The 87006-nt window shown below is 64.4% G+C and carries 87 protein-coding genes, 1 tRNA gene, 1 other RNA gene and 1 riboswitch (1 of these 90 cut by a window edge); of the genes, 38 read left to right on the top strand and 51 right to left on the bottom strand.

Going from position 1 to position 87006, the window contains the following annotated elements; translation table 11 throughout:
* The 11 genes from F753_RS28145 to F753_RS28095 form a co-directional block, all read left to right on the top strand.
* A partial coding sequence (locus F753_RS28145) for a malonate decarboxylase subunit alpha (RefSeq protein WP_023444072.1) occupies positions 1 to 1030 on the top strand: 1030 nt, incomplete at its 5' end.
* Positions 1030 to 1902, top strand: a complete 873-nt coding sequence (locus tag F753_RS28140; protein ID WP_023444071.1) for a triphosphoribosyl-dephospho-CoA synthase — start codon at positions 1030 to 1032, stop codon at positions 1900 to 1902. The genes F753_RS28145 and F753_RS28140, both read left to right, overlap by 1 nt.
* Positions 1903 to 1904: 2 nt before the next feature.
* A complete protein-coding gene (locus F753_RS28135) occupies positions 1905 to 2204 on the top strand; it encodes a malonate decarboxylase subunit delta (protein WP_003281886.1) in 300 nt (99 codons plus the stop codon).
* Positions 2197 to 3063, top strand: coding sequence for a biotin-independent malonate decarboxylase subunit beta (locus F753_RS28130; protein ID WP_023444070.1), 867 nt, complete (start codon positions 2197 to 2199; stop codon positions 3061 to 3063). Before F753_RS28135 ends, F753_RS28130 begins: the two co-directional genes overlap by 8 nt.
* The gene (gene mdcE / locus F753_RS28125) at positions 3060 to 3845 is read left to right on the top strand and encodes a biotin-independent malonate decarboxylase subunit gamma (RefSeq protein WP_023444069.1); all 786 of its coding nucleotides are present in this window, start codon (positions 3060 to 3062) and stop codon (positions 3843 to 3845) included. Before F753_RS28130 ends, mdcE begins: the two co-directional genes overlap by 4 nt.
* Before the next feature lie 71 nt (positions 3846 to 3916).
* Complete coding sequence (locus tag F753_RS28120; RefSeq protein WP_023444068.1) at positions 3917 to 4534, top strand: malonate decarboxylase holo-ACP synthase; 618 nt, start codon at positions 3917 to 3919, stop codon at positions 4532 to 4534.
* On the top strand, positions 4531 to 5457 hold the full coding sequence (gene mdcH / locus F753_RS28115; protein WP_023444067.1) for a malonate decarboxylase subunit epsilon: 927 nt from the start codon (positions 4531 to 4533) through the stop codon (positions 5455 to 5457). The genes F753_RS28120 and mdcH overlap by 4 nt, the downstream gene beginning before the upstream one ends.
* Positions 5458 to 5577: 120 nt before the next feature.
* A complete protein-coding gene (gene madL, locus F753_RS28110; RefSeq protein ID WP_023444066.1) occupies positions 5578 to 5991 on the top strand; it encodes a malonate transporter subunit MadL in 414 nt (137 codons plus the stop codon).
* 5 nt (positions 5992 to 5996) lie between these two features.
* Positions 5997 to 6761, top strand: coding sequence for a malonate transporter subunit MadM (gene madM / locus F753_RS28105; RefSeq protein ID WP_031297191.1), 765 nt, complete (start codon positions 5997 to 5999; stop codon positions 6759 to 6761).
* Between the two features lie 79 nt (positions 6762 to 6840).
* Positions 6841 to 8763 (top strand): HAMP domain-containing methyl-accepting chemotaxis protein, encoded by a 1923-nt coding sequence (locus tag F753_RS28100; protein WP_023444064.1) that lies wholly within the window; start codon positions 6841 to 6843, stop codon positions 8761 to 8763.
* Positions 8764 to 8922: 159 nt separating this feature from the next.
* Positions 8923 to 9010, top strand: a riboswitch (glycine riboswitch).
* A 159-nt stretch (positions 9011 to 9169) separates the two neighbouring features.
* Positions 9170 to 10429 carry a D-amino acid dehydrogenase gene (locus tag F753_RS28095; protein ID WP_023444063.1) on the top strand — a complete coding sequence of 420 codons (1260 nt, stop codon included), beginning with the start codon at positions 9170 to 9172 and terminating at the stop codon, positions 10427 to 10429.
* Between the two features lie 312 nt (positions 10430 to 10741).
* On the opposite strand, the gene F753_RS28090 is transcribed toward F753_RS28095, so the two are convergent.
* From F753_RS28090 to F753_RS28080, 3 genes are read right to left on the bottom strand one after another with little or no spacing between them, the layout of a single operon-like run.
* Positions 10742 to 11659 carry a LysR family transcriptional regulator gene (locus F753_RS28090; protein ID WP_003281899.1) on the bottom strand — a complete coding sequence of 306 codons (918 nt, stop codon included), beginning with the start codon at positions 11657 to 11659 and terminating at the stop codon, positions 10742 to 10744.
* 58 nt (positions 11660 to 11717) lie between these two features.
* Positions 11718 to 12359 (bottom strand): DUF1109 domain-containing protein, encoded by a 642-nt coding sequence (locus F753_RS28085; protein ID WP_023444062.1) that lies wholly within the window; start codon positions 12357 to 12359, stop codon positions 11718 to 11720.
* Positions 12356 to 12925 carry a sigma-70 family RNA polymerase sigma factor gene (locus F753_RS28080; protein ID WP_023444061.1) on the bottom strand — a complete coding sequence of 190 codons (570 nt, stop codon included), beginning with the start codon at positions 12923 to 12925 and terminating at the stop codon, positions 12356 to 12358. The genes F753_RS28085 and F753_RS28080 overlap by 4 nt, the downstream gene beginning before the upstream one ends.
* A gap of 191 nt (positions 12926 to 13116) precedes the next feature.
* On the opposite strand from F753_RS28080, the gene F753_RS28075 reads away from it, so the two are divergent.
* The 5 genes from F753_RS28075 (at position 13117) to F753_RS28055 (ending at position 16812) form a co-directional block, all read left to right on the top strand.
* On the top strand, positions 13117 to 13389 hold the full coding sequence (locus F753_RS28075) for a BufA1 family periplasmic bufferin-type metallophore (RefSeq protein WP_023444060.1): 273 nt from the start codon (positions 13117 to 13119) through the stop codon (positions 13387 to 13389).
* A gap of 122 nt (positions 13390 to 13511) precedes the next feature.
* Positions 13512 to 14597 (top strand): IS5-like element ISPst12 family transposase, encoded by a 1086-nt coding sequence (locus F753_RS28070; protein ID WP_011913346.1) that lies wholly within the window; start codon positions 13512 to 13514, stop codon positions 14595 to 14597.
* Between the two features lie 104 nt (positions 14598 to 14701).
* A complete protein-coding gene (bufB, locus tag F753_RS28065) occupies positions 14702 to 15568 on the top strand; it encodes an MNIO family bufferin maturase (protein WP_483414611.1) in 867 nt (288 codons plus the stop codon).
* Positions 15565 to 16341: an HvfC/BufC N-terminal domain-containing protein gene (locus F753_RS28060; RefSeq protein WP_023444058.1), complete on the top strand. Its 777-nt coding sequence runs from the start codon at positions 15565 to 15567 to the stop codon at positions 16339 to 16341. The genes bufB and F753_RS28060 overlap by 4 nt, the downstream gene beginning before the upstream one ends.
* A 9-nt stretch (positions 16342 to 16350) precedes the next feature.
* Positions 16351 to 16812, top strand: a complete 462-nt coding sequence (locus F753_RS28055; protein ID WP_023444057.1) for a DoxX family protein — start codon at positions 16351 to 16353, stop codon at positions 16810 to 16812.
* 20 nt (positions 16813 to 16832) lie between these two features.
* On the opposite strand, the gene F753_RS28050 is transcribed toward F753_RS28055, so the two are convergent.
* From F753_RS28050 to F753_RS27870, 37 genes are all read right to left on the bottom strand, one after another.
* Positions 16833 to 17039, bottom strand: a complete 207-nt coding sequence (locus tag F753_RS28050) for a hypothetical protein (protein ID WP_023444056.1) — start codon at positions 17037 to 17039, stop codon at positions 16833 to 16835.
* Between the two features lie 591 nt (positions 17040 to 17630).
* Positions 17631 to 18878: a LysM peptidoglycan-binding domain-containing protein gene (locus F753_RS28045; protein WP_023444055.1), complete on the bottom strand. Its 1248-nt coding sequence runs from the start codon at positions 18876 to 18878 to the stop codon at positions 17631 to 17633.
* Between the two features lie 5 nt (positions 18879 to 18883).
* Positions 18884 to 19738, bottom strand: a complete 855-nt coding sequence (locus F753_RS28040; RefSeq protein ID WP_023444054.1) for a DUF4123 domain-containing protein — start codon at positions 19736 to 19738, stop codon at positions 18884 to 18886.
* Complete coding sequence (locus F753_RS28035; protein ID WP_023444053.1) at positions 19711 to 21867, bottom strand: type VI secretion system Vgr family protein; 2157 nt, start codon at positions 21865 to 21867, stop codon at positions 19711 to 19713. The genes F753_RS28040 and F753_RS28035 overlap by 28 nt, the downstream gene beginning before the upstream one ends.
* A gap of 15 nt (positions 21868 to 21882) precedes the next feature.
* Positions 21883 to 23391: a sigma-54 interaction domain-containing protein gene (locus F753_RS28030; RefSeq protein WP_023444052.1), complete on the bottom strand. Its 1509-nt coding sequence runs from the start codon at positions 23389 to 23391 to the stop codon at positions 21883 to 21885.
* 10 nt (positions 23392 to 23401) lie between these two features.
* Complete coding sequence (gene tssH / locus F753_RS28025; RefSeq protein ID WP_023444051.1) at positions 23402 to 25993, bottom strand: type VI secretion system ATPase TssH; 2592 nt, start codon at positions 25991 to 25993, stop codon at positions 23402 to 23404.
* 11 nt (positions 25994 to 26004) lie between these two features.
* Entirely contained in the window at positions 26005 to 27012 is a 1008-nt protein-coding gene (tssG, locus tag F753_RS28020) for a type VI secretion system baseplate subunit TssG (RefSeq protein WP_023444050.1), read from the bottom strand.
* Positions 26976 to 28766 (bottom strand): type VI secretion system baseplate subunit TssF, encoded by a 1791-nt coding sequence (gene tssF, locus F753_RS28015; RefSeq protein ID WP_023444049.1) that lies wholly within the window; start codon positions 28764 to 28766, stop codon positions 26976 to 26978. The genes tssG and tssF overlap by 37 nt, the downstream gene beginning before the upstream one ends.
* Positions 28767 to 28818: 52 nt before the next feature.
* Positions 28819 to 29181, bottom strand: a complete 363-nt coding sequence (locus tag F753_RS28010; RefSeq protein ID WP_023444048.1) for a hypothetical protein — start codon at positions 29179 to 29181, stop codon at positions 28819 to 28821.
* Complete coding sequence (locus tag F753_RS28005) at positions 29168 to 29806, bottom strand: DUF2931 family protein (protein ID WP_023444047.1); 639 nt, start codon at positions 29804 to 29806, stop codon at positions 29168 to 29170. The genes F753_RS28010 and F753_RS28005 overlap by 14 nt, the downstream gene beginning before the upstream one ends.
* Positions 29803 to 31722: a PAAR domain-containing protein gene (locus F753_RS28000; protein WP_023444046.1), complete on the bottom strand. Its 1920-nt coding sequence runs from the start codon at positions 31720 to 31722 to the stop codon at positions 29803 to 29805. The genes F753_RS28005 and F753_RS28000 overlap by 4 nt, the downstream gene beginning before the upstream one ends.
* Positions 31723 to 31733: 11 nt before the next feature.
* Positions 31734 to 32141: a type VI secretion system baseplate subunit TssE gene (gene tssE, locus F753_RS27995; protein WP_003303358.1), complete on the bottom strand. Its 408-nt coding sequence runs from the start codon at positions 32139 to 32141 to the stop codon at positions 31734 to 31736.
* A 4-nt stretch (positions 32142 to 32145) separates the two neighbouring features.
* On the bottom strand, positions 32146 to 33624 hold the full coding sequence (gene tssC, locus F753_RS27990) for a type VI secretion system contractile sheath large subunit (RefSeq protein ID WP_023444045.1): 1479 nt from the start codon (positions 33622 to 33624) through the stop codon (positions 32146 to 32148).
* A gap of 26 nt (positions 33625 to 33650) precedes the next feature.
* Complete coding sequence (gene tssB / locus F753_RS27985) at positions 33651 to 34157, bottom strand: type VI secretion system contractile sheath small subunit (protein WP_008567243.1); 507 nt, start codon at positions 34155 to 34157, stop codon at positions 33651 to 33653.
* A gap of 16 nt (positions 34158 to 34173) precedes the next feature.
* Entirely contained in the window at positions 34174 to 35736 is a 1563-nt protein-coding gene (gene tssA / locus F753_RS27980) for a type VI secretion system protein TssA (RefSeq protein WP_023444044.1), read from the bottom strand.
* Positions 35737 to 36094: 358 nt separating this feature from the next.
* Entirely contained in the window at positions 36095 to 36997 is a 903-nt protein-coding gene (locus F753_RS27975) for a D-hexose-6-phosphate mutarotase (RefSeq protein ID WP_023444043.1), read from the bottom strand.
* Positions 36998 to 37178: 181 nt separating this feature from the next.
* On the bottom strand, positions 37179 to 37868 hold the full coding sequence (locus F753_RS27970) for an ABC transporter permease (RefSeq protein WP_023444042.1): 690 nt from the start codon (positions 37866 to 37868) through the stop codon (positions 37179 to 37181).
* The gene (locus F753_RS27965; RefSeq protein ID WP_023444041.1) at positions 37865 to 38578 is read right to left on the bottom strand and encodes an ABC transporter permease; all 714 of its coding nucleotides are present in this window, start codon (positions 38576 to 38578) and stop codon (positions 37865 to 37867) included. The genes F753_RS27970 and F753_RS27965 overlap by 4 nt, the downstream gene beginning before the upstream one ends.
* 63 nt (positions 38579 to 38641) lie before the next feature.
* Positions 38642 to 39397 (bottom strand): ABC transporter substrate-binding protein, encoded by a 756-nt coding sequence (locus tag F753_RS27960; protein WP_023444040.1) that lies wholly within the window; start codon positions 39395 to 39397, stop codon positions 38642 to 38644.
* Positions 39398 to 39411: 14 nt separating this feature from the next.
* On the bottom strand, positions 39412 to 40185 hold the full coding sequence (locus F753_RS27955; RefSeq protein WP_003281313.1) for an ABC transporter ATP-binding protein: 774 nt from the start codon (positions 40183 to 40185) through the stop codon (positions 39412 to 39414).
* A 289-nt stretch (positions 40186 to 40474) separates the two neighbouring features.
* On the bottom strand, positions 40475 to 42532 hold the full coding sequence (locus F753_RS27950; protein WP_023444039.1) for a BCCT family transporter: 2058 nt from the start codon (positions 42530 to 42532) through the stop codon (positions 40475 to 40477).
* A 156-nt stretch (positions 42533 to 42688) separates the two neighbouring features.
* Complete coding sequence (locus F753_RS27945; protein ID WP_023444038.1) at positions 42689 to 43456, bottom strand: substrate-binding periplasmic protein; 768 nt, start codon at positions 43454 to 43456, stop codon at positions 42689 to 42691.
* Between the two features lie 88 nt (positions 43457 to 43544).
* Positions 43545 to 43847, bottom strand: a complete 303-nt coding sequence (locus F753_RS27940; protein ID WP_023444037.1) for a DUF3325 domain-containing protein — start codon at positions 43845 to 43847, stop codon at positions 43545 to 43547.
* Positions 43840 to 45357: a PepSY-associated TM helix domain-containing protein gene (locus F753_RS27935; RefSeq protein ID WP_023444036.1), complete on the bottom strand. Its 1518-nt coding sequence runs from the start codon at positions 45355 to 45357 to the stop codon at positions 43840 to 43842. Before F753_RS27935 ends, F753_RS27940 begins: the two co-directional genes overlap by 8 nt.
* A 2-nt stretch (positions 45358 to 45359) precedes the next feature.
* Complete coding sequence (locus F753_RS27930) at positions 45360 to 45671, bottom strand: hypothetical protein (RefSeq protein ID WP_023444035.1); 312 nt, start codon at positions 45669 to 45671, stop codon at positions 45360 to 45362.
* Positions 45672 to 45713: 42 nt separating this feature from the next.
* Positions 45714 to 47822, bottom strand: coding sequence for a TonB-dependent receptor (locus F753_RS27925; RefSeq protein WP_245218617.1), 2109 nt, complete (start codon positions 47820 to 47822; stop codon positions 45714 to 45716).
* Positions 47823 to 47985: 163 nt separating this feature from the next.
* On the bottom strand, positions 47986 to 48465 hold the full coding sequence (locus tag F753_RS27920) for a thermonuclease family protein (protein WP_023444033.1): 480 nt from the start codon (positions 48463 to 48465) through the stop codon (positions 47986 to 47988).
* Between the two features lie 161 nt (positions 48466 to 48626).
* On the bottom strand, positions 48627 to 49433 hold the full coding sequence (locus F753_RS27915) for a substrate-binding periplasmic protein (protein WP_031297178.1): 807 nt from the start codon (positions 49431 to 49433) through the stop codon (positions 48627 to 48629).
* Between the two features lie 350 nt (positions 49434 to 49783).
* Positions 49784 to 49859 (bottom strand) — tRNA-Phe (locus tag F753_RS27910).
* 92 nt (positions 49860 to 49951) lie between these two features.
* The gene (locus tag F753_RS27905; protein ID WP_003280779.1) at positions 49952 to 50224 is read right to left on the bottom strand and encodes an oxidative damage protection protein; all 273 of its coding nucleotides are present in this window, start codon (positions 50222 to 50224) and stop codon (positions 49952 to 49954) included.
* On the bottom strand, positions 50221 to 51288 hold the full coding sequence (gene mutY / locus F753_RS27900; protein WP_023444031.1) for an A/G-specific adenine glycosylase: 1068 nt from the start codon (positions 51286 to 51288) through the stop codon (positions 50221 to 50223). The genes F753_RS27905 and mutY overlap by 4 nt, the downstream gene beginning before the upstream one ends.
* Positions 51285 to 53507, bottom strand: coding sequence for an AsmA family protein (locus tag F753_RS27895; protein WP_023444030.1), 2223 nt, complete (start codon positions 53505 to 53507; stop codon positions 51285 to 51287). Before F753_RS27895 ends, mutY begins: the two co-directional genes overlap by 4 nt.
* A 184-nt stretch (positions 53508 to 53691) precedes the next feature.
* Positions 53692 to 54090 carry an aspartate 1-decarboxylase autocleavage activator PanM gene (gene panM / locus F753_RS27890; protein ID WP_031297175.1) on the bottom strand — a complete coding sequence of 133 codons (399 nt, stop codon included), beginning with the start codon at positions 54088 to 54090 and terminating at the stop codon, positions 53692 to 53694.
* A gap of 86 nt (positions 54091 to 54176) precedes the next feature.
* Positions 54177 to 54959: an ABC transporter ATP-binding protein gene (locus F753_RS27885; RefSeq protein WP_023444028.1), complete on the bottom strand. Its 783-nt coding sequence runs from the start codon at positions 54957 to 54959 to the stop codon at positions 54177 to 54179.
* An 11-nt stretch (positions 54960 to 54970) separates the two neighbouring features.
* The gene (gene ntrB, locus F753_RS27880) at positions 54971 to 55840 is read right to left on the bottom strand and encodes a nitrate ABC transporter permease (protein ID WP_023444027.1); all 870 of its coding nucleotides are present in this window, start codon (positions 55838 to 55840) and stop codon (positions 54971 to 54973) included.
* Between the two features lie 26 nt (positions 55841 to 55866).
* Positions 55867 to 57198, bottom strand: coding sequence for a CmpA/NrtA family ABC transporter substrate-binding protein (locus tag F753_RS27875; protein ID WP_023444026.1), 1332 nt, complete (start codon positions 57196 to 57198; stop codon positions 55867 to 55869).
* 357 nt (positions 57199 to 57555) lie between these two features.
* Positions 57556 to 58869 (bottom strand): nitrate regulatory protein, encoded by a 1314-nt coding sequence (locus F753_RS27870; protein ID WP_031297173.1) that lies wholly within the window; start codon positions 58867 to 58869, stop codon positions 57556 to 57558.
* 129 nt (positions 58870 to 58998) lie between these two features.
* Here F753_RS27870 and hisB point away from each other — a divergent pair, with 129 nt between their 5' ends.
* The 7 genes from hisB to F753_RS27835 all read left to right on the top strand — a co-directional run bounded on the left by hisB (position 58999) and on the right by F753_RS27835 (position 63956).
* Positions 58999 to 59592 carry an imidazoleglycerol-phosphate dehydratase HisB gene (gene hisB, locus F753_RS27865; RefSeq protein ID WP_003282885.1) on the top strand — a complete coding sequence of 198 codons (594 nt, stop codon included), beginning with the start codon at positions 58999 to 59001 and terminating at the stop codon, positions 59590 to 59592.
* Positions 59592 to 60230 (top strand): imidazole glycerol phosphate synthase subunit HisH, encoded by a 639-nt coding sequence (gene hisH / locus F753_RS27860; RefSeq protein ID WP_003282884.1) that lies wholly within the window; start codon positions 59592 to 59594, stop codon positions 60228 to 60230. Before hisB ends, hisH begins: the two co-directional genes overlap by 1 nt.
* Entirely contained in the window at positions 60231 to 60491 is a 261-nt protein-coding gene (locus tag F753_RS27855; RefSeq protein ID WP_023444024.1) for a DUF2164 domain-containing protein, read from the top strand.
* Positions 60492 to 60527: 36 nt separating this feature from the next.
* A complete protein-coding gene (gene hisA / locus F753_RS27850) occupies positions 60528 to 61271 on the top strand; it encodes a 1-(5-phosphoribosyl)-5-[(5-phosphoribosylamino)methylideneamino]imidazole-4-carboxamide isomerase (protein WP_023444023.1) in 744 nt (247 codons plus the stop codon).
* A gap of 98 nt (positions 61272 to 61369) precedes the next feature.
* Complete coding sequence (hisF, locus tag F753_RS27845; RefSeq protein ID WP_014818634.1) at positions 61370 to 62140, top strand: imidazole glycerol phosphate synthase subunit HisF; 771 nt, start codon at positions 61370 to 61372, stop codon at positions 62138 to 62140.
* Positions 62141 to 62227: 87 nt separating this feature from the next.
* The gene (locus F753_RS27840) at positions 62228 to 62974 is read left to right on the top strand and encodes a substrate-binding periplasmic protein (RefSeq protein WP_023444022.1); all 747 of its coding nucleotides are present in this window, start codon (positions 62228 to 62230) and stop codon (positions 62972 to 62974) included.
* 235 nt (positions 62975 to 63209) lie between these two features.
* Positions 63210 to 63956 (top strand): substrate-binding periplasmic protein, encoded by a 747-nt coding sequence (locus tag F753_RS27835; protein ID WP_023444021.1) that lies wholly within the window; start codon positions 63210 to 63212, stop codon positions 63954 to 63956.
* A gap of 3 nt (positions 63957 to 63959) precedes the next feature.
* Here the strand turns inward: F753_RS27835 and F753_RS27830 are convergent, their stop codons facing one another.
* The 4 genes from F753_RS27830 to gpmI all read right to left on the bottom strand — a co-directional run bounded on the left by F753_RS27830 (position 63960) and on the right by gpmI (position 69074).
* Positions 63960 to 64751 (bottom strand): divergent polysaccharide deacetylase family protein, encoded by a 792-nt coding sequence (locus F753_RS27830; RefSeq protein WP_023444020.1) that lies wholly within the window; start codon positions 64749 to 64751, stop codon positions 63960 to 63962.
* A 2-nt stretch (positions 64752 to 64753) separates the two neighbouring features.
* Positions 64754 to 66079, bottom strand: a complete 1326-nt coding sequence (locus F753_RS27825) for a S41 family peptidase (RefSeq protein WP_014818638.1) — start codon at positions 66077 to 66079, stop codon at positions 64754 to 64756.
* A 71-nt stretch (positions 66080 to 66150) separates the two neighbouring features.
* On the bottom strand, positions 66151 to 67410 hold the full coding sequence (locus F753_RS27820; RefSeq protein WP_023444019.1) for a murein hydrolase activator EnvC family protein: 1260 nt from the start codon (positions 67408 to 67410) through the stop codon (positions 66151 to 66153).
* A 116-nt stretch (positions 67411 to 67526) separates the two neighbouring features.
* Complete coding sequence (gpmI, locus tag F753_RS27815; protein ID WP_023444018.1) at positions 67527 to 69074, bottom strand: 2,3-bisphosphoglycerate-independent phosphoglycerate mutase; 1548 nt, start codon at positions 69072 to 69074, stop codon at positions 67527 to 67529.
* Between the two features lie 140 nt (positions 69075 to 69214).
* Between gpmI and F753_RS27810 the strand changes: the two genes are divergently transcribed.
* The 3 genes from F753_RS27810 (at position 69215) to secB (ending at position 70444) form a co-directional block, all read left to right on the top strand.
* Positions 69215 to 69628, top strand: a complete 414-nt coding sequence (locus F753_RS27810) for a rhodanese-like domain-containing protein (RefSeq protein WP_014818641.1) — start codon at positions 69215 to 69217, stop codon at positions 69626 to 69628.
* A 2-nt stretch (positions 69629 to 69630) separates the two neighbouring features.
* Complete coding sequence (gene grxC / locus F753_RS27805; RefSeq protein ID WP_023444017.1) at positions 69631 to 69885, top strand: glutaredoxin 3; 255 nt, start codon at positions 69631 to 69633, stop codon at positions 69883 to 69885.
* Between the two features lie 64 nt (positions 69886 to 69949).
* Positions 69950 to 70444 carry a protein-export chaperone SecB gene (gene secB / locus F753_RS27800; RefSeq protein WP_014818643.1) on the top strand — a complete coding sequence of 165 codons (495 nt, stop codon included), beginning with the start codon at positions 69950 to 69952 and terminating at the stop codon, positions 70442 to 70444.
* 54 nt (positions 70445 to 70498) lie between these two features.
* Here the strand turns inward: secB and F753_RS27795 are convergent, their stop codons facing one another.
* Entirely contained in the window at positions 70499 to 71479 is a 981-nt protein-coding gene (locus F753_RS27795; protein WP_023444016.1) for an NADPH:quinone oxidoreductase family protein, read from the bottom strand.
* A 231-nt stretch (positions 71480 to 71710) separates the two neighbouring features.
* On the opposite strand from F753_RS27795, the gene F753_RS27790 reads away from it, so the two are divergent.
* Entirely contained in the window at positions 71711 to 72097 is a 387-nt protein-coding gene (locus tag F753_RS27790; RefSeq protein WP_031297169.1) for a flagellar basal body-associated protein FliL, read from the top strand.
* Between the two features lies 1 nt (position 72098).
* Here F753_RS27790 and F753_RS27785 read toward each other — a convergent pair whose 3' ends face one another.
* On the bottom strand, positions 72099 to 72548 hold the full coding sequence (locus F753_RS27785; RefSeq protein WP_031297167.1) for an EVE domain-containing protein: 450 nt from the start codon (positions 72546 to 72548) through the stop codon (positions 72099 to 72101).
* Between the two features lie 195 nt (positions 72549 to 72743).
* On the opposite strand from F753_RS27785, the gene F753_RS49680 reads away from it, so the two are divergent.
* Entirely contained in the window at positions 72744 to 72896 is a 153-nt protein-coding gene (locus tag F753_RS49680; protein ID WP_014818647.1) for a hypothetical protein, read from the top strand.
* Between the two features lie 28 nt (positions 72897 to 72924).
* On the opposite strand, the gene F753_RS27780 is transcribed toward F753_RS49680, so the two are convergent.
* From F753_RS27780 to F753_RS27770, 4 genes are all read right to left on the bottom strand, one after another.
* Positions 72925 to 73527, bottom strand: coding sequence for a 5-formyltetrahydrofolate cyclo-ligase (locus tag F753_RS27780; RefSeq protein ID WP_023444013.1), 603 nt, complete (start codon positions 73525 to 73527; stop codon positions 72925 to 72927).
* Positions 73528 to 73533: 6 nt separating this feature from the next.
* Positions 73534 to 73712, bottom strand: a non-coding RNA gene (gene ssrS, locus F753_RS48905) — 6S RNA.
* Between the two features lie 33 nt (positions 73713 to 73745).
* Positions 73746 to 74060 carry a cell division protein ZapA gene (locus tag F753_RS27775; protein WP_003303305.1) on the bottom strand — a complete coding sequence of 105 codons (315 nt, stop codon included), beginning with the start codon at positions 74058 to 74060 and terminating at the stop codon, positions 73746 to 73748.
* The gene (locus F753_RS27770; RefSeq protein WP_003303302.1) at positions 74057 to 74266 is read right to left on the bottom strand and encodes a TIGR02449 family protein; all 210 of its coding nucleotides are present in this window, start codon (positions 74264 to 74266) and stop codon (positions 74057 to 74059) included. The genes F753_RS27775 and F753_RS27770 overlap by 4 nt, the downstream gene beginning before the upstream one ends.
* A gap of 130 nt (positions 74267 to 74396) precedes the next feature.
* Between F753_RS27770 and F753_RS27765 the strand changes: the two genes are divergently transcribed.
* The 10 genes from F753_RS27765 (at position 74397) to gcvP (ending at position 86732) form a co-directional block, all read left to right on the top strand.
* Positions 74397 to 74951 (top strand): YecA/YgfB family protein, encoded by a 555-nt coding sequence (locus F753_RS27765; protein ID WP_031297165.1) that lies wholly within the window; start codon positions 74397 to 74399, stop codon positions 74949 to 74951.
* 16 nt (positions 74952 to 74967) lie between these two features.
* Positions 74968 to 76302, top strand: a complete 1335-nt coding sequence (pepP, locus tag F753_RS27760; RefSeq protein WP_023444011.1) for a Xaa-Pro aminopeptidase — start codon at positions 74968 to 74970, stop codon at positions 76300 to 76302.
* A gap of 1 nt (position 76303) precedes the next feature.
* Positions 76304 to 77482: a 2-octaprenyl-6-methoxyphenyl hydroxylase gene (gene ubiH / locus F753_RS27755; protein WP_023444010.1), complete on the top strand. Its 1179-nt coding sequence runs from the start codon at positions 76304 to 76306 to the stop codon at positions 77480 to 77482.
* Positions 77483 to 77505: 23 nt separating this feature from the next.
* Positions 77506 to 77994, top strand: coding sequence for a DUF4442 domain-containing protein (locus tag F753_RS27750; RefSeq protein WP_014818652.1), 489 nt, complete (start codon positions 77506 to 77508; stop codon positions 77992 to 77994).
* Positions 77994 to 79214, top strand: coding sequence for a 2-octaprenyl-3-methyl-6-methoxy-1,4-benzoquinol hydroxylase (locus F753_RS27745; RefSeq protein WP_023444009.1), 1221 nt, complete (start codon positions 77994 to 77996; stop codon positions 79212 to 79214). Before F753_RS27750 ends, F753_RS27745 begins: the two co-directional genes overlap by 1 nt.
* Positions 79215 to 79323: 109 nt before the next feature.
* The gene (locus F753_RS27740; RefSeq protein WP_014818654.1) at positions 79324 to 80325 is read left to right on the top strand and encodes an extracellular solute-binding protein; all 1002 of its coding nucleotides are present in this window, start codon (positions 79324 to 79326) and stop codon (positions 80323 to 80325) included.
* Between the two features lie 118 nt (positions 80326 to 80443).
* Positions 80444 to 82060, top strand: coding sequence for an ABC transporter permease (locus F753_RS27735; protein WP_014818655.1), 1617 nt, complete (start codon positions 80444 to 80446; stop codon positions 82058 to 82060).
* Between the two features lie 212 nt (positions 82061 to 82272).
* The gene (gcvT, locus tag F753_RS27730; protein WP_023444008.1) at positions 82273 to 83355 is read left to right on the top strand and encodes a glycine cleavage system aminomethyltransferase GcvT; all 1083 of its coding nucleotides are present in this window, start codon (positions 82273 to 82275) and stop codon (positions 83353 to 83355) included.
* A 52-nt stretch (positions 83356 to 83407) separates the two neighbouring features.
* A complete protein-coding gene (gcvH, locus tag F753_RS27725) occupies positions 83408 to 83797 on the top strand; it encodes a glycine cleavage system protein GcvH (RefSeq protein WP_003303288.1) in 390 nt (129 codons plus the stop codon).
* Positions 83798 to 83855: 58 nt separating this feature from the next.
* Positions 83856 to 86732, top strand: coding sequence for an aminomethyl-transferring glycine dehydrogenase (gene gcvP / locus F753_RS27720; protein WP_023444007.1), 2877 nt, complete (start codon positions 83856 to 83858; stop codon positions 86730 to 86732).
* Between the two features lie 183 nt (positions 86733 to 86915).
* On the opposite strand, the gene yihA is transcribed toward gcvP, so the two are convergent.
* Positions 86916 to 87006: the 3' portion of a ribosome biogenesis GTP-binding protein YihA/YsxC gene (yihA, locus tag F753_RS27715; protein ID WP_014818659.1), read on the bottom strand. 563 nt of this gene lie beyond the right edge of the window; only the last 91 of its 654 coding nucleotides appear in the window; the start codon falls outside the window, past its right edge — the gene reads right to left on this strand; it ends in the stop codon at positions 86916 to 86918.

The raw sequence follows: 87006 nt of genomic DNA, 5'->3' as shown, positions 1-87006 counted from the left end.
GAAAAAGCCGTTCTACATCGAGCCGCTGTTCACCCGCGACCCGCGCCACATCAAGCCGGTGCACGTGCTGATGGCGATGATGGCGATCCGCGGCATCTACGAAAAACACAACGTGCAGTCGCTCAACCACGGCATCGGTTTCAACACCGCCGCCATCGAGCTGATCCTGCCGACCTACGGCGAATCCCTCGGCCTGAAAGGCAAGATCTGCCGCAACTGGACGCTCAACCCGCACCCGACGCTGATCCCGGCGATCGAGACTGGCTGGGTCGAGAGCGTGCATTGCTTCGGCACCGAGCTGGGCATGGAGAACTACATCGCCCAGCGCCCGGACGTGTTCTTCACCGGCCGCGACGGCTCGATGCGCTCGAACCGCATGATGTGCCAGCTGGCCGGGCAGTACGCCGTGGACCTGTTCATCGGCGCCACCCTGCAGGTCGATGGTGATGGCCATTCCTCCACCGTCACCCGCGGGCGTCTGGCCGGTTTCGGCGGTGCGCCGAACATGGGCCACGACCCACGCGGCCGCCGCCATCCGACCCCGGCCTGGCTGGACATGGCCATGCCCGGCGGCGAGGCCCCGGTGACCATGCTCGAGCGCGGCAAGAAGCTCGTGGTGCAGATGGTCGAGACCTTCCAGGAAGGCGGCAAACCCACCTTCGTCGAGCAGCTCGATGCGGTGGAGGTGGCGAAGAAGAGCGGCATGCCGCTGGCGCCGATCATGATCTACGGCGACGACGTCACCCATCTGCTCACCGAGGAAGGCATCGCCTACCTGTACAAGGCCCGCTCGCTGGAGGAACGCCAGGCGATGATCGCCGCGGTGGCCGGCGTCACCAGCATCGGCCTGCGGCACAACCCGAAGGACACCGAGCGCATGCGCCGCGAAGGGTTGATCGCCCTGCCGGAAGACCTCGGCATCCGCCGCAACGACGCCACCCGCGAACTGCTCGCCGCCAAGAGCATCGCCGAGCTGGTGGAGTGGTCCGGCGGCCTCTACAACCCGCCTGCCAAGTTCAGGAGCTGGTGATGAGCGCACTCATTGCACGACAGGCGCCGTCCGCGGCCGAGCGCTTGGCCGATCTGGCGGTGCAGGCGCTGGTCAACGAGGCCGACCTGTCGCCCAAGCCGGGGCTGGTCGACCGACGCGGCAGTGGCGCGCACAGCGATCTGCACCTGGGGCTGATGCACGCCTCGGCGCAGTCGCTGTGGCCGGCGTTCGCCGCCATGGCCGATGCCGCGCGGAGCGAAGGTCGGGTCAGCCAGGCGCTGCGGGAAACCCTCGGCCAGCTGGGCCGCGACGGCGAAGCGGAGATGCTGCGCGTTACCGCAGGGGTCAACACTCATCGCGGCGCGATCTGGGCGCTGGGGCTGCTCAGCGCGGCGGCCATGCTGGAAAGCGGCGCTTCGGCTGGCGGGATCACCGCCAGCGCGGCCGCCTTGGCGCGGCTGGACGACCCGGCCGCGCCGCACAACCCGGACAGCCACGGCGCGCGGGTCTGCCGTCGCTACGGCGTGCTTGGCGCCCGCGAACAGGCGCAGCACGGCTTTCCCGCGGTCATCGAGCACGGCTTGCCGCAGCTGCAGGCCAGTCGCCGCGCCGGCGCCGGCGAGCAGAACGCCAGGCTCGATGCACTGCTGGCGATCATGAGCAGCCTGACCGACACCTGCGTGCTGCATCGCGCCGGTCTTGAAGGGCTGACCCGCATGCAGGCCGGTGCCCGCGCCGTGCTCGAAGCCGGTGGTGCCGCCAGCCTCGCCGGTCGTCGCCAGCTGCGCCTGCTCGATCGCGACATGCTCGCCCTCAACGCCTCGCCGGGAGGCGCCGCCGACCTCCTGGCCGCCACCCTTTTCCTCGACCGCCTGGCGCCGCATGCGTCGGCGCCGACTGGGAGCAACTGAACATGGAAACCCTGTCTTTCGAATTCGCCGCCGGGCAACCCGCCCGCGGCAAGGCCCTGGTCGGCGTGGTCGGCTCGGGCGATCTGGAAGTGCTGCTGGAACCCGGCCAGGCCGGCAAGCTGGCGATCCAGGTAGTCACCTCGGTCAATGGTGCCGAGCAGCGCTGGAAGAGCCTGTTCGAGCGGATGTTCCGCGAGCAGACGCCACCGGCATTGAACATCGATATTCATGATTTTGGGGCCACGCCCGGCGTAGTGCGTCTGCGCCTGGAGCAGGGACTGGAGGAGGTCGGCCATGACTGATGTGTCCGCTAACACCGTGGCCCGTTTACTCGCGTCGCGCAGCTTCGTCGAACTCGGTGCCCGCCAGCGTGCCCGCGCGCTGCTGGACGAAGGCAGCTTCCGCGAACTGCTCGATCCGTTCGATCGCGTCACCTCGCCCTGGCTGCCGAAGCAGGGCATCGTCACCCAGGCCGACGACGGCGTGGTGGTCGCCAAGGGCACCATTGACGGCCAGCCAGCGGTGATCGCCGCCATCGAAGGCGCCTTCCAGGGCGGCAGCATGGGCGAGGTCGGCGGCGCGAAGATCGCAGGCTTGCTGGAACTGGCTGCCGAAGACAACCGCAACGGCATCCCGACCCGCGCCGTGCTCCTGCTGGAAACCGGCGGCGTACGTCTGCAGGAAGCCAACCTGGGCCTGGCCGCCATCGCCGAGATCCAGGCGGCCATCGTCGAGCTGCGCGACTACCAGCCGGTGATCGGCGTGGTCGCCGGTTCCGTCGGCTGCTTCGGTGGCATGTCCATCGCCGCCGGGCTGTGCAGCTACCTGGTCGTCACCCGTGAGGCCCGCGTCGGCCTCAATGGCCCGCAGGTGATTGAGCAGGAAGCGGGCCTCGACGAGTACGACTCGCGCGACCGCCCGTTCATCTGGAGCCTGACCGGCGGCGAGCAGCGCTATGCCTCGGGTCTGGTAGACGCCTATGTCGCCGACGACACCGACGCCATCCGCGCGCAACTGCACGAACTGTTCGCCCTCGGCAAGCCGCTGCAGCCGCGCAGCCGCCGCCACGCCTGGTACCTCCAGCGCCTGGCCGACGTCGACACCCGCACGCAGCTCGATGCCGCCGCCGTGCGTGCCCTCTACGAAGGAGATGCCCAATGAGCCGTGGACTGAACTGGTTGCAAGCCCTGGCCGGGGGTCAGGCACTGGCGGGCTATCCGGCCTCGGTGAAGGTGGTCGACGGCACGCTCGGTGAGCGCGCCGCCCGTTATATCGCCGTGGTGCCGGACGCCGAGAATCCCTTCCCGCGCGCGCGCAATGGCGAGGTCGGTCTGCTCGAGGGCTGGGCCCTGGGCCAGGCGCTGGACGAGGTGATTGCGGCCGATCGCGACAGGGCGGACAAGCGTGTGGTGGTCGCCGTGGTCGACGTGCCGAGCCAGGCCTATGGCCGCCGCGAGGAGGCGCTGGGCATTCACCAGGCGCTGGCCGGTGCGGTGGACGGCTATGCCCGCGCACGGCTGGCCGGGCACCCGGTGATCGCGCTGCTGGTGGGCAAGGCCATGTCCGGCGCCTTTCTCGCTCATGGCTATCAGGCCCAGCGGATCATCGCCCTGCGCGATCCGGGCGTGATGGTGCATGCCATGGGCAAGGCCGCCGCGGCGCGCATCACCCTGCGCAGCGTCGAGGAACTGGAAGCCCTGGCCGAATCGGTGCCGCCGATGGCCTACGACATCGACAACTACGCGACCCTCGGCCTGCTCTGGGAAACCCTCTCGGTGGACAGCATCGAGCAGCCCTCGGCGGATGATCTGACGCGTGTACGCGACTGCCTGAACAAGGCGGTGGTGGACATCGGCGGCAGCAGCGACCTGCGCGGCCGTCTGGGCGCGCCGAACCGCGAGGCGTCGTCGCGGGTGCGCGAGCTGCTGCGCGCGCAGTGGTAGCGAACACCTGAGCGGCGGTATCCGCCGAACCCATCAGCGACTCGACAACAACAATCACGAGGAGGCTGTAGATGCACGACACACCTCGCCCCCACGACCTGCTCTGGGGCATGACTCCAGCACAGCTGCCGGCCGATGCGCCGGCCTGGGCGGTGGCCGTGCTCGCCGCCGGCCAGCCGGTGGTTGTGCGGCGTGCGCGTGTGGCCGCCGGCCTGGTTGCGGTCGGGTTGCGCGGGGCGACGCGTGATCAACGCCTGGCCGCGCTGATGCCGGTCGAGGCGATCGCTCATCGGTTGGCACCGGAAGATCTGCTCGCTCGTCAGGCCAGTGAGGATCTGCCGGTGTTCCGCGTGCTGGCCGAGCTACGCCCGTTGCTCGATGCGCTGGGGTATGTATGGGGCGTCACCGGCTCGGCGGGCTTTCAGCTCGCCACCGGACTGCCGACGGCGCATCCAGACAGCGATCTCGATCTGCTGCTCAGAACCGAGCATCCGCTGCCACGCAGCGAGGCGCGCCCGTTGCTGCAGCTGCTGGAACGCCGCGCCTACCGCGTCGACCTGCAGCTGGAGACCCCGCTGGGCGGTGTGGCGCTCAGGGAATGGGCCGGTGACGGCGCGCGGGTGCTGGTCAAGACCGCGGATGGCCCCCGGCTGGTCGGCGATCCCTGGCAAGCGGGGCGTGCGGCATGAGCAGCCTGTTCGCCTTTCCCGGTCAGGGCGCGCAGAAACCCAGCATGCTCCAGCGCCTGCCGCAGGAGCCCGAAGTGCACGAATGCCTGACGCAGGCCAGTGCGGTGCTGGGTGAGGATGCGCTGCTGCTTGATTCGGCCGACGCGTTGCAATCGACCCGTGCCGTGCAGCTTTGCCTGCTGATCGCCGGTGTCGCCGGAGCGCGGCTGCTGATGCGTGATGGCCAGCGGCCGGACTATGTCGCCGGGCTGTCCATCGGTGCCTACGCCGCGGCGGTGGTCGCCGGGGCGCTGGACTATCGCGATGCGGTGCGACTGGTTGCGCTGCGTGGCGAGCTGATGCAGCGGGCCTACCCACACGGCTACGGCATGACCGCCATCCTCGGCCTGTCGCTGGGCACGGTCGAGGGCCTGCTGACGGAGGTCGCGGAGCCCGCCTACCTGGCCAATATCAACGCCGACAACCAGCTCGTCATCGCCGGCAGCGACGCCGCCATGGCCGCAGTCGCCGCCCGCGCCAAGGCTCTCGGCGCCTCCTGTGCGCGGCGCCTGGCGATGAGCGTGCCCTCGCACTGCGCGTTGCTCGATCAGCCGGCGCGTGAGCTCGCCGAAGCCTTCGCCAGCGTCAGCCTGCGCGCTCCGCAAATTCGCTATCTGAGCAGCTCGTCCGCACGTCCGATATTCGATTGCGAGTGCCTGCGCGACGACCTGGCCTTCAACATGTGCCGCGTCGTCGACTGGCACGGCACCCTGCGCACCGCCTACGAGCGCGGTGTGCGGCTGCACGTCGAACTGCCGCCGGGCTCGGTACTGACCGGGCTGGCACGACGGGTTTTCGAACAAGGTACGCTGGTCGCCTTCGATGGCGCCCGGCTCGATACGCTGGATGCCTTGCTGCGTCGGGAGGGCAGCCAGAGCCGATAGACCGCGTGCACATTCAGCGCGAGCAAGCCTTACTCGCGGCTGATCGATGGATAACAACAACGACCTCGACAACACGCGCCAAGCCCTCTGCAGGCCGGCGCAACCAAAAGGACAAGAACAATGATCATCTTTGGTGTGGCCTTCCTGGCCTTGTGTACCCTCACCGGCATCTTCGTCGGCGAGCTGCTCGGCAAGCTGATCGGCGTACCGGCCAACGTCGGTGGCGTCGGCATCGCCATGGTGCTGCTCATCCTCGTCGGCAGTTACCTGAAGAACCGCGGCCTGTTCAAGCCGGAAACCGAACAGGGCGTGAAGTTCTGGAGCGCCGTCTACATCCCGATCGTGGTCGCCATGGCCGCGCAGCAGAACGTCTACGGCGCGCTGTCCGGCGGCCCGATGGCGATTCTCGCCGGCATCGCCGCGGTGGTATTGGCCTTCGCCCTGGTCCCGGTGCTGGACCGCATCGGCCGAAAAAAGTCTGAGGCCGAGCCGGTTGCCACCGCCAAGCCCACCACCAGCAGCGCACGGGGGTAATGGCCATGTACGAATCGCTCATGAAAGTGGTCACCGGCTACGGCATGATCAGCGGCTTCGCCCTCATCGGCGCAACCATGTGGCTGTCCTACTGGCTGTCGGACAAGCTCACCAAGGGCCGTCTGCACGGCTCGGCGGTGGCCATCCTCATCGGCCTCTTGCTCTCCTACATCGGCGGCGTGGTGACTGGCGGGCAGAAGGGCCTGGTGGATATCGCGCTGTTCTCCGGCATCGGCCTGCTCGGCGGCGCCATGCTGCGTGACTTCGCCATCGTCGCCACCGGTTTCGGCGTCAGCGTCGAAGAGCTCAAGCGGGCCGGGATGGTGGGCGTGCTGGCGCTGTTCGTCGGCGTGTTCTCCTCGTTCATTGCCGGTGTCGCGGTGGCCATCGCCTTCGGCTACACCGATGCGGTCAGCCTCACCACCATCGGCACCGGTGCGGTGACCTACATCGTCGGCCCGGTTACCGGCGCGGCGATCGGCGCCAGCTCCGAGGTCATGGCGCTGTCGATCGCCGCCGGCCTGGTCAAGGCGATCCTGGTGATGGTGGCCACGCCCTTCGTCGCCCCGCTGATCGGCCTGAACAACCCGCGCTCGGCGGTGATCTTCGGCGGCCTGATCGGCACCTCCAGCGGCGTGGCCGGCGGCCTGGCGGCCACCGATGCCCGCCTGGTGCCTTACGGCTGCCTGACTGCGGCTTTCTACACCGCGCTGGGCTGCCTGCTCGGGCCATCGCTGCTGTTCTTCGTCATGCGCGGATTGTTGGGCTGAGCTGCCCCCCGCTGTAGTTCCCCGCCATACGCAGCGCGCCCGTCAGGGCGCGTTTGCGTTCATCAAGGAATGCCGAAAGATGAACTCTCTCAAGGTCAGCCACAAACTGGCCCTTGGCTTCGCCGCCGTTCTGGCACTGACCATCGCCGTCGCACTGATCGGTATCTATGGCATGGATGCATTGATCTCTCGCAGCGACAAGGCGCAGAGCGCAGCCAGGCTGCTCGACGAGGCCAATCGCATCCGTTACGCCCAGATCAGCTTTGAGACCCGCGGCGATCCCCGTCATGTGGAAGCGGTCGAGCAGTCGGTGGCCCGGGTCGTCGAGCTGGTGCAGCAGCAGAAGGCTGAATTCAGCGATCCGCAGGACCTGCAGCGCCTGGACGCCATCGCCAGTGAGGCCCAGCACTACCGCCAGCGCTTTCTCGAACTGGCCGGGCTCTGGGAGCGCAAGGTGAAGACGCGCAGTAGTTGGGTCGAGGCCGGCAACACGTCCGATGCACTGATCGCCGAGCTGGAGGCGCGCTGGTCCGGCACGCCGGACGCACCGGTCATGCATGAGGATCCGCGTAGCGCAGCCATCGGCCTGCAGGCCGGTGAAGTTTCCAAGCACAACCGCATGGTGCGCTTCATGGTGCGCGGCTACCTGATGACCGAGACCGAGCAGTCGCTGCAGCAATTGCAGCAACAGTTCAGCACGCTGCAGGCGGCGGTGGACAGGCTGGATGCCCAGCTGGCCGGTACCCCCGGCGTCGATCTGCAGCCTCTGCGTGACTCGGTGGCGACCTATATCCGCCAGTTCGGCCAGCTGCCGCCGATCGTCGCCGCCCAGGCGCAGGCGCGCGAAGAAATGCAGAGCATCTTCGACAGCATCTACCGCAACACCAGCGAAATCGTGCAGACCCAGACCGACAAGCGCAGCGCCGAAGCCGGGCAGAAAAAGGCGCTGCTGCTGGCAATCACACTGCTGGCGGTGGCGCTGGGATCGCTGATCAGCTGGCTCATCGTGCGTCAGCTGACGCAACCGCTGGCACAGGCCGTGGCGATCGCCGCGCGCATCGGTGCCGGCGACATGACCGAGCAGCCGCGACAGCAGCGCAGCGACGAGTTCGGTCAGCTGCTCGATGCGCTGGACCGCACCCGTGACAATCTGCGTGACCTGATCGGCCGCATGAGCGGCATCACCGGCCAGCTGGCCAGCGCGGCGGAGGAGCTTTCGGCGGTGACCGAACAGACTAGCGCGGGCATCCAGAGCCAGCGCCTGGAAACCGATCAGGTCGCTACCGCCATGCACGAGATGGCCGCGACCGTGCAGGAGGTGGCGCGCAATGCCGACGAGGCGTCCAGCGCCGCGCAGCATGCCGATCGCCAGGCGGCGCAGGGTGATGTGGTGGTGCAGCGGGCCCTGACGCAGATAGACCGCCTGTCCTCCCAGGTCGGGCTGTCGGCCGAGGCAATGGCGCAGCTGAACCAGGAAACGGCGGGCATCAGCACCGTGCTCACGGTGATCAACGGCATTGCCGAACAGACCAACCTGCTCGCCCTCAATGCCGCCATCGAGGCGGCCCGCGCTGGTGACGCCGGTCGCGGTTTCGCCGTGGTGGCCGACGAGGTGCGCGGCCTGGCGTTGCGCACGCAGCAGTCGACGGCGCAGATCGAGGAGCTGATCGGCAATCTGCAGAAGGGCGCGCTGCATGCCTCGTCGCTGATGGACAGCAGCCGTGGCCTGGCCGATGAGACGGTCAGGCTGGCGCGTGATGTCGGCGACGAGCTGCAGGCCATTACCCGCACGATCTCGACCATCCAGGCGATGAACCTGCAGATCGCCACGGCATCGGAGGAGCAGAGCTCGGTGGCCGAAGACATCAACCGCAGCGTGCTCAGCGTGCGCGATGTGGCCGAGCAGTCGGCCGCCGCAGCGCAGCAGACCGCGGCCTCGACGGTGCAGCTGGCGCGGCTGGGCAGCGAGCTGCAGGAGCTGACCGCGCGCTTCCAGGTCTGAAGCGATCCGCACAGCCGGTGCGGGGTGCGATCTGCTGCGCCCTTCGCCCGGCCTCTCGTCTCCTCGGCCCAACGTCGGGGGTTACAGCGGTAGGTTTTTCTGGCAGGGTGTCTCTGCGATTGCGTGACGATTTGCCACAGCTGGCGGTCGACGCGAATCGATGTGATTGCGGGAGAGACTGCCGCATGGCAGCGCCGAAGGAGCAACCGCCCCGGAAACTCTCAGGCAAAAGGACCGCTATCACTGCTGACACTCTGAAGAGCCGCCCGGTTTTCGTCGCCGGGCGCACCGAAGGAGCAAGCGAGCCGTCACGCGCTCGTGAATCTCTCAGGTCCAGAACAGAGGGGGCGCCCGCCGCGCGTTGGGCGCACGGGCTATGACCCCCTGACGTTCTGGAGCGACAACAATGAAAACAATCGCAGTCATCGGTGGCGGTATCACTGGCGTCACCACCGCCTATGCCCTGGCCAAGCGCGGCTTCTCCGTCACCCTGCTGGAAAAGCACCGTTACGCGGCGATGGAAACCTCGTTCGCCAACGGCGGCCAGCTGTCGGCCTCCAATGCCGAGGTCTGGAACCACTGGTCGACCATCGTCAAGGGTCTCAAGTGGATGCTCAAGAGCGACGCGCCGCTGTTGGTCAATCCCAAGCCCAGCTGGCACAAGCTCTCCTGGTTCGCCGAGTTCATCGGCTCGATTCCCAATTACCGGCAGAACACCATCGAAACCGCACGCCTGGCCATCGCCGCGCGCGAGCACCTGTTCGCCTGGGCAGAAGCCGAAGGCATCGACTTCGACCTGAAAAAGAAGGGCATCCTGCACATCTACCGCGACAAGGCCGGTTTCGAGCATGCCGGGCTGGTCTCACGCCTGCTCGCTGAAGGCGGCCTGCCGCGGCGCAGCGTGACGCCGGAGGAAATGCGCGCCATCGAGCCGACCCTGGCCGGCACCTACTACGGTGGCTACTTCACCGAGTGCGATTCCACCGGCGACATCCACAAGTTCACCCATGGCCTGGCCACGGCGATCGAGCGGCTCGGGGTGCGTTGTTTGTATGGCGAGGACGTGCAGGCGGTGGCCACTGACGGCAAGCGCGCGACCGTGACGCTGGGCGGCGTTGCCGGTGGCGAGCGCCTGGAGTTCGACGGCCTGGTGATCTGCGCCGGCACCGCCAGCCGCGATCTCGCCGCGCAGCTCGGCGACCGGGTGAACATCTATCCGGTCAAGGGCTACTCGATCACCGTCAACCTGGCCGACGAAGTCAGCCGCGCCTCGGCTCCCATCGTCAGCCTGCTCGATGACGAAACCAAGCTGGTCAGCAGTCGCCTCGGTGATGATCGCTTCCGCGTCGCCGGCACCGCCGAGTTCAACGGCTACAACCGCGACATCCGTGCCGATCGCATCCGCCCGCTGGTGGACTGGGTCAACCAGTGCTTCCCCGGCGTCAACACCCGCAGCGTAGTGCCCTGGGCCGGCCTGCGGCCGATGATGCCGAACATGATGCCCAAGGTCGGCCGTGGCAGTTCGCCCTGCGTGTTCTACAACACCGGCCACGGGCACCTTGGCTGGACGTTGAGCGCGATCACCGCGGACATGGTCGGTGACGTGGTGGCGCAAAGCCTGGGCCGGCCGGCTCCGGTCGCATCCGGGCAGACAGCCGTCGCCTAATGCGGCGGTCGCAGGGTGGAAGACGGCGAAGCCTCTTCCACCGTTGCGCGCCGGCTCTGCACCCACGGTGTGGCTGGCTTCACGTCGGGTGTAGGCTTGTGCGTTCCGGCCTTGCGTTGATTGGCCATGTGGGGCTCGGGCGTCATCGTAATCCTGCGGCGTTGCGAAAGACTGCGTGGATAAGCTTCGCGTTATCCACCCTACGTCGCCCAACACAGCGGTCGTAGAGTGGAAGACGGCGAAGCCTCTTCCACCGCTGCGGCGCCTATCTAATCATCTTCCCGTCCCGCTCGGCCGCATGCGGACGCCGCTTCAGCTCGGATGTTTCAAGCTGTACATCCGGCATTCGGCGAGCAGCGCCAGCAGGTTGGGGTCGCGCTCCTTGGCCTTGAGGAACACCACGCCGATGTGCTGCTGCAGGTGATAACGCGCCTGTAGTGGGATCAGCCGCACCCGCGATTCGTAGACCATCCCCACGCGCCCTGGCAGCAATGCGTAACCGACCCCGGAATTGACCATGCTGAGCAGGGTGAATATGTCGTTCACCTGCATCGCCACCTTCGGCTCGAAGCCCGCCAGCTGGAACACCCGGTTGCCGTCCTGGTGGGTGGCGAAGCCCTGCGACAGGGTGATGAAAGTGGCGTCGCGCAGGTCGCTGAGGTCCACCTCGCTCTGATTGGCGAAGGGCGAGTCGGCCGGCGCGGCGAGGAAGATGTCGTCGGAAAACAGCTGCACCTGCGCGCAGTCCGAGTCTGCCACGCTTTCGTTGAGCGACACCAGGATGGCGTCGAGCTCCATGTTCTTCAGCTTGTAGAGCAGGTCGACGTTGGAGCCGAGGATCAGGTCGATGTTGAGTTCGCTGCGGCGCAGTTTCAGACCCATGATCAGCTGCGGCACGGTCTTCACCGTCAGCGAATACAGCGCGCCGAGCTTGAAGCGCTCGGCCGAGAAGCCGGCGGCTTCGCGGGTCTGGCGCACCGTCTCGAGCACGTCCTTGACCAGCTGCTGGGCGCGCTCTTCCAGCACGTAGGCGCTTTCCAGCGGGATCAGGTTGCGCCCCTCGTGCTTGAACAGCGGGCAGCGCAGCGCGCTTTCTAGGGAGTGGATGGCGCGGTGCACGCTGACGTTGCTGGTGTTCAGCTCCACCGCGGCCTTGCCCAGATTGCCGCTGCGCATGAAGGCCAGAAACACTTCCAGCTTCTTCAGGGTCAGTTCTTCGTCGATCTGCATGGCTTCGGCTCCGCGGGCGGGTCGACGATTATGCCGGACGAGGGCGCACTGCGGCGCCTCACCAGCGCAGCAGGCGCGGCCCGAGGAGTGTACCAAGCACGCCGGGCAGCAAGATGCCGAGCAGGTACCAGAGCGCCCAGAACGGCACCGCCATCTCCGGGCAGTGCAGGCTGTAGGCGAGGGCCGCGATGCTGCCGGCGAGCAGGCCGGCAGCGCCGCCGGCCAGGCGCGGGCGCGTCGGTGCCAGCCCGCGCAACGCCCAGAACGCGGCGATGAAGGCGGGGATCGACAGCAGCGCGATATTCGCCAGGCACTCGCGCCAGGTGTTGCCGAGCAGCAGCGGCACGCGCGTGTCGGCCGGGGCGGCAATCAGAATCGTCAGTGCGGCGACCCAGACGATCACCACCGGTGCCGCCAGCAGCGCCCAGCTACGACCCACCCGCGTGCCGGGGCGGGCCATGCGCGTGGTCAGCAACAGCGCACCGAAGAGCAGGGTCGCCGGCAGTGCCAGCTTGGCCCAGAACAGCGGCGTGGTGGCGATCACCGCCAGGTCTGCGCGGATGCCATAACCCGTCACGATCAGCAACAGCGCGCCGGCCAGGCCGCACAGCAGCGCCGTGGCGAAGCGCTTGGCGACGACGTGCCGGTCCACCGGTGCAACCTCGCTGGCGAGTAGGGCGATCAGGTCATCGGTTTTCATGAGCCACCTCGAATCTTCGCCGCCAGGGCCTTGAGCCCGCGATGGATGCCGACCTTGATCGCCGAGCTGGAAAGCCCGGTCAGACGCGCAGTTTCTTCCACCGAGCGGCCCTCCAGTTTGACGTGAACGATGGGTAGTCGCTGGCGTGGCGGCAGCTGCTGGAGCAGCTTGCCCAGGTCGCGGCGGGCCTCGGCCTGCGCGTTGTCCTGTACGGCGAGCAGCTCGTCGGCCTCGTCCAGCCAGTCCGTCTGCGCGGCCTGACGGCCACGGGTGCGGTAGTGGTCGGCCAGCTTGTAGCGACAGATCGCCTGCACCCAGACCGTCAGCGGCTGCTCCGCACGATAGGTCTGCCGCGCATTGTGTACGGCCAGCAGAACCTCCTGCAGCACATCTTCCAGCTCGTCCGGCTGCGGCAGGCGGCGACGCAGAAAACCGCGCAGATGGCCGCCGAGCTGGTCGAGGAATGCCCGGTAGGCCTTCGCATTGCCATCGAGCCCGCGCAGCAGCAGCGCGCGCAGCTCGTTCTCGCGGGCCTGGAGTGTCTCCTGAGAGGTAATTCGTTCCATCGGCTGCTCTGGTTACAGGTGGAATCGCGAAATGTCCGCCGCCCGTCGACCAGGGTCACGGTAGGGACGTCGCGAGGAAATCTCAAAATAATTTTTTGCTGACTGTAACCACCACGACTGACGCAGCGAATTACCTGAAGAGCCATCTGCAGATTCGCCGATGGCCACTCAACGATTGCGGAGAATCCAACATGAAGGCTCTCAACCTTGCGGCTGCCGCCATTGCCCTGGCTTCGATCGCCGCTGGCGCTCAGGCAGGCGAGAACGACAAAGGCGACATGGAAAAATGCTACGGCGTCGCGCTGGCCGGACAGAACGATTGCAAGGCCGGTGCCGGCACCAGTTGCGCCGGCAGTTCCAAGCGCGATTACCAAGGCAACGCATGGAAACTGGTGCCCGTCGGTACCTGCACCTCGATCGAGACGCCCAAGGGAATGGGCTCGCTGACGCCGGTCGAGCGCTGAGCCTAGCGTGCCGGCCATGCAGATTCTCGGAGCAGGACTAGCAGGCCGTTGAAAAAAGCCAGAGCCCGCGTGGCTCTGGCAAAATGGCGGCCATCCTCTTCTGCCGAAGCCAGCCCAAGCCGATGCGTGGACTCGACCTCAAACAAAACGAGCTGTTCAGTTATACGACGCTGGAGCAGCGCATCCCGAACGATCACCCGCTGCGTCCCCTGCGAGGCCTGGTCGATACCGTTCTGGCTTCGATGGATCGGGACTTCGACGGGCTGTACTCCACCCTGGGACGGGCCTCGATTGCGCCGGAGCGGCTGCTGCGCGCCTCGTTGCTGCAGGTGATTTACACCATTCGCTCCGAGCGGCAGTTGGTCGAGCAGATTGATTTCAACCTGCTGTTTCGCTGGTTCGTCGGCTTGTCGATGGACGAGCGCATGTGGGATCACTCGACCTTCAGCCAGAACCGTGACCGCTTGTTCAACCAGGATGTAGCGCGGCTGTTCTTCCAGCGCATCAAGTCGCTGGCCGCATGGTCCGAGTACGCCAGCAACGAGCATTTCAGCGTCGATGGCACGCTGATCGACGCCTGGGCCTCGCACAAGTCCTTTATCAAGAAGGATGGCGGCGACCCACCGGAGGATGGCACGCGCAACCCCGATGCCGACTTCAAGGGCGAGAAGCGCAGCAACGCGACCCACCAATCGACCAGCGATCCCGAGGCCCGGCTGGCGCGCAAGAGCAATGGCGATGCCAGTCGTCTGGCGCACATGGCCCACACGATGATGGAGCACCGCAACGGTCTGATCGTGGATGTGGAATGCACCGAGTTCAATGGACGTGCCGAGGTAGAGGCGGCGCTGGAGATGCTGGAGCGCACGGCCAAGCCGGGCAGCACGGTAGGTGCAGACAAGAATTACGACCAGAAGCGTTTCGTGCAGAGGGCGCGCGAGCTGAAAGTGACACCGCATGTGGCGCAGAAGCGCAAGGGCAGCGCCATCGATGGGCGCACCACGCGGCATCCGGGGTATGCCGCCAGCCAGAAGATCCGCAAGCGGATCGAAGAAGGTTTTGGCTGGCTGAAGACGGTTGGCGGCCTGCGCAAGACCAAGCTGATCGGTCGCGCCAAGCTGAGTGCTCAGTTATTGCTGGGTTTCTCGGTCTACAACCTGATCCGACTGGGTAGCCTGTCGGGTTGGTGGCGAGGATCGCATGTATAGGGCGAGTTACGCCCAAAAAACGCCGAAAGGCGTGAACGTGGTGCTGAAACCTGTCAAAAAGGCCTGAAGTCAGGCCTTGTGTGGACTCCGTTAGGCCAAAGCGCTTGAAAAAGCGCCAAACCGGACGGGTTGGGGCAGTTGAAGCCGAGTTTTTCAACGGCCTGCTAGGGCTAAAACCCGAGCATTACACGGACGCCTGCGCCTGCGTGGCGGACGGGCTGTGGTTCGAGGTCCATCCGGAAAACTACATGGTCGGCGGCGGCCCACGGCTCGACTGGCTGGAGGCAGTGGGCGCGCAGCACCCGCTGTCGCTGCACGGTGTGTCGCTGTCGCTGGCTGCCGACTGTGCGCCGGATGAGACGCACCTGCAGCGGCTCAAGGCGCTGGCCGAACGTGTGCGGCCGGCGTTGATCTCCGAACACCTGGCCTGGTCGAGCTGGCGCGGCAATTACCATCCTGATCTGTTGCCATTTCCGCGGACGATGGCGGCGCTGCGGCGAATCGCGGAGAACATCGAGCGCACCCAGGAGATGCTTGGGCAGCGCATCGCCATCGAGAATCCCAGCCATTACCTGCGCTTCGAGCAACATGAATGGGACGAGATCGATTTTCTCGCCGAGCTCAGCCAGCGCACCGGCTGCGGCTTGCTGCTGGACGTCAACAACGTGCAGGTCAGCGCGCACAACCTGGGTTTCGATGCCGACGCGTACCTGCGGTGTTTTCCCGCCGCGCCGATCATGGAGGTCCACCTTGCCGGGCACAGCCAGGATGACGCATCCTCGCTGCTGATCGACTCCCACGATGCACCGGTGGACGCGGCGGTCTGGGCGCTCTATCGGCAACTGATCGAGCGTATCGGCCCGCGCCCGACGTTGATCGAACGCGACGACAAGCTGCCCCCCTTCGAGACGCTGCTGGCCGAGCGCACCCGTGCCCAGCAGGTGCTCGATGAAGTGAGGGCCTGGCAATGAGCGGCTCGCTGGCGGCATTTCAGGACGCCTTCGTCGCCGCGCTGACCGACGCGCCCGATAGTGCGGCGGGCGAGGTCGCTGCGCTGGTCGCGCAGCCCGGTTTCGCGGTGTACCGCAATACGCTGGCGAAGGGTTGTGTCGATGCGCTGCGCGCCAATTTCCCTGCCATCGAACGACTGGTGGGGGAGGAGTGGTTTGCTGCCGCCGCGGCGCTGTACGCGCGCGAGAAGCCGCCGCGCCGTGGCCCTTTGCTTGAGTACGGTGAGGATTTTCCGGCCTTCCTGCAGGATTTCGAACCGGCGCGCGAGCTGCCCTATCTGTCTGGCGTCGCGCAGTTGGAGCGGCTCTGGCTCGAGGCATTCAGCGCCGTGGAGCAACCCGTTCTCGCCCTCGCTGCCCTGGCGACGCACACCCCGCAGCAGCTGGCCCGGCAGACGCTCGTTCCGCGCGCTGCGCTGCGTTGGCGGTGGTTCGCCGAGCTGCCGGTTTTCAGCATCTGGAGTTGCACCCGTGAAGGACGCCAGCTGCCGGCAGAGCTGGTCTGGCAAGGCGAAGGGGCACTGCTGAGCCGAAGCGCCGGCCGCATCGGCTGGCAGCCACTCGAACGCGGCGGCTGTGCATTTCTCGACGCCTGTGCCGCTGGCCGCTCGCTGGAGCAGGCCTCGGAACAGGCGCTGGCGGCTCAACCGCAACTCGACTTCAACGACCTGCTAGGCCGGCTGCTGGCGGCAGGCGCGTTCGCCGCGCTGGTGCCGACGACGCCGTCCACATGAGGAACCGTCATGAACGCCATGCACAACCTGCCGCTGCGTCTGCGTCAGCAATGGAACGCGGTCGCGCAGCGGTTGCAGCAACTGCTCGGCGATTCGCTGCTGAATCTGCTGGCACGCTTGGCCATCGCGGCGATCTTCCTGCTCTCCGGGCGCACCAAGGTGAGCGGCGTGCTGGACATCACCCCGGGCACGTTCGAGCTGTTTCGCAGCGAATACGCCTTGCCGTTGCTACCGCCGTCCATCGCGGCGCATCTGGCGACCTATGCCGAGCATCTGTTCCCGCTGCTGCTGGTGCTCGGCCTGTTCACGCGGCTGTCGGCGCTGGCGCTACTGCTGATGACGCTGGTGATCCAGCTGTTCGTCTACCCCGACGCCTGGTCGACTCACCTGAGCTGGGCGGCGCTGCTACTACTGCTGATCGGCCGTGGCGCCGGCCGACTCTCGCTCGATCACCTGTGGAGAATTCGCTAGCACCGACCTTAATCGCCACCTCAGGCAGGCACGACGTCCTCATCCTCGGGAATCTCATCGGTGACGAACACAGTGGCGTGATCGCTCTGCGCGTCTTCGATGCGCAGACCAAAGTAAAGGGCATCATTGGCGTCCCAGAACGCCTCGACCTGCTCAAGCGAGGCATGCTCCAGCAGGACCTGGCCGGTGTGTTCGAGGATGATGGAGTAGCGGCGATAGGCGGACATGAAAAGTGACTCTGATCATCGGAAGGGCTGCACCCGCAGCTGTGATGTCATTTTGTCACTTCAGCAGGCTTAATCCCTGCCCGTTCATCGGCCGCCAGTGTTTGGCTGCCGAACGGTTGTCTCGTCTCGTCGGCTGGTTCTCAACCGCGTGGATATTGGCTTACTGAAAAAGACGTATGCTAGATCTGGATGCATATGTAGATCCGTTAAAGCGCTGGCTACGGGAAGTTTCTTATAAAGACCTAGCTATGAGAGTGGGCCGATTTTGAAGTATTTTCCAGCTGCTGCCAGGCCTAAGCTGACCCATATGCAGGCAAGGCTAAAGCTGGAAAAATACAACCAAAGCGAGATAGCCTTATTAACTTTTGGGCGATTTATCCCAAATGAATATAGAAAGCTGTATTTGTGGAGCCGATAAAAGCTCTCAAATGGGCTATTGGATTCCCAGTTAGGATCATGTTTTTTTGAAAAATAACGATCTAACCTATGTATCGCAAAAAAAGATACGTACAGGTTGTTAACGGTGCCGAGTGCCAATATGGAAAATAATGCATATAGCATTATTGCTTTGAGGGAGATTGCAGTGGGCATTTATTGCACCCCTTCGTAAATTACTTCGCCTAGCATTTCGCCGAGTTCGCCTCCTTCACTCCCACCATAATAGGCGCCAAGACCGGCACCAGCTAACCCCACTACGAGTAAAACTGGTGCTCCTACAGTTACGCCGAGAGCTAATGCAATGCCACCAACAATGGCTGTGGCTGCTTGTGCAGTTAGAAAGCCGCCTATCCCTCCGACACTTGCGCTACCAACGAACCCGCCGATTTGTTTAAAGCTGACTTGCTTGCAGCTGCCGCTATCCTCTAACGAACAGGCGTCGTGGATTCTGTTCAACCGAACGCCGCCGTCGATGGCGATGCCCAAATAGCCTAAGCGGCTAGCACCCTTCGCCCAATTTGAAACCGTATTGATCCGGTGCCCAAGCTGCGGCACCTCGCCTCTTTCAGTAATCGCAGAAGCGTTATGCAGGATCGATTTTGTAGATAGGCCGAGCGTGGTCTTGATGCTGTCGTAATTACGGATATTGACAGTTGAGAGGGTCAGACGGCCAAGGGAATGATTCAGCTGGCCGAACAGCTGCTGACGCTTCGCATAGAACTCCGGCGAAAATCGGTTGGGGTTTCCGGTGCGGCTCAGCTCGTCGACATACGCGACGTTGATCTTTTCCAGCGTGCTCTTTACGTCTCCTAGCTGTCGTCCGGCTGCGGCACTCAGTACACCCAGCGCGGTGCTCTGGTGGGATGCAACGGTTTCCAGCGAGACGTAGTCCAGAACTTCCAGGTGTCGCTTGACCGTCATGGCTTCGGCGGGTGTCAGCTGTTGGATGCCTTCACTTGCAAGCCGCGCCTGTTCCCTGAGGGCTTCCAGGCGTTGTCGGTCGGCGTCGGTGCGCGGCATGTTGGAGATGATCACGATCTCGCCAGGCAGTACCGTCTCGTTGAGATGCTCGTTGTTACGCTGGAACAACGAGCGGTGGAGGAAGTGCATTTCACGTCCGTAGATCGCCTCATAGATCGCTTGGCGGCTCTGCACCTCTTCGTTCCAGTAGAAGGCGACGTCGAATGCAGCCCCGCTACATTGGCTGTCCTGCATGATCTGTCCCGCGGTGCAGCCGGGGCGTGCCGGGCTGCTCGTTGCAGGCATGCGTAACATCTGGCCAGCCTGGATCTGGTTGGGGTCTTCAATCTGCGGGTTCAGGCGTAGCAGGCTGCTGACGGTGGTGCTGTGATCGCTGGCGATCCGGGTCAGGGTGTCGCCCCTCTGTATCGTGTATTCCATTCGCTTTATCCATGCAGTCCAAGCAGGCAGGCTTCGATACGAGCCAGCCGGTGCTCGGCAGGTTCTTCCTTGTTGGTCAGCCCCGTTCGAACCTCGGGGCTGTCGATGGCATCGGGAAACTGCAGCGCCAACTCAACGTAGGCGAACAGGTGCTGTTCGGCCTCGATACCGAATGCCTCGGCTTCGTGCACGCGCTGCTTGACGACCGCTTCCAGGTCCGGGGCGGACTTTTCATGAAAGTCATCCGCAGAAAAGTGGTTGATCAGGCGCTGGATGAAGCGCTGTCGTTCCTGTTGTTGCCAATGAACGAGGTGCTCGGGATGGATCGAAAACCAGCCCTCGTCGTCAGCAGTTCTGCCGGGAGAAATCTGGTTTGTGGTGAAACCTCGCCATTCGCTCTGCTCGGTGGTCAGCAAGATGCCGCTGACAGGGCCGAGCCAAGCGCTCAGCTCCTCTTGCGTGAGGCTGTCGAAGAAGCGTTCGCTCAAGGCCGGGTCGTAGAATCGGCAGAACGCCAGTTCACCGGAGGGCAGTCTGACGCTCAGCAGGCTGCGCAAATGGCTCGCCAGATCATCGATGCTCGCCGCGCTTTCCAACAACAGCCCTGCCGCTTGCCAGCGCTCCCGGTTCTGCCACATCAGATGCTGCCCCGCGAGGCTGTACAGCACGGGGCTGCATTCCAGCATGGACTCATGGCGCGTGCCTCGGTACAGCAGCTCCAAGTGGGGTTCGTCGTCGTGCTGGTAGATGATCTGCAGAGCCGGTAATGCGGCACTATCGAGCAGCAGGTAGAGGTCGTCTCGCTCGATGTCCGGTTCTTCTACAGCCTGCATCAGGCCGTGCTCGCGTTCTTGCCGCATGGGCAAACCTCCAAGTGGCATAAGCCATCGGCTTGCATTCCGCACTGCTTGACCAACAGCAGTTTGGCGGCCGCGGCCTGTTTGAGTTGCCGCGACATGTTGATCAGCGCAGGCAAGGTGAGGCTGCCGGCAATGGCGCTGGTTGCCAGCCATGGCATTACCGGCGCCAGAATCTTCAGCCCAGAGCCCTTTCCGGCGGCACCACCCGAATTCATCCGGATCGTCGCCCCGCTCAGCGTCACGCCGCTGGGGTCGAGTTTGAGGAAGCTGCCTCCGCCGGAGGCGGTGAGTTCCATGCCGGCGTCGATGACGACCTTGCTGCCGGCGTAGTAGTGGATTTCATTGCCCGCCTCGATGAATTGCCCAGTGCCGATCTTCAGGTGTTGGCTGTTACCCACGGTGAGGTGATCGTTGGCGCGGATTTCTGTCTTGCGGTCGGCTTGGGTGGTGCGGTGTTCTTCGGCGCGGAATTCGCTGTAGCTGTTGGCCTCCACGGTGTCGTGGCGCTCGTGGCCAACGCGGATCTTCTGGTCGTGCTCGATGTTTTCGTCCCAGTCGCGCTGGGCGTGGATGTAGATCTGTTCGGCGCCCTTACGGTCTTCGATGCGGAGCTCGTTGTAGCCGCCACCGCCGGGGGAGCTCAGGGTCTTGAACACCGTGCGGGTCTTGTTGGCCGGCAGGTCGTAGGGGACCTGGTGTTCCTTGTGATACAGGCAACCGGTCACCAGCGGTTGATCGGGGTCGCCTTCGAGGAAGGTCACCAGCACTTCCATGCCAACGCGCGGGATGGCGATGCCGCCGTAGCGGTCGCCGGCCCAGCTGGAGGAGACGCGCAGCCAGCAGCTGGTCTTGTCGTCGGCCTGGCCTTCACGATCCCAGTGGAACTGGACGCGTACTTGGCCGTACTCGTCGCAGTGGATTTCTTCGCCGGCCGGGCCGGTGACCACGGCGGTCTGGCTGCCGAGGACCTTCGGTTTCGGATGGCGAAGGGCCGGGCGGAAGGGGATGTCCCAGGGGGTGGCGGTGAAGTGGTTGCGGTAGCCCTGATGGAAGTCGAGGCTGGCAAGAGCCCCCCCACGCCGGCCCTCTCCCCAGAGGGGAGAGGGGGCCAGTCCGTGGTGAGCTGGGACATTGGTAATTGATTCCTCCAACACCTGTGGCTGCTTACCTTCATGCAGCACCTCGGTCAGCAGCCAGAGCTGGTTCCAGTCGCTGCGCGGGTGTTCGCCAAGCGGGAGGAAGTGCCCGCTCACCAGCCGCGGCTGGTCGCTTTCGCCTTCGGCCAGTTCGTAGTCGTGGCGGTGGCGTTCCAGGGCGCGTTGCGACAGGTGCTTGCCGCGGGCGCGCTCGGTGAAGCGGCCGGGGTAATCGTAGTCTTCAAGGTCGGGCTGGAAGTCGCTGTGGAACGCGGCTTCCATAGTCAGACGTGGCTTCTCGAAATCGTAATCGCGGCGCGTGACCCGGCTGGTGCGGGTTTCCAGGCGCAGGCCGAAGCGCTTGATCACCGGCTGGTCGGCGACCAGGCCGCTGTCCTGCTGATAGGCGGTGGCAGCGAGCCTGGGGAAGACGGTCTGGTCATCGCCGATGACCAGGGCATGACCGGCCGCGCTGTGCTGGAAGTGATAGTGAATGCCCTCTTCCTCGCACAGGCGCTGGATGAAGTGCAGGTCGGTTTCGTCGTACTGCACGCAATATTCGCGCGGCGGGTAAATCACCGGGCCGAGCTGGAAGCGGTAGGCATCGGCCTGGATGCCATGCTCCTCGAGCACCTGGGCGACGATCTGCGGCACGCTCAGGTGCTGGAAGATGCGCTGGTTGGTGCGATGGGCAAGGTAGGCCAGCTGCGGCACGAGCGTGAGCCGATAGCGGGTCAGGCGCTTGCCGGATTCACCTTGGGCGGCTTGATGCACCAGCCCGTGGATGCCGCTGCCGTCCGGGGCGAAGGCGAGGAAGGCCGGGCGATGCAGCAGGCTTTCCAGATCCAGATCGGGGTGCTCGCTGACCAGTTCCAGGTCGAAGCGGTAGGGCTGGCTGATGGCCTCGCGGCCCTGGAATTCGAGCACCTTGAAGTCGTGCTCGATGCCTTCGAGGGTCAGTGTGAAGTGGGCCTGGTGGGCTGGGTTGAACATGGCGTCTTTCCTTCCTTAGAGATCGGCCGGGCTGATATTCAGCCGCTCCATGCGATACAACAGCGTGCGCCGCGGCAGGCCGAGTTCGCGGGCGGCCTGGCTCTGGTTACCGCCGTTCTTGCGCAGGCAATCCATGAGCAGGCTGCGTTCGACCCGCTCCATGCGTTCGCGCAGGTTTAGGCTGCTGTCCAGGCTCGCTTCCACATGCAGATTGAAGTGTTCCGGCAGCAGCTCACCGCCCTCGCAAAGCAGCACGGCGCGCTCCACCAGACCTTTCAATTCCCGCACGTTTCCGGGGAAGGCATAGCCTGCCAGACGTTCGAGCGCAGCGTCGGACCAGCGACACAGATCGCGCTGCAGGAAGGCGCAGGCCTTGTCGGCGAAGTGCCGTGCCAGGCGCAGGATGTCCTCGTCGCGCTCGCGCAGAGGCGGCAGCTCGATGGGGAAGTGCGAGAGGCGGTAGAAAAGATCCTCGCGAAACAGGCCGTTCTCCACCTGGCTGCGCAGGTCACGGTGGGTGGCGGCAACGACGCGCACGTCGACCTTGTGGGTCTCGGTGGAGCCCAGCGGGCGCACTTCGCCTTCCTGCAGGACGCGCAACAGCTTGGCTTGCAGCAGCAGCGGCATGTCACCGATCTCGTCGAGGAATAGCGTGCCGCCGTTCGCCGCATCGAGCAGGCCGCTGCGGTCGCGGTCGGCGCCGGTGAAGGCGCCCTTGCGGTAGCCGAACAGCTCACTTTCCAAGAGCTGCTCTGGCAGCGAAGCGCAGTTCTGCACGATGAAGGGCTTGCTACGGCGGAAACCGCAGTCATGGATGGCGCGCGCCACCAGTTCCTTGCCGGTGCCGGTTTCTCCCGTGAGCAGCACGTTGACCGGGCTGTGCAGCACCTTGCCGATCAGCTGGTAGACCGCGCGCATGCGCGGGCTGTCGCCGATCAGGCCGTAACCGCTGGCGCAGGGGCTGACTGGCGCGGCAGGTGGCGTGGTGCTGCCGGGCGCGCGCAGGCGTTGGAGCAGATGCAGCTGGGCGAGGCCGAAGGCGCCAAGCTGGGCCAGCGAACCGCTGAAGCCTTGCAGCTCGCGCGACTCGGTACTGGCCGTGAGCAGCAGGCCGGCGACGCGCTGTTGCTCGTCCTGCAGCGGCAGGCAGAGCAGGCTAAGCCACGGTTTCGGGCTATCCGGCAGGAAACCCGAAGCATGCAGGCTGCTGTCCAGTTCGCTGAGACAGAGGGTTTGGTTCTGGCACAGGCAGTATTGCAGCAGCTGCTCGCCGTCGTAATCACTCGGCAGGCTGGTGGCTGCGCGTGGCTGCAGCAGGCCGTTATGCCACTCGGCCGAGAGCGTCAGGCGGGTATGGGTGGCGTCCAGCAGATAGAGCTGGCTGAGCTGGCAATCGCTCAGCTGCGCCGCGGTTTCCACCAGCCCTCCGAGCAGGCTGTCGGCGTTGGCTGCACGCGCCAGCCCGGCGAAGCGACCGAGCAGGGCCTCGGCATAGCGCAGCGGCTGTGGCACCTGATTGAACATCGCGGACATCTCAGGCGAACTCACAAACCAGGGCACCCTCGCCATCCAGCGTGGCATGCACCCGCTGCAGCGGCTCGCCACTGGCCATGGCATCGAGCAGGCGGTCCACCACCAATGGTTGCAGGTGCTGCTCGATCAGATGGTCGATCAGGCGCGCACCGCTGTCGCTGTCGCCGCAGCGCTCGGAGAGGTGCGTGACCAGCGCCGGGCAATGGCTGAACTGCAGCTGGCGACGCTGCAGCCGCTCACCGAAGCGTGCCAGCTTGAGCGCAACCAGCTCGTCGAGCACCTCCCCGGCGATCGGGTAATAGGGCACCACGCGCATGCGCCCGAGCAGGGCCGGCTTGAAGTGCTGCGACAGCTGCGGGCGGATGGCCAGTTCCAGATCCTCGGCCGCCGGCCGCTGGCCGGCGCTGCAGAAATTGGCGATGCGCTCGCTGGCAAGGTTGCTGGTCATCAGGATCAGGGTGTTGCGGAAGTTGATCTCGCGGCCCTCGCCGTCATTCGCCACGCCCTTGTCGAAGATCTGGTAGAAGACGTTCATCACATCCGGGTCGGCCTTCTCCACCTCGTCGAGCAGGATCACCGAGTAGGGTTTCTGCCGTACCGCTTCGGTGAGCATGCCGCCTTCGCCGTAGCCGACATAACCCGGAGGCGCGCCGATCAGGCGGGAAACGCTGTGTTTCTCCTGGAACTCGGACATGTTGATCACGGTGAGGAAGCGCTCGCCGCCGTACAGCAGGTCGGCCAGGGCCAGTGCGGTTTCGGTCTTGCCGACGCCGCTGGGGCCGACCAGCAGGAACACGCCCACCGGAGCGTCGGGTTTGTTCAGCCCGGCTGCTGCCGCGCGCATGGCACGATCCAGCGCTTCGACGGCCTGCTCCTGCCCGCGCACTCGGGCGCGCAGATCGGCGGCGAAATTGGCAACCTGTGCGTTATGTTCACGGGCCAGCTGCGCCAGCGGCACGCCGGTCCAGTGGCTGATCACCTCGGCCACCAGGCGCGGGCAGACCTCATGGCTGACCAGTCGTTGCTTGGCCTGGGCTGCGGCAAGTTCGGCCTGTACGGCGCGCAGTTCGGTCTCCAGCTCCTCGAGCGATGGGACCTCGCCGTGCTCGATCGCAGCGCCGCGGGCTTCGGCCGTGCGCTTGCGCAGGTCGAGCAGGCGCTCGGCGAGCTGGCGCTGCCTGGTCCAGCGGGATTCGAGCTGCTCTATTTCGTCCCCCACCGTGAACAGACGTTGCTCCAGCCGCTGGAGGACAGCCGCGTCGACCGGCAGGCCGGCGGCAAGATCGCGGCGCATGGCTTCACGCTGGCGCTCGCCTTCGGCGACCTCACCACGCAGGCGTTCCAGCGCCTCGGGCGCAGCGGCGAGGCTGATGCGCACCCGCGCGCAGGCGGTATCCAGCACGTCGACGGCCTTGTCCGGCAGCTGCCGGCCGGCCAGGTAGCGTGCCGACAGCTCGGCGGCGGCCGTGACCGCATCATCGCGCAGGTAGATGCCATGACTCTTTTCGTAGACCGGCGCCAGCCCGCGCAGGATGGTGACGGCTTCCGGAACGCTCGGCTCGTGCAGCTGCACCGGCTGGAAGCGCCGGGCCAGTGCCGGGTCCTTCTCGAAGTATTTCTTGTACTCGCTCCAGGTCGTTGCAGCGATGGTGCGCAGCTCGCCGCGTGCCAGTGCCGGCTTGAGCAGGTTGGCCGCATCGCCGCTGCCGGCCTGGCCGCCGGCGCCAATCAGCGTGTGCGCCTCGTCGATAAACAGGATGATCGGCTTGGCTGAGCCCTTCACTTCGTCGATCACGCCCTGCAGACGGCGTTCGAATTCGCCCTTCACGCTGGCACCGGCTTGCAGCAGGCCGAGGTCCAGGCAGAGCAGCTCGACGCCCTTCAGCGCCGCAGGCACTTCCCCGTTGACGATGCGCAGCGCCAGGCCTTCGACGATGGCGGTCTTGCCGACCCCAGCTTCGCCGACCACGATCGGATTGTTCTTTCGCCGCCGGGCGAGGATGTCGATCATCTGGCGGAACGCCGAGTCGCGGCAGAGCACCGGATCGAGCTTGCCGTCACGGGCCTGTTGGGTGAAGTTGTGGGTAAAGCGCGCCAGGTTCGACTCGCCACCGGCAGCAGGTTTGCCAGTGCTGCCTTGAGGCTGCTGGCTTAGGGCGAAGTCGCGCAGGCGCTCGGCATCCAGCCGGGCCAGCAATGGCTGGTAGTGGCTGCCGGCATAGCGCAGCGGATTGCGCAGCAGCGCGAGGATCAGCGCGGCCTGGTCGATCTGGCTCTGGCCGAGTTCCAGGCTGGCCACCAGCAGGGCATCCTGCAGCCATTGCACCAGTTCGGTGGAAAACACCGGGTTGCGCGACTCGCTGTGCTCACCTCGCGGTTGCAGCGCCTGCGCCAGTGCGCCGGCATCCACTTCGGCATCCAGCAAGGCTCGCTTGAGCAATCCATCGGGACGCTCAAGCAGGCCGAGCAGCAGATCCTCGACGAGAATCTTGCTGCCGCCACGTACCACGCAGCGTTCGGCGGCGCCTTCCAAGTCGCGTTTGGTTTCGGCGTCTAGTGCTAGTACCAGCTGTTGCAAGTCGACATTGATCATTTTCATCTTCCTTAATGAGTTTTGCTGCCCAGAGTGACCAGGCCGTCGGCGCGTTCACGCCCGAGCCAGCTGGTCCAGCCGAGGCGGCAGTTGTTGGCGGCGCCGATGCGTAGTTCACGGATCTCGTCTGGGCGAAGCTCCAGGCGCAGGTCGTAGTCCAGCGGATCGCGCAGGGTGAAGCGCACCAGCGCACAGAGCGGCTGGTAGCCGCTGCCGATGGGCAGGAATTCGTGGAAGCGATTCCAGTCCAGCTGGCGGATATGGATGCGGAACTTGCCGCCGCGGTCGCGGACCCGCTCGCCGAGTACCAGGCTTTCACCCAGCTGGCTGTTGGCCAGCCCGAGGCGGTTGCGTTGCTCGTCCAGGATTTCCACCTGGCGCTCCAGGCATTGCTCGATGTTCAGCTCGGCGTGCTTGAAGTAGTAGCGCAGCACCGATTCGATCAATGCCGCCGAGTGCGCGCGCAGGCTGAGCAGGCCGAGATAGGGCAGCAGGCGCTTCCAGTTCAGCTCTGGCGCGTTGCGGATGGCCTCGCCGCTGAGTCCGACCAGAGCGAACAGCTGCTCCGAGAAGGGGTCATGGGCGCCGCTGGTGAAGCGGGCCCGGTAGCGGTATTTCTGCCAGATTGGCAACAGCAGGCGCTGCAGGCGATTGTTGAACAGGTCGAGAAAGTCGCGGGTCGGGTTGCCGTCCTCGCTGTCGCCAAGCGCCTGTTCACCGTAGAAGGCCGGTAGCGGCGAGCCGGCGCCGAACAGACTGACCAGGTTGATGCGCAGGCGCGCGCGCCACTCGTCGTGCTCCTGGAAGAACTGCACCTGCTCGATATCGCTGCCGGGAAAGCCCAGGCTCGGGTTGGCCTGGAACTCCAGGCGCTCGTAGAGCGACTCTTCGTCCAGGCCAGGGTTGAGCTGGCGCAGGCGATCGAGCACCAGCAGCGCGCCCTGGAACAGGCTGTACTCGCGAATGCCGCGGTTGAGCGGTTTCAGAGCAGCGGTTGCTGACCCATGCGCGGCGTCCATTGGTACACCTCTCCCTGTGTGCTCTGCACGCGCAGCTCGTGATACGAGTTGAGGCTGGCGTAGAGGGCGAAGAATTCGTTGAGCACCGAGGCGAAGAGGAACAGGTCGCCCTCACCGATGAAGCCGTCCTGGTTCATGGTCAGTTCGGTACGTACGCCGCGCACCGGCAGCCCGCGATGCAGGCGATCGACGTGCTGGTGGGCAATGTGAGTCAAGCCGCCGAGGCGCCGCCGGCTGACGCTCTCGGCGTGCTTGTCGTAGTAGCGCGGCAGGTCGTAGGTCTCGAGGATTACCTTGAGCGCCTCGACGTTGGCCAGCGACAGGTAGTTCAGAGACATGTTGCTGATCAGCTTCCACAGATAGTCACGCTGCAGCGGCGGCGCGTAGCTCGGGGTGACCGCCGAGATATTGCGGAAGCTGAGGAATTCCGGCGTGTCTTCGCAGGGCTTGCAGATGTCGCCGAGTTTCAGTTGGCGCGGCAGGTTCTGGTTGGTACAGGTCAGCTCGATGGACAGCGTCTCGTGCTGGTCGAGGTTGCGCAGGCCGAAGCTGAGCCAGGTTTCCTGCCCTTCTCCGAGCAGCGAAGGTTGCTGGCGCACGCTGTAGTGCGGGCGCGCCACCGGCACATCGAAGCTGGCGTCATGTTCGAAGGATTCGAACGGCACGTATTCTTCGTAGCCCATGCCGCCGGGTTTCCAGCCGGTCACCCGATCCACCGAGAACACGCCGCACTGCTGCGAATCGTACTCGGCGGGTAACAGCAGGTACTGGTCCTGCTTGCCGTCCAGGCGGATCGGGATGGCATCGTGCGGGAACAGGTTGACCACCGGTGTGCAGTACAGGCGCACGTTGTCCAGCGTCGGACGTATGCGCTGCACGCCGGCCTTGTGAATGTCGAAGCGCAGCTCCAGGCCGCGGGCCTGCTTGAGCAAATCCTCGGGGATGCGCTGGATGACCTCCAGACCCTTGAGGTCGACGAAGAGAAATTTGTCCGGGAAGGCGAAATATTCCTGCAGGTAGCGATAGCCGCGGAATGTATTGAGCGGGTAGGGGATCAGCGCCTCATCCTCGGCGAATCCCACCGGTTCGACCTGCTTGGCGTTGAGCTGCAAGGGCGTCAGCGGTCGGCCATCCGGACCGGTCAGCGGATGACCCTGCGCGTCCAGCGGCACCAGCTCGATGCCGCCCAGATGCCGCAACAGGCTCAGGTAGAGCAGTTGGCTGATATAGGGCTCGCCTGCCAGGTGCAGGCGCAGATGGTTGAGACCGATCTCGCCGAGATGGCCATCGGCGCTCATCTGCAAGCGCAGGCTGAGCAGCGCCCCAGTGCCCTTGACCGAATACTCCAGCGCCTGCAACGCCAGCGGCAGCACCTCGGTGGCGTAGGCGGTACGAAAGCAGCAGCTCACGCCCTGCACCGGATTGGATTCCACCGGCGTACTGCGCGGCACCGTCAGCGCCGGGCCGGGTCGCTTCAGCGGATCGAACTGCAGCATGCTGAAGGCCGGCAGCGGGCGCATGTAGTTCGGCCACAACAGATGCATCAGCGAGTGGGTCAGCTCCGGCAGCTCGTCATCGAGCTTCTGCCGCAGCCGCCCGGTGAGAAAGGCGAACCCTTCGAGCAGCCGCTCGACATCCGGATCGCGCCCGGCCTGCCCGAGGAATGGCGCCAGTGCCGGACTGCGCTCAGCGAAGCGCTTGCCCAGCTGGCGCAGGGCAGTGAGTTCGCTCTGGTAGTAGTGGTTGAAAGACATGTCTTACGATTCATCCTTGTCGTTTCGTGTCCGGCGCTCGCGCGGATTGCGTCTAGCGTCGGCGGTAGCATCCCGTGGAGGTATCCATTTCCACGAGCAGGCAGTTGCCGCTTGGCACGAGTCTCATCCCGTCAAAAAACGCTCTCAGACCGCGTTCGCGCAACTCGATCTGCCCGTCCACCATTGTCCAGCGCCCTTGACCCTGGATGTCGAGGCTGCCGTAGTAGAGCACTGCCTCGAACGTGCCCTGTTCATGGAGCAGCAGCTGTGAGCCCATTTCCATCACACCGACCAGTTCGTAGCGCCCGGCCAGTTCTCGCGGCGGCGGGGAAGTGTTGGTGCAGGCGGCCAATGTCAGCGCGAGGGCGGCGAGCGCCAGACGGACGCTGGGGAAGGAGGATTTACCACGAGCCATAGGGCACCCCGTGTTGCTCGATATAGGCCTTGGCTTTGTCCGAGAGAGGGTAGGCGTAGCGTCCCTCGTTCTGTCCAAGGCTCGGCCCTAGCTTGCTAACTGCAGCCTCGAAGCGGCCAATCTCAATGGATTGCAGGCAGGGTCCGCCTAACCAGGCCTTGGCGATGCCGCCGGGAGCGAGGCCGATGGTGATGAATCGGCGATACATTCCTTCGACGACACGCTTCTCGCCACGGCAGTAAGGCGCCTGTGGCTTGAGCATCTCCTCCCGTACCCACTCGGGAACGTTGATGCGCACGTTATAGGTCTGCGGCTCGACTAGCGATTGCCAGCGCACGAAGATAATTTCTGGCAGGTCAATGCCGCGCAGGCCTTTTCCTGCTCCTCCTGCCGGGTGTGAAGGCCAGCCCGCGGTCGTGCTGGCATAGGATGGCACTCCGCCGTTAACTCTTTCGTATGCGAGACCGCGGCGGTCGATCACGTCCACGCTTTCTACCCATACTTCCATATGGTCCGGCGCGAAAGTGCCGGCGTACCACGCGTCAAAAGGCAGCTTAGGTTGGGCTTGGCTGGTGGCGCAGCCGCTGAGCAATGCGAGTGCGCAGGCGAGGAGGAGCTTCTTCATTCGGGGTAGCCTTGCTGTGGCTGGTTGTTGTAGACCAAACGGACATTGGGCGCGGGTTTACTGATAAGCAGGCCGCGAGTGGGTTTCCAATGTGCAGATAGGTGGATATACCGCGATCGGAGCAAGCGCTCTTCATCTTCGTTTAGGTCAAACCGGCTGCCGTTGGCAAAAGCCATCATTTTCTTGGCGATGTCTTGGAGTTCGAAAGGAAGCGCAAAAACCGGAGTGTCGGGGATAGATTTGACGGGAACCCCATGTTCGGCCGCCAATTCCCGCATTACACGCAAATACACCAGCGCAAGTTCACCGCGTATCGGACGCTCAATGGTTACCAGGCCTAACATCCAATCCTCTGGCGGATGGTTAACGCCGCGGGGGTGGAGTTTGCGGATGCGGCGAACATCTTTTTTTAGTTGATCCTCTGGCAGCCCGAAAGCCTTCCACTTTTCATACTGGCGCTCGGTTTCGCGCCAGGCGTGAGTAAGTTCAGTTGGTGTACCCGCTGGCACCGTGGAGCTGACAGGACGACTCAGGATGAGCTTTTCTTGGGCAATCGGAAGATAGCCACCACCGATATCCGAGTGCGCGCCAGGTAGGGCTATCTCCTGGTGATGCGGAGCCACGCTATTGAGCGCGAAGTTCCAGCGCATCTCATCACGGGCGGTGAGCTGGACCACCTTGTGTGCGCAACCCGGTGGCAGGTACAGATTGACGCCAGGATTGAGGTGGTTTGCAGGGCTGTTGTCCCACTTCATCGGGTCGACTACTGCCGCTACCGTATCGAACAGGCCGATGAAATTGATGCGGGCCTGGCCGCTCCATTCGAATTCTTCTGGCAGACCGAACTGGCCTGGCCGCAGGAGCTCAGCCAGCACCCCACCGTTGGCTTTGAGCAATTCATTGGCGAAATGGCGGGCTGCTGCTGCGCCGCGGCTGAATCCGAAGATATCGAATTCCAGCGCGTCGACCTGCACTCCGGGATTGCTTTCCGTAAACAGGCCCAGCTGTAGGCTGATCGTGTCCGGACTCTGCATCACGCGAGCCACCACGCCGGTATCGCCCATCCCGGTAACTTGTCCGTATACCGAGTCATCCTCCCCGCTGCTGGTTCCGATACCCTCCAGATAAACCTTGATGCTGGCGCTACGCTCGTCCTTGGTCAGGCTCCGCGTCGCATCGTCCTGGTAAAGATCGAACAGCCGCGCCACGTTGCTCGGCGCGTTGCCGTAGCTATTGTCCGGTGTCTGGGTAAAGAAGCCGTTGCCTTCGCTGCCGCCGAAGCCATGAGCCCGGCAGTAGTCGACAACTTCGCCGAGGGTGCGCTCGTCCAGCAGTTTCAGGTCATCGCGGCGACACTTTTCGGTCACTGCAGCATTGGCCAAGTTATTGCCGGTGCCATCGAAGAACACGCCGATACGCAGAGTAATGGCCTGGCGCGCCTGTTGCTGCGGCTGCTCGACCAGTTCCTCTTCCTCGTCTTCTTCTTCCAGGCCCAACGGTGCGAGGTCCCCCGGCTCTTCCTGCCAGGCGCGGGCCAGTGGTGTGGCCGGGAGAAGGGATTTGACCGCGCTGGTTGCCGCAGCAATTGCAGCGGTCGCAATGCCAAGCACTTCGGGCGCAAGGAAGGGCGCCGGGCTGTGACCGCTGCCGATGATCACCGTCCCCGAACCGGCGGTGACGACATTGCCGTGGTTACCCACACTACCCACCACTGCCGCCGGCTTGCCATCGATCAGCACGTTGGGGATCACCGCGCTGGCCATCGCTCCGCCACAGGCGGAAGCGTCGCCCATGCGTGCGGCCGGCAGGCCGTCGAACAGCACGTCTGGTGAGCCGGCGGCGATGGGGTTGGTGCCGTGGCCCGTCTTCGGGCAGGCGGTAGGGTCGCCGAGGCGGGCTGCGGGTTTGCCGGACATCCGTTGTCTCCTTACTGGACCTTGACCTGTCCGCTGCCATCCAGGCTGGCGGAAAAGCTGACCTGGCGCTTGAGGCCATCCACTTCCAGCAGGCCTTCGATGGTGAAGGCGAGGGTCAGTGGATCGTGGGTGCGCGGCAGCGACAGCACGCGCACTTGGGTCAGCCTGGGTTCGTACGCTTCGATGAAACGTTCGATGGCGATACGCGCCTGCTGCAGCGAGTCGTGCAGCGACAGGCGCATATCGTTGAGATCGGGCAACCCGTAGTCGGGCAGCGTCTGCACGCTGCCCGCTCGGGTGCTGAGCATCTTCGCCAGATGGGCAGCCACCGAGGCCATCGCCGCGACTTCGCGGCTCCAGCCGGAACGCCGCGCGGCGTCACCGCCGAGGCGTTCGAAGAGGCTGCCGTATCCGTTCAAGTGCTTATTCCTTGTCCAGCTTGCCGACCAGCGACAGGGTGAAATCCGCGCCCATGTATTTGAAGTGCGGGCGCACGCTGAGGCTGACGCGGTACCAGCCCGGTTCGCCCTCGACGTCGCTGACGTTGACCTGGGCGGCGCGCAGCGGACGACGGCTGCGTACTTCGGAGCTCGGATTCTCCTGGTCGGCGACGAACTGGCGGATCCACTTGTTGAGTTCCAGTTCGAGGTCGGTGCGCTCCTTCCATGCACCGATCTGCTCGCGCTGCAGCACCTTCAGGTAGTGCGCCAGGCGGTTGACGATGAACAGGTAGGGTAGCTGGGTGCCGAGCTTGTAGTTCAGCTCGGCGGTCTTGCCTTCCTCGCTATTACCGAAGAACTTGGGCTTCTGCGCCGAGTTGGCGGAGAAGAACGCGGCGTTGTCGCTGCCCTTGCGCATGGTCAGGGCGATAAAGCCTTCCTCGGCCAGCTCGTACTCGCGACGGTCGGAAACCAGCACTTCGGTTGGGATCTTGGTCTCGATCTCGCCCATGCTTTCGAAATGGTGCAGCGGCAGGTCTTCCACTGCTCCGCCGCTCTGCGGGCCGATGATGTTCGGGCACCAGCGGAACTTGGCGAAGCTGTCGGTCAGGCGGCTGGCGAAGGCGTAGGCGGTGTTGCCCCACAGGTAGTGTTCGTGGCTGCCGGCGACGTTTTCCTTGTAGACGAAGCTCTTCACCGGGTTGTCTTCCGGATCGTAGGGGTTGCGCAGCAGGAAGCGCGGGACGGTCAGGCCGACGTAGCGGGCATCTTCCTGTTCGCGGAAGCTCTGCCACTTGGTGAACTGCGGGCCCTCGAAGTGATCCTTCAGGTCCTTCAGGTCCGGCAGGCCGGTGAAGCTTTCCAGACCGAAGAACTTCGGGCCGGCAGCGGCAATGAATGGCGCGTGGGACATGCTCGCGACGCTGGCAACGTACTGCATGGTCTTCACGTCGGGCGCGCTGGGGTCGAAGAAGTAGTTGGCGATCAGCGCACCGACCGGCTGGCCGCCGAACTGGCCGTATTCGGCGGTGTAGATGTGCTTGTACAGGCCGGACTGAACGATCTCCGGGCTGTCTTCGAAGTCGTCGAGCAGGTCCTGCTTGGAGGCGTTGAGCAGCTCGAGCTTGATGTTCTCGCGGAAGTTGGTGCGATCGACCAGCAGCTTCAGGCCGCGCCAGGAGGATTCCAGGGCCTGGAACTGCGGGTGGTGAAGGATTTCGTCCATCTGCTGGCTGAGCTTGGCGTCGATCTCCGCGATCATGCGGTCGACCATGGCCTTCTTCACCGGCTCGTTTTCGTTCTGCGGCTTGAGCAGTTCTTCGATGAAGGCCGAGACGCCGCGCTTGGCGATGTCGTAGGCCTCGTCGTCCGGGGTCAGGCGGGTTTCGGCGATGATGCGGTCGAGGATGCCGCCTTCGGCGAGGTGGTTGCCGTGCTCGACGGCGGCTGCGCTAGTGGTCATGTAGATGTGCTTCCTTGTCGGTGATATCAGGCGTCCAGCTTCTCTTTGGCCGCCAGGCCCAGTTCGCCGAGTACGCGGTCACGCGAATCGTCGTCGGCGAGTACGCTTTCGATGGCCTTGCGGAAGGCAGGGGCGTTGCCCAGTGGGCCCTTCAGGGCGACCAGGGCGTCGCGCAGCTCCATCAGCTTCTTCAGCTCCGGAACCTGCTCGACCAGATTGGCCGGGTTGAAGTCCTTCATCGAATTGATGCGCAGCTGTACGGCCAGCTCGTCATCGGTCTGCTCGTCCTGCAGACGGTTCGGCACGCCGAAGGTCAGGTTCAGCTCCTGCTTGGCCAGGACCTCGTCGAAGCTGTTCTTGTCGATGGCGATGGGCTTGCGGTCTTCGATCTTGCGATCGTCGGCGCGCTGGGTGAAATCGCCCAGCACCATCAGCTTGAGGGGCAGCTCAACCTCTTCCTGAGCGTTGCCGGTGGCCGGCTTGAACGTGACGTTGATGCGTTCCTTGGGTGCAACCGAGCCTTCTTTGGCCATGGTGTTCTCCTTTGCGTTAATCCAGCACCACTTCGAGATCGAGGTGGCACAGCCTGCGGTAAATCTCATCCTTGCTTTCACGCACAGCGTGGTTCTGCGGCAGCAGCTCGCAACAGCTGTGCAGCAGGCGCAGTACCTCGAGGGCGAGATCGGGTTCCCAGCTGCCCAGGCCACTGGCCTCGAGCTGCTGGTCGAGTGCTTCGAGCTGAGTTTTGGCCAGCTCGTATTTCTTCGCCTGGTAGCACAGGCGGGCGAGGCTCAGCTGCCAGAAGAAACGTTCGCGGCCACCGCGGGCGCGCGCCAGGCCCTGTTTGAGCTGCTGCACGGCGGGTTTGAGGCCCTCCTTGCGCAGCAGCGGCACGACTTCCTGCAGCGCGAGCTCCCAGCTCGGTTGCAGGGTGCCGGCTACGGGCGGCTCGTCCTGCCTGGCGGCTGTGGACGGCTGCACATGGGGCATGACCTGGCCACTGATCCAGGCGCGAGTTTCGGCATCGGCAAACGGGGTGCCGTCGTGAAAGCACAGTTCTTCCAGACGCGGCAGGCGCTGCAGGAACAGCGCGAGCTGGATCTCCACCTCGCGCATGGCCTGCTCGGCGTCCAGCTCCTGCAGGCATTCCCAGGCCAGGCGCTGGCCATCCAGCCAGAACGGGGCACGCGCGGTGCTGTTTTCCAGATCCACCAGCAGGTCGGCGTACTGCCCCTGAGCGAAGCGTTCGCGATAGCTGGCCAGTTTGTCGGCAGGGACGCCACGCAGCGCGGTGACCTGCTCGCTGTTGTGCTCCGGCAGGCTGTCGATGCTCAGCCAGAGCAGGGTACGCGCGAGGCGCAGTGGGCGCAGGTCGCTGGTGCGCTGCTTGAGCCACCAGGCGGTCAGCGGGCGCGCCTGTTCCTGCAGGTTGCGCAGAGCCTTGAGCGCTTCCTTGTCGTTCTCGATCGGCGAACCGGGGGCGAAGACCTGGCTGGCGACCTGCTTCACCTGGGCGATGGCCGCGCCCACCGTACCTGGCTGCGGCTGCCCCTGGCTGGCGCGCTTGACCATGCCGTCGAGCTGACGGCACAGCGGCAGCAGCAACGGCGCGTCTTCGCCCAGATGCCCGGACAGGCACTGCTCCAGCGCATGTAACTGCTCGGCGAGGCTGCGAAACAGTGGCAGTTGCTCGCCGACCGGGACGTCTTCGGAAAAGGTCTGCTCCAGACGTGGCAGCAACCAGTTGATCGCTGCGGCCCGGGTGCGTGGCTTGCGTGGGTGCAGCTCGGCCCAGTGATTGCTGCACAGGTAGTGCAGGACGCTGAGACCTGCCTGAAGTCCGGCGAAGGACTCGCGCTGGAACAGGCTCCAGGTCAGCCAGGCGGCGGCGCGCAGATCCTTGGAGAGCGAGGCGAGCAGCATCTCGCTGCCTTCGCGGACCTTCTGCCAGTCGATGCCGGCGGTTTGGTGCAGTGCGCCAGCCTTGGCCAGTTCGGTCTCGAGCAATTCGAACTCGCTGCTGTAGCGAATATCGTCGCCAGCGAAATTGCTGTCATTGACCGGCTTTCTGGCAAGTTCCAGATAATGCTTGCTGAGTGCGCTGGCGTGCATTGGGTCTTCCGTGACGCTCAAGTTCGATCCGTGAACTTTGAAACATGCTGCCAATATCAAAAGCGGAATGTTTCCGAGAAAGGGGTGCGCAACTTCTTGCGCACCGTCCCTGCGCAACAAATTGCACAGGGCCTTATGGGGTGGGCATCCTAGACGTGGGGTATGTGTCGTTCAAGGCGAGAAGTGTGATCTCCGTTGCAGCTGGGAATATTAACCAGCTGGCGACGGAACTATTTCAAAACGGGCGATTAAGTTGCCTTTGTATAACAACTTACTTCGTAGGAAATATGCCGGTTGCTTGTAAGAGAATACTTACGTGCAACCTTCTACCCGGTCACAGAATTGGGAGTGATTAATGTTATAGGCCGCTGGAAGTTGCCGATATGGACACAGCCAGGGTGTGGCGCTGACCCGGCTGGAGCACCACCGCGTCGTCCAGCACATTGGCCGTCTCGATGCACAGCATCCGCTGCCAGGCATCGTCGGCGAAGCTCGTCAGACGCTGCGCCTTGTCGATCCACGGATTCCATAACACGGCGGACATCGACCCGCTGGTGGTCAGTCGGATGCGCCGCTGCCACGCCGGATCGACAAGATTCAGGGTGGCCGGCAGCTGCTGGTAGACACGATCGGTTTCGCCGTTGAAATGCAGGTCGTCCTGTTGCTGGCATTCTTTCCAGTCCAGCAGTGTGTCGATGTATGGGCAGCCGGAGAGGCCCTCCACACGCACCTGATGGATGTCGCTGACGGCGAAGTAGCTGTGCAGCGCCTGGCTGAAGGCAACGCTTTCGTCGCCGTCGTTGCGGCTGCTGAGGCTGAGCTGGAGATCATCGGCGAGTCGAATCCGCAACGTCAGTTCGACCGGATGCGGCCAGCCCGGCAACGCGCCGAGCGCCTGCGGACAGTCGAACTCGAGAATCGCCGCATCGCCATCGCTGCGTTGTTCGCGCAACTGCCAGGGCAGCGCGCGTACCAAACCATGGAAAGGTGCGGGTTGTTCGCCGTGGTAGCTCGCCTGCACGGCTTGCGGATTGCGCGCCAGGTCGCCGAACCACGGCCAGCAGATCGGCACGCCGCCGCGTACCGACTGACCCTGCTGGAAGGCGGCCTCTTCGCTGAGCCAGATGATCGGTGGTGCGTCGCCCTGGCGATAGCTGAGGATCTGCGCGCCCTGTTCGGCGATCAGCAGTTCGTCCTCGCCGCGGCGGACTCGCCAGACGGCGAGCTGGTCCATTTCGATGCGTTGGATATCGACAGGCATGGGCAATCTCGTGATGGGCTCGGGTTTGCGTCTGACAACGGTCGCAAGGCGGGATTTCATCCGCCTCCGGGCGTGGGGTAGATGTTGCTTACATCCAACGCGGCTCCGTTCGGAGGAGCGCCATTCAGTGGATCGCCATGGTGGACCGCCGACGCGCGATCCACCCTACAGGTCGCGCGGTTCAGCGACCCTGGCAGGCGTCGACCCGTAGCCAGCGTTCCAGCAGCTTGAAGCCCTGCATCAGGATGAAGGCGATCAGCAGGTAGATCAGGCCGGCGGTGAGGAACATTTCCTCGTGCAGGTAGGTGCGGGCGGCGATCTTGCGCGCCATGCCGGTCAGTTCCAGCAGAGTGATGGTGCTGGCCAGGGCGCTGGCCTTGAGCATCAGGATCACTTCGTTGCTGTAAGCCGGCAGGCCGATACGCGTGGCGCGCGGCAGGATGATGTGCAGCAGTGCCTGGGCGCGTGACATGCCGAGCGCCCGTGCGGCTTCGACTTCACCCGGCGGCACGTTCTGGATCGCACCACGGATGATCTCGGCGATATAGGCGGCTGTGTGCAGCGTCATGGTGATGATCGCGCACCAGTACGGGTCACGCAGAAACGGCCAGAGCGCGCTTTGGCGCACCACCTCGAACTGCGCCATGCCGTAGTAAACCAGGAACAGTTGCACCAGCAGCGGGGTGCCGCGGAAGAAGAAGATGTAACCATAGGGCAGCGCGCGCACTGCCAAGTGCCGCGATGAGCGGGCAATGCCCAGGGGCACGGCGAGGATCAGCCCGGCGACGACCGAAACGCCGACCAGTTGCAGCGTCAGCCAGGCGCCTTCGATGAAGCTCGGCAGCCACTTGATGAAGATTTCCCAGGTCATGCTGCGCTCCGCACGAAGCCGCGGCCGGCACGTTTTTCAAGAAAGTGCATGCCGATCATGGCGACGATGGTCAGGCACAGGTAGATGAAGGCCGCGACCAGGAAGAAGGTGAAGGGCTCCTTGCTGGCGGTCACGGCGATCTGCGAGCGGCGCATGATCTCTTCCAGGCCGATGACGGATACCAATGCCGTGTCCTTCATCAGGATCATGAACAGATTGCCCAGACCCGGCAGCGCCAGGCGCCACATCTGCGGCAGGATCAGCCGCGTGAAGATCCGCCGTTTGCCCAGGCCCAGGGCCAGGCCAGCCTCACGGTGTCCCTTGGGAATGGCCAGCAGCGCCCCGCGGAAGACTTCGGTGGCGTAGGCGCCGAAGCACAGACCAAGGGCGATGGTGCCGGCGGCGAACGGGCTGAGGGCCAGGTTCTCGATGCCGAACAGCTCGCCGATACCGCGAATCAGGCTGATGGTGCCGAAATAGATCAGCAGTACCCAGAGCAGTTCGGGTACGCCGCGCACGATGGTTGAGTAGGTGCCGCCGAGCCAGCGCAGCGCGCTGTAGGGCGAGGTCTTGGCGAGAGCGCCGAGCAGACCGAGCACGCCGAGCAGCCCGCCCCCCAGCCCCAGCGCCAGGGAAGCGAGGGCCAGTTGGATGGTCATCCAGGTGCCGGCGATAAGCGCCGGACCGAATCCGTGAAGGTCAGGAATCATAGAAGCTCAAACACCGAAGCCCGGTCGGCCAGTTTCAGGCGACCGGGCTTCGGCTCGGTTGGATCAGTAAATGCTGAACGGGAAGTACTTGTCGTTGATCTGCTTGTAGGTGCCGTCAGCGATGATCTCGGCCAGCGCCTTGTTCAGCTTCTCACGCAGCTCGTCGTTGCCCTTGCGCACGGCGATGGCGATCTTGTCATCATCGAATACCGGTTCGCCCTTGAACTCGAAGCCCTTGCCAGCATCGCTCTTGAGCCATTCCCACTGCACGAAGGTGTCGGCCAGGATGCCGTCGACGCGGCCGGAGGCCAGGTCCAGATAGGCGTTTTCTTGAGTGTCGTAGAGCTTGATGTCGACCACGCCGTCCAGGTTGTCTTCCAGCCAGGTACCGGCGATGGTCGCGCGCTGGGCGCCGATGACCTTGCCGTCCAGGTAGTCCTTGTCGGTCTTGAAGTCGGTGGACTTGGGCGCCACGAACTGCAGCTTGTTGGTGTAGTAGTGGTCGGTGAAATCGACGGCGTTCTTGCGCTCTTCGGTCACCGACATCGAGGCGGCGAGGAAGTCGAACTTGCCGGCGTTCAGCGCCGGGATGATGCCGTCCCAGTCCGAGGTGACCACTTCGCACTCGGTCTGCATCTTGGCGCAGAGGGCATGGGCGATGTCGAGGTCGAAACCGACCACCTTGCCGCTGGCATCGATCAGGTTGAAGGGCGGGTAGGCGCCTTCGGTACCAATCCGTAGTTTTTCCGCGGCGAATGCCTGGGTGCCGATGATCAACGATGCAGCAGCGGTCAGCAGGATCTTCTTATAGCTCTTCATGCGGTGTTGCTCCATTAGCGATGGCTGGACATGAATTGTTTACAGCGCGCCGATTGAGGATTGTCAAATACCTGCTCGGGCGTTCCTTGCTCCTCGACCAGGCCCTGGTGGAGGAATACCACTTCGCTGGATACCTGCTTGGCGAAATTCATCTCATGGGTGACGAGCAGCATGGTGCGGCCTTCTTCGGCGAGCGACCGGATCACTGCAAGCACTTCTTGTACCATTTCCGGATCGAGCGCCGAGGTGGGCTCGTCGAAGAGGATCACTTTTGGCTGCATCGCCAGCGTCCGCGCAATGGCCGCGCGCTGCTGTTGACCGCCGGACAGCTGATTGGGATAGACGTGGCGCTTGTCGGCGATGCCGACCTTGGCCAACAGCGCCTCTGCCACCTCGGTGGCTTCGGCCTTGCTCTGGCCGAGCACGCGGCGCGGTGCCTCGATGATGTTGTCGAGGATGGTCATGTGCGGCCAGAGGTTGAAGTTCTGGAACACGAAACCCAGTTCGCTGCGAATCCGATTGAGCTGCTTGCCGTCGGCGGCGACCAGGTCGCCCTGCTTGTCGCGCTTGAGCTTGAGCTGCTCGCCGGCCACCAGAATCTCGCCCTCGTGGGGGTTTTCCAGCAGGTTGATGCAGCGCAGAAAGGTGGATTTTCCGGAGCCTGAAGAGCCGAGGATGGAAATCACATCGCCATCGCGGGCGGTCAGCGAAATGCCTTTGAGAACTTCCAGATCGCCGTAGCGCTTGTGCAGATTGCGGATTTCCAGTGCAGGGATGGCCTCGGCCATGAGGGGTCCTCTTACAGACCGGCGAAGGCCGCCATGGTCTAGATATCTGATGGTGCGCTCCGCGCGAACTGCTCGCCGTCCTGGCGAGGCGCAAACCTAGCATGCGATGCGGCATGCGCCAAGCGCGATGCGGCGTTGAGCGGTGTGACCAATCGGTCACGTTTCGCTGTCCGCCGATGCGCCCCTATCTATATAGATGAAATCGGCGCTGTACGCGCAGGCACACTCCGGTGCCTTGCGTAAACGGCAGGCTCGGTCCGCTTCCGTGCGGCCCGAAGCGGCCAGGTTCTCAGCTCGCTTCCGGCTTGGGCGTGTTTTGGTCGTCGGAGAGCATTTCGTCGTGCTCGGCCATCTTCCACGGCAAGCTGCCCGGCGAGATGTGCAAGAAGTGCAGGTACTTTTCGAACTGATCGAGTATGTCGCTGATGATGTCCGCCTGGTCGTATCCGTAGACGTCGTAATGCTGGCCGCCGCGGCGCAGGAACACCTCGGCACGGTAGTACTGCTCGTCGGCCTCCGGCCCTTCGGTCAGCGCGAACGCCGGCATGGCGTAACCGACCGCACGGATCTCGTAGATGAAGTCCACCTGGTCGTCCTTGATGACCTCCAGGTAGAGCCGCGAGTGGGCTTCATCGGTGTGCACTTCAGCAGCCCATTCCTGACCACTGAGTTCGCGCTGCACGCGGCGCATCGCCTTGAGCACCGTGGTGTTCATGAAGTCGTCGACCTGTTCCCTGCTGGGAAAGCTGACCATCCCCGCCAGGCGCTTCTTCCACAGGCCGGGACCGGCGTTGCTCGCCAGCCGGCTGCCCTGCATGTGGCTTTGCAGGCTGGTTTCGTGGTGGCCTTCGATCACCAGAGCGCGCCACATGCCCAGCGCGGCGATCATCATGATGATTGCGAAGGGCAGCGCGCTGGCGATGGTCATCGTCTGCAGCGCGCTGAGGCCGCCGGCGAGGAGCAGGGCGGACGCAACTACGCCCTCGATGCTGGCCCAGAACACACGCTGCCAGACCGGCGTGTGCAGCGCGCCGCCGGCGGCCAGCGAGTCGATGACCAGCGAGCCGGAGTCCGACGAGGTAACGAAGAAGGTGATGATCAGAACCACCGCCAGGAACGAGGCGATGGACGTCATCGGTAGCAGTTCGAACAGTTTGAACAGCGCGATGGCGTTGTCCGCCTGCACATCCGAGATCAGCGAGGTGTAGCCTTCGACCATGATCATGTGCAGCGCGGTGTCGCCGAATACCGAAAACCAGAGGAAGGTGAAGATGGTCGGTACGAACATCACGCCGAAGACGAACTGGCGAATGGTCCTGCCGCGGCTGATCTTGGCGATAAACAGGCCGACGAAGGGCGACCAGGCGATGGTCCAGCCGAAGATGAACAGCGTCCAGTTGCCGATCCAGTCGCTGCGGCTGTAGGCCTGCAGGTTGAAGGTGCGCTCGATGATGTTGTTCAGATAGCTGCCGGTGTTCTGCAGAAACGTTTCGAGGATGAAAATGGTAGGCCCGACCAGAAACACGAAGAGCATCAGGCCGATCGCCAGGATCATGTTCAACAGCGACAGGTTTTTCACGCCCTTGTCGAGGCCGGCGACCACCGAGCAGATCGCCAGGCCGGTGATGATCGCGATGGCGATGATCTGCACGTTGATGCTGATCGGTATCGACGGCCAGAGGTAGTTGATGCCCGCGTTGATCTGGGTGACGGACAGGCCCAGCGTGGTGGCGATGCCGAACAGCGTGCCGAGAATCGCGAAGACATCCACCACATGGCCGATCGGCCCGTAGATGCGTTCGCCGATGATCGGGTACAGCGCCGAGCGCATCGACAGCGGCAGGCCGTGGCGGAACGAGAAGTACGCCAGCACCAGACCGGTCAGTCCGTAGATGGCCCAGATATGAAAGCCCCAGTGGAAGAAGGCGATCTGCATGGCCTGCTTGGCCGCGTCGACGGTTTCCCCCGCACCGGCGGGCGGCGAGGCGTAGTGCAGTACGGGTTCGGCCACGCCGAAGAACAGCAGGGCAATGCCGTAGCCGGCGGAAAAGAGCATGGCGAACCAGGCCGGGAAGCTGTACTGCGGCTCGGCGTGGTCCGGGCCCAGCTTGATGCTGCCCCAGGGCGTCATCGCGATGCCGACGATGAACACCAGGAAAAAGGCTACCGAGAGCATGTAGAACCAGCCGAAGTTGGTCGTGATGAACGCCAGCGTCGAGCTGAACACCTCACCGGCCAGCTCCGGATTGCTGATGGTCCCGATCACCAGCAGCAGCGTGACGATCACGGCTGGAATGAACACGGGGAACAGGATGATGGCCTTGGGCATTTTCTTGGCGGCGTCCATGGGCGGTCAGCCTCCCTTTGCGAATGGGTGATGAGCGGGTTGTACGCGGCGAAACCTCCGGAGAGCCCGAACGCTGCCTCTGGGGTAGACGGCCCGAAGCGCCGAATGATTCAGCGAAAAGATGGGTTGGGTGTCGATTGACCGATAGCGCCGGTGCTAGAACGCGGGCTCCAGGCCATGGCGCCGTAGAATGGCCGCAACGCTGCCGTCGGCGATCAGCGCTTCGAGCGCGTCGTTGAAACGTTCGAATTCGGCTTCGCCGACCGCGGCGCGGGAAAGGCCGATCGCGTAGGAAACAGGTTGCAGCTCACCCGCCTCGTGAATGTCGGAATGCCCCTCCTGATCGATCAGGTGCCAGGCGACGTCCTGATTGACCACGGCGACGCCCTGTTCGCCGAACCTGCCGGCCTCCAGCATGCGCAGCAGCCGCCGGTTATCCGCCTCCAGGATCAGCGTCACGTCGCCGACCTCGGCCAGATGCTGGCCGAGCACGAAGGAGGTTCCGGAGGGCCCGTACACGGCGACGCTGCGTCCGGCCAGGTCCTCGGGGCGATGGAAGACGAAGCGGCTCGCCGAACGCGCATAGACCCCATAGCGGGAGGTGACCAGCATGCGAGTGAGGTGAAACGCGCGCTCGCGATCCGGTGAGCGGATCACGGTGAAGATCCCCTGCGCTTCACCGTCCTCGGCCAGCGCCAGTGCGCGTCGCCAGGGCAGCAGCTGCACCGGACAGTCGATCCGAAGTCGCGCGCAGACGGCTGCAACGATCTCGACGAAAGGCCCGGCTGCACGGTCCTCGGTGCCGGTGGCCGTCGTGGCATAGCTGAACGGCGGGAAGTCCTCGGTTACGAAGCGCAGCTCATCGGCCTGGCAATTGCCCATGAGTGCCAGGCCGACGACTATCGCAATCCATCGAGTGGGCATGCTGCAAGCTCCAGGCGATCGGCAGAGCGGCAATACGCTCCACGTCCTTGCAGGCTAGCGTGTCGCCGTCCGCGGCGCGACCCCCGAATCAGGGTAGCCAGCGCAGCAAGCCCGGTCGCCAGGTGAGGGTAAGGGTGACCGCTATAGCGGCGGCCGCCATCAGCAAGAACCAGAGCAGTACAGCAAAGCCTGGCCCCTCCACCGTCATCAGGGCCGTGGGCGCGCCAGCGCAGGAAATCGTGGCGACGCTGCGGCGTAGCCATCGCTCGCGTGCGGGCGCAGGTGCAGCTGATCGCCAGACCTTCTGGCGATGAGATTGCTGCAGCAGCGCGAGCTGGGCGAACGCCAGATAGCACAGGATAAAGACGCCCAACTGCGTGACTTCAGGCATTGGTAATGCGCCGGTTCAGGCGTCGTGCTGCAGCCAGCGCCAGAAGCGCCAGCAACATGAGCAACAGGTCCATGCCGGCAACCGCATAGCGCCCTTGCTGGAGGCTGTGCAGCAGATGATCGCCGGTGGTCAGCCAGTTCAGCAGCACCGCTGCCGGTGCGGCGACGCCGATGGCCAGCAATTGTCCGTGCCAGGCACCCGCGCCACGGATCAGCGCATGGGCCAGAGTCGACGCCCAGACCAGAAAGAACGCCCAGCCCTCAAGGGCGGCGCGGTCTATCTCGAAGCGGCCGACGTCGGCCGGCAACGCGCGATTGGCGATGAAGAAGCCAAGCGTGGCGAGGATCAGACCGCTGCAGCTGCAAACACAGATCGCATCCAGCAGGTGCGCGCCGGTATGCCCCTGCCGCTGGTGTCGGGCGCGGCGGGCGCCGGTCCAGAACAGCAGGCCGGTGGCGATCATTATCCAGCCGGACAACCCGCCCAGAAAATACAGCCAGCGCAGCGTCCAGTGTTCGAACTGAACGAAATGCAGGCCGCTGAAGAATCGCTGGATGGCGGCTACCGGCCCGGTCCGGTGATCGAGCAGGAGGGCTCCACTGCTGCCGTCGAAGGTCATGCGATCGACGTTCATGGTCACCTCGCGGGCAAAGCTACGGCGAACCTCCACGTATGCCTGGGCGTCTCCGGGGTGCCATACCCGCAGCATGTAGGGCTCATCACCCCAGGCTCCGCGTGCACGGTCGCGCATGGCGTCCAGTGAGGCCAGCGTCGCGGGCTCGGTGGATGCCTGCCGTGTGTAGTTGCCGAATGCCTCGGTGCTGAAGGCAGCCGGATTGCCCGGGTAGATTCGTTCGATGACCGTCGGAAAGTAGATGGCAAAGAAGATGATCAGACCGGATAGGCTGATCAGAAAATGAAACGGAAATGCGACGACGCCGGTCAGGTTGTGCAGATCCAGCGTGGCGCGTTGCGTGCTCTTGTGTGGCCTGAAGGTGAAGAACTCGCGAATAATCTTGCGATGGATCACCACGCCGGACACCAGCAACAGCAGCATGCCCATGCCGGCGATGCCCAGCAGCCAGTAGCCGACATTGCGCCAGCGCAGATGCAGGCTGTAGTGGAACGGAAAGAGGAACCCGGTGGCTGCCCAGCTGCCATGGTCCGGTAGCAGCTCGCCGCTGGCAGGATCGATGAAGCGGCGCGTCGATACGCCCTCGGCATTCGGGAACTCCAACTGGATGACCGGTGTGCGCTCGCTGGGCAGAGTGATGCTCCAGCGCGCCGCCGTGCCGGCCAGCCGCTGGGCATGCGGCACGACCAGGCGATCCAGGGAAAGATCGACAGGTGGTGAGCCGAGCCGCGTCGAAGGCAGCATCCAGCGGTCGATCTCGCGATCGAAGACCACCAGGCTGCCGGACCAGAAAACCGCCAGCAGCAGGCCGCCGAGCAGCACGCCGGTCCAGGTGTGCAGCCAGCTCAGCGAAGCACGAAATCCGTTCCCGGGCATCGTCAACCTGCACCAGCGATAAGCGGCCGCGCTGCCAGCGGGCCGAACTGCAGCGCCAGGTCGCTGGCGATGCCTAGCAGCAATAGCAGGCAGAGACGCCACAGCCGTGGTTCGACGAACGCCCAGAGCAGCAGGCCGAGGTAGATGACGAAACCCAGCATGCAGGCGATCAGCACCGCCTCGTGACCGGCCAGCCCGATTAGCTGCACCAACAACCGGGCGCTGGCCGAAGCCAGCGCTACGGTACAGGCGAAGCCGCCGCCGATGCCCGCAAGAACCCGCAGCGCGAGACTGGCGTAGTGGCGCCAGTCCATTTGGTGCTGTTGCCGCCCCTGTTTGGCCGCTGAGTGCATGTCTTAGAAGCTGACCTGATAGCCAAGGGTGAACGTCCGTCCACGACCATTGAAGACGCGCCCATTGCGGGTTGCGGGTGCGCCGGTGTTGGCGGCCTGCGAGTAGTAGGTCAGATAGTCCTCGTTGAACAGGTTCTCGATCCCCAGGCGGGCTTCGCCGACCGGCAGGCGATAACCGAGCGAGGCATCGACCAGGGTGTAGCCGTCGAAATCCAGGCCCGGCTGGTCAAAGCCCCGGCTGGCATAGTGGTTGGCCTGCAGCAGGCTGTGCAGCTTGTCGTTCCAGTTGGCCTGCCAGCTGATGCCGTAACGATCCGGCGAGATGTTCGCGCCATCGAGGTCGGTATCGACCTTGCCGTCGTCGTCTGTGTCGGACTGGCCGTTGACCTGGGCATACATCAGCTTCAGGCGGTGCGCCTTGTTGATCTGCCAGCCGCCGGTGAACTCGATGCCATCGATTTCGGTGCGCTCGCGGCGAACCTGATAGACCCCGCCCACGCTGTCCAGACGCGATCCGAGTTCGGCATCCGACTCGTAGTAACTGATCTCTGCGTCGAACGGGCCATGATTCAGGCGAAGGCCGATCTCGCGGTTTTCAGTAACCACCGGTTGCAGGTCGAGGAAGTTGTCGACGCTGGTGCCCGGCGTGCCGATGCCCCGCAGCACGCGACCGACATCCGGCATGCCGAATCCTTCCGAGTAGTTGGCGAACAGTTGCGCCCAGTCATTCATCTGCCAGACCAAGCCCGCGTTGTAGAGCGTTTCCTCGAACGTCGGGTTGCCGCCTTCCACATCGACGCTACCCACCGGCTTGGTCGAGGCAATGGTGCGGAAGCTGTCGACGTCGAGATCGGCGAACTCATGCCGCACACCGGCATGCAAGGTCAGCTGGTCGAGCGCGCGGATCTCGGCCTGGAGGAACGGCGCATAGTTGCGGAACACCGTTTCTGGCACCCATTCCCGATCAGTGAGGATCAGCTGCTGGCTGGTGGTGTCCTGCAGCACATCGAGTCCGCCGGTGAGCATCAGACGGTTGTCGAGCATGCCATCGCGGCTGATCGTCAGCTTGCCGCCGATCTTGTCCGACTCGTTCTGCGACTGATCGAACAGCGTTCCCGCCGGCGCGATGCTGGGGTCCTGGAAGGTGGCATTGGTGCCGCCACCGAAGCGGCCGCGGAATCGCTGGGTATAGAGCTGCAGGCCCAGCTCGTTGCCGTAGAGATCGGCATGCTTGTAGGACAGGCTGGTCGCGAGTACTTCGTTCTGCGGTGCCTTGCCCTGCGGGTCGCCCTTGCGCGAGGTCGCGGGTATCTCCGCGTCGGCGTCACCCGGCACGTTGACGTACTCGTGTTCGCCTTCGACTTCGTAGCGATTGACCATCAAACCGATGTTCTGATTGTCGTCCAGCCAGTAACCGAGCTTGAGCAGCAGATCGGTGCCGGTCGAATCCATCACGTCGCCCTGGGTGTCGTCGACGCCGATCAGATCGCCGTTGGCATCGTAGAACATGCCCTGGGTCTGCCAACTGGCGGCGGCGAGGTAATCGAGGTCACCCTGGGTGCCTTCCACCCGGTAATCGAGCTTGTAGCCCAGTCCCTCGGACTCGTAGTCGCCCGGCGCGGTGAAGCTGACGCCCGCGTGCTGACGCAGCTCGCCGCTTTCAGGACGGCGGGTGACATAGTTGATGATGCCGCCGGTAGCGCCCAGGCCGTGCTCGGCACTGGCGCCATGGATGACTTCGATGCGCTCGACCATCGACAGGTCGATCACATAACCGTCGCGCTGGCTGTCCCGAAGCGGCGTGGACTGTGGCACGCCGTCGATGAGGATCAGTGCCGAGCGGCCGCGAAAGGTCTCGCCGGCGCTGCTCATCTTCTGCCGGCTTGGCGAGTACGAGGGGATCAGGTTGCTCAGGATCGCGCCATGGTCCGAGGTGATCGCCAGTTGCTGCTCGATTTGCTCGCGGCTGATCACCGTGATTTTCTGTGGCGTCTTGCCCGCTTCGCTTCTGGCCCGTGTCGCACTGATCGTGACTGCTTCGAGCTCCGTCGCTTCATCTGCCGCATTGGCCGGCAGGGACGAGAGGGAAAGGGATGCAAGAGAGATAGACAAGCACAGGCTGGTTCTGCGAAACACGTGAAAGCTCCCGGTGTTGGATTTGTTCAGGGAGCGCGAATGTAAACTAAATGTAAATTACTTTCATTAAGCTTTGGCTGTTTTCCGCCGGCTATGGCCGTTCCGCCCGTTACCCACAGGGCTGAGCCTGCGGGCCGGGCTAGCGGCTCTGGCGCATCTGCTCGCGCCATTCCCATGGCGGTTGCTGTTCGGTCTTGTGCAATGACCACAGGCCGCGCCGGAACTCCCGGGCGACCGCCTCCAGATTGAGCAGCGAGCGGTCGTCAAGGTGACCGCGATACGCCCAGGCTGCGCCAGACCTGACCATCTCCGAATTGACGTCGATGTTGCCAACGCCGACTCGCGCGAGGGTCCGCCCCAGGTCATCGCGGCCCTTGACTACGAGCGTCACGTTCTTGCCGAAGATGTGGTCGGAGAGCGCTTGCCGGGCCTGGCTGCCGTAGGGTTGCTTGAGCTCCGGGGTGTCGATTTCCGCCAGCCGGACCCTGAACCGTTCACCCACGTTGGTCCGGCAGCTGAAGGTGTTGCCATCGGCGATGCCGATCACCCGGCAGTCGAACGATTCGGCGGAGGCAGGCATGGCAGTTATGAGCAGGGCGGCAAGCAGGTAGCGCAGCATGAGGGCATCCATGCGGTTCGGAGCGGGCGAGGGTAACAGGCTGGTCGCTGCCCTGATCGGCGCCAGGTCTCAGATGAACCGTCAGCGTTGGCGAAATGGCGGTCGATCACGCATGGCGAGAAATACGCCGAACCGTCGCCTTGCCATGGCGCGCGTAACGCTCAGAAGGCGGCTTCGAGTTGGTGCCGGCGCAGGATCTTCGGCACTGTGCCATCGGCTATTGCCGCGTCCAGCGCCTGCTCGAACGCTTCGAACTGTGCCGCGCTCACCGTCTTGCGCGAAAGACCGATGCCATAGCTGATCGGGCCCATTTCGCCAGCCTCGCGCACATCGGCAAGTCGCTCTTCCTCGATCAGGTGCCAGGCAACATCCTGATTGAGCACCGCCAGGCCGTCCACACCGAAGCGCCCGGACTGCAGCATGCGCAGCAGTCGGCGATTGTCGGTAGTCAGGTGCAGGCGTACGTCGGGCACCGACTTGAGGCGCTCGGACAGCACGTAAGAGGTGCCGGATGGGCCATAGACGCCAACCAGCCGGCCCGCCACATCACCTGGTTGGTTGAAGACGAAGCTGCTCTCGGCCTGGGCGAAAACACTGTAGCGAGAAGTGACCAGCATCCGGCTGATGTGGAACATCTGCTCGCGCTGCGGTGAAGGTGTCAGTGTGAATATTCCGTCCACCTGTCCCTGTTCGGCCAGGCGGAATGCGCGCTGCCAGGGATACAGTGTGATCGTGCATTGGTGCTGCAAGCGTGCGCAGATCGCATGTACCACCTCTACAAACGGGCCGGCCGCACCAACGCCTGCGGTTTCGCTGGCCGGGGCGTCAGCCGGATAGGTGAACGGCGGGAAGTCTTCGGTCACGAAACGCCACTGCGCCGCGCCTGCCGGGGCGGCGTTCGACAACAGCCATATCAGCAGAATCGAGAGAATCCTGTGCACCGTTCGGCTCCTTGCGCTTTGCGGCATTCCTTGGCAGTTCACGCGGCCGGGCAACATCCGGCTCTGGCCCGCCCAGTTAGCAGCAGCCTAGCGCAGAATGAAGTCGGAGCGATGAAGTGATAAGGCCTGGCCGTGCATGCGTGGCTTGCGGTTGTCCCGCGTGGCGTGGCGTGGCTGCCGCTCGGTATCCGAGCTTCAGCCGGTGAGCGGCTTGCGGAAGATCACAGGATGCCAGCGATGCTGGGAGGATGCTTCCGTGTGAATGCCGTCAAGCCATTCCGGAAGGCGGGGCTGGAGCGCAGCGCGCCGCTGGCACAAATCGCAGGCAATAAAAAACCCCAAGGAGGTTAATTTCGCTTGGGGTTTTTCGGTATTAGTGGTGCCCAGGGACGGAATCGAACCGCCGACACGGGGATTTTCAATCCCCTGCTCTACCGACTGAGCTACCTGGGCAACGGGGCGCTATTAGACGGATTTGGCTTTTACCTGTCAAGCGTGGTCCGGAAAAATATTTAATCCGGACGGGCGCTTAGCGCAGTCGACGGTCATTCGCTCGGCGGCACGTAGCCTTCGGCCTTGGCGTAATCTTCGCCGGAGAAGAACTTGTCCATCTCGCCCTGAAGGAACTTGCGGTCTTCGGCGTTCATCATGTTCAGCCGGCGTTCGTTGATCAGCATGGTCTGGTGCTTCTGCCAGTCGTCCCAGGCCTGTTTGGAAATGTTGTTGTAGATGTCCTCGCCTTTCTGGCCTGGAAACGGCGGGCGCTCGAGGCCGGGGAGTTCTTCGTTGTACTTGCGGCAGTTCACGGTGCGGGTCATGGGTTTTCTCCTGCATTCAATTCAGCGGCGGCGCGCTTGAGCAGTGTCTTTACTGGCGCGGCAAGGCCGAGGCGCGGCGGGGTGGCGAGGTTATACCAGAGCCAGTCGGCCTCGGCCACGGCGTCGGGCGCGGACTTGACCCTGATCAGCCAGGGTTCGATTGCCAGCTGGAAATGGCTGAAGGTGTGGGTCAGGCCGGGCAGTTCGCGGCGCTCCTCGAGCTGCAGCGCATGCCGCGCGGCCAATGGGTCGAGAGCGGCGAGGTCGTCCAGTTCCGGTAGGCTCCAGAGCCCGCCCCACAGGCCCGTCGACGGGCGCCGATAGAGCAGGATGGCGCCGTCGCGATTGGCCAGCAGCGGCATCAGTGTGCGTTTCTGCGGCAGCGCCTTACGTGGCTTGGGCACCGGGAAGTCGGTTTCTCGCCCGAGCAGATGGGCGCGGCAGCCGTCCTTGAGTGGACAGAGCAGGCAGCTCGGGCGGCTGCGGGTGCACAGCGTGGCGCCGAGATCCATCATCGCCTGGGTGTAATGGTTGACGCGCTGCTGCGGGGTGAAACGCTCAGCCACCTCCCACAGCTGGCGTGCCACCTTCGGCTCGCCGGGATAGCCGTCCTGCGCAACGTAGCGGGCCAGCACGCGCTTGACGTTGCCGTCGAGGATCGGCGCGCGCAGGCCCAGGCTGATGCTGGCGATGGCGCCGGCCGTGGAGCGGCCAATGCCCGGTAATTCGGCGAGCTGGTCGACATCCGCCGGAAACACGCCGCCGTATTCGGCCACGATGAGTTTGGCGGTCTTGTGCAGATTGCGTGCGCGACTGTAGTAGCCGAGCCCGGTCCACAGGTGCAGCACCTCATCTTCCTCGGCGGCGGCGAGCGCCTCGACGCTGGGCAGCGCCTCCATGAAGCGGTCGAAGTAACCGAGCACGGTGCTGACCTGGGTCTGCTGCAGCATGATCTCCGACACCCACACCCGGTACGGCGTGATGTTCTGCTGCCAGGGCAGATCCTTGCGGCCGTGGCGGTCGAACCAGTCGAGGACCGCCGCGCCGAACTGCTCGGGGCTCATCGGTTGAACAGGCCTTTGAGCGCGTCCTTGAGCTCGGGGCTGACCTTGTCGCCGAGCTTCTCTTCGATTTTCTCGTTGAGCTTCTCGCCGGCCAGTCGCGCCGCGACTTTGCCCAGGGCGTCGTTGTCGAAGCGGCAGGCCTTGGCGCCCAGCTCCAGCGGGCCGCGGCAGCGCAGCGGCCATTCGATGCCGACGTAGCGCTCGTTGACCTGGCAGGCCGGGTCCGGCATGGCGCCCTTGTCGCCTTCGATGACGATGCCGACGCGGTAGTCCATGCCCAGCACGCGCAGATCGACATCGCCGTTACCGTTGACGGTCAGGCCCGGAATGCTGGCCTTGAGGTCGGGGTTGCTGGCCACGCCGTTGCGCAGCGTCAGGTTGCCTTTGAGTTCGCGGAACGGCGTGTCCTTGCTGCGTGGGTCGCTGGCGAGCGGCTTGCGATTGAGCGTGGCGATGGCGCGGCACAGCTGCTGCTCGAGGTTGGCATCGACCAGCACGCCGTTGTCGATGATGAAGCCGACCTTGCCGTTGAGGTTGTCGATCCAGGCCTTCTCGCTGTTGCCCTGTGTGCGCAGGTCGGCATCCAGGTTGAGCAGCCCCTTGACCACCACGTCCTCACCTTGGCTTTCCAGCAAGCGCTCGACCGGCACGCCATTGAAACGGTTCTGCACGGTCAGTAATGGCAATGCCGGGCGCACGTCGAGGCTGGCCGAGCCGTCCAGGCGGCCGCCATACAGTCCGCCGCGCACTTCCTGCAGGGTCAGCAGGCCGTTGCGGGTACGAGCCTTGAGGTTGAAGCCGTCCAGCGGGATCTTCATTGCGGTCAGGCTGCCGATGGCCAGGTTGATCTCGGTGTCGAGCTTGCGCAGCTGATCCACCGGCAACACTGAGGCCTCGCTCCAGGCCTGTTGGGTCGGCGCGTTGGGCAATGGTGTGGTGCCGCTGCCGATCGCGCTGGCCTGGGTGCTCTTGACCTCGCTCTTGCGCGCTGCCTCGGCCGCCTGCTCCTTGCTCGGCGGCGGTAGGTAGCGGTCCAGATCGAAGCGGTCGCCCTTGAGGTCGACGCGTAGCGCCTGGCGGGCGAAGTCGCTGACGGCGAGGCGGCCGGTGAAGGTGCTGTCGTCGAGCTTCAGAGTCAGCTCTTCCAGCGCCAGGCTGTTCGGCGTACCGCTCAGACGACTGACCAGTTCGGCCTTGCTCAGTGCGGCAGCGTCAGCCATGGCCGGCAGCTGCTGGCCGGTGCCCTGAAGGAATTCACGCAGGTTGAATTGCGCGACGGTCATCGCGCCGCTGATCTTTGGTTCCTTGTCCAGATCGCGTGCCTTCAGCTCGCCCAGCCCGCGCAGCTGGTTGGCGGTGAACTTGAGGCTGTTCCATTCGGCGATCTGCGCGGCGAGATCGACCAGCAGCTGGCCCTGGGCGCTGAAGGTCAGTGTCTGCCCTTGCAGCGGCTCGCCGGAAGCCTCGCCGGACAGGCGCATGTCTTCGAACTGGTAGCGCTTGAGCTGGTTGTCGAAACGCAGCGCGCCCTGCAGTTCGGTGCGCGCGCGCATCACCGGCTTGTTGCTGCCGAAGAAGGCGTTGAGCTTGAGCGGGATCGGACTGCCTTCGCGGATCGCGCCGGTCGTGAGCTCGATGCTTTCGGCGCTGTACTGTTGGCCGGTCTTGGCGTCGTGGTAGGTGACCCGTGCGTCGCTGACGGTCAGGCTGTCGATGTCCAGGGTCAATGGCTTGCTGCGCGAAGCGGGAGCTTCATCCGGTTCGGCCGGTGGTTCGCTAGCCTCGGCGGTTGGCGCTGGTTGTTCTGCCTGCTTGGCCGGCTGGCCGACGCCTTCCCAGTTGCCGCGGCCCTGTTCGTCACGGCTCAAGGTCAGGTTGAGGCCGTTGACGGTGATGTCGCTCATTTGCACTTCGCGGCTCAGCAGCGGCATCACCCGCACCGACAGGCCGAGCATGCGCAGGTCGGCGAAAGGCTGCTCGGGCGTCTGCGCACTGGCCAGGGTGGTTTCGTGCAGCTCCAGACCGAGCCAGGGGAACAGGCTCCAGCCGATGTCACCTTTGATGTCCAGTTCGAGGCCGGCCTTGCTGCGTGCCAGGTCGCGGATCTCGTCCTTGTAGTCGTTGGGATCGAATAGGTGGGTCAGGGCGAAGCCCGCCGCCACGACGATCAGCAACAGCCCGAGAAAGACCAGACCCAGGATTTTGCCGAGCGATTTCATGGACGAGTCCTTGTAGATGAACGATCTGAAAAGTGCCGAGTATAGCCCCGTGCCTGCACTTGTCGGGAACGCGGTCGGCGTTGGAGTGCCGTTGCGGGTGCGGGTTCCGCAGCTGGCCGCGGCGGGCGGCAAGCGCGCCCCGTCGGCGGATCAGGCAGGGCGCAGCGGATATCGCGTGGGCGACTTAGAGCGAATCCAGCGGCAGATGCGTTCGCGCAGCCAGGGCGCTGGCTTCCAGATGACCGGCGGGTGCGGCCAGGCGCAACGGCTTGCCGGCTTCACTGGCCAGCCGTTGGGTTTCTTCGAGCAGCCGGCGGCCGACGCCGCGCTTGCGGGTGACCTTACGTACGCAAAGGTGCGACAGGCGCCAGGCTTCGTCGCCGCGCCGCAGCAGGGCGGCGCCGAGCAGACGGTCATTGAACCGGCCTGCGATCAGGCTGCCATCGGCCAGCGCCGCCTCAATCAGCGCTTCGGCGCTGTCATAGGGCGTCAGCAGCCATTCGGGGGCGTCGGCGTAGATTTTCGCCAGATCGGTTAAATCCTGCGGGCTGGGCTGGGTGACGGATTCGACGTAGACGGGCATGGCGACCTTGCGACGGCTGAGCAGAAGTGCTGGCAAGGATACGCCGAACCGCCGCCAGCGCACGAGACGGCGGCGGTGGCATGCGCTCAGTGCAGGCGATGGCGCTCGTGGAGAAAGCTCAGCACCGCACGGCGGTAGTGGTTGTACTCGGGGTCGTCGGCGAGGGCGATGCGGTCGCGTGGGCGCGGCAGTTTCACCTCGAGGATTTCGCCGATGGTCGCCGAGGGGCCGTTGGTCATCATCACGATGCGGTCGGAAAGCAGCACGGCTTCGTCGACATCGTGAGTGATCATCATCATGGTGTTGCCCAGGTCCTTCTGGATCTTCATCACCTCGTCCTGCAGGTGCGCGCGGGTCAGTGCATCGAGGGCGCCGAACGGCTCGTCGAGCAGCAGCACCTTGGGCTTCATCGCCAGCGCGCGGGCGATGCCGACGCGCTGTTTCATGCCGCCGGAGATTTCCTGCGGATACTTGTTCAGCGCATGGCCCATGTTCACCAGCGCCAGGTTGTGCTCGATCCAGTCGCGCCGTTCGCGCTTGTTCATGCTGCGCTTGAACAGCTTGTTCACTGCCACTTCGACGTTCTCGTAGACGGTCAGCCAGGGCAGCAGCGAGTGGTTCTGGAACACCATGCTGCGTTCCGGGCCGGGGCCGCGAACTTCCTTGCCGTCGAGGATCACGCCGCCGAGGCTGGGGTCGAGCAGCCCGGCGACGATGTTCAGCACCGTCGACTTGCCGCAGCCGGAGTGGCCGATGATGGAGATGAACTCGCCCTTGGCGATGTTCAGGTTGATGTCCTTGAGCACCTGCGAGGCAAGGTTGCCGCGCACGAAACTCTTGTCCAGGTGTTCGATGGAGAGATAGCTCATGGCGTTGCTCCTCAGTTGGCCGGAATGCCGCGGGTGATGCGCTGGCCGACGAAGGCCACCAGGCGATCGAGCACGAAGCCGACCACGCCGATGTAGACGAGCGCGAGGATGATGTCGCTGATGCGCGAGGCGTTCCACGCATCCCAGATGAAGAAGCCGATGCCGACGCCGCCGATGAGCATCTCCGCGGCGATGATCGCCAGCCACGACAGGCCGACGCCGATACGCAGGCCGGTGAAGATGTAAGGCGCGGCGGCCGGCAGCATGATGGTCTTGAAGTACTCGAAACCGTTGAGCTGCAGCACTTGGGCGACGTTGCGGTAGTCCTGTGGGATGTTGCGGATGCCTACCGCGGTATTGATGATGATCGGCCAGATCGCGGTGATGAAGATGACGAACAGCGCCGAGGGGTGGCTGTCCTGGAAACCCGCCAGCGACAGCGGCAGCCAGGCCAGTGGCGGCACGGTGCGTAGCACCTGGAAGATCGGATCGAGACCGCGCATGGCCCAGTCCGACTGGCCAATCAGCACGCCGAGGCCGACGCCGGCGACCACCGCCAGCATATAGCCCACCGCAACCCGCTGCAGGCTCGCCAGTAGTTGCCAGGCCAGGCCCACGTCATTACCGCCGTTGTCGTAGAACGGATCAATGATCAGCTCCCAGGTTTCCGCGACCACCTGCGAGGGCGGCGGCAGCGCGGCGTCTGCGCCGGAGCAGAGCATCTCCCAGATCAAGCCGAGTACCAGCAAAATCACCAGGGGTGGCACCAGCTGCTGCACCGCATAGCGGCCGCTGCGCCGAGCCAGTGCGGCGAGCCGGGAAGGGCGGACGATCGATACCGGCTCGGCGGTGGCGGGCTGCAGTTTGACGTTGGCATTCATGGGCTTTTCCTCGCGGGTTGCGGTTATCAGGCCATGGCCTTGATGGTCAGGCTGTCCAGGTAGGCTTGCGGGTTCTCGGGGTCGAATACCTTGCCGTCGAAGAACTTCTCCACGCCGCGGGAGGTGGAGGTCGGGATCAGTTCGGCGGGCAGGTTCAGCTCGCCGGCGGCGGCGCGCCAGATGTCTTCGCGGTTGACCTTGGCGATCAGCGTCTGGCTGTCGAAGTCGGCCGGCAGGTAGCCCCAGCGCTTGTTCTCGGTCAGGAACCAGAGGTCGTGGCTCTGGAACGGGTAGGAGGCGTGGTCGTCCCAGTAGCGCATCTGCTCGGGATGGTTCTCGATCACCTTGCCGGTGCCGTAGGCGAAGTTGCCCTTCATGCGGTCGACGATGTCCTTGTAGGGCGCGCCGATCCACTTGCGCTGCGAGCAGATCTTCGCCACTTCTTCCTTGTTCTCCGGTTTCTCGCAGAACTGCTGGGCTTCCATGATCGCCATGGTCAGCGCCTTGGCCGCGTTGGGGTTGGCGGCCACGTAGTCGCTGCGCAGGGCGAAGGCCTTCTCCGGGTGGTTGTGCCACAGCTCGCCGGTGGTGTTGGCGGTGTAGCCGATCTTCTGGTTGATCAGCTGGGCGTTCCACGGCTCGCAGACGCAGAAGGTGTCCATGCTGCCGACCTTCATGTTGGCGACCATCTGCGCCGGCGGCACGACGATGGTGTTGATGTCGGCATTCGGGTCGATGCCACCTGCCGCCAGCCAGTAGCGCATCCACAGGTCATGGGTGCCGCCGGGGAAGGTCATCGCTGCGCTGACTTTCTTGCCGCTGGCCTTCTTCGCTTCCAGTGCGGCCTTGAACGGGGTGCTGTCGAGGCCGATCTTCAGGTCGCGATATTCCTCGCCGACCGAAATGCACTGACCGGACAGGTTCAGCCGCGCGAGGATCGACATGGCCACCGGCTGGTTGTTCGGCGTGACGATGCCGGCGCTGATCAGGTAGGGCATCGGCGTGAGGATGTGCGCGCCGTCGATACCGTTCTTCGCCGAGCCGAGCACCAGGTTGTCGCGGGTGGTGCCCCAGGAGGACTGCTTGAGTACCTCGACCTCGGTCATCCCGTATTTGGCGAAGAAGCCCTTCTCGGCGGCGACGAACAGCGGCGCGGCGTCGGTCAGGGCGATAAAGCCGAGCTTGGCCTTGCTGGTCTCCACATCACCACCTGCAGCCCAGGCGGCCGAACGCATGCCCAGGGACATGCCGCCGAACAGGGCGACGCCGCTGGCGGCAATGATCGAGTGCTTGAGAAAGCTGCGGCGCGAGGCCAGCGTTACGCTGCTGGGCTGGTCGTTGTTCGGCTTTTCGGTCATGGTCGGGTTTTCCTTTGGGCGAAAAAAAACGGCGCCACACCGCCCGGCTGGAGCCGGAGAGCGTGGACACCGTTGTCCTGATGAGGAGTTGTGAAAGCCGAAGGATCCGGCCTTGCCTGAGCTTTGCGAAAGCTGTGCCAGAACTGCTCAGGCGGCGCGGAACGGGTGCTGCCGCGGCATCGAATCGCCGGGAGGTTTCCATCGAATCAAGCACTTGCGGAGGGGCGCAAACAGAGCGCGACCAGTTCCGTGATTGGCTTGATCAAGATGAATTGCGCTTGGCGATCCTGCGGGACTGGCGGCGCATGCACATCCGCGGGGCAGGCATGCTGTGCAGATGGTGCGGCGTGCCTGTTTTCAGTGCCTGGAACGCTGGCCCAGGGTGCGCGCCGGGGCGCGCTCGGCCGCCGGCTGTGCCAGTGACAGCAGGCGCTGGGCGATCTCCTCCAGACGCAGGCCCTGATTCATTGCCGCCTGTCGCAGCCAGCTATAGGCCTCGCCTTCGGAGAAGCCCTGCTGGCGCATGAGCTGCTGCTTGGCCCGCTCCACCTGTTTGCGCTCGTCCAGCGCCTGACGCGCCTCGCGCAATTCTTCATTGAGGCCCTGCAGGCGTACGCTCTGGGTTAGCAAGAGTTCCAGGGTCGAGCGCGCCACCATCGCGGTCATGCCGTCCGGCGGCGGCGCGTCCAGATCGCTGGCCTGCACACTGAACAGCTTGGCCTGCTCGGCGGCGGCGTGCATGTCGGCGATGCCGTCGAGCAGCTTGCGATGGCTCTGCAGGTCCTTGCGGATACGCTCGATGCTGTACCGGCACTGTTGCAACAGATCCTGCTCCAGGCGCGTCTCGACCTGCTTCATCGCGTCGATGCGGTGCGTGTGCAGCTCGAACCAGAGCTCGCACAGCTGCGGTTCGACCGCCGCGCCGGGGCTGGTGCGGCGGGCGATGTCACGCAGGCGGCAGGCGTTGATGTTTGTCTCGCTGGCGCACAGTGCTTGCCATAGCGCCTGCGCTGCCGGGCTGGCGAAGCGGCTGAAGGTGGCGAAGCAGCGCTCCTGGCCTTCGAGCAGGTGCTCCAGGTGCTCCAGCATGTCCGCGCGGAAATAGCCGCTGGCGAAGCCGACCACGCCGAGCGCGCGCTCCTGGCCGGCCAGTTCCTTGCCCTGCATGAAGTTGAACAGTGCCACCAGGCAGCGCGTAATGTGCGGATCGGAGGCTGTGTCGGCGGCCTCGAACACCACGGCCAGCAGCCCGCCGATCAGCCGCACCAGCGTCGCCGTGGCGTCCTGCATGCTGATGGCGTGCTCGCGGATGCGCCGGCGCAGCGCCGGCAGCTCGTCCAGGCTGTGCAGGGCATAGGCGATGCGGGTGAACAGGCGGGTCTTCTCGGCGCTGCTTACGGCGTCCAGATCGATGCGATCCAGATCCAGGCGCACCTCGCGCTCCAGCGCCTCGGCTTCCAGGCTGAGCACGTCCAGCTGCTGGCGCTGATGGGCGGCGTTGCCGCTGAGGTAGATGTTCGAGTAGCCGCGCTCTTTCTGCAGAGTGTGCACCAGCTGGCTAATACGGGTGACCAGTTCGCAGGTGCGCGCCAGGTCTTCCAGGCCGAGCAGTTCGCTGCGCCGGGACGCCAGCATGAAGCGCAGGGTCGCAGGCATTTTCCGTCCGTGCATGGGCGGCACCTCCGCGGGTTGACGCGCAGGTTCCTGCAAGATGCAGTCCAGCACGCCCGGCGCGTATCCGTTCTGCGGCGTTTGCGCCTATAATGTGCCCCTTTTCGCCCACGATCAGCGGAGCTGTTGATGTCCGAACGTACGGCTTACGTAGAGCGCAACACCCTGGAAACCCAGGTCAAGGTCACCATCAATCTGGATGGCACCGGCAAGGCGCGCTTCGCCATCGGCGTGCCCTTCCTGGAGCACATGCTCGACCAGATCGCCCGTCACGGGCTGATCGACCTGGATATCGAGTGCAACGGCGACCTGCACATCGATGACCACCACACCGTCGAGGACGTCGGCATCACCCTCGGCCAGGCCTTCACCAAGGCCATCGGCGACAAGAAGGGCATGACCCGCTACGGGCATTCCTACGTGCCGCTGGACGAGGCGCTGTCGCGCGTGGTGATCGACTTCTCCGGGCGCCCGGGGCTGACCATGAACGTGCCCTACACCCGCGCAGTGGTCGGCAAGTTCGACGTCGACCTGTTCCAGGAATTCTTCCAGGGCTTCGTCAATCACGCCCTGGTGACCCTGCACATCGACAACCTGCGCGGCATCAACACCCACCACCAGATCGAAACCGTGTTCAAGGCCTTCGGCCGCGCGCTGCGCATGGCCGTCGAGCTCGATCCGCGCATGGCCGGGCAGATGCCGTCCACCAAAGGGTGCCTGTAATGCAGACCGTTGCCGTCATCGACTACGGCATGGGCAACCTGCACTCGGTGGCCAAGGCGCTGGAACACGTCGGCGCTGGCCGCGTGCTGATCACCAGCGATGCGCAGGTCATCCGTGAGGCCGACCGCGTGGTGTTTCCCGGCGTCGGCGCGATTCGCGACTGCATGGCCGAGATCCGCCGGCTGGGCTTCGACGAACTGGTTCGTGAAGTCAGCCAAGATCGCCCCTTTCTCGGCATCTGCGTCGGCATGCAGGCGCTGATGGAGCGCAGCGAAGAAAACGACGGCGTCGATTGCATCGGTCTGTTCCCCGGCCAGGTGCGCTTCTTCGGCAAGGACCTGCACGAGGACGGCGAGCACCTGAAGGTGCCGCACATGGGCTGGAACGAGGTCAAGCAGGTGGTCGACCACCCGCTCTGGCACGCGATTCCGGACAATGGGCGCTTCTATTTCGTGCACAGCTACTACATCGAGGCCGGCAATCCGCGCCAGGTGGTCGGTCGCGGCCATTACGGCAACGACTTCGCCGCCGCGCTGGCCGATGGCTCGCGCTTTGCCGTGCAGTTTCACCCGGAGAAGAGCCACACCCACGGCCTGCAGCTGCTGCAGAACTTCGCCGCCTGGGATGGTCGCTGGTAAATGAGCCGGGCCAAGCTCAAGCCGCCGGTCCTGACGCTGGATCCTGCTCAGGAGCAGGCAGCGCAGCAGGTCATCAAGCGCTTTCTGGAAGAGCGGTTCGAACTCGAGCTGGGCTCGTTCGAGGCGCAGGAAGTGCTCGATCTGTTCGCCCGGGAAATCGCGCCGCTGTATTACAACAAGGCGATCTTCGACGTGCAGAGCCACCTGAAGGAACGGTTCGAGAGCATCGAAAGCGACTTGTGGGCGCTCGAGAAGAGCTGACCCTTAACCGACACTTGATTTGAACAGGTTCAAGCCATGCTGATTATCCCCGCTATCGATCTGAAGGACGGCGCCTGCGTGCGTCTGCGCCAGGGCCTGATGGACGATGCCACGGTGTTTTCCGATGACCCGGTGGCGATGGCTGCCAGGTGGGTTGAAGGCGGTTGCCGTCGCCTGCACCTGGTCGACCTCAACGGTGCCTTCGAAGGCCAGCCGGTCAACGGCGAGGTGGTCACCGCCATCGCCAAGCGCTACCCGGACCTGCCGATCCAGATCGGTGGCGGCATCCGCACTCTGGAAACTATCGAGCACTACGTGCGCGCCGGCGTCAGCTACGTGATCATCGGTACCAAGGCGGTCAAAGAGCCGGGGTTCGTCACCGAGGCCTGCCGCGCCTTCCCGGGCAAGGTCATCGTTGGCCTGGATGCGAAGGACGGCTTCGTCGCCACCGATGGCTGGGCCGAAGTCTCCAGCGTGCAGGCCGTCGACCTGGCGCGCCGTTTCGAGGCCGATGGCGTCTCGGCGATCGTCTACACCGACATCGCCAAGGACGGCATGATGCAGGGCTGCAACGTCGAGGCCACCGTTGCCCTGGCCAATGCCAGCCGCATCCCGGTGATCGCTTCCGGCGGCATTCACAACATCGGTGATATCCAGAAGCTGCTCGATACCAACACGCCGGGCATTGTCGGCGCCATCACCGGCCGGGCGATCTACGAAGGCACGCTGGATGTCGCCGAGGCGCAGGCGCTCTGCGACCTGAAGTACAAGGACGAGTGATTCGCTGAACTGCGGTGGATCGGTGAAGCGCGATCCACCCTACACGCTACCTGCAGCTTGAAGCCTGCGGCTTGAATAAGCCGCTTTCGGAGAAAGCCATGGCCCTGGCCAAACGCATCATTCCCTGCCTCGACGTGGACAACGGCCGCGTGGTCAAGGGCGTCCAGTTCGAGAACATCCGCGACGCCGGCGACCCGGTGGAAATCGCCCGCCGCTACGACGAGCAGGGCGCCGACGAGATCACCTTTCTCGACATCACCGCCAGCGTCGACAACCGCGACACCACCCTGCACACCGTCGAGCGCATGGCCAGCCAGGTGTTCATCCCGCTGACCGTCGGCGGTGGCGTGCGCAGCGTGCAGGACATCCGCAACCTGCTCAACGCCGGCGCCGACAAGGTCTCGATCAACACCGCCGCGGTGTTCAACCCGGACTTCGTCGGCGAGGCCGCGGACCGCTTCGGCTCGCAATGCATCGTCGTCGCCATCGATGCGAAGAAGGTGTCCGCGCCGGGCGAGCCGGGTCGCTGGGAAATTTTCACCCATGGCGGGCGCAAGCCCACCGGCCTGGATGCGGTGGCCTGGGCGAAGAAGATGGAAGACCTCGGCGCTGGCGAAATCCTGCTGACCAGCATGGATCAGGACGGCGTGAAGAGCGGCTACGACCTGGGCGTCACCCGGGCCATCAGCGAAGCGCTGTGCATCCCGGTGATCGCCTCCGGTGGCGTCGGCAATCTGCAGCACCTGGCCGATGGCATCCTCGAAGGCAAGGCCGATGCGGTGCTGGCCGCCAGCATCTTCCACTTCGGCGAATACACCATTCCGGAAGCCAAGGCCTATCTGGCTGCCCGCGGCATCGTGATGCGCTGATCGCGTTGCCGGCAGAGCGAAAGGCTTCGCTCTCGAAACATGGACACGTCCGCGGCTGTTGCGGATAAGTACTCAGGGGGTACACACATGCGCAAGACAATCTCTACCATCGCCGCAGCTTTGCTGCTGGGCGCTACGCTGGCGCACGCTCAGGCGCCAGACAAGATCAATCTGCTGACCGAGAATTTCCCGCCCTACAACATGGCGGACGATGGCAAGAACTTCGCGCGTGACGAGCACATCACCGGGATCGCCGCGGACATCGTGCGCGAGATGTTCAAGCGTGCCGGCATCGACTACACCTTGACGCTGCGCTTCCCCTGGGAGCGTATCTACGGCATGGCGCTGGAGCAGCCGAACTACGGGGTTTTCGTCACGGCGCGCCTGCCCGAGCGCGAAGAGCTGTTCAAGTGGGTTGGTCCCATCGGCCCGGACGACTGGGTGTTGCTGGCTCGTGGCGACAGTCCGATCAACCTGACCAGCCTGGATCAGGCGCGCCAGTACAACATCGGCGCCTACAAGGGTGATGCCATTGCCGAGCACCTGGACGGACAGGGGCTGCAGCCGCAGCTCGCCCTGCGCGATCAGGAGAACGTGAAGAAGCTGATCGACGGCAAGATCGACCTGTGGGCCACTGGTGATCCCGCTGGCCGCTACCTCGCCCGCCAGGACGGTGTGACGGGCCTCAAGCGTGTGCTGCGTTTCGACAGTGCCGAACTGTACCTGGCGCTGAACAAGCAGATCGCCGACGAGACGGTGCAGAAGCTGCAAAAAGCGCTCGACCAGATGCGTAGCGAAGGTGTGATCGACGAGATCAACGCGCGCTACCTCTGAGCCTTCCCAGGTCGGCGCATGTTCTGCGCCGACTTTCTCGAGTGATGGCGGTGCGCCAGTAGCGTGCACCGATCCCCCTGCTCGCGCCGTCCTGGCGCATGCACGCTTCCCTGATTCAGCGGGCGCTCAGCCGCTGGCGCCGTGGCGCTTCGCTGGTTCGCATCTTGCTTTGGACAACCTCCGGCTCTGGCTCGCGGAGGGGTGGGCCAGGGAATCGAGAAAAAGGGAGCGATCCATGTTCAAGCGAATCATTGCCGTCGTCTTGCTGCTGCTCTGCGCTCATGCGCACGCCGCGCTGCCTGACGACTACCGAGTCGTGCTGCTGACCGAGAATTTTCCACCATTCAACATGGCCGAGGACGGCAGGAACTACGCCGCCGACGCGCGCATCCACGGCATCAACGCCGACATCGTGCGCGAGATGTTCCGCCGCGCGAATATCCGCTACGAGCTGACCCTGCGCTTTCCCTGGGATCGCATCTACAAGCAGGTGCTCGAACAGCCGGATCAGGGGCTGTTCTCCACCACCTTCACGGCCGAGCGCGAGCAGCAATTCAAATGGGTCGGCCCGTTGGCGAGCATCAGCTGGGTGCTGCTGGCGCCCGCCGACAGTCCTCTGCGCTTGACCGGACTGGAGCAGGCACGCGACCTGCGCATCGGTGCCTACAAGAACGATGCGGTCAGCCAGCATCTGGAGGGCAAGGGCCTGGCGCCGATCAACTCGCTGCGTGATCAGGAGAACATCGGCAAGCTGCTCAAGGGTCAGATCGACGTCTGGGCCACCGCCGATCCGGTCGGACCCTACCTGGCCAAGCAGGAAGGTGTGACCGGCCTGAAACCGGTGCTGCGTTTCAATGAAGCGCGGCTGTTCCTCGCGCTCAACCGGGCGACACCGGACGAGGTGGTTGAGCGTCTGCAGCGGGCGCTGGATGCGATGCGTGCCGACGGCACGGTGGATGCGATGCTGCGCCGCTATCTCTGAAGCTCAGCGGTAGACGCCGCCACGACCATGGGCGGCCATCGCGCGGTTGCTGCGGGTGGCGATCATCTGCCCGACATCGACCCATTCGATGCCCTGCGCGGAGAGTCGCGGCAGTTCGCGTTCGAGCACGGCCAGCGTGCTCTCGTGGGGATGACCGATGATGACGACCGAGCCTTGCTTGCGCGCCAGCGCGACTGCCGCGTGAAAGCGTTCGGCTACCGCGGACGGTGAAGGATCGTCATCGAGAAAGATGTCCCGAGACAGGCTGGCCAGTGCCGTGCGTTGGGCGCTGGCGGCGGCCACGGTGCGCGGGCTGGTGCGGCTGTCGAGAAAGAACAGGTGGCGGCGCTGCAGTTCGCCCATCAGCCAGGTCATGGCCTGTATCTGATCGGTCATGGCGCTGCCCATGTGGTTGTTCAGCCCGCTGGCATGCGGTACCGCCGCAAGCGCTGCGTCGAGACGGCGCGCCAGTTCGTCATGAGGTAGTTGGGGATGCCAGGCGAAACGGCCTTGGGCAGGCGCCATCGGCATGTGCAGCATGACCGTTTTGCCGGCGCGATGGGCCTGCTCGGCAAGGTCGGCTGCATGGCGGGTATCGGGAAGGATCGCCAGCGCGACCGGCCCCGGCAGTTGCAGCACGCGGCGGTCGCGTGCCGGGTTCTGCCCGAGGTCGTCGATTATCAGGGTCAACCGCGGTCGCGGGACATGGTCCGGCGTGGCTGCGGGCTCGCTGGCATACAGCGCCTGGCTGGCGAGCAACACCAGCAGCGCCAGCCCTGCTACCCAGCCTGACATCTTCACTGGCCGCGGGTGAGGTTCAATCCCTTGAGCAGATTCAGGGCCTGACCGAGCTGGTAGTCATCGTCCTGCGGCCGCGGCGAGTCGCTGGCGATCTGGGTGGCGGTGGGACGGTCAGGACCGCCGTTGCCGTTGCCCAGGTGGCCAGCAAGATCGGCCTCGCGGAAGCCGTCGGCGGCCTGCTCGCGGGTCAGCTTGGCACGCTCGACCTTGATGTCCGGCTCAATGCCCTGGGCCTGGATCGAGCGGCCGTTGGGGGTGTAGTACAGCGCGGTAGTCAGCTTCAGTGCACGATCGTTGTTCAGCGGCAGCACGGTCTGTACCGAGCCCTTGCCGAAGCTGTCGGTGCCCATCACCACACCGCGCTTGTGATCCTGCAGCGCGCCAGCGACGATCTCCGAGGCCGAAGCGCTGCCGCCGTTGATCAGCACCACCAGCGGTACGCCTTCGCTGGCATCGGCCGGGTCGGCGTTGAAGCGCAGCTCGGAATTGGCGATGCGACCCTCGGTGTAGACGATCAGGCCCTTGGTCAGGAAGTGGTCGGAAATCTCGACAGCCGCCTGCAGCACGCCACCGGGGTTGTTGCGCAGGTCGAGGACCAGGCCGTTGAGCTTCTTGCCGTCGTTGTCCTTCTTCAGCTTCGCCAGCGCCTTGCCCACTTCCTCGCCGGAGTTGACTTGGAACTGAGTGACGCGCAGGTAGCCGTAGCCCGGCTCCAGGATCTGACTGCGGACGCTGCGCACCTTGATGACCGCGCGGGTCAGCTTCACGTCGAACGGCTGGCCGCCTTCGCGCACCAGCGTCAGGCTGATGCTGCTGCCCGGCTTGCCGCGCATCTTGCCGATGGCGTCCATCATCGACAGCCCCTTGGTCGGCTGGCCGTCGATCTTGACGATCAGGTCGCCGGCTTCGATGCCGGCCTTGGACGCCGGGGTATCGTCGATCGGCGAAACGACCTTGATGAAGCCGTCTTCCATGCCGACTTCGATGCCGAGACCACCGAATTCGCCGCTGGTGCTTTCCTGCAGCTCGGCGAACGCTTCGGGCTCGAGATAGGCGGAATGAGGATCGAGATTGCTGAGCATGCCTTTGATGGCATTTTCCAGCAGGGTCTTGTCATCGACTGGTTCGACATAGGCAGCCTTGATGCGATCCAGTACCTCGGCAAAGGTGCGCAGTTCCTCCAGCGGCAGCGGGGCTTTGGCACTGGCACTTGGCGCCGCGGCCTCCTCCATGGGCTGCTGGGCCCATGCGCCGCCCTGCATCCCCAGCAATACGGCCAGGGCGAGCGTGGATGGGCGGGCGAAACGGCGCAGGTGCAACATGTCGAACTCCAATTATGAGAGGGCGCGCTTGGTGGTGCGGGCGGCTCGGCAGGACCGAACGCCGCTGATCGCTAACCTTGCGCGCGGCACCATTGGGCAGGATCGCTGGGGCGCCCCTGCTGGCGAATGGCGAAATACAGTGCGGCAGTTTCCTGGCCGCCGCTGGTGCCTACCGTGGCAATTGCGTCGCCGGCCTTGACGATATCGCCGGCGTCGCGCAGCAGGCTCTGGTTGTGGCCATACAGGCTCAGATAACCATTGCCATGGTCGAGGATTACCAGCAGTCCAGCGCCGCGCAGCCAGTCGGCGAACACTACGCGTCCGCCATGGACGGCGCGGACCTGAGTACCGACGCTGGCGCCGATCAGTACGCCGTCCCACTTGGTTCGAGCGTCGCCGCCGCGCGGAGTGCCATAGCGGGCGACGAGACGTCCATCCACCGGCCATGGCAGCTTGCCCTTGGCCTTGGCGAACGGGCCGCCGAAGTTGCCGCCGGCACTGGAAACCAATGGGCCGCTCGGCGCAGTGCTGGCGCCGGGCCGGGATTGTTGTTGCTCCTGACGCTGGCGCTCGGCAAGCAGTTCGCGTTGCCGGGCTTCCTCGGCTTCGCGAGCCTGGCGCGCCAGAGTTTCCTCGATGGTCTTGAGTACCCGTTCGAACTGGGCCTGCTCCTGACGGCGGGCCTGCAGCTTCTGTTCGCGGCTGGACAGGTCGCTGTTGAGCTTGGCCAGCGTTTGCTGGCGCTCCTTGCGCACCTCGGCGAGCTGCTCGCGCCGCTCCAGCAGGCCGTCCTTCTTTTCCGCCAGAAGGTTCTGCTGCGCTTCGATGTCAGTCTCGACTCCGGCCAGTTGGCGCAGGGTCTCGTTGAAGCTGTCGAGCTGTTCGAGGCGCGCCTTGTTCAGGTAGTCGTAATAGGTGATGGTGCGGCTGAATTTTTCCGGGTTCTGCTGGTTGAGCAGCAGCTTGAGGTATTCCTGCCTCCCATTCTGATAGGCGGCGCGGGCCTGCAGCCCGATCAGGCGCTGCTGCTCCAGGCGTGCGCCTTCGAGGGTGGTTTTCTCCTCGTTCAGGCGTTCCAGCTCGGCCTCGCTGCGGTCGATCTCCTGCTGCAGGGTGTCGACCTGCTTTTCCAGCTGACCCATCTCGCTTTCGGTGGTCTTCAGCTGCTTCTGAACGCCGGATTTCTCCTGCTCGATCTGCTTGAGCAGTTTCTGCAGTTCGGCAATGTCCTGGCGAGCGGCTTCGATCTGCTGCCGCGCTGCGGCACGTTCGTCCGCCACGGCGGGGCCGAGCAGGCAGAGGAAGGCGAGGGCGAGAAAGGTACGAGGCATTGGAGGGCGTCAACCGAGCGTTATGACCGACGTAGTATGCCTAAAAAGCAAGCTGGAAGCTTGAAGCCTGTAGCGGGAAACGGCGGCTGGCGCCAGCCGCTTCCCGCCCGGCTCGATCAGCTCAGCTCGACGATCGAGCGACCGGTCATCTCCGGCGGTACCGGCATGCCGAGCAGGGTCAGCATGGTTGGCGCGACATCGGCCAGCACGCCGCCTTCGCGGATCGAGACGTTGCGCTTGCCTATATAGATGAAAGGCACTGGCTCACAGGTATGCGCGGTGTGCGCCTGGCCGGTCATGACGTCTTCCATCTGTTCGACGTTGCCGTGGTCGGCGGTCAGCAGCGCTTCGCCACCGACCTTGTCCAGCGCCTCGACGATCCGCCCGACGCAGCTGTCCAGGCATTCCACCGCCTTGACCGCGGCATCGAACACGCCGGTATGACCGACCATGTCGCCGTTGGCGTAGTTGACCACGATAACGTCGTAGCGCTGGTTTTCGATGGCATCGACGATACGATCGGTGACCTCGGGCGCGCTCATCTCGGGTTTCAGGTCGTAGGTGGCGACCTGAGGCGAGGGGATCAGAATGCGCTCTTCGCCGGGGAAGGGCTCTTCGCGGCCGCCGGAGAAGAAGAAAGTGACGTGGGCGTATTTCTCGGTTTCGGCGATGCGCAGCTGGGTCTTGCCGTTGTTGGCCAGGTACTCGCCGAGCACGTTGGTCAGCGCTTCCGGGGCGAAGGCTGCCGGCGCGGGAATGCTCGCGGCGTACTGGGTGAGCATGACGAACTCGGCCAGTTGCGGCACCCGGGCGCGTTCGAATTCATTGAAGCCGGGTTCGACGAAGCAGCGGGTCAGCTCGCGGGCGCGGTCGGCACGGAAGTTCATGAACACCACGGCGTCGCCATCCTCGACGCGCACCGGTTCGCCGATGGTGGTCGCCTTGACGAATTCGTCGCTTTCGCCACGCTCGTAGGCGGCGATCAGGCCATCCACGGCGTAGTCGGAGCGGTACTCCGCCTTGCCGTCGACGATCAGCTCGTAGGCCTGCTGTACGCGGTCCCAGCGGTTGTCGCGGTCCATGGCGAAGTAGCGGCCGATCAGGCTGGCGATACGCCCCTTGCCCAGGCGCGTGAAGGTAGCCTGGAGCAGTTCGATGGAGTGCTGTGCGCTCTTCGGCGGGGTGTCGCGGCCGTCGAGGAAGGCATGCAGGTAGATCTTTTCGGCGCCGCGCTGGGCCGCCAGCTCGGCCATGGCGACCAGATGATCCTGATGGCTGTGCACGCCACCGTCGGAGAGCAGGCCGAGGATGTGCACCGCCTTGCCGGCCCCCGCGGCCTTGTCGACGGCGGCACAGATGGTGGGGTTCGCGAAGAACTCGCCATCACGGATCGCCTTGGTCACCCGGGTGAAGTCCTGGTACACCACGCGCCCGGCACCCAGGTTCATGTGGCCGACCTCTGAGTTGCCCATCTGCCCGTCCGGCAGACCGACATCCATGCCGCTGCCAGAGATCAATCCGTGCGGCTGGCTGGCCAGCAGGCGATCATAGACCGGCTTGCGGGCGGCGTGGATGGCGTTGAAGTCCGGGCTGTCGCTGTGCCCGAAGCCATCGAGAATGATCAGTACCAGGGGTTTGGGCGCGGCGGTGGGGGCGACGGACATGCTTTCGGGCTCCTTGCACGGGGGCGGAAAAGGGCAGCCAGTCTACTGGCTGGCCGGGGCGAGGTCACGAATCATCAGGGTTCAGCCGGTAGGAGGGGCTGTGTATACTGGCCCGCATTTTATCGTCCGGGTACCCGTTGATGCTCGCTAACCTGATTGAATTTGTCTCTAACCACTATGTACTCAGCAGCCTGTTCGTGGTGCTGTTGATCCTTCTGTTCATCACCGAGACCCGCAAGGGTGGCAAGAGCCTGAGCAATCGCGAACTGACGGCACTGGTCAACAGTGGCGAGGGCGTGGTGTTGGACGTGCGCGTCAAGAAGGAGTTCGACGCGGGTCATATCGTCGATGCATTGAACATTCCCTACGAGAAGCTGGTCAGCCGCACAGGCGAGCTGGAAAAGCACAAGGCCAAGACCATCATCGTGGTCGACGCCATGGGGCAGCACGCCGGAACGGCCTGCCGTGAGCTGCAGAAGGCAGGCTTCACCGCCGCCAAGTTGTCGGGAGGGATTTCCAGCTGGCGCGGCGACAATCTGCCAGTGGTCAAGTAATCATGCCCAACGTCGTCATCTATACCACCGCCTGGTGCCCGTTCTGTATCCGCGCCAAGGCGCTGCTCGATCGCAAGGGTGTCGCCTACGAGGAAATTTCCGTGGATGGCAACCCGTCCCTGCGCGCCGAGATGGCCAGCAAGGCCGGACGCACCTCGGTGCCGCAGATATGGATCGGCGACAAGCACGTCGGCGGCTGCGATGAGCTGCACGCTCTGGAGCGCGCTGGACGTCTCGACCCGTTGCTGCAGGCTTGAGGCCGGCAACGCGGGTCTGCGAACAATTCAAACGACACGCACAACTGGATAGAAGGTTGCAGAAATGACCGAACAAGCTAACAACGGCGGCGCAGCGTCGCAGAACGAACAGGGCGCGCAGTTCTCTCTGCAGCGCATCTACGTCCGCGACCTGTCCTTCGAAGCGCCGAAGAGCCCGGAAATTTTCCGTCAGGAATGGAATCCGAGTGTCGCGCTGGACCTGAACACCAAGCAGAAGGCGCTTGAGGGCGACTTCCATGAAGTCGTGCTGACCCTTTCGGTCACCGTGAAGACCGGCGAAGAAGTTGCGTTCATTGCCGAAGTGCAGCAGGCCGGGATCTTCCTGATCAAGGGTCTGGAAGCGGCTGCGATGAGCCACACCCTTGGCGCGTTCTGCCCGAACATCCTCTTCCCGTACGCCCGTGAGGCGCTGGACAGCCTGGTGACCCGCGGTTCGTTCCCGGCGCTGATGCTGGCTCCGGTGAACTTCGACGCACTCTACGCCCAGGAAATGGCGCGCATGCAGAGCGCCGGCGAAGCCCCCAGCACCGCCCACTGATCCATGCGGGTCATGCAGGAAGCGTCCGACGCTTCCTGCATTTCCTTCTGCGCATCAGCGCACCTGCACCACCAGCTTGCCGACCGCCTTGCGCTGCCCCAGCGTGGCGATAGCCTGGCCAGCCTCTTCCAGCGCAAAGCGTTGCGATACCAGCGGCTTGAGCTTGCCTTCTGCATGCCAGGCGAACAGCTGACGGAAATTCGCGGCGTTGTCCTGCGGTTGACGCTGGGCGAAGGAGCCCCAGAACACGCCGATCAGTGCGGCACCCTTGAGCAGCGGCAGGTTGGCCGGCAACGCCGGAATGTCGCCACCGGCGGCGAAACCCACCACCAGCATGCGGCCGTTCCAGGCGATGCTGCGGAAGGCTTCCTCGAACAGCTTGCCGCCCACCGGATCGTAGATGACATCCACACCCTGGCCGCCGGTGAGTTCCTTCAGGCGCTCCTTCAGGCTGACTTCGCTGTAGTTGATCAGTTCGTCGGCGCCGGCATTCTTCGCCACCTCCAGCTTTTCGGCGCTGGAGGCGGCGGCGATGACTCGCGCGCCCATGGCCTTGCCGATCTCCACGGCAGCCAGGCCGACGCCTCCGGAGGCACCGAGCACCAGCAAGGTCTCGCCGGGTTGCAGATTGGCGCGCTGCTTGAGCGCATGCATCGAGGTGCCATAGGTCATGCTGAAGGCGGCAGCGGTCTCGAAGTCCATGCTCGGCGGGATTGGCAGTGCGTTGGTACCGGCCACGGCAACCTGTTCGGCAAAGCTGCCCCAGCCGGTGAGCGCCATGACCCGGTCGCCGACCTTGAGGTGGCTGACCTTCTCTCCGACTGCGGCAATCACGCCGGCCGCCTCGCCGCCGGGCGAGAACGGGAACGGCGGCTTGAACTGATACTTGCCCTCGATCATCAGCGTGTCAGGGAAATTCACCCCGGCGGCATGCACGTCGAGCAGGATCTCGCTCGGCTTGATCTGAGGGGAGGGGGCATCTTCGACAACCAGGCTTTCGGGCGGGCCGAAGCTTTTGCACAGGACGGCTTTCATCGCTTTTCCTTGTTCGACTGGTCGGACGCTTGCCGTCCGACATGGGATGGCTCGACTGCTCAGGACTTTCCAGTCTAGGAGCGCTGCGTGGCGAGGCAATCAGCATCGTTCACTGTAATGGCGGCGTATAAGTGGCAGGCGGTTGCGCGATAGGCTTGGGTGGGCCGCGGCGACTGGTTATGCTGGCGCAGGAATCCCTTGGAGCAGTACCGCGTGAAATACCTCATCTCGATGTTTTTCTGCCTCGCTTTGGCTGGGCCCGCGCTGGCTGAGGAGCCGGCCGAAGACGCCGTCGCCACGCAGACACTCTATTACGCGCTGACGCCTGCGATGGTTGGCAACTACGGCTCCGGCGAGCGACTGAAGTACTACAAGGCCGATGTTGCGCTGCGTATCTCCAGCAAGGAGGTGGAGGATCGGGTCAAGCATCACGAGCCGCTGATTCGCCATCAGCTGGTGATGCTGTTTTCCCAGCAGACCGACGAGACGCTGAGCGGCCCCGAAGCCAAGGAACAGTTGCGTCAGGAAGCCTTGCGCCAGGTGCGCGAGGTGCTGGAGCAGGAAGAAGGCAAACCGCTGGTGGATGATCTGCTGTTCAACAATCTGATCATCCAGTAGCTCAGCGCATCGCCAGGATCGCCTGCCATTCGTCTTCGCTGACCGGCATCACCGATAGGCGGCTTCCTTTCTTCACCAGTGCCAGTTCGTGCAGTGCTGGCTCGGTTTTCAGTCGCGCCAATTTCAACGGTGTCGCAAAGGCGTCGACGAACTCGACATCGACCGCGCTCCACGGATTTGCATCATCGCGAGCCTTGGCATCGTGATAGGGGCTGGCAGGGTCGAGGACAGTGGGATCGGGATAGGCGCTGCGACTGATCCTGCCAATGCCGGCGATTCCTGGCTCGGCGCAACTGGAGTGATAGAAGAAGAACTGATCGCCTTCCTGCATCTGGCGCATGAAGTTTCTCGCCTGGTAGTTGCGTACACCATCCCAGCGTCCGTGACCCATTTTTTTCAGGTCCCGGATGGAAAATTCGTCGGGTTCGGACTTCATTAGCCAGTAAGGCATGAACCTTGCTCTCCTATCGGACGGTTCGATCAGACCATGATGGCAAAATCTCCGACAATCGGCTGCAATACCTGTTTGCGCGGTGCCGACGCTTCACGGAAAATGCCGCAGCTGTAAGGTGGCCTATCGAGTCCTAGAACGAAAACACATCGACTCGACGCAAGCATTTCGCCTGGTAGGGGGAGGCGAACACAAATGAAACGTAAGCCCGATATTCTGTGGATTTTGGTCTTTATCTTTGGTCTCGGCGTAGTCACCACGGGCTATACGCAGAGTCTGTGGGATCAGCACGATGGCGCGGCCGGCATGGCCCCGGTCATTCAGGTGCAGCAGGCTCAGCAGCGATGATCTCGTGCCGCATGGACGCGGCGTTCCATCATCCGGCGTACCAGCCCTGGTCCGTCACCGTAGCCTGAAGCGCTACATCCCAGCTCTCCAGCGGCAGTCGATCGACGCGCTGACATTCATGAGCCAGTCCCAACAATGTCGGTTTGTGACTTTTTTTGCGCATGGCGCGATACGCCAGGCTGCGATCATAGAAGCCGCCACCCATGCCAAGCCGTCCGCCCTTTCCGTCGAAGCCCACCAGTGGCATGAGCAGCAGGTCCAGCGCCCAGACGCGGCGTTGCCGAGCGGTCCGGATCACGGGTTCCAGAATGCCGAAGCGGTTGCGGCGCAGCTGTTCGCCGGGCTCGATGCGCTGGAACACCATGCGCGTACGTGGCCAGGGGTTGAGTACCGGAAGATAGGTTGCCTTGCCGCGGCGCTGAGCCGCTTGCAGCAATAGGCGCGGATCGATTTCGCCATCATTGGGCAGGTACAGGGCGATATGCCGGGCGCGCCGAAACCGGGGATGCTGAGCCAGCTGCCGATAGAGACGGCGAGCGGCCAGGCGCTGCTGGGCGGGTGTCAGTTGGCGTCGAGCGTGGCGCAGCTTGCGGCGTAGCGCCGGGCGCGAAAGGCCTTCGGCTACGATCATCAGAAGTGGCTCCCCAGCATGCCGCTGCCAGCGTAGGCCCTTGAACCCGAGAGTTCAAGGTGGCGACTACAGAGTACCTTAAGGCTTTCCGTCAGGCGGACATGCACACCGGCACCACGTGTAGCCTCCATGGTGTTGCTTATCGGGAGAGGGTCATCGCCGACTGGCGAACATGCCAGGGAGTTGGGCGGAGTATAACGCAAACCGGCTGCCGTTGATCAGTTGCCGGAAGGGTTCGGGTCGGTGGCCAGTGCGCTGTCGACGCGCTCCAGCAGCATGCGTACGTGCTCGCGCGCGCTGTTGGCTTCGGCATCCAGGCGATCATGCTTGTGCAACAATTCGTGGGTGATGTTCAGCGCGGCCATCACCGCAACGCGGTCGGCGCCGATGACTTTGCCGCTGCTGCGGATCTCGCGCATCTTGCGATCCAGATAGCGGGCCGCGCCTTCCAGATTGCTGCGTTCCTCTGGCGGACAGGCAATGCAATATTCCTTGTCCATGATGTGCACGGTGACGGTGTTCGGCTGGGTCATGAGTCCTGCTCCAGGGCTTTCAGGCGCGAAATCATTGATTCGACCTTCAAGCGGGCCATTTCGTTCTTTTCGATCAGATGCGCGCGCTCTTCACGCCAGTTCCGCTCGTTGGCCAGTAGCAGGTGGTTCTGCGCCTTGAGCTGCTCGATGCGCTGAATCAGCTGCTCCAGCTTGGTGGTCAGCGCTTTCAGATCGGCGTCTTCCATGGGATTCCTGTTGGGGCACTGAGTGAAGACGGAGGCGATGCCCGGGGGCTTCGATGGTCTTGCCGCGGCCGCCGGTGCTAGGATACGAAGCCTTCATTCTAGTCATTGCGCCATCGTGCGCCTAGCCGCCATGTCCATTCAGAATTCCCCATATGCCGCTTTCGCCACACTTCTGGCTGGCGCACCGCAAACTGTTTCTCCTGCCGAATTGCATGGCCTGTTGCTCGGGCGCAGCTGCGCCGGTGCCGGCTTCGATGTCGAACCCTGGCTGACCGATGCCTCGGACCTGCTTGGCGAAGCGCCGCAGGACAATATCCGTCAGGCCTTGATCGGCCTGCAGGAGATGGTCAAGGGTGAGCTCGCCGGCGACGACATCGCCGTCGTTCTGCTGCTGCCCAGCGATGATGCGCCGCTGGCCGAGCGCGCTGTCGCGCTGGGCCAGTGGTGCCAGGGCTTTCTCGCCGGCTTCGGTCTGGCCGCTGGCGACCGCGCGCTGAGCGCCGAGGCCATGGAAGTACTGCAGGATCTCTCGGCCATCGCGCAGATTCAGGACTCGCTGGAAGAGTCCGAAGACGGCGAGACCGATTACATGGAAGTGATGGAGTACCTGCGCGTGGCGCCGTTGCTGCTGTTCACCGAGTGCGCCAAGCCGGTACCTGCTGCTCCGAAACCTTCCCTGCATTGAGGAAATCGTTCCGCTCATGACTCGCATCCCGAAATCGGAATACGCCCGTCGGCGCAAGGCGCTGATGGAGCAGATGGAACCCAACAGCATCGCCATCCTGCCGGCGGCGCCGATGTATATCCGCAACCGCGATGTCGAGCATGTCTACCGCCAGGATAGCGACTTTCAGTATCTGTCCGGCTTCCCCGAACCGGAGGCGGTGATCGCGCTGATTCCCGGGCGTGAGCATGGCGAATACGTGCTGTTCTGCCGCGAACGCGACCCCGAACGCGAGCTGTGGGATGGCCTGCGTGCCGGGCAGGACGGCGCGATAAGTGAATACGGTGCCGACGATGCTTTTCCCATCGGCGACATCGACGACATCCTCCCCGGGCTGATCGAAGGCCGCGACCGTGTCTACTACGCCATCGGCACCAACGAAGCCTTCGATCATCGGCTGATGGAGTGGATCAAGACCATTCGCGCCAAGGCGCGCCAGGGCGCGCAGCCGCCCAGCGAGTTCGTCGCGCTCGATCACTTGCTGCACGACATGCGTCTGTACAAGTCGAGTAACGAAGTGAAGGTGATGAAGCATGCCGCGGAGATTTCCGCCCGTGCACATATCCGTGCCATGCAGGCCAGCCGCGCGGGCCTGTTCGAGTACCACCTGGAAGCCGAGCTGGACTACGAGTTCCGCAAGGGCGGGGCGAAGATGCCCGCTTACGGCAGCATCGTCGCCGCGGGTCGCAATGCCTGCATCCTGCATTACCGCGAGAACGATGCGCCGCTGAAGGATGGCGACCTGGTGCTGATCGACGCCGGTTGCGAAATCGACTGCTATGCCAGCGACATTACCCGCACCTTTCCGGTCAACGGCCGCTTCTCGCCCGAGCAGAAGGCCATTTACGAACTGGTGCTCAAGGCCAACGAAGAGGCTTTCAAGCACATCGCACCCGGCAAGCACTGGAACGAGGCCCACGAGGCCACCGTACGGGTAATCACCGCCGGGCTGGTCGAGCTGGGCCTGCTGCAGGGCGAGGTCGACGAACTGATCGCAAGCGAGGCCTACAAACCCTTCTACATGCACCGCGCCGGGCACTGGCTGGGCATGGACGTGCATGACGTCGGCGACTACAAGATCGGCGGCGAGTGGCGCGTGCTCGAGCCGGGCATGTCGATGACCGTCGAGCCGGGCATCTATATTTCCGTGGACAATCAGAACGTCGCCAAGAAGTGGCGCGGCATCGGCGTGCGCATCGAGGACGATGTGGTGGTGACCCGGACCGGCTGCGAAATCCTCACCGGTGGCGTGCCGAAGAGCGTCGCCGAGATCGAGGCGCTGATGGCCGCCGCTCGCGAGCAGGTCGCCTGACATGCAGAGCCTGGCGATCATCGGTGGCGGGTTGGTCGGTGCCAGTCTCGCGTTGGCCTTGCAGGATGGCGCCCGGGAGCGCGGCTGGTGCATCCATCTGATCGAGCCGTTCGAGCCCGGCCACGAGTACCAGCCGAGCTATGACGCGCGCTCTACGGCGCTGTCCTACGGCACTCGGCTGATCTACCAGCGCCTGGGCCTATGGGAACACATCGCCGAGCGCGCCGAGCCGATTCTGCGCATTCATGTATCCGAGCGTGGCAGTTTCGGGGCGGCACGCCTCGATTGCACACGCGAAGGCGTCGAGGCGCTGGGTTACGTGGTCGAGAACGCCTGGATCGGGCATTGCCTGTGGCAGGCGCTGGATGATCAGGTGGTGATCCGTCACTGTCCGGCCGAGGTCGAGCGACTGGAGCCCGGCGCCACCGGTTACCGGTTGAGCTTTACCGATGGTCAGCAGCTGGAGTGCGACCTCACCGTGCTCGCAGATGGTGGCCGCTCCGGGCTGCGTGAGCAGCTTGGCATCCAGGTGTCGCGCCGGCCGTACGGCCAGACCGCGCTCATCGCCAACATCACGCCAGGCAAACCGCACGGCGGTCTGGCGTTCGAGCGCTTCACCGAAGATGGCCCGATGGCGCTGCTGCCGCTGCAGGATGATCGTTGTGCGCTGGTATGGACGCGCTCCCAGGCCGATGCCGCGCGCCTGGCGCAGGCGCACGAGGCGGTTTTCCTCGGTGAACTGCAGGAAGCCTTCGGTTATCGCCTGGGCGCGTTGCAGCAGGTCGGTGCCCGGCATCTGTATCCGCTGACGCTGATCGAGGCCGAAGAGCAGGTACGTTCGGGTCTGGTGGTGCTCGGCAACGCGGCGCACAGCCTGCACCCGATCGCCGGGCAGGGCTACAACCTGTCGCTGCGTGATGTGGAGGCGCTGAGCGTCGCTTTGCTGCGCAGCGACGCCGCGCTGGGCGACCTGGCGGTGCTGCAGGAGTACGCCCGCAGGCAGCGCTTCGATCAGCGCGTGACGGTCGGTTTCTCCGATCAGGTCACCCGGCTGTTCGGTGATTCCGGTCGGCTGGTCGCGGCCGGACGCAATCTCGGTCTGCTCGGGCTGGACCTCATGCCCGCCGCCAAGCGTTGGTTTGCGCGCCAGGCGATGGGCCTGGGCACTCGCGCTGGCTGAAGCGGCAACCAAAAGGACTCGGCATGAGCGGCTCCCGTTTGGCGCGCAAGGCGCGGTTTCTGCGCTGGGCCATGAATTTCTACCCGCCATACATCGGAGCCGGTGTTCGGGTGCGGCACATCAGCGCGGATATGCGCCTGGTTCAGGTCAAGATGGTGCTGCGCTGGTACAACCGCAATTATGTCGGTACGCAGTTCGGCGGCTCGCTGTATTCGATGGTCGACCCGTTCTTCGTGCTGATGCTGATGGAGAATCTCGGGCGCGACTACATCGTCTGGGACAAGGCGGCCAACATAGAATTCGTCAGCCCCGGGCGCGGCGCGGTCTACGCCGAATTCGCCATCAGCGACAGGCTGCTGGATGAGATCCGCGCGCACACGGCCGACGGCAGCAAGTACCTGCCCAGAATGCATGTCGAAGTGCGCGACGGCGAGGGCACGCTGGTGGCACGGGTGCAGAAGACCCTCTACATACGACTCAAGCCGCGGGCGCGGCAGCCAGGAGAGAAGTGATGCAAGCGGATCTGATCATCGTGGGTGCCGGCATGGTCGGCAGTACCCTGGCACTCGCCCTCGAAGGTTGCGGGCTGAAGATCGTCGTGCTCGATGCGAGCCCGCTCGAGGTCGTCGACTTCGACCCGCAGGGCGGCTTCGAACCGCGGGTCAGTGCGCTGTCCGCAGCCAGCCAGCGCATCCTGCAGCGGGTCGGTGCCTGGCCGGGCATCGCCGCGCGCCGCGCGAGCCCCTACACCGATATGCACGTATGGGACGGCTCGGGCACCGGGCAGATTCATTTTTCCGCCGAGACCGTACATGCCGAAGTGCTCGGGCATATCGTCGAAAACCGTGTGGTGCAGGATGCGCTGCTGGACGCGATGCAGCGCCGCGGCGGACTGCAGCTGATCGGCGACGCGCGCGTCGAGCAGCTGGCGCGCACCCCTGACGGTTGGCAGCTGACGCTGGTCGACGGCCGCGAGTTGCGTACGCCCCTGCTGATTGCGGCGGATGGCGCCAACTCGGCGATTCGCCGCCTGGCTGGTTGCGAAACCCGCGAATGGGATTATCTGCATCAGGCCATCGTCACCAGTGTGCGTTGCAGCGAGCCGCACCAGCGTACGGCCTGGCAGCGCTTCACCGATGACGGCCCCCTGGCGTTTCTGCCGCTCGAGCGCGATGGCGACCGGCACTGGTGCTCGATTGTCTGGTCGGTTACTGAAGCTGAAGCCAGGCGGCTCATGGCGCTGGATGACGCGGCATTCCGAACGGCGCTTGGTCGAGCCTTCGAGGAGCGCCTGGGAGAAGTGCTCGAGGTCGATCCGCGGCTGTGCATCCCACTGCGCCAACGCCATGCCAAACGCTATGTGCAGCCGGGCCTGGCGTTGATCGGCGATGCCGCACACACCATTCATCCGTTGGCGGGGCAGGGCGTGAATCTTGGTCTGCTGGATGCCGCCGTGCTGGCGGAAGTGCTCAAGGCGGCGATTGCCCGCGGTGAGCGGGTGGCCGATGTGCAGGTGCTGAGCCGCTTCGAGCGTCGGCGCATGCCGCACAACTTGGCGATGATGGCAGCCATGGAAGGCTTCGAACGGCTGTTCCAGGCTGATCCACTGCCGCTGCGCTGGCTGCGCAATACCGGTCTCAAGGCCGTACAGGCGCTACCGGAGGCGAAGGCGCTGTTCGTTCGTCAGGCGCTCGGATTGAGCGGCGATCTGCCGGAACTCGCCAAGCCCTGATGTCAGATTGATATTTACAAAACATTACCTGCACGATTTGTCGCATTGAGAAGGTAAATAACATTCACTACTATTCAGCCTCTGTTCCAACTCACCAAGAGGCTGTTCCATGCAGGCAAGCAAAGGTTTACTCGCCGCCCTGGCGCTGACGGCGCTGTCGGGTGCCGTCCAGGCTGCCGACGAAGTAGTGGTCTACTCCTCGCGTATCGATGAGCTGATCAAGCCGGTGTTCGACGCCTACACCGAGAAGACCGGTGTAGCGATCAAGTTCATCACCGACAAGGAAGCCCCGCTGATGGCCCGCATCAAGGCCGAAGGCGCGAACACCCCGGCGGACCTTCTGCTCACCGTCGATGGCGGCAACCTCTGGCAAGCCGAGGAAATGGGCATCCTGCAGCCGCTGAACTCTCAGGTGGTCAAGGACAACATCCCGGCCCAGTATCGTTCCTCCAACGACGCCTGGACCGGCCTGTCGCTGCGCGCACGGACCATCGTCTACTCGCCGGAGCGGGTCAAGGACGGCGAGCTGAGCACTTACGAGGCGCTGGCAGACGAGCGTTGGGACGGCCGCCTGTGTCTGCGCACCAGCAAGAAGGTGTACAACCAGTCGCTGACCGCGACCATGATCGAGACTCACGGCGCCGAGAAGACCGAAGAGATCATCAAGGGCTGGGTCGGCAATCTCGCCACCGACGTCTTCGCCGACGACACGGCGCTGGTGCAGGCCGTCGACGCCGGGCAGTGCGATGCCGGCATCGTCAACACCTACTACTTCGGTCGCCTGCACGCGCAGAACCCGCAGCTCAAGGCCAAGCTGTTCTGGCCGAACCAGGAAGACCGCGGCGTGCACGTCAACCTGTCGGGCATCGGCCTGACCAAGCACGCACCGAACGCGGACGCCGCGCGCAAGCTGGTGGAGTGGATGACCAGTGAGGAAGCGCAGAGCATCTTCGCCGACATCAACATGGAGTACCCGGCCAACCCGAGCGTGAAGCCGTCTGCCGAAGTGGCGGCATGGGGCGAGTTCAAGGCCGATACCATTCCGGTGGAAGTGGCCGGCAAGCGCCAGGCCGAAGCCATCAAGCTGATGGACCGCGCCGGCTGGAACTGATCAGCCCTCTGCGCTTGCAGCGGTGACGTGCAGCTCCGGCCGCCACGTTCACCGCTGCGGTTATACTCGGCGCCCCGGCCTGGTCCGGGGCGTCGTCTTTTTTGCTGTCGAGGCTTGAGTGTCCCATCCCGTCGAGCGCCGCTGGTATCCCATCACGTTTGCTGTCGCAGCCCTGGTGTTGCTGCCACTGAGCATCCTGCTGTTCAGCTGGAGCAGTATCGATACCGAGATCTGGTCGCACCTGTGGGACACGCAGATGCCGCGTCTGCTGGGCAATACCCTGACGCTGGTTCTCGGCGTGGGCATCGGCGTGGTGGTGCTCGGCGTCAGCCTCGCCTGGCTGACGGCATTGTGCGAATTTCCCGGACGCCGCTGGCTGGATTGGGCGCTGATGCTGCCGTTCGCGATTCCTGCCTATGTGTTGGCGTTCGTCTTCATCGGGCTGCTCGATTTCGCTGGTCCGGTGCAAACCCTGGCGCGCGAGTGGTTCGGTAGCGGCATTCGCTTTCCGCGAGTGCGCTCCACGGGCGGTGTGATCACGGTGCTGGTGCTGGTGTTCTACCCCTATGTCTATCTGCTGGCGCGCTCGGCCTTTCTCGCTCAGGGCAAGGGACTGATGGAAGCGGCGCGGGTGCTCGGCCAGTCGCCCTGGCAGGCTTTCTGGCGCGTGGCGCTGCCGATGGCGCGACCGGCGATCGGTGCCGGTCTGGCCCTGGCAATGATGGAAACCCTGGCTGACTTCGGTGCGGTGTCGGTGTTCAACTTCGATACCTTCACCACTGCGATCTACAAGACCTGGTACGGCTTCTTCAGTCTGACCAGCGCCACCCAGCTGGCCAGCCTGTTGTTGCTGGCGGTGATGCTGGTGCTCTACGGCGAGCGCCGGGCGCGCGGTGCTGCGCGACCGGCCAATGAGCGAGCGCGCTCCGCGGCGCTGTATCGGCTGACCGGTGTGAAGGCGTTTGCGGCCAGCGCCTGGTGCGGCCTGGTATTTCTCTGCGCGTTCATCATCCCGCTGTTGCAGCTGCTGGCCTGGCTCTGGCAGCGCGGTCGCTTCGATCTCGACGAGCGTTACGCCGGTATGATCCTGCACACGCTCTATCTCGGTGCTATCGCCGCACTGATCACTGTGAGCGTGGCGCTGCTGCTGGCGTTCGCCCGACGTCAGGCGCCGGTGCGCTCGATCCGCAGCGCGGTGAGCCTGGCCAATCTCGGCTATGCCTTGCCGGGTTCGGTACTGGCGGTTTCGATCATGCTGGCGTTCAGTTACCTCGACCGGCACCTGGTCATTCCGCTGTCGAGCTGGTTGGGCGCTGGCGGGAAGCCGATCCTGCTCGGCAGCCTCGGCGCGTTGCTGCTGGCCTATCTGATCCGCTTCATGGCGGTTGCCTTCGGCCCGCTGGAAAACGCCCTGGCGCGGATTCGCCCCTCGCTGCCGCAGGCGTCGCGCAGCCTGGGTGTCGGTGGCCCGGCGCTGTTCTTCCGGGTCTACCTGCCGTTGCTGCTGCCGGGCACGCTGAGCGCGGCACTGCTGGTATTCGTCGACGTGCTCAAGGAAATGCCGGCGACCTTGCTGATGCGGCCATTCGGCTGGGACACCCTGGCCGTGCGCATCTTCGAAATGACCAGTGAAGGCGAATGGGCCCGCGCGTCGCTCCCGGCACTGACCTTGGTGCTGGTCGGACTGCTGCCGGTGGTGCTGCTGATTCGCCGTTCGGCGCGGCGCCCTGGCTAGTCACGCAGCTCTGGCGGCAGGGTGCTGAGCGACGCAGCCGCGCTACTGCGGGCCGCGATTCGACCTCCAGTCTCCTGCCACCTGATCTGCCGTGACCTGCTGCGACCTTGGGGCTACAATGCGCGCCATTCGAAAGTCGCCGACCCCCGCAGGGCCCGGCTCTACTGACTTTTCCAATGCCGATTCGGCGACCTGCCCGGAAGGAGAAACCCATGGGTCAGCGTACTCCCCTCTACGATCAGCACCTTGCGCTCGGTGCCAAGATGGTCGACTTCGGTGGCTGGGACATGCCACTGCATTACGGCTCCCAAGTAGAAGAACATCATCAGGTTCGTCGTGACTGCGGGGTGTTCGACGTCTCGCACATGACCGTGGTCGATGTCTCCGGCGAGCAGGCCCGCGACTATCTGCAGCGCTTGCTGGCCAACGATGTGGCACGCCTGAAAAGCACCGGTCGGGCGCTTTACACCGCGATGCTCAACGAGCGCGGCGGGGTGATCGATGACCTCATCGTCTACCTGACCGATTGGGGTTATCGCCTGGTGGTCAATGCCAGCACCCGCGACAAGGATCTGGCGTGGATGCAGGCCCAGGCGGCCGGCTTCGCCGTCGAGGTCAGGGAGCGCGCCGAGCTTGCCATGCTGGCCATCCAGGGGCCGCATGCCCGCGCGCGTACGTCCGAGCTGGTGAGCCAGGCCCGGGCCGGGCTGATTCACGATCTCAAGCCTTTTCAGGGCATGGCCGATGGCGACTGGTTCATCGGGCGTACCGGCTATACCGGCGAAGATGGCCTGGAAATCATCCTGCCCGCGCAGCAGGCTCCGGACTTCCTCAGCGAGCTGGTCGGCGCCGGCATCCCGCCGATCGGCCTCGGTGCGCGCGACACCCTGCGTCTGGAGGCCGGCCTCAACCTGTACGGCCAGGACATGACTGAAGACGTATCGCCGCTGGCGGCCAACATGGGCTGGACCGTGGCCTGGGAGCCGACCGAGCGCGACTTCGTCGGCCGTGCCGCCCTGGAGCAGCAGCGGGCGCGTGACGACCTGCCCAAGCTGGTCGGCCTGGTGCTGGAGGAGCGCGGCGTACTGCGTGCTCATCAGGTGGTGCGGGTGAATGGCGTCGGCGACGGCGAGATCACCAGCGGCAGTTTTTCTCCTACGCTTGGCAAGTCCATCGCCCTGGCCCGCGTGCCGGCCGGGACCGCCGAGCGCGCGGAAGTGGAGATTCGTGGCAAGTGGTATCCGGTGCGGGTCGTGCAGCCGACATTCGTGCGCCACGGCAAGGTACTGGTGTAAATTCGACCGACTGTTTTGCGCGACTGCTGTCAACAGCCTTGAGGACCCGACAATGAGCAATATCCCCAGCGATCTGCGTTACGCCGCCAGCCACGAGTGGGCCCGTCTCGAAGCGGACGGCAGCATCACCGTCGGTATCTCCGATCACGCCCAGGAAGCGCTGGGGGATGTGGTCTACGTCGAGCTGCCCGAGGTCGGGCGCCAGCTCAATGCCGGCCAGGAAGCCGGTGTGGTCGAATCGGTGAAAGCCGCGTCCGACATCTATGCGCCGGTGGCCGGCGAGGTGATCGCGGTCAACGAGGCGCTTGCCGATTCGCCCGAGCTGGTCAACAGCGACCCTTACGGCAGCTGGTTCTTCCGCCTGCAGCCGAGCGATACGTCGGAGCTGGACAAGTTGCTCGACGCGGCCGGTTACCAGGCTGCCTGCGACGCCGACGCCTAAGCATCATCCGCAAAAGCCCCGCTCTGTCGGGGCTTTTGTTTTTCCGAGAGTAGCGACCATGCCGTATATGCCGAGCCTTTCCCAACTCCAGCAACCCGATGCCTTCCTGCGCCGTCACCTCGGCCCGGATCAGGGCGAACAGCAGGCCATGCTCGACGCCTTGGGCCTGCGCAGCCGCGAACAGCTTATCGAGCAGACCGTGCCGCCGGCGATCCGCCTGCAGGCCGAGCTGAACCTGCCGGCGGCGCTGGACGAGCAGGCCGCGCTGGCCAAGCTGCGTGGTTATGCAGAGCAGAATCAGCTCTGGACCAGCCTGATCGGCATGGGTTACCACTGCACCATCACCCCGCCGGTGATCCTGCGCAACGTGCTGGAGAACCCGGGTTGGTACACCGCCTACACGCCCTATCAGCCCGAGATCGCCCAGGGTCGGCTGGAAGCGTTGCTGAACTATCAGCAGATGATCATCGATCTCACCGGGCTCGATCTGGCCAACGCCTCGCTGCTCGATGAGGCGACCGCAGCGGCGGAGGCCATGACCCTGGCCCGGCGCATGGCCAAGAGCAAGAGCAACCGCTTCTTCGTCGAGGAGAACTGCCATCCGCAGACGCTCTCCGTGGTGCAGACCCGCGCCGAGGCGTTCGGTTTCGAGCTGGTGGTCGGCACGCTGGACGAGCTCGCCGGACAGGAAGTGTTCGGCGCGCTGTTGCAGTACCCGGATACCCATGGCGAGATTCGCGACCTGCGTCCTGCCATTGAGCAGCTGCATGCGCAGCAGGCGCTGGCCTGCGTCGCCGCCGATCTGCTCAGCCTTCTGCTGCTGACCCCGCCGGGCGAGCTGGGCGCCGACGTCGTGCTCGGCTCGACCCAGCGCTTCGGCGTGCCGATGGGCTACGGCGGCCCGCACGCGGCCTATTTCGCCAGCCGTGACGAGTTCAAGCGCGGCATGCCAGGGCGCATCATCGGCGTGTCCAAGGACGCCCGCGGCAACACCGCGCTGCGCATGGCGCTGCAGACCCGCGAGCAGCACATCCGCCGCGAGAAGGCCAACTCCAACATCTGCACCGCGCAGGTGCTGCTGGCCAACATCGCCGGCTTCTACGCCGTCTACCACGGCCCGCAGGGCCTCAAGCGCATCGCCCAGCGCGTCCACCGGCTGACCGCCATTCTCGCCGCAGGCCTCGAGCAGAAGGGCATCGTGCGGGTCAACCAGCATTTCTTCGACACCCTGACCCTTGAGGTCGGTGGCGCGCAGACCGCGGTCATCGAAAGCGCCGAAGCGGCGCAGATCAACCTGCGCATCCTTGGCCGCGGCCGGCTGGGCGTCAGCCTCGACGAGACCTGCGACGAGCGCACCGTTGAACAGCTCCTGGCGATTTTCCTCGGTGCCGATCACGGCCTCGACATCGCTACGCTGGATGCCAGCGAGCTGCCGGGCGGAATCCCCGAGGCGTTGCTGCGCGAGAGCAACTACCTCAGCCACCCGGTATTCAACACGCACCACAGCGAAACCGAGATGCTGCGTTACCTCAAGCAGCTGGAGAACAAGGACCTGGCACTGAACCAGGCGATGATCCCGCTCGGCTCCTGCACCATGAAGCTCAACGCCACCAGCGAGATGATCCCGATCACCTGGGCCGAATTCGCCAACCTGCATCCGTTCGTTCCGCGCGGTCAGGCCCAGGGTTACAAGCTAATGATCGAAGAGCTGGAAGCCTGGCTCTGTGCGATCACCGGCTTCGACGCGATTAGCATGCAGCCGAACTCCGGTGCCCAGGGCGAATACGCCGGCCTAGTCGCGATCCGCAAGTACCACGAGAGCCGTGGCGAAGGGCAGCGCGACATCTGCCTGATCCCGTCCTCGGCCCATGGCACCAACCCCGCCTCGGCGCAGATGGTCAGCATGCGTGTGGTCATCGTCGAGTGCGACAAGGGCGGAAACGTCGATCTGGAGGACCTCAAGCGCAAGGCCGCCGAGGCCGGCGACCGGCTGTCCTGCCTGATGATCACCTATCCGTCGACCCACGGCGTCTACGAAGAAAACGTGCGCGAGATCTGCGCGGCGATCCACGCCCAAGGCGGCCAGGTCTACATGGACGGCGCCAACCTCAACGCCCAGGTCGGCCTGGCGCGGCCGGCGGACATCGGTGCCGACGTCTCGCACATGAACCTGCACAAGACCTTCTGCATCCCCCATGGCGGTGGTGGCCCGGGCATGGGCCCGATCGGCGTCAAGGCGCACCTGGCACCATTCGTGGCCAACCACCCGGTGGTCGAGCTGGAAGGTCCGCAGCCGGGCAACGGTGCGGTGAGCGCGGCGCCCTGGGGCAGCGCGAGCATCCTGCCGATCAGCTGGATGTACATCGCGATGATGGGCCCGCAGCTGCGCGACGCGACCGAGGTGGCGATCCTAGGTGCCAACTATCTGGCCAACCGCCTCGGCAGCGCCTTCCCAGTGCTCTACGCCGGGCGCAACGGCCGCGTCGCCCACGAGTGCATCCTCGACCTGCGCCCGCTCAAGGCCGAGACCGGAATCAGCGAGGAAGACGTCGCCAAGCGCCTGATGGACTACGGCTTCCACGCGCCGACCATGTCCTTCCCGGTGCCCGGCACATTGATGATCGAGCCCACCGAGAGCGAGTCGAAAGCCGAGCTGGATCGCTTCGTCGAGGCGATGCTGAGCATCCGCGCGGAGATCGCCAAGGTCCAGGGTGGTGAGTGGCCGGCGGACAACAATCCGCTGGTGCGCGCGCCGCATACACTGGCTGACGTGATCGGTGAGTGGGACCGGCCGTACAGCATCGCCGAAGCGGTAACGCCGAGCGCCCACTCCTGTGCCTACAAGTACTGGCCGGCGGTGAATCGGGTGGACAACGTCTACGGCGATCGCAACCTGTTCTGCGCCTGCGTGCCGGTGGATGCCTATCGCGACTGAGTTGCGCTGAGGGCCGGGTGGACGTCGATTCTCGGCGCCTTTCCGGCTTCTGCGAGGTGATTGGTGGGGTGAAATTCGGGTAATTTTAGTGATTGGTGCCGGACTTCGTAGGGTGGATGTCGCTTTTTACATCCACCGAAGCTCCGGCCCAGGGCTGCAGGAATCGGCAACGCCTGACCCACTCTATGCCTCAGGCTCGTGCTCGTCTTCGGCTGCCTCGTCCAGCATTCCCAACCAATTCGCCAGCACCAGCTGCGCTTCCTCGACCCCCTGC

Source organism: Stutzerimonas chloritidismutans AW-1, assembly GCF_000495915.1.
Taxonomy (GTDB): domain Bacteria; phylum Pseudomonadota; class Gammaproteobacteria; order Pseudomonadales; family Pseudomonadaceae; genus Stutzerimonas; species Stutzerimonas chloritidismutans.
Note: the sequence above shows the minus strand (reverse complement) of the source record. Positions and strands in the feature narration are given on the sequence as shown.

What these genes read in the sequence shown, in the direction of transcription:
- F753_RS28140 (WP_023444071.1), top strand. Translation starts at nt 1,030, where the DNA reads ATGAGCGCACTCATTGCACGACAGGCGCCGTCCGCGGCCGAGCGCTTG.
- F753_RS28135 (WP_003281886.1), top strand. Translation starts at nt 1,905, where the DNA reads ATGGAAACCCTGTCTTTCGAATTCGCCGCCGGGCAACCCGCCCGCGGC.
- F753_RS28130 (WP_023444070.1), top strand. Translation starts at nt 2,197, where the DNA reads ATGACTGATGTGTCCGCTAACACCGTGGCCCGTTTACTCGCGTCGCGC.
- mdcE (WP_023444069.1), top strand. Translation starts at nt 3,060, where the DNA reads ATGAGCCGTGGACTGAACTGGTTGCAAGCCCTGGCCGGGGGTCAGGCA.
- F753_RS28120 (WP_023444068.1), top strand. Translation starts at nt 3,917, where the DNA reads ATGCACGACACACCTCGCCCCCACGACCTGCTCTGGGGCATGACTCCA.
- mdcH (WP_023444067.1), top strand. Translation starts at nt 4,531, where the DNA reads ATGAGCAGCCTGTTCGCCTTTCCCGGTCAGGGCGCGCAGAAACCCAGC.
- madL (WP_023444066.1), top strand. Translation starts at nt 5,578, where the DNA reads ATGATCATCTTTGGTGTGGCCTTCCTGGCCTTGTGTACCCTCACCGGC.
- madM (WP_031297191.1), top strand. Translation starts at nt 5,997, where the DNA reads ATGTACGAATCGCTCATGAAAGTGGTCACCGGCTACGGCATGATCAGC.
- F753_RS28100 (WP_023444064.1), top strand. Translation starts at nt 6,841, where the DNA reads ATGAACTCTCTCAAGGTCAGCCACAAACTGGCCCTTGGCTTCGCCGCC.
- F753_RS28095 (WP_023444063.1), top strand. Translation starts at nt 9,170, where the DNA reads ATGAAAACAATCGCAGTCATCGGTGGCGGTATCACTGGCGTCACCACC.
- F753_RS28090 (WP_003281899.1), bottom strand. Translation starts at nt 11,659, where the DNA reads ATGCAGATCGACGAAGAACTGACCCTGAAGAAGCTGGAAGTGTTTCTG.
- F753_RS28085 (WP_023444062.1), bottom strand. Translation starts at nt 12,359, where the DNA reads ATGAAAACCGATGACCTGATCGCCCTACTCGCCAGCGAGGTTGCACCG.
- F753_RS28080 (WP_023444061.1), bottom strand. Translation starts at nt 12,925, where the DNA reads ATGGAACGAATTACCTCTCAGGAGACACTCCAGGCCCGCGAGAACGAG.
- F753_RS28075 (WP_023444060.1), top strand. Translation starts at nt 13,117, where the DNA reads ATGAAGGCTCTCAACCTTGCGGCTGCCGCCATTGCCCTGGCTTCGATC.
- F753_RS28070 (WP_011913346.1), top strand. Translation starts at nt 13,512, where the DNA reads ATGCGTGGACTCGACCTCAAACAAAACGAGCTGTTCAGTTATACGACG.
- F753_RS28060 (WP_023444058.1), top strand. Translation starts at nt 15,565, where the DNA reads ATGAGCGGCTCGCTGGCGGCATTTCAGGACGCCTTCGTCGCCGCGCTG.
- F753_RS28055 (WP_023444057.1), top strand. Translation starts at nt 16,351, where the DNA reads ATGAACGCCATGCACAACCTGCCGCTGCGTCTGCGTCAGCAATGGAAC.
- F753_RS28050 (WP_023444056.1), bottom strand. Translation starts at nt 17,039, where the DNA reads ATGTCCGCCTATCGCCGCTACTCCATCATCCTCGAACACACCGGCCAG.
- F753_RS28045 (WP_023444055.1), bottom strand. Translation starts at nt 18,878, where the DNA reads ATGGAATACACGATACAGAGGGGCGACACCCTGACCCGGATCGCCAGC.
- F753_RS28040 (WP_023444054.1), bottom strand. Translation starts at nt 19,738, where the DNA reads ATGCGGCAAGAACGCGAGCACGGCCTGATGCAGGCTGTAGAAGAACCG.
- F753_RS28035 (WP_023444053.1), bottom strand. Translation starts at nt 21,867, where the DNA reads ATGTTCAACCCAGCCCACCAGGCCCACTTCACACTGACCCTCGAAGGC.
- F753_RS28030 (WP_023444052.1), bottom strand. Translation starts at nt 23,391, where the DNA reads ATGTTCAATCAGGTGCCACAGCCGCTGCGCTATGCCGAGGCCCTGCTC.
- tssH (WP_023444051.1), bottom strand. Translation starts at nt 25,993, where the DNA reads ATGATCAATGTCGACTTGCAACAGCTGGTACTAGCACTAGACGCCGAA.
- tssG (WP_023444050.1), bottom strand. Translation starts at nt 27,012, where the DNA reads ATGGACGCCGCGCATGGGTCAGCAACCGCTGCTCTGAAACCGCTCAAC.
- tssF (WP_023444049.1), bottom strand. Translation starts at nt 28,766, where the DNA reads ATGTCTTTCAACCACTACTACCAGAGCGAACTCACTGCCCTGCGCCAG.
- F753_RS28010 (WP_023444048.1), bottom strand. Translation starts at nt 29,181, where the DNA reads ATGGCTCGTGGTAAATCCTCCTTCCCCAGCGTCCGTCTGGCGCTCGCC.
- F753_RS28005 (WP_023444047.1), bottom strand. Translation starts at nt 29,806, where the DNA reads ATGAAGAAGCTCCTCCTCGCCTGCGCACTCGCATTGCTCAGCGGCTGC.
- F753_RS28000 (WP_023444046.1), bottom strand. Translation starts at nt 31,722, where the DNA reads ATGTCCGGCAAACCCGCAGCCCGCCTCGGCGACCCTACCGCCTGCCCG.
- tssC (WP_023444045.1), bottom strand. Translation starts at nt 33,624, where the DNA reads ATGACCACTAGCGCAGCCGCCGTCGAGCACGGCAACCACCTCGCCGAA.
- tssB (WP_008567243.1), bottom strand. Translation starts at nt 34,157, where the DNA reads ATGGCCAAAGAAGGCTCGGTTGCACCCAAGGAACGCATCAACGTCACG.
- tssA (WP_023444044.1), bottom strand. Translation starts at nt 35,736, where the DNA reads ATGCACGCCAGCGCACTCAGCAAGCATTATCTGGAACTTGCCAGAAAG.
- F753_RS27975 (WP_023444043.1), bottom strand. Translation starts at nt 36,997, where the DNA reads ATGCCTGTCGATATCCAACGCATCGAAATGGACCAGCTCGCCGTCTGG.
- F753_RS27970 (WP_023444042.1), bottom strand. Translation starts at nt 37,868, where the DNA reads ATGACCTGGGAAATCTTCATCAAGTGGCTGCCGAGCTTCATCGAAGGC.
- F753_RS27965 (WP_023444041.1), bottom strand. Translation starts at nt 38,578, where the DNA reads ATGATTCCTGACCTTCACGGATTCGGTCCGGCGCTTATCGCCGGCACC.
- F753_RS27960 (WP_023444040.1), bottom strand. Translation starts at nt 39,397, where the DNA reads ATGAAGAGCTATAAGAAGATCCTGCTGACCGCTGCTGCATCGTTGATC.
- F753_RS27955 (WP_003281313.1), bottom strand. Translation starts at nt 40,185, where the DNA reads ATGGCCGAGGCCATCCCTGCACTGGAAATCCGCAATCTGCACAAGCGC.
- F753_RS27950 (WP_023444039.1), bottom strand. Translation starts at nt 42,532, where the DNA reads ATGGACGCCGCCAAGAAAATGCCCAAGGCCATCATCCTGTTCCCCGTG.
- F753_RS27945 (WP_023444038.1), bottom strand. Translation starts at nt 43,456, where the DNA reads ATGCCCACTCGATGGATTGCGATAGTCGTCGGCCTGGCACTCATGGGC.
- F753_RS27940 (WP_023444037.1), bottom strand. Translation starts at nt 43,847, where the DNA reads ATGCCTGAAGTCACGCAGTTGGGCGTCTTTATCCTGTGCTATCTGGCG.
- F753_RS27935 (WP_023444036.1), bottom strand. Translation starts at nt 45,357, where the DNA reads ATGCCCGGGAACGGATTTCGTGCTTCGCTGAGCTGGCTGCACACCTGG.
- F753_RS27930 (WP_023444035.1), bottom strand. Translation starts at nt 45,671, where the DNA reads ATGGACTGGCGCCACTACGCCAGTCTCGCGCTGCGGGTTCTTGCGGGC.
- F753_RS27920 (WP_023444033.1), bottom strand. Translation starts at nt 48,465, where the DNA reads ATGCTGCGCTACCTGCTTGCCGCCCTGCTCATAACTGCCATGCCTGCC.
- F753_RS27915 (WP_031297178.1), bottom strand. Translation starts at nt 49,433, where the DNA reads ATGCCGCAAAGCGCAAGGAGCCGAACGGTGCACAGGATTCTCTCGATT.
- F753_RS27905 (WP_003280779.1), bottom strand. Translation starts at nt 50,224, where the DNA reads ATGACCCGCACCGTGAACTGCCGCAAGTACAACGAAGAACTCCCCGGC.
- mutY (WP_023444031.1), bottom strand. Translation starts at nt 51,288, where the DNA reads ATGAGCCCCGAGCAGTTCGGCGCGGCGGTCCTCGACTGGTTCGACCGC.
- F753_RS27895 (WP_023444030.1), bottom strand. Translation starts at nt 53,507, where the DNA reads ATGAAATCGCTCGGCAAAATCCTGGGTCTGGTCTTTCTCGGGCTGTTG.
- panM (WP_031297175.1), bottom strand. Translation starts at nt 54,090, where the DNA reads ATGCCCGTCTACGTCGAATCCGTCACCCAGCCCAGCCCGCAGGATTTA.
- F753_RS27885 (WP_023444028.1), bottom strand. Translation starts at nt 54,959, where the DNA reads ATGAGCTATCTCTCCATCGAACACCTGGACAAGAGTTTCGTGCGCGGC.
- ntrB (WP_023444027.1), bottom strand. Translation starts at nt 55,840, where the DNA reads ATGAATGCCAACGTCAAACTGCAGCCCGCCACCGCCGAGCCGGTATCG.
- F753_RS27875 (WP_023444026.1), bottom strand. Translation starts at nt 57,198, where the DNA reads ATGACCGAAAAGCCGAACAACGACCAGCCCAGCAGCGTAACGCTGGCC.
- F753_RS27870 (WP_031297173.1), bottom strand. Translation starts at nt 58,869, where the DNA reads ATGCACGGACGGAAAATGCCTGCGACCCTGCGCTTCATGCTGGCGTCC.
- hisB (WP_003282885.1), top strand. Translation starts at nt 58,999, where the DNA reads ATGTCCGAACGTACGGCTTACGTAGAGCGCAACACCCTGGAAACCCAG.
- hisH (WP_003282884.1), top strand. Translation starts at nt 59,592, where the DNA reads ATGCAGACCGTTGCCGTCATCGACTACGGCATGGGCAACCTGCACTCG.
- F753_RS27855 (WP_023444024.1), top strand. Translation starts at nt 60,231, where the DNA reads ATGAGCCGGGCCAAGCTCAAGCCGCCGGTCCTGACGCTGGATCCTGCT.
- hisA (WP_023444023.1), top strand. Translation starts at nt 60,528, where the DNA reads ATGCTGATTATCCCCGCTATCGATCTGAAGGACGGCGCCTGCGTGCGT.
- hisF (WP_014818634.1), top strand. Translation starts at nt 61,370, where the DNA reads ATGGCCCTGGCCAAACGCATCATTCCCTGCCTCGACGTGGACAACGGC.
- F753_RS27840 (WP_023444022.1), top strand. Translation starts at nt 62,228, where the DNA reads ATGCGCAAGACAATCTCTACCATCGCCGCAGCTTTGCTGCTGGGCGCT.
- F753_RS27835 (WP_023444021.1), top strand. Translation starts at nt 63,210, where the DNA reads ATGTTCAAGCGAATCATTGCCGTCGTCTTGCTGCTGCTCTGCGCTCAT.
- F753_RS27830 (WP_023444020.1), bottom strand. Translation starts at nt 64,751, where the DNA reads ATGTCAGGCTGGGTAGCAGGGCTGGCGCTGCTGGTGTTGCTCGCCAGC.
- F753_RS27825 (WP_014818638.1), bottom strand. Translation starts at nt 66,079, where the DNA reads ATGTTGCACCTGCGCCGTTTCGCCCGCCCATCCACGCTCGCCCTGGCC.
- F753_RS27820 (WP_023444019.1), bottom strand. Translation starts at nt 67,410, where the DNA reads ATGCCTCGTACCTTTCTCGCCCTCGCCTTCCTCTGCCTGCTCGGCCCC.
- gpmI (WP_023444018.1), bottom strand. Translation starts at nt 69,074, where the DNA reads ATGTCCGTCGCCCCCACCGCCGCGCCCAAACCCCTGGTACTGATCATT.
- F753_RS27810 (WP_014818641.1), top strand. Translation starts at nt 69,215, where the DNA reads ATGCTCGCTAACCTGATTGAATTTGTCTCTAACCACTATGTACTCAGC.
- grxC (WP_023444017.1), top strand. Translation starts at nt 69,631, where the DNA reads ATGCCCAACGTCGTCATCTATACCACCGCCTGGTGCCCGTTCTGTATC.
- secB (WP_014818643.1), top strand. Translation starts at nt 69,950, where the DNA reads ATGACCGAACAAGCTAACAACGGCGGCGCAGCGTCGCAGAACGAACAG.
- F753_RS27795 (WP_023444016.1), bottom strand. Translation starts at nt 71,479, where the DNA reads ATGAAAGCCGTCCTGTGCAAAAGCTTCGGCCCGCCCGAAAGCCTGGTT.
- F753_RS27790 (WP_031297169.1), top strand. Translation starts at nt 71,711, where the DNA reads ATGTTTTTCTGCCTCGCTTTGGCTGGGCCCGCGCTGGCTGAGGAGCCG.
- F753_RS27785 (WP_031297167.1), bottom strand. Translation starts at nt 72,548, where the DNA reads ATGCCTTACTGGCTAATGAAGTCCGAACCCGACGAATTTTCCATCCGG.
- F753_RS49680 (WP_014818647.1), top strand. Translation starts at nt 72,744, where the DNA reads ATGAAACGTAAGCCCGATATTCTGTGGATTTTGGTCTTTATCTTTGGT.
- F753_RS27780 (WP_023444013.1), bottom strand. Translation starts at nt 73,527, where the DNA reads ATGATCGTAGCCGAAGGCCTTTCGCGCCCGGCGCTACGCCGCAAGCTG.
- F753_RS27775 (WP_003303305.1), bottom strand. Translation starts at nt 74,060, where the DNA reads ATGACCCAGCCGAACACCGTCACCGTGCACATCATGGACAAGGAATAT.
- F753_RS27770 (WP_003303302.1), bottom strand. Translation starts at nt 74,266, where the DNA reads ATGGAAGACGCCGATCTGAAAGCGCTGACCACCAAGCTGGAGCAGCTG.
- F753_RS27765 (WP_031297165.1), top strand. Translation starts at nt 74,397, where the DNA reads ATGTCCATTCAGAATTCCCCATATGCCGCTTTCGCCACACTTCTGGCT.
- pepP (WP_023444011.1), top strand. Translation starts at nt 74,968, where the DNA reads ATGACTCGCATCCCGAAATCGGAATACGCCCGTCGGCGCAAGGCGCTG.
- ubiH (WP_023444010.1), top strand. Translation starts at nt 76,304, where the DNA reads ATGCAGAGCCTGGCGATCATCGGTGGCGGGTTGGTCGGTGCCAGTCTC.
- F753_RS27750 (WP_014818652.1), top strand. Translation starts at nt 77,506, where the DNA reads ATGAGCGGCTCCCGTTTGGCGCGCAAGGCGCGGTTTCTGCGCTGGGCC.
- F753_RS27745 (WP_023444009.1), top strand. Translation starts at nt 77,994, where the DNA reads ATGCAAGCGGATCTGATCATCGTGGGTGCCGGCATGGTCGGCAGTACC.
- F753_RS27740 (WP_014818654.1), top strand. Translation starts at nt 79,324, where the DNA reads ATGCAGGCAAGCAAAGGTTTACTCGCCGCCCTGGCGCTGACGGCGCTG.
- gcvT (WP_023444008.1), top strand. Translation starts at nt 82,273, where the DNA reads ATGGGTCAGCGTACTCCCCTCTACGATCAGCACCTTGCGCTCGGTGCC.
- gcvH (WP_003303288.1), top strand. Translation starts at nt 83,408, where the DNA reads ATGAGCAATATCCCCAGCGATCTGCGTTACGCCGCCAGCCACGAGTGG.
- gcvP (WP_023444007.1), top strand. Translation starts at nt 83,856, where the DNA reads ATGCCGTATATGCCGAGCCTTTCCCAACTCCAGCAACCCGATGCCTTC.